The following is a 111916-nucleotide window of genomic DNA, read 5'->3' as shown; positions in this document are numbered from 1 at the left end:
TCGACCGGTTGTAAACGAACATCCAATTCGGCAAGCAGGACGCTCCGCATATCCTTGCGGAACACGTCCAGCCAGGCGCCGGGTGTTATCGGTGCGGCTGCCGCTTCGGGCGCTTTGGGCACTTCGGGCGATTGCGCGCCTTCGGCCGCGGCATCCGCGCCGTCTTCAACTTCCGGGTCGGCGCTGGCCAGGGCCAATGCCGCCGCTTCGGCCAGGCGCAGGCGCTCGAAATGCCCGGCAAGCAGCTTCGGGATGACGCCCAACAAGGCGCGTTCCTTCGGCAGCAGCGCGCGGTCCATGATGGCATCCACCACCGCCAGACGCGTCATCTCGCCGTTCTTGGCCGCGACCATGCCGCGCAGGCGACTGCGCAGATTGCCCACGCTGGTCTCCATCGTGTGCTGCAACGACTGATACCGCTGCCGGAAATTCGAGTAATCCGCTTCGGCTTGCGCGATAGCCGCCGGCTTGTTGGCCGAGGCTTGCCCGGGCTGAAGCCGCTTGGCGGCAGTCGCCGCCGTGTCGCTGGCAATGGCATCGGCCAGCGTAGTCCGGACGCGCACGCACTCGCGTTCCTCGGCGCTGCTGAACGTCCGCGCGCCGGGAGCGATCACCGGCGGTCGGGTGTTCAGGGCCGCGGATAGCGCGATCGCGTCCGTCCAGCCGAGCCACTGGCTCAGATGGTCTGAAAGCGATTGCCTGGATTCCGGAACGTCGGCATCCGTCAGGCGAGTCAGCAAGCGGATGAGCGTCGGGCCGCTTAAACCTGTGCGCTGTGGGGCTTGCAACATACCACCAGAGTCAAAAAGGGGGGAGTTTACACGCTGGCGAGAGGGGAAAGGGCGCGCGGACGGGGGCGCTGGGATAGAAATGGGGTCGCATCACTGCCCAGGTGCAACAGTGTGACGACCCGGCGTGGGGCCGGGGGGCGGCCTGCGCGGGTGGTAGATTAGTTTCCAGGCACGGGCCAGCAGGAGCGACAGCATGGCGGCACCTCGATGGATATTCTGATCTTGAATGCGTCGCGCGCATTGGCCGCCGGGGATCCGCTGGGCGCGCTGAACCGCGTTGCGCTGCGCGACGACGCGCCGGCGCTGGCCTTGCGCGGGATCGCGATGGCGCAACTGGGCGACTTCGTGCGGGCGAAAGCGCTGCTGCGGCGTGCCGGGAAAGCTTTCGGCGCCGAGGATGCCGCCGCCCGCGCCCGTTGCGTGGTGGCCGAGGCCGAGGTGGCGCTGGCTTCGCGCGACCTGGCCTGGCCGGAAAAGTCGCTGGCCGGCGCCCGCGCCACGCTGCAGGCGCATGGCGACGCGGTCAACGCCGCGCATGCGGCGCAGCTTCAGGCGCGCCGGCAATTGCTGACCGGCCGGCTGGAGGAAGCCGGCCACACCCTGGCCGGCGTGGATGCGAGCGGTCTGCCGGCCGCATCGCGCGCGATCCATGAATTGATCCGGGGCGGCATCGCGCTGCGCCGTGTCCAGGCGTCCGCCGCCAGCGCGGCGTTGACGTGCGCCGCGGATGCCGCGCGGCAAGCCGGCATTCCGGCCTTGCTGGCGGAAGTGGACAACGCCTTCAAGGCATTGAACGCCCCGGCCGGTCGCCGCGTCGGGCAGGGCGTGGCGTGTGATCTGACGCTGGGCGAGGTGGAAGCGCTGCTGGCGTCAAACGCGTTGATCATCGATGCGTGCCGCAACGTCTTGCGGCGAGAGGGCCAAGTGGTGTCGCTGGCCAGCCGCCCCGTCTTGTTCACGCTGGCGCGGATGCTGGCCGAAGCGTGGCCGCAGGACGTTTCGCGGGAACTGCTGATCGCCCACGCTTTTCGGACCGGCTTCCAGGACGAATCCCACCGGGTGCGCCTGCGCGTGGAGATCGGGCGCCTGCGTGCGGCAATGCGGCCGCTGGCCGGCGTCCAGGCGACGAAACTTGGCTTCGTCCTGAAGCCCGGGGGCGAACCGGAGGTGGTCGTGCTGGCCCGCCCGGTGGACGTGGACGACCGCGATCAGGCGGCGGTGCTGGCCTGCCTGGCCGACGGCCAGGCGTGGTCGAGTTCCGCCTTGGCGCTGGCGCTGGGCGCCAGCCAACGCACCGTGCAACGGGCGCTGGACGCATTGGCGGCCGCCGCGCAGGCACAGCCATTGGGGCACGGGCGGGCGCGTCGCTGGATGACGCCGCCGGTGCCGGGTTTCACGACAAGCTTGTTACTCCCGCTTGTTGCTGCCCCGTAAGTAGCATGACTTCTCCTACTGAACAGGATGTGATCATGAAACGGACTCAAGCCCAAATCCTCCGTGAATACGGCCCTTTCCCCGGCGTCGAACAAGTGCATGGCGTCACCTACGATGGCGATCAGGTCTGGTTCGCCGTAGGGGAAAAACTGGTCTCGCTGGACCCCGCCACCGGCGTCGCGGCGCGCGCGCTGGACGTCGCGGCCAGTGCCGGCACGGCCTTCGACGGCAAGCATTTCTATCAGATCGCCGACGGGCGCATTCAAAAGGTGGATCCCAAGAACGGCCGCGTGCTGGCGACGATCCCCGCGCCCGGCGGCGGCGGCGACTCCGGCATGGCCTGGGCCGAGGGCTCGTTGTGGGTCGGCCAATACCAGCAGCGCAAGATCCATCAAGTGGATCCGGAGACCGGCCGCGTGTTGCGCACCATCGATTCCGACCGCTATGTCACCGGCGTCACGTGGGTGGACGGCCAACTTTGGCATGGCACCTGGGAGAACGACGCCAGCGAACTGCGGCGCCTGGAACCCGCGACCGGCGACGTGCTGGAAAGCGTCGACATGCCCGCTGGCATGGGGGTGTCGGGCCTGGAGTCGGATGGCGCGGACCGCTTCTTCTGCGGCGGCGGCAATAGCGGCAAGGTCAGGGCGGTGCGGCGACCCGGGTAGAATCGGGAACAGGGTCAACTGGCCCAGGGGCCTGGCCCTCGACCTCACATTTGGAAACGCATGAAGCTTGCTCCGTTTGGAATTTTGGGAATGGCCGTCATCGGCGTTGCGGCGCATGCCGAGCCGCTGGCCATCCCGACACCGGAGCAGGCGCATGCCGCCGTGGTCACGTTGCTGGGCGACGACCTGCCCGGCATGAAGCAGTCGCAGCTGGCCATCGGCACCTGTCTGCCCGCGCCCAAGCCGTCGCACAAGGGGCGGGTGTCCTGCACCACGATGCTGCTGATGCCGGCGGGCAGGTCGGAGGCCCCGATGGACTTCTACCAGGACGGCGGCAAGTGGGTCGCCTCGCCGCCCACCAACCTGGAATTGCCGTTCCCCGATCCCAAGCTGGCGAACCAGCACTGGGTGGAAGGCAAGGACAAGCCGTAACCGCCATGCGGATACTGGCGCCGGCGCCGCCGCTGTCGCGGCCTGACCGAGCCTACGATGCGCTTGGCCGAGCGCTATGCCGGCCTGGGCTATGTCTGCGCCGCGCCGCATCGAAGCCAGCGTGCTGTTGCTGCATGGATGGGAAGACCCCGCCGCGCCGATGAGCGGTCTTGGGCGGCGATGCGCGTGCAACTGGACGAGGCGTTCAGGCCGTAGCGGGGCGCAGCAGCACGTCCTCGTAGAACGCGCCGATGGGCAGGCGCAGGTCGCGCACCTGGATTTCCAATACCCAGATGCCGTCGCCGGGAATGAAATCGGCATTCGCCAGCTGGTGCTTCCCGTATAGCGCATGCGGAAAGTCCGACACCCGGTGCCCCGCGATATCGCGCACCAGCGCGCAGCCGTATTCGTGGGCGTAGTCATCTGCCACGTCATACAGCGCTTGGCCCGTCAGCCCGTCCAGCCAGGCCAGGCGCGTGCGCTTGAACACGTCGCGGGCCGCCTGGGCGCAGCGTTGCCGGTCGGCATCGGCCCCGGTCACGAAGGTGTCGCCGTAATCGCCTTCGTAGCCGTCCCAGACCGGACCGATGTCGACGACGAAGATGTCGTCTTCGCCCAGTGTGCGGCGGCGGTCGGTGGGGTGCACGGCGGGGGATTGCGAGTCGGCGCCGAACCTCACATAGGTGGGATGCCAGTTGTGCGATGCGCCCATGCGGCGCAAATGCTGGTCGGCCAGGGCGATGGCGTCGCCGGTCGTGATGCCGGGCGTCATCAGCGCGGCGATTTCATGCACGGCATCCATCGAACGCTGGCGCGCCGCCAGGATGCCGTCCAGCGTGAAGCGTTCGCCGACGCGTTCCCAGGGGTGCGCCGGGTGGCGCGGTGCCAGGTCCGCACCAGGGCCGGCGGCAGGCAGGAACGCCTCTGACAGGAACCGGCCTTCCGGCAGTCCCGCCGCGCGCAAGCACGCCTGCGCCGCGCGGACCATGGCGCTATTGCCGCAGGCGTAGACCAGGGTGCGCGCCCAGTCGTGGCCGGCATCTAGCGCCACGTCTTGCACATGGCGGCCGGTGGCCCCATTCGCCGATGGCGCCTGCGAAGATCCCTCCGAAGGCCCGGCGGAGGATCCCCCGGACAGCACCGGATGCCATCGGAAGACGCCGTCCTTGCCCTGCAATGCGTTCAGCAGGCCGCTGGCGTAGCAATCCTCGCGCTGCCGGCCGCCCCAGTAGAGCGTCACGCTTTGCAGGCTGCGGCTATCGAGGGCGGCCATCAGAATGGGGAACACGCCCGCAAAGCCCGTGCCGGTTGCCAGCAGTACCAGATGGTCGATGCCGCCGGGAGGCGTGGCGGGCCAGACGCAAGCGCCATGCGGGCCGTCCAGCGACAGCGCGTCTCCGGGCATCAACGCCGGCAAAACCTGGTTGGTGAACCTGCCTGCGGGCGTGCGGCGAATGTGGAACGCCAGCCGTTGCGGGCCGGCGGCGCCGGGCGCGTTCGCAATCGAAAAGCTGCGGTGGCTGCCGTCGTCAAGCCGCCAGCGCACATGCTGCCCGGGCTGGTAGTCAAAGGGTTCGGCGCCTTCGATGTCGACGATCAGTTCGGTCACGTCCGCCGTCAACGGCCGGCGCGACACCACGCTGGCGCGCCGTTGCCGGGGCGCGCCGGCGGGGGCGGCCCAGTGCGGGAAGCGCAGCGTCAGGTCGCTGGCCGCACGGCATTGGCACATCAGCAATTCGTCGGCGGCCGGCACATAGGAACGCTCGGTCGGCGGCGCGATGGGCTCGTAGCGCCCCGCCAGCACCTGCGCCCGGCAAGAGCCGCACTCGCCACGTTGACAGGAAAAGGGCACCGGCGTGCCGACGGCCAGCGCGGCATCCAGGATGGACGCCTGGCCGTCCGAAGCGAATTGGCCGAAAGACAGGGAGATCGTGTAGCGCAGGGTCATGGCAGGTTTCGGGGAATGGCAAAGGGAGATCCAGGCCAGAATTTATCGCTAAAATGGCTTATTCAATAGGGCCATATTCATAAAAATGAACAAGCCACTTTCTGCGCGGAAAAAATCGGAATCCAGCCTGGATCTACCGCAGGATTCGCCCCGCGACGGTGAATCCAAGCAGTCCTGGGTCTATCGGCAGATTCAGGAGCGGATCCTGAAAGGCGCGCTGGCTTCCGGCGCGCGGCTGCCTTCCACGCGCAGCCTGTCGCAACGTTGGCGCGTGTCGCGCTCGACGGTCGAGGCGGCCTACGACCAGTTGCGCGGCGAAGGCTATACGACGGGCACCGTCGGATCGGGGACTTACGTGTCGGCCGTCATCCCGGACAACTTCTTTCGCCGAGGACTGCCGGGCGACCCGATTTCCCATTCGGTGCCCGCACGGCCCGCGCGCCAGGACCCGCCGCAGGCCGCGCCCACGCCCGAGCCGCTCTTCGCCGCCAGAACGGCCGACGCGTCGCTGTTTCCGATGGCGACGTGGCGCAAGGGCCTGACCGCCAGCGCGCAGCGCGTGACGCCGGATCAACTGGCCAACGAGGAATCCCAAGGCTGGCTGCCGCTGCGCGAGCAGATCGCGCGCTATCTGGGCGCGGCCCGTGGCATTTCGTGCGATGCGGATCAGGTCGTCATCCTGACCGGCATCCGCGACGGGCTGGACCTGAGCGCGCGCATCCTGCTGTCCCGGCAGGACAAGGTGCTGGTGGAAGACCCGGGCTACCTGACCGCCATGCCGCTGTTCAGTCAGTTCACCTCGCGGGTCGTGCCCATCGCCATCGATGAGCATGGTTTTTCGGTGGCCCGCGCGCGCCGCCAGCGCGGCGTGAAGCTTGTGCACGTGACGCCCGCGCATCAGTCGCCCACCGGCGTCACGATGCCGGTGTCGCGCCGCCTGGAACTGCTGGCGTGGGCCGAGCAGGCGGATTGCTGGATCATCGAAGACGATTACGACAGCGAATTCAACTACGACAGCGCGCCGCTGGCGGCGCTGAAAAGCCTGGACACGGCGGACCGCGTCATCCATTGCGGCAGCTTCAACAAGACGATGTTCAACGCGCTGCGGATTGGCTATGCGGTGGTGCCCAGGCGATGGGTCGCCGCATTTTCACGGGCGCGCCACACGACCGGACGCTCAAACAGCATGATCGAGCAGATGACGCTGGCGGGGTTTCTTGAGGACGGCAGCTTTGCGCGCCACGTCCGCAAGGCGCGGGCCGTGTATGCCCAACGGCGCGATCGGGTGATGCGGCTGCTGGCGCAGGCGGCGGGCGGCGAACCCTTGCGGACCAGCGGCGAACACGCCGGTTTCCATCTGCTGTGGTGGCTGCCTGCCGGGTGCGATGCGGCCGCGCTGCTGGATCGGGCGCGGGCAAGAGGCCTGGCGTTGCAGCCCGTCGCCGACTATTGCCGGCGCGTCGGCTTGCCGGCGGGGCTGGTGATCGGCTACAGCGGGCTGGACGAGCCGGCGCTTGCCCGGCAAGGCGCATTGCTGCGCGACCTGATGGCGCATGCGGCGGATTATTAGACCAACGGCCTACGCCGCCGGTCTAGGGTAATTCCTGACAACAAGCTGATTGTCAGCAGTTAGTCAGAAAGGTCTAATCAGCACAAAGTTGCAAAGCGGTCGCAGTCCCGGCACCGGGAAGCTCGCAGCAGGCGTTTCTCTCGTGTCCATGCAGGTGCAGTCACTACAAGCTGTTCCGTGTAGTCCACCAAGGAGACAACAAGCCATGCAACAACCCACGAAACCCCGCCGCAAGTTCATATCCGGCGCTGCCGTCGCGGGCGCCGCCGCACTGGGATTCCCCGCCGTCGCCCGGGCGCAGAACGCGCCCATTTCCCTTCGGTTCCAAAGCACCTGGCCCGCCAACGACATCTTCCACGAATTCGCCCGCGACTATGCGCAGAAGGTCAACGACATGGCCGGCGGCCAATTGAAGATCGAAGTGCTGCCCGCCGGGGCGGTCGTGAAGGCGTTCGATCTGCTGGACGCGGTGTCGGCGGGCACGCTGGACGGCGGCCACGGGGTGGTGGCCTATTGGTACGGGAAGAACACGGCCGTGGCGCTGTGGGGGTCGGGGCCGTCCTTCGGCATGGACGCCAACATGCTGCTGGCCTGGCACGAATACGGCGGCGGCAAGGAACTGCTGACCGAAATCCAGAAGGCGATGGGCGTGAACGTCGTGTCGCTGATGTACGGGCCGATGCCGACTCAGCCCTTTGGCTGGTTCAAGCGGCCGGTGACCAAGGTCGAGGACGTGAAAGGCGTGAAGTTCCGCACCGTGGGGCTGGCCATCGACATGTACACGGCAATGGGGGCGGCGGTGAACGCCTTGCCGGGCGGCGAGATCGTGCCGGCGCTGGACCGCGGGCTGCTGGACGGGGCCGAGTTCAACAACGCGTCGTCCGATCTGGCGCTGGGCTTCCAGGACGTGTCCAAGATCTGCATGCTGCAAAGCTTCCACCAGAGCGCCGAGCAGTTCGAAGTGCTGTTCAACAAGGGCAAGTACGACGCGTTGCCGCCGCACTTGAAGCACGTGCTGAGTTACGCGGCCCAGGCGTGCAGCGCGGACATGTCCTGGAAAGCGGCCAACCGCTATTCGCAGGACTACGTCAAGCTGCAGAAGGACCACAACGTCAAGTTCTACAAGACGCCTGACGCGATCCTGCAGGCGCAGTTGAAGATCTGGGACGAGATGATCGCCAAGCGGTCGGCCGAGAACCCGCTGTTCAAGAAGGTGCTGGATTCGCAGCGCGCGTTCGCCGAGCGGGTGGGGCGCTGGCATGGGGACGTGTCGGTGAACTACCGCATGGCCTACAACCACTACTTCTCGCGCGGCACCAAACCGGCCTGACGCCTGTCTGCCTGGCCGCCCGCTTGCTGCTCCCTCGGGGGCAGGCCAGGTGGGCGGCGTGTGCGCCCACGGCGCCATGCGTCTCGTCCTGGATGCCCGATGATCCGACTCATACGCTTGATTGACCGCATCTCCACTTTCGTCGGGAAGACGTTCGCCTGGTTGATCGTCGTGCTGGCCCTGCATGTGTGCTGGGAGGTGGCCGCGCGCTATGCGCTGAACCGGCCCAGCGCCTGGGCGTTCGATATGCAGATGATGTATTACGGCATCCTGTTCATGATGGCCGGGGCCTACACGCTGGCCAAGAACGGGCACGTGCGCGGCGACATCCTGTACGGCTTCCTGCCGCCGCGGGTGCAGGCGGGGCTGGACCTGATCCTGTTCATCGTGTTCTTTTTTCCCGGCGTCATCGCGCTGGTGTGGGCGGGCTGGTACTACGCCGGCTACTCCATCGCCATCGGCGAACACTCGTCGCTGATGGCCGACGGGCCGCCCATCTATCCCTTCAAGGCGTTCATCCCCGTGGCGGGCGCGTTCCTGTTGCTGCAGGGCGTGGCCGAGGTGCTGCGCTGCGTGCTGTGCCTGCGGCGCGGCGCGTGGCCGTCGCGCGAAGAGGACGTCGAGGAGGTCGACGTGGACAAGCTGAAGAAGATGGTCCACGTGAAGGACGAAGACATCGCCCAACTGGACCGCTACGTGACGACGCCCCGGGAGTCCCGCTGATGAAAATCCACAAGGCGTTGTGGTTTGGCCTGTCGTGCATCGCAATTGTGTTGCTGATGATCGCTTTCCTGACCCCATGGGGCGAGCTCACTACGGGGCACATCGGCTTGCTGATGCTTGCGTTGATCGTAGTGGCGATCATGCTGGGGTTTCCGACGGCGTTCACGCTGATGGGCATGGGGGTGCTGTTCACCTTCCTGGCCTATTACATGCAGAGCGCGGACGCGGGGCGTTCCATCGGGCAGACGCTGGACCTGATGGTGCAGCGCACCTACGCCACGATGACCAACGATTCCCTGATCTCGATCCCGCTGTTCGTCTTCATGGGGTATCTGGTCGAACGGGCCAACCTGATCGAAAAGCTGTTCCGGTCCATGCACCTGGCGCTGGCGCGGCTGCCGGGCGCGCTGGCGGTGGCCACGCTGGCCACCTGCGCGATCTTCGCCACGGCGACCGGCATCGTCGGCGCGGTGGTGACGCTGATGGGGCTGCTGGCGATGCCCGCGATGCTGAAGGCCGGCTACAGCGTGCGGCTGACGGCGGGCTCGATCACGGCAGGCGGTTGCCTGGGCATCCTGCTGCCGCCCTCGGTGATGCTGATCGTCTACGGCGCAACAACCGGGGTGTCGGTGGTGCAGCTGTATGCGGGCGCGCTGTTTCCGGGGATCATGCTGGCGGGCCTGTACATGCTGTACGTGATCCTGGTGGCCAAGTTGCGCCCGGACATGGCGCCGCCGCTGCCGCTGAACGAGCGCGGCGTGCCGCTGCCGCCGGAAACCCGCGCGCTGGCCGCGACGGGCTACACGCGGGCGCTGACCGGCATGGTGGCCGCCTTGTTCAAGGGCCGGCGCAACCGCGACGTGCCCTTAGGCTTCCTGCTGCGCAACATGGCGACGGCGCTGGCGCCGCTGGCGCTGGTCCTGCTGCTGGTGGCGGTGGTGCACCACGGAGTGACCCGGCCGCAGGTGGTGTACGACATCCCCGCGGAACTGCAACTCGGATCGGGCGGTTTCGATACGGGCTCGGGCCTGAGCGAGCCGGATGCGGGTGGCCTGGCGGAGCCGCCTTCGGGTGAGCTGGCCGAGCCGCCGTCACCGGACGCCGGGGCCTCCGGCCTGACCGAACCGCCGGGCACGCCGGCGGCATCGGCCCCAGCCGCTGCTACCGCTGCCGCCGCGCCCGCCGAGACTGCCGCAGCGTCCCTCGCGGCGCCCAAAGGGTTCTGGATCTTCGTGGCGATATGCGCCGCGATGCTGGTGGTGTTCTATGCGGCGCTGACCTGGGCGCGGCTGGAAATCTTCAAGATGCTGATGTCGTCGTTCTTTCCGCTTGCGGTCATGATCGCGGCGGTGCTGGGGTCGATCGCCTTCGGCCTGGCCACGCCCAGCGAGGCCGCCGCCATGGGGGCGATGGGCGGGGCGTTGCTGGCGCTGGCGTACCGGCGCCTGAACCTGCCGGTGCTGCGGGAATCGGTGTTCCTGACCGCCAAGACCAGCGCGATGGTGTGCTGGCTGTTCGTGGGTTCATCGATCTTTTCGGCCGCGTTCGCGCTGCTGGGCGGCCAGCGCATCATCGAAGACTGGGTGCTGTCGCTGGGCCTGACGCCCATCCAGTTCCTGCTGCTGGCGCAGGTCATCATCTTCCTGCTGGGCTGGCCGCTGGAATGGACCGAGATCATCGTGATCTTCATGCCCATCTTCGTGCCGCTCTTGAACGCATTCGGCATCGACCCGCTGTTCTTCGGGCTGCTGGTGGCGCTGAACCTGCAGACCGCGTTCCTGTCGCCGCCCGTGGCCATGTCCGCGTTCTACCTGAAAGGCGTGTCGCCGCCCCATGTGACGCTGAACCAGATTTTCCTGGGCATGATGCCGTTCATGGGGATTCAGGTCGTGGCCATTTTCCTGCTGTACATGTTTCCGGGGATCGGGATGTGGTTGCCGACGGTGCTGTACCGGTAAGGGGCCGCCCGGTTTCCTGGTTACTCCGTGACCAGGTACGCCTGCCCGCCCGGTGCCAGGTAGGGCGTCAGGTCCTTGAACGGCACCGTGGCATGGGTGCCCAGGCAGACGCCCATTGCATGGCCGATGCCGGAAATCGACAGCGTCAGCACGCCCGGCGATTCTGTGCCCAAGGCCAGATAGCTGGGCCACAGGTCCGAGCAGCTTTCCAGCGAATCGTCGTCCGTTCCCACTTTGGCGTTCGAAGCTGCCAGCGGCGCGCGCGCTTTTTCCATCAAGGCCAGCAGGGCGGGGCTTTCCTTGCGGTAGCCGTCTTCGCCGGGCACGTAGGCGTCCAGGACGCGGTTCCAGTCCAGATACTCGCCGCGCAGCAGATCGAAGGTGTAGGGCTCGAAGTGGTTGTCGGGGTGCGCACCGCCGCAATACAGGCTGCCGGCTTCGGTCACGGTCATCAGGGCCTTGGACAGCCACGCGACGGTGACGGCTTCGTCGTCGTAGCTGCCCAGCGTGCCGGCGGCGGGGTTGCCGTCGGTGTAGGCCGACGCCATGCAGGCCAGCGCCGCCAGGTTCATTTGCCAATGGCGCTGTTCAAGCAGCCCGTTGATGCGCGTCAAGACCTGCGGGTCGGGGTGCCGGATTAGCCGCGGGTAAGTGAATTTCGTGCGCTGGTCGCGCCACATCCGGTAGGCGACCGGACCGGTGCCGCTGTCCTGGCCGAGAGGCACGGCATGGCCGGCCAGCTTCAGGGTTTCATAGGGGGCGGTTTGGGCGTTGATGCCGACGTTCACGTCGATGCCGCTGCCGACGCCGCCGCTGATCGCATTGGTGACGGCCTGCACGCTGCCCGGCGCGGACGCGTCGGGATCGTATTCGGCCACGCGGCGCAGAGTGAAGGCGCGCTGCTTGCCGGTGCGGGCGTCGGTCCAATGGCCTTGGTAGCTGTCGGCGCCGCGCGTGCCTTGCCAGGTGGCGGCGGCATGCGCTGCCGGGTCGTCCGATTCCGGGTCTTTGCCGGCTTCGACCAGCGCTTGATAGGTCTTCGGTTCGACCAGCGCCTGCGGCGTGCCTTTCAGCGGAATGTCGACGCCGCGCTTCGGATAGAAGTAGCGGCCTGTCAGCATGCCGTTGTCCGCCGGCTTGGCGTCCAGCTCCATCACCACATCGCCCGCGCCTTGCAGCGTTCCCGAGTACACGACGCGCGGGGCGGCGTGAGCCATGCCGGCGTGCGCCAGCAAGGCCAGCGCCAGCGCGGCAAGGGTCGAGCGGGGCGGATGGGGCAGACGGCGCGGGATCATGGAACGGTCAGTTTTCCGTTTGGCTCGATGCCGCGGACAACGTCACTTGCCCGAACGTCATCCACACATAGGCGGTGTCAGAGGCCTGGGCCCGATACGTGCCGTTGGCGTCGCCCAGGCGCATGGCCACGGCCGCGAACTCCCAGGCCTGGGCGTCGTCGCACTGGACTTTGCGGTGGGTGTAGGCGGCAAGGCCGTGCGCGCGTCCGAACGCCAGCGCCAATTGCGCGTGTTCGGACAGTTCGGCGGGCACGGACGGGTGGTCCCAGCCCCACAGGAAGCTGCCGTCGGCGCTGTTGGACGTGCCGACGATCTGCACGGGCGCCGTCGCGGTGATGCCGCCGGGCAGTTGGAAGACGATGCTGGCGCTGTCCATGTCCACCGACCATTGCTCGGCCTCGTCCAGATGCCAGGTGGCGCAATGCGCGCTGGTGGCGGCACGCATGCCTTCCACGCTTTGGGCGATGAAGGCTTGGACGTCGAAGGGCTGAGCGGTGTCGGACATGCGGGGCGGTTCCGTGAAAGGGGATCGGGTCAGAATGATAGGGCAGATCAAGTGGTCGGGCGCGGCAAGGCGTAGACCGCCGTGCTGCGGTCGTAGTGCTGTTCGTAGGCGCTGAAGGCGAAGCCCAGCTTTTCCAATACGCGTATCGAGGCCTGGTTGCCGGGCCAGACCACGGCCACCAGCTCGGGGACGTCCAGTACGCGCCAGGCGTGGCCGCACAGCAGCCGGCCCGCCAGCGTGGCGTATCCATGGCCCCAGGCGGCGCGGCACAGGCGGTAGGCCAGTTGGATGCGGCCGCCGTCTTCCAGGGGAACCAGACTGATCCAGCCGACGGCGGCGCCGTCGGCCAGGACGGTCCAGTGGCCGATGTCGGTATGCGGTTCATGCAGCCACGCCAGTAATTCCTGGCGCCGCGCCTGGGTGGCGGGCTTGACGCCGGTACTGTGCCGCATGACCGCCGGGTCGGATTCCATCGCCAGGATCATGGGCACATCGCCGGTTCGCACGCGGCGCAGGGTCACGCATGCGGGGGTGCAGGGCATGGGCGCGGGGGTCGGTTGCTGGGCCATTCCCGATGATACCGGTACGCACGGCAGCGGCTTGCGCTAAAGTAATTAGGCGCCTTACTATTTGCTATTGAATCGAAAAAAAGGAAGACGCCCATGCTCGACATGACGCGCACGCCGCCCATGCTGGAACCCAAACACCATGCGTTGCTGGACGAAGCGGCCCGGCGCGGGCTGGCCTCGGCAGACGACATCGGCTTGTGCTTTCAGCTGTTGTCGCTGGCCAACGCCATCGACCGCGATTGCGCGGCGCGGCTGGCGCCCAAGCAGTTGTCGGAAGGCAAGTTCGTGCTGCTGTTCCTGCTGCACGAGCAGGCGGACGGCTTGTCGCCGCATCAGCTTGCGGACGGGGCAGGGGTGACGCGCGCAACCATCTCAGGGCTCGTCGACGGGCTGGAGCGCGATGGCTTTGTGCAGCGTGAAGCCGGCCTGGATGACCGCCGCAGGGTCACGGTGACGCTGACCGCCAAGGGCAAGTCGGCGGCGGCGAAGCTGTTCAAGGAACACACGGACTGGATCGGCTCCCTGTTCGCGGGCCTGGACGCGGCGGACAAGGCGCGGTTGAGCGACCTGCTGGCCCGGGTCTGGCTGGGCACCGATACTGGCCGCGCGGCGTTTCGGAAGGGGGCGCAATGACCCGGACCCCATCATCGCCCGCCAAAGCCTCGGGCCGAGGCGTCAAGGACATCAGCGCGGCCAGGCTGGCGCAATTGAACGCGGGGGCGCCGGCGACGACCCTGACCGAATGCCTGGCGGTGGATTTTGCGGCGCTGATGCAGGCGGTGGTGCCGCAGGCGGGTGACGACGCCATCGCGCAGATGCGGGCGCAGGCGGCCACGGGCATTTCCAAGCGCATGGCGGTGGCCGCGCAGATCCTGAGCGGCCACCTGGGCCGCGATGCGGACGCGCAATTGAGGGAACACGCCTCTGATACGGTGCGCGGCTGGGCCTGCTTCCTGGTAGGCGCCCGGACGGACCTGCCGTTGCAAGCGCGCCTGGACCGCATCCGCCCCTTGGCGGACGACGCCCATTTTGGCGTGCGCGAATGGGCGTGGCTGGCGGTGCGCCCGATTCTCGCCGGCGAGCTGGAAGCGTCGGTGCAGGCGTTGCGGCCCTGGACCCGGGATCCGTCCGAGCGCGTGCGCCGCTTCGCCAGTGAATCCCTGCGTCCGCGCGGGGTCTGGTGCGCCCACATCGCGGCGCTGAAGGCAGATCCGGGTATTGCGCTGCCGCTGCTGGACCCGCTTCGGGCCGACCCGTCGGCCTATGTGCAGGATTCGGTGGCGAACTGGCTGAACGACGCCAGCAAGGACCAGCCGGCGTGGGTGCGGGCTGTGTGCGCGCGGTGGCTGGCCGGCAAGCCGTCCGCCGCGACCGAACGCATCTGCAAGCGCGCATTGCGTTCGATCGGGGCGTAACCGCATCGGCCTCAGAGCTGGCTCATTCCGCCGTCCACGATGATCTCGGTGCCGACGATGAAGGCGGACTCCGGCGCGGCCAGGTGCAGCACCGTGGACGCCAGCTCTTGCGGCGTGCCGAAGCGACCCAGCGGAATCTGCGCCTGGATGCCGGCGGCGGTCTTTTCCAGGGCTTCGGCGTCCAGGCCCAGTTTGCCGTAGATGGGCGTCGAGATCGGGCCCGGGCTGACCACATTCACGCGGATGCCGCGCGGCAGCAATTCGGCCGACAAGGTCTTGGCCAACGAGATCAGCGCGGCCTTGCTGGCGGCGTAGATGGACGACGCCGGCATGCCGATGTGGGCGTTGATCGACCCGTTCAGCACGATGGAGGCGCCCGGGTTCAACAGCGGGTCCAAGGCCTGCAGCTGGAAGAACACGCCTTTGATGTTGGTATTGAAGGTCTGGTCCCAAAGGTCTTCGGTGGCGTCGGCCAACGTGGCGAACTTGGCGATGCCGGCGTTCACGAAGACCGCGTCCAGCCGGATGCCCGCTGTCCGCAGGGCATCGGCCAGGGCGGCGGCCGCGCCGGGCGCGCCGGCGGTGTTCTGGATGGCCACGGCGCGCGCGCCCAGCGCGGCGCGGGTGGTCTCCAGGGCGGCGGCGTCGCGCCCGGTGACGATGACGCGGGCGCCTTCCGCCGCGAAGGCCTGGGCGGCCGCCAGGCCGATGCCGCTGGTGCCGCCGGTGACCAAAACGGTCTTCTGTTCAAAACGGTTCATGGTGATCTCCTTGGGAGTCGTTCGATAAGGTGTAGCCATAGTGCGCCGGGGGCGGCGCTTTGTCGTACGATCTTCCGGACGAACACGTTCGAAGGAATTGCACATGTTGACGGTGAATGAACTGGCGCTGCTGGAAGCCATCCGCGACAGCGGCAGCCTGTCGCGCGCGGCGGTGAAGCTGGGGCGGGCGCCGTCTTCGGTATCGCACGCGGCCCGGCAACTGGAAGAACGGTTCGACGCGCTGCTGTTCGACCGTCGCCGGTACCGGCTGCAACTGACGCCGGCGGGCCAGTTGCTTGCCGACGAGGCCGCCCGGCTGATGCTGGACGTGTCGCGCCTGACGCAGCGCGTCAAGCAGGTGGCTAGCGGCTGGGAAGACCGGCTGCATATCGTCAGCGACGAGATCCTGGAATTTGAATTGATGTCGCCCCTGATCCAGGCGTTCGACGGGCTGGAGTCCGGGGTAACGCTGCGCTTCACGCATGAAGTGCTGGGCGGGACCTGGGAAGCGCTGCGCGAAGGCCGGGCCGACCTGATCGTGGGGGCGACGAACGAGCCCCAGTCTATGCCGAATCTGCAATGGGCGGCACTGGGCGAAATGGAGTGGCTATTCGCCGTGTCTCGCCGGCATCCTCTGGCGAAGGCGAAAGCGCCCTTGCGCCAGGACCAGATCCAGCAGCATCGCGCCGTCGTGGTGGCGGACACGTCGCGCGGCGCCTCAGCACGCGGCTATGGCCGGGTGGGCGGCCAGGCGGTGCTGGCCGTGCCCAGCATGCGGGCCAAGATCCTGGCGCAGCGCGACGGACTGGGCGTGGGCTGGGTGCCGCGCCACCGCGTCGCGTCCTTGCTGGAACGCGGCGAACTGGTGGAAAAGGCGACCGAGACGCCGCGCGAGCCGAACCTGCTGTATCTGGCGTGGCGCGGCGGGCACGAGGGCCGGGCGTTGCAATGGTGGCTGGAGCAACTGCGCCAGCCCAGGATGGCGCAAGCGCTGATGCGCGGGATCGACGTTTTCCGTTGAACCTTTTGCGGGCAGTGTTGCAAACGGGGGAATGGCGGGTGGCGGGGCAGAGCGACCTCGAATAGAATGCGATTAATTCTTGTTATCAAAAATTACGCAACGAGCTCCCGTCGTGTCCGACCCCATTCCCGCCACCCCCGCGCACGACGCGATCCAGACGCTGTATGTCGAACACCATCGCTGGCTGCTCGGTTTCCTCAGGCGTCGCCTGGGCGGCTCGGACCATGCGGCCGATCTGGCGCATGACACGTTCGAACGCATCATGGGGGTGGACCCGCAGCCGATCCTGGCCCAGCCACGGGCCTACCTGACCACCGTCGCCAAGCGCCTGCTGTTTCGCCACCACCGCCGCGGCGTCATCGAGGCCGCCTATCTGGACGTGCTGACCGCGCGGGGCGAACCGTGTGAGCCCTCGGTCGAATCGCGCCTGATTGTGGTGGAGACGCTGGTCGAACTCTGCCGCCTGGTGGACGGCATGGATGCGCGTACCCGCGCCATCTTCCTGCTGGCGCAACTGGAAGGCCTGTCGTATCCCGACGTCGCGCAGCGCACGGGGCATTCGCTGGATATCGTGAAGAAGACCATGTCCAAAGCCCTGCAGCGCTGCTTCAGCGTGATGTACGCGTAGGCGGCCCGGCGCATGTCTTTCTTGTCGACCTCCACGCTGCCGCGCAGCCGACCCGCCGTGGTGGCGGCGGCAACCGACTGGCTGATCTGCCTGCAATGCGATCCCACGCCGGCCGACCGTGCGCGCTGGCAAGCCTGGCGGGCGGCGAACCCCGATCACGAATTGGCCTGGCAGCGCGTGGCGGCACTGACGCAGGCGCTTGACGCGCACGCGGCAAAGCTGCCGGGCGCGGCGGCGAGCCAGGTCGTCGAGCAGGTAAGCCGGTCGCAGGCCGGGCGGCGGCGCATGCTGGCCGCCTTGCTGGGCGTATCGGCCACCGGGGCGCTGGTGATGGCGACGGGCGAGCCCGCGCCGTGGCGGTTGTGGACGGCCGCTTACCGTTCGGGGGTCGGCGAACGCCGTCTGTTGACGCTGGAGGACGGCACGCGCCTGATGTTGAACACCCGCAGTGCCGTCGATACGCGCTTTGACGCCCAGGCGCGGCGCATCGTCCTGGTGGAAGGCGAGATCCAGGTCGAATCCGGCCGGGACGCTTTGGGCAGGCCACTGATCGTCGAGACGCGCAGCGGTTTCGTCAGTCCGATCGGCACGCGCTTCACGGTGCGCCAACTGGGTGGAGAGGCGCAGACCGACGTGGCCGTGCAGGAGGGCGCCGTACGCATCCAGACGCGGTCGGGTGGTACGGAACTGCGCCTGAACCGCGGAGAGCGCACGACGTTCGACCGCGACCGCGTGGACGCGGCGCAACCCAGCCCGGCCAACGCCGATGCCTGGACCAGCGGCATGCTGTTCGCCGACGACTGGCGATTGCAGGATTTCCTGGCGGAACTGGGGCGCTATCGGCGCGGCTTTTTGCGTTGCGATCCCGCCGTGGCCGACCTTCGGGTCACTGGCGCTTTCCCGGTGCAGGACACCGACAAGGTCCTGCGGCTGATTGAACGGATCCTGCCTGTGCACGTGCACAGCCGCACCGCGTATTGGGTGACGGTCGGGCGGTGACGATGGCGCACGCTTATTTTGTAACAGCCCGGCACCATTTCGCGATTCGAGCATTAGACAGTGAGACAGCCGCCTTGTCGGGCAGGGCTGTCCCTCGCTAACGCTCACAAGGATCGCCTCATGCCGCATCATCCCCGCCGTCGCCGCGCGACGTCCGCAACGCTGTCGCCCGCGCGCCGCTGGTTGTGCCATATCGTGTTCGGCTTGCCCGCCGGCGCGCTGCTGTCCACCTTGGCGCCGGCCCAGCCCGCCTACGCGCAGGTGGTGGACGCCAGGCAGCAATACGGCATCGCGGCAGGGCCGTTGCGCCAGGTGCTGCTGGAATTCGGGCGCCGTTCGGGCGTGATGGTGGGGGCGGAGCCTGCGCTGGTCGCTGATGTGGACAGCCCGGGGTTGCGCGGCACGTACGGCGTGCGCGACGGGTTGGCGGCTTTGCTGGCCGGCACGGGCCTGGACGCGGTGGCTGAGGAAGGCGGGGCCTACCGCTTGCGCCGCGCGTCTGCCGCGCCGGGCGCCGCCGCCGTGCTGGAGCCTGTCCGTGTGGTCGGTCAAACCGAAAGCGCATGGGGGCCGGTGCCGGGCGTGGCGGCCAAGCGCAGCGCCACGGGCACCAAGACCGACGCGTCCATCCTGGAAATTCCGCAGACGGTCAACGTGGTGACCGCGGCGGAAATCTCGACGCGCGGGGCCACCACGGTCGCCCAGGCGTTGCGCTATACGCCGGGCGTCAACGTCAACGGATACACCGATTCCAACATGATCGCCGACGAGGTCGACTCGCGCGGCTTCGCGCCCGCGCCGCTGTACCTGGACGGCACGTATCTGCCATACGCGGGCAGCCTGGGCGGCGCGTTGCAGATCGATCCGTATCTGTTGGAGCGGGTCGAAGTGCTGAAAGGGCCGGCGTCGGTGCTGTACGGGCAGAACCAGCCGGGCGGCCTGATCAACCTGGTGTCCAAGCGTCCGTCGGAAGAGCGGCTGCGCGAAGTGCGCCTGGGCGTGGGCAGCTACGGCCGCGTGGAAAGCAACCTGGACCTGACGGGCCCCGCTAACGAGGACGGTTCGCTGCTGTACCGCGTGACGGCGGTGGCCAACGGCGGCAATGAGCAGATCGACTACAAGGAAAGCCGCCGCCTGCTGATCGCGCCCAGCTTGACGTGGCGCCCCAGCGCGGCGACCTCGCTGACGTTGTACACGCAGCTGCAGCGCGATGGCGGGGTACCGGATTATCAGCCGTTGCCGGCGATCGGCACGGTATTCGCGGGCCCGGACGGCAAGCGGATCGACCGCGACATCTTTACCGGGCAACCCGGCTACAACGATTTCTACCGCCGCCAGTATGTCGTGGGCACGGACCTGTCCCACAAGTTCTCTGAGCAAGCCGCGGTTCGCCAGACGATCCGCTTCGTGGACGTGCGCGACAACTACCGCGGTTTTTACCTGAACCGCTTTGTGCGGGACGCCGACGGCAATACCGATTACGGTCAGGCAAGCCGGACCAAGCTGGATTGGGGGCAGCACAACAATGTGCTCAGCATCGACAACAACCTGGAGCTTAAGGGCAAGACGGGCGCGCTGGACCACACGGTGCTGGTCGGCCTGGACTACCGCCATTTTTCCCGTAAGTACACGGGCTACAACAACTACGCCGCGACGCCGCTGAACCTGTACGACCCCGACTACAACGTGGCGCAGCCGGATACCGAGCTGACCACGAAATGGGACAACAGCGTCAGCCAGGTGGGGCTGTACCTGCAAGACCAGGTCAAGCTGGACAGGTTCGTCCTGACGCTGGGCGGACGCTACGACTGGGCCAAGATCGACAACCAGGACCTGCTGGCCAACACCCGGACACGCCGCAACGACAGCGCGTTCAGCGGGCGCGTGGGCTTGGCTTATGTGGCCGAGAACGGATTGGCGCCGTACATCAGCTATTCCGAGTCGTTCCTGCCGGTGGTCGGCACGAATTACGAGGGCGAGTCCTTCAAGCCCACCACCGGCAAGCAGGTGGAAGTGGGCGTCAAGTATCAGCCGACCGGCAGCGACACGCTGATCACGCTGTCGGCGTTCGAGATCAAGCAGAAGAACATGTCATCCGAGGACTTCGAGCATCCCGGCTACGAGGTCCAGAACGGCGGCGTGCGGTCCAAGGGCGTCGAACTGGAGATCAAGTCGCACCCGATGGAACGCCTGGACGTGATCGCCGGGTTGACCTACCTGAACCCGCGTACGACGCCCGGCTCCTACGATGCCGGCAAACGCCTGGCGGCCTTGCCGACCTGGGCCGCCAGCCTCTGGACCAACTACCGCCTGGCCGGCGATGTGCTGGGCGGCATGGAGGTGGGCGCGGGCGTGCGCTGGACGGGCACGGCTTATGGCGATTCGGCCAACACCTTCCGCACGCCGTCCTTCGCGGTGGTGGACGCGTCGTTGCGCTACGACCTGGCGCACATGTCGCCCTCGCTGCGGGGTCTGGTCGCGAGCCTGACCGTGCAGAACCTGTTCGACAAGACCTACGTGTCCAGCTGCAACTATTCCTTCGGTTGCTATTACGGCAAGGCGCGCAGCATGATGGCCGGCGTCACGTACCGCTGGTAGCGCCTTCAGCCGCCAGTGCCGCCTGCACGCTGGGCCGCTCTGCGATCCGGGCCATATAAGCGGCCAGGGCGGGCCAGCGTGTCAGGTCGATGTCGAAGAACACCGCCCAGCCCAGCACGGTGTACAGATAGGCGTCGGCCACGCCGAAACGGTCTTCTAGCAGGTACTGGCGCCCGCCCAGCTCGCGCGCCGTGTAGTCCAGGCGTTTTTCCAGCCGGGCCTGCCACCAAAGGCGCGCCGCAACCGGCAGGTCGCGGTTGAACAGCGGGCCGAAACCGCCATGGATTTCGGCGCTGATGAAGTTCAACCATTCCTGCAAACGGCTGCGCGCCCAGCTGCCATTGGGCGGCGCCAGCCCGGCCTCGGGCTTCAGGTCGGCCAGATACTGGACGATGGCCGGGCCTTCGGTCAGCACTTGCCCGTCGCCGCGCTCCAGGGCGGCGACATACCCTTTGGGATTGACCGCCAGGAAGTCGCCGCCATCGGCCGTGCGTTTCGTCTGGTTGTCCACGCGCACCAGCGTGAAGGGCAGGCCCAGTTCGCGCAGCACGATGTGCGGCGACAGCGAGCAAGTGTGGGGGGCGTAATACAGCTTCATAGGTCGGTTCCGGGGTCAACAGGACGCCCAGCTTGAGGCCGCGCAAAGCATCGGTAAAATTACTTTTCCAGAAATATGACATAAGTAGAGCTGATGCCATGATGAACCTGACGCATTGGCGGCTGGTGCTGGCGGTGGTGGATGCCGGCAACATCACGCACGCCGCCGCCCAGGTGGGCATGACCCAGTCCGGCGCCAGCCAGGCGATCGCGCAACTGGAAGACACGCTGGGCGCGCCGCTCTTCACGCGCGAGCGCCGGCAGACCGTGCCGACCGCGCTGGGGCTGCGCGTGGCGGACGAAGCCCGCGCCATGCTGGGCGCGCTGCATCGCATCCAGGCCTTGTCGCGCGAGGCGCGGGGCGACGTCGGCGGCACGCTGCGGTTGGCCAGTTTCCCGATGGTGTTCTCGACCGTGCTGCCGCCGGTGTTGCGCCGTTTCCGGCAACTGCACCCCGAGATCGACGTGGTGTCGCTGGAAGCCACCGACGACGAAGTCGAAACCCTGCTGGCCGCGGGCGCCGTGGACGTGGGCGTCGTGCTGAATGCCGCGCCGGGCAAATCTGTATGCCCCTTGGGCCAGGACGAATGGATGGCGGTGCTGCCCGCCGCGCATCCGCTGGCGCGCGCGGGCAGCGCCGTCGCGTTGGCGGAGCTGGCGGTCCAGCCCTTCGTGCTGGCCACCGGCGGGTGCAGCGTGCACGCGCAAAGCCTGGCCGCCGATGCCGGCCTTGCCATCACTGACGTGCGCGCCTCGGTCCGCGACTGGGCCAGCGCGTTCGCCCTGGTCCGCGACGGACTGGGCGTGACGCTGGTGCCCGCACTGACCTTGCCGGAGAGCCGGCGGGGCCTGCGGGTGATGCGGCTGGCATCGCCGCTGTACCGGTCGTTCAGCCTGGCGGCGTCCACGCGGGCGGCGGACCGCGCGCCGGTCCGGGCGCTGTTCGCCATGTTGCAGCGGGATGACCGGGCGGAGTAGGCGGGGCAGCCGGCCCTGGCGTGCCTGTCATGGCGCGGACACGGCGCTGTCATACGATTCAGCGCTTTCCTGCTGACATCGACTGGAAACCTTCATGCAGATCCGCACCGCCACGACTGAGGACAGCGCCGCCATCGCGGCATTGCTGACGCAATTGGATTACCCGGGCACCGCATCCTTCGTGCCGCAGAAGATCTCCCAATTGGCGGCGCACTCCGATGCCCGGCTGCTGGTCGCCGAAGACGAGGCGGGCCAATTGCTGGGCTTCATCGGATTGCATTTCATGATCCAGCTGGCGCTGCCTGGCGATTTTTGCCGCATCACGTATTTCTGCGTCAGCGATCAGGCGCGCAGCGCGGGCGTGGGGCGGCAGCTGGAAGCGGCGGCTGAAGAATTGGCCCGCGCGCGGGGATGCGACCGCATCGAAGTGCATTGCCACGAACGCAGAACGGACGCGCACCGTTTCTACTACCGGCAAGGGTACGAGGAATCGCCGAAGTATTTGATGAAGCGCTTGTCGTAGGCGTGAAACGCGTCAGCCTGGCGCCATCGCCAAACGAGCGTCTTTCCCTACTAGAAACCTCAGCCTATGTCACATCATTAGCGGACCGAGTCCCATCAGGATGGGCTTCTCCGGCCTGTATGATGATGTATTCGATCTAGCCTGTTTGATAGCGCGTTAGAGATATGACTCAAGAGGAAATTGCATGATTCCCGCTTGGAACCTCCAAGGCGTTATTCCCCCCATCTTTCTTGCAACTTCCCCCAGGAGAGGACGAGGCGTCTCTGTTCGCGAAGAATCCACCACTCTTCGATCACGGCTACGTGAAAGAAGCCTATCGGGTCGATTCCTATTGGGAAGTCTTGGGTGTGCCCATGGAAGCTCAGTCAATTCAACGAGTCTCCTATTGGCATAGCATGTGGTCGCACCGGCGGGACGGCATGTGGAAGGGTTTTGTGCAGGTGGATTTGGAAAGTACGCAAGACCCTGTAGCCGCGCAGGTGCTAGCTCAAGTCAGGGCCGACTTTGGGGACGCGCGATGATTCGACGCGAAGAGTCTTTACAGTCCGAAATTCGAGAGCTGGAACAGCTTCTCGATGGCCTGTCTCCAACAGCGGTTATTCAGCGAATTTCACTCCAAAGCCGGCTTAAATCAGCACGCCAAGCATTGGAAATGGAGCTTGCCACGCCGAAAATTTCGCGCGTGAAGCTTACGTTTCGTGGACGGCCGATTGTTGGAAGTCGTGGCATTGCGGCCGATTTTGGAGGCAAGGCATCCATTGCGTTCGCCGATGCGTTTGCGGCCGTGGTTGCCGGCTTGAACGAGAGCCTTCATTTCATGGGGCCGATCCCCGATCGGGCGAAAAACCAGCTACTGATAACAGGCACTGCCATTGGATCTTTTGGGTTTGAATTCGAGCTGCCTGCAGGCGGATTGTTTCCTGAGCAGGAGAAAACGGCGGATGCCCTGGAAAAGATGCAATCGTTGCTTGAGGCCTCCGCAGTGGGCAGTGACGATGATGTCGCAGAGCTTGTCGACGCGATTCACCCTCGTGCCGTAAAGAAAATATCGGAATTTCTTGGGCTGTTGTCCCAGCATCAAGCTTGGTGCGGCTTGGAATTCCAGAACAAAATATTCAGGTTTGACGGATTTGAACAGCTTGTTCATTCGACACACCGGCTAGCTGAAGACAATATCAAAGAAGGCGTGGAGACGTATCAAGGCGTGTTCGTGGTAGTGCTTCCGAATAGCCGGTCCTTCGAATTTCAAACGTCTGGCGGACTCATAAAAGGAAAGGTCGGCACCTCCATTGAGGATCCGGATGTCCTTATCCGGGAATGGCTGAAACGTAGTGCCAGCATCTCGCTGACGGTTGTTCAGGTGGGGCAGGGTCGCCCTCGCTATACGCTGAATTCCCTTCCTGTTTGATTCGCCGCGCCTTATGAATGAGGCGCTCGCCGTCCTCTAACGGCCGGTGGGAATCGCTTGCGGTGCTACTGCCTTCCAATTCCGTAAAATCCCCAAGCATCCAACGCGGCGCCGCCGCGCATGACAAGTCCAAAGGACGGGAATGGAAGAGACAACGCACGACACGCCCCTAGACTGGGCGTCGCTGGTCGACGACCTGAACAAGCTGCTGCGGTTGAAAACCACAGTCATCGGCATGAAGCTGTTCGATGATGAAGCCGCCATGGCGGGGGTGAAAGGGCTTCGGCGGCCCCAAGCCACGCACACGACCGATCAGATCGTCGGCATGGCGGCGCGGCTGGGGTGGACGGTGGGCATCACCGGCGACGACCTGGTCGGCTCGCAGTGCCGCGCGGTGGTCGGCCTGGGCCCGCAGGACGAGGCCTGGAAAAGCGGCAAGGACTACGTGGGCGTCTGGCATGCGACCGAGGCGGACGCGCGGGCGCGCCAGGAGGCGCTGTCCTGTGTGCCGGCGGGCAAATACCGGGGGCTGGTAGTGTCGCCGCTGGCCTCCGGCCGGCTGGACCCGCCCGATATCTGCCTGGTGTACGCCACGCCGGGCCAGATGATCATTCTGATCAATGGCTTGCAGTGGAAAAACTATCGGCGCTTCGATTGGAGCGTGGTGGGCGAGACGGCCTGTGCGGATTCCTGGGGCCGCGCGCTGGCAACGGGCGAACCGAGTTTGTCCTTGCCCTGTTTCGCCGAACGCCGCTATGGCGGGGTGCCCGACGAAGAGATGCTGATGGCGCTGCCGCCGCGTTATCTGCCGGTGGCGATTGCGGGCATGAAGGCGTTGGCCGCCAATGGGTTGCGTTATCCGATTGCGCCTTATGGCATCCAGAACGACGTGCGGGCGGGCATGGGCGTGAGCTATGCGCAAGCGCCCAAGGCTTAGACGGCGTCGCGAAGCGCGGCCGCCAGCGCGCGTGCCGCCGGCCCCAAAGGCAGGTCGATGCGATGGGCCAGATAGGTTTCGGTGGCGACCTGGCTTGCGCGGCCAAGGCTGTCCGTGGGCAGGCGCAGCAGCCGGCCTTCGGCCAGGTCGCGTTCCACCAGCCATAGCGGCAGGCGGCCCCAGCCCACGCCCGCCAGGATCAGCGCATGCTTGGTGTCCTGGCCACTGACGCGGCACGTCTGCGGCGACAGCACGGCGAAGTCGCGCCCCTCGGTCAGGGCGGAGGGGTCCGACTGCACGATCTGCAAGTGGTCGGCCAGTTCGGGCGCGCCCAGCGCAGCATCGGCAGGCGGCAGCCGGGCCAGCGGGTGGGCGGCGCCGACGACGGCGACCATCTGTACCGACGACAGCGCCTGCACGGCGATGCGCGGGTGGCGGAAGTGTTCGCCGGCGATGATGCCCAGGGTGTGGCTGCCGGTCAGCAACGCGTTGATGGGGCCGCCCAGCGGCAGGACGGAAACGCGGGTCGCGACGGTCGGGTAGGCGGTGCGCAGGGCGTTCAGCGCGGCGCCGACGGCGGCGATGGGGAACAGCGTGTCCACCACCAGCGACAGCGACAGCTCGACGCCTTCGCCCAGGCCTTGCGCCCGCGCGCGCAGTGCGTCCATGCGCAGCAGGATGTCGCGGGCGTTGGCCAGCAGCGCCTGGCCTTGGGGCGTCATGACGGGCCGGCGGCCGCTGCGGTCGAACAGCGTCACGCCCAATTGCCCTTCCATGGTGGCGATGGCGTGGCTGACCGCCGATTGCACGCGCGACAGGCTGCGCCCGGCGGCACGGAAGCTGCCGGTATCGGCGACGGCGGCGAACACCCGCAGTTGGTCCAGCGTCAGAGCGTCTATCATCTTCCGGCTGATCTATTCAATCGATCGGTTTCATCAAAAGATTATCACTTATCAGGATCAGCGCCGGCAGGCATTCTGTTGGAATCGCATGGGAAGAGAGGTTGGAATGAATCAGGGTGAAACCCGGTGGGCCGGGGTGCTGGCCATCGTCGGCGCGGGCGTGGTGGCGTCGTTGCAGGTGGGCAAAGTCATCATCGCCGCGCCGCTGCTGCGCCAGGACATGGGGCTGGATCTGGCGTCGATCGGCACGTTGACCGCTGTGTTTTCGATATTGGGCGTGATCGGCGGCATCGCGGCGGGCGGCGTGATCGCCCGCTTCGGCGCGCGGCGCATGCTGCTGCTGGGCCTGGCCGCGACGGCGTTGGGCACGGCGGCGGGCGCCACGGCGCCGGGGTACGGCGTCCTGCTGGCGTCCCGCGTCGTCGAAGGCCTGGGTTTCCTGATGATCACGGTGGCCGGGCCGGCCGCCTTGCAGCGCATGGTGTCGGCGTCGAACCGGGATTTCGCCTTTGCGCTCTGGAGCTGCTATATGCCGGCGGGCATGGCCGTCGCGATGCTGGCGTCGCAGGCGTTCGACCATTGGCAGGCGTACTGGTGGTGCGCGGGGGCGGCGGTGGCAGTGGCGCTGGCCTGCGTGGCGGCGTTGGCGCCGGCCACGCCTGGCAGCGCCAGCCTGTCGTGGCGCGGCTTGCGGCAAGATACCGCGGATACGCTGGGCGCGGCGGGGCCGGTGCTGCTGGCGCTGTCGTTCACGCTGTACAGCCTGATGTTCTTTGCGCTGTTCACCTTCCTGCCCGTGCTGCTGATGGAAAAGCTGGGGCTGACGCTGGCGCAGGCGGGGCTTTACAGCGCAATCGCCAGCGCCGCCAACATCATCGGCAACCTGGGCGCGGGCATGTTGCTTGCGCGCGGCTGGCGCCGGTCCACGCTGATCGCCTGCGCCAGCGTGACGATGGGCGTCGTGGCGCTGCTGATCTTCCGGTCGGTATTGCCGGCCATGCCGACGTTCCTGCTGTGCGTGCTGTTTTCCGCGGTGGGCGGCCTGATTCCGGCGACTCTGCTGGGCACGGCGCCGATGGTGGCGCCGCGCCCGGGGTTGACCGCGGCGTCGGTAGGCCTGGTGATGCAGGGCAGCAACCTGGGGCAGGTCATCGGCCCGGTCACTGTGGGCGGGGTGATCGACCGCTACGGCTGGGCCTCGGCATCCTACGTGGTGCTGGCGGCGGGCCTGGGCGGGCTGATCATCGCCGCCTGCCTGCGCCGGGTGCGCGCGGCGCGCCTGTAGCCGGCGTGGCGAGCCATCCGCCGCAAGGCGCTTGGCGCAGCGACATGGCGAAGCGTCATGAAGGGGGCCTATCATGAAGGTCGATTCTGACGGAGCCGCCATGCATACGCCTGCCACCCGCCTCGTGATCTTCGATTGCGACGGCGTACTGATCGATAGCGAAATCATCGCGGCGCGCGCCCAGTCGCGCGCGCTGGCCGAACACGGCATCGCCATCACGCCCGAAGAGGCCGCCCGGCGGTTCGCCGGCATTCCCGACGCCGACATGTGGCAGACGCTGCAAGCGGAGAACGCCTGCACTTTGCCCGACGGCTTTGCGCGGCAGTACGCCGACCGGCTGGAAAGCACGTTCCGACAAGAACTGCGGGCGTTGCCCCACGTGCACGAGACTGTGGCCACGCTGCGGGCACGCGGGATGGAGATCTGCGTGGCCTCCAGCAGCACGCCGCCCAAACTGGAGGCGGCGCTGAGGCTGGTGGGATTGTGGGATGCCTTCGCGCCCAACGTGTTCAGCACGGCCCAGGTCGCCAAAGGCAAGCCGGCGCCGGACGTCTTCCTGTTCGCGGCGCGCCAGATGCGCACCGCGATCCTGGACTGCGTGGTGGTGGAGGACAGCGTGCCGGGCGTGCGCGCCGCCCGCGCCGCGCGCATGCGGGCCGTGGGCTTCGTGGGCGCATCGCACAACGGGCCGGACCAGCGCCAGCGCCTGTTGGATGAAGGCGCGTCCGAGGTGATCGACGACCTGAGCTTGCTGCCGGGCCTGTTGTAGTCAGGCGGGGGCGGGCACGGGTTCGGGTTTGACGCGCACGGCGCGCAGCACGCCGACGACCAGGCAGGCGATGCCCGCCATCGTCAGCGGTTCGGGCATCGTGCCGCGCAGGATGAAGGCGTAAGCCAGCGCTGCCAGCGTCTCGAACACGATCAACTGGCCGGCCAGCGCGGTGGGCAGCCGCTGGCTGGCCTCGTTCCAGCACAGCGTGCCAAGCCAGGACGCGAACAGGCCGATGATGATCATCAGGCCCAGGAACACGTCCGGGCGCGGGCCCAATGGCATGGCGAAGCCGCTGCCGGTGGCGGCCATGCCGCCCCACAACATCGCGTAGCCTGCCAGCGCAAGGGGCAGGGTGGCCACGCCCTGGGCCGTGGCCCAGGTACTGGGGCTGCGGTCGGGATGCGCGCGCAGCCAGTCGGCGTTGCGCAGCGGATACCAGGTCCAGCAGGCGACGGCGCCCAGCGCCAGCAGCGCGCCGACGGCGTAGCGGGATAGGTCGGCGTCGGCCTCCTGGCGCAGCGCTTGCAGCTCGACCTGGTTGACGCAGCCGATGCCCAGCGCGATCAGGGCCAGCGATGGCGCCAGGCGCTTCCAGGGCAGCTTGCCGTCACGGCGCGCATTGCGCAAGTTGGCGCAGACGGCGATCACCACCGGCAGCGTGCCGATGATCATGGTGGGGACGGGGCCGCCGGCCCGCTGGATGGCGCTGGCCAGGCACAGGTAGTACAGCAGGTTGCCGATGGCGGCCAGTTTCAGGGCCTCGATCCAGTCGGCGCGCGTCAACAGCCGCAGGCGATGGCGGTCCAGCCACGCAAGCGGCAGCGCGATCAGGCCGAACGCCAGATAACGCGCCACGGACTGCAGCGCGGCCGGGTATTCCGGCAACAGCAGGGGCCCCACGAATACCAGCCCCCACATCAGGCCGGCGGCCAGGGCATAAAGGGTTCCCGCCCACATACAACGCTCCAGGTGTTCAATGCGGGCAGTCTAGCCAGCGCCAGGCGGGCCGGTCTTGTACCAGATTGCGGTGGGGCGCCTAGCCGCGCACCTGCTTCTGATAGCGGGCGGGGGTGACGCCATACCGGCGCGAGAACGCGCGGGTCAGATGGGCCTGGTCGGTCAAGCCGGCCGCCAACGCCACCTGCGCGGGTTCGACGCCGGCGGCCAGCAGGCGCTTGGCTTCGAACAGCCGCAGCGCCATCAGCATCTGTTGCGGCGTGGCGTGGTGCTGCGCCTGGAAGCGGCGCAGGAAATGGAACGGGCTCAGTCCCGCCACGGCCGCCAATTCATCCAATGTCAGGCGACGCGACAGGTGGGCGCGCAGGTAGTCGATGACGAGCGCGAAGCGCTGCGCGCCTTCGTCCGGTGTCGCGCGCGGCACCTGGGCGTGGCGGCGGAATTCGCCCAGCAGCAGGTACAGCGCGCTGTCGAAGGCCAGGGGTTCGCGTGCCTGCCACAAGGTGTCGAGCAGAGCGGTCACGCGTTGCGCGCCGGCGTTGTCGTGGCCGACGGCCGTGTCGAACCACCAGCCGGATTCGCCGGTGACGCGCGCCACCACGTCCGGGTCGATATAGGCCATGCGGTAACGCCAGCCCGTGTCGGTTTCGGCGCGGCCGGTATGCAGCTCGTCGGGATTCATCAGCACGACCGACCCGGAGGGCGCCAGGTGCTCTGCGCCCCGGTAGCGGAAGCGCTCGACGCCGGATTCGATGGCGCCCAGGCCATAGGCTTCGTGCGTGTGGGGCTCGAAGGCGTGGCGCACGATGTGCGCGCGATACAGCTCTACGCCAGGCTGGTGCGCTGCATGGCGGAATTCGGCGCGGTCATTGGGATGGTCGAACGCCGCCGGCACGCCCGCCAGCAGGGGCGCGCCCGGCTCGGAAGAGGCGGTGGAATCGGGACGCATGCCTGCGATTTAAGCATGCCGGGCGGGGCCGAGGAAGGTCGAGGCGTCCGTGGGGGGCAGGCCTTGTCCGGCCCGCGCCGCGAATTCCTGCAGCTTCTGGATGCTCATGGGGCGGCCGAACAGCCAGCCCTGCGCATACTGCACCCCGCGTGCCCGCAGGATGTCGCGCTGCGCCTCGGTTTCCACCCCTTCGGCGATCATCTGCAAGCCCAGCGAGCGCGCCAGTTCGATGATGTGGAACGTCACCAGGCTGGTGGGGGCGTCGGTGCCCAGCGTGTCGACGAACATCTTGTCGATCTTCAGGAAGTCCAGCTCATAGGTGGCCAGGTACGACAGGCTGGAATGCCCCGTGCCGAAATCGTCGATCGCCACGCGGAATCCCCCGGCGCGCACCGCCAGCAGCACGCCGCGCGCTTTCTCCGGCGTCATCAGCCCGCGTTCGGTGATCTCCAGCACCAGGCTGTCGGGACGCATGCCCGCCTGCCGCACCAGATCCGTCATCCGCGTTTCGACGCCGCCGGCATGCAGGTCCTCGGAAGACAGGTTGATGGCGATGTGCAAGCGCGGGTTGCCGCGCAGCAGCGTGGCTGCGTCGCGCACGACGATCTCCATCACCCTGGACGTGACCCGCTGGATCATGCCGTTGGCCTCCGCAAGGGGGATGAAGACGTTGGGGCTGACCAGCGCGCCGTTTTCATTGCGCCACCGCGCCAGCGCTTCGGCACCGACGCACCGGCCGTCGCGCAGGTCGATGATGGGCTGGTATTCCACAAAGAACTCGTCGCGCTCGAAGGCCGCCTGCAACTCTCCGGCAAGCGACATGCGGCGCCGCGCGATGACGGCGACTGCCCAGGTCAGCAGCACGCCCAATATCAGGCCGACCGGCCCCAGGATATAGGCCGAACGCCGCACCTGGGCCTGCACCAGCGACGACGGCATGGCGGCCAGCGCGGCGTTGTCGGTGGCGGCGGACGGCTGCATCACCACGAAGTAGCCGTCGTCCTCGAACTGAAGGGGCTGGCCCTGGTATCGGTCGACCCATTCGTCGCGGATCACGCCGCGGCGTCCCAGGACGCGGCGCTGGCCGCCCGTGAAGAACGCCAGGGAAACGGGCGATTCCCGATTCAGCAAGTCGATCGCCAGATCGGGGTAGGCCAGGGCCGCGTAGCCGTCGCGCCCCAGCACGCTGAACTGGTAGCCGGGCAGGTTGGGCAATTCGATGCCGCTCCAGAAGCGCAGGCCATAAGGCCGGTTGCCGTCGGGTTTGCCCAGATTCAGCGGAAGGTCCTGATTGCCCAGCGTGGAACAGACCAGCGCGTCGTTCTCCAGGCGCGCCATGCCGGCCACGTGGCTGAAGGCCGCCGACAGGATGCCCATGCGGGTCAATTGCTCCGCCGAACAGGGCAGCTCGCCGGGATTGCTGTTCAGGGCAGTAATGGCGTCGCTGATTTGCATACGGGCATTGTCGGCCCGGTGCAACACATCGTCCGCCATGTCGTGCAGGGTCGCCAGGGCATCCTCGCGTCCCTGCGCCTGAGCCAGGTAGAGCGACAGTGAAAAGGGCACGACCAGCGCCAACACGCCGATCGTGGATGCCAACAGCACCGTGCCAGTCTTGTTCATGCGACGCTCCGCCCATTGCAGTTCCGCGGTTCGGACGAGCCTACTCCTGGCCGGCAGCGCCGGCGCACGCATTGACAATCTTTGACAGTGGCCAGGAAGGGGCGCGTCAGTCCTGGGAGGAAGGCGTGCGCTGCGCCAGCATGTCGCCGGCGCGCGCCAACAGCAGTTCGCGCTCGCGCGCGTTGCGCGTCATGCCGGCGGCGCGCTCGAACTCCGCATAAGCCTCGGCGTGGCGGCCCAGCTTGGCCAACAGGTCGCCGCGTACGCTGGGCAACCAATGGTAGTTGGCCAATGCGGCGTCGGCCGCCAAGGCGTCGACCAGGTCCAGCCCGGCCTGCGGCCCGAACGCCATGCCGACCGCGACGGCGCGGTTCAACGCCACCACCGGCGACGGCATCACCTGCGCCAGCGCGTCGTATAGCGCCACGATGCGCGGCCAGTCGGTTTCCGGCGGCGTGCGGGCGCGTGCGTGGCAGGCGGCCAGTTCGGCTTGCAGCGCATACGCGCCCAGCGCGCCGCCCTGGGCGGCCGACCGCGCAAGCGCCGCCAGCCCGCGCCGGATCAGCAAGGGGTCCCAGCGGCTGCGGTCCTGTTCCATCAGCAGCACGGGCCGGCCTTGCGCATCGGTGCGCGCCGGCAGGCGGGACGCCTGCAGTTCCATCAGCGCCACCAAGCCATGCACCTCGCCTTCGCCGGGGGTCAGTTCCGCCAGGATGCGGCCCAGCCGCAACGCTTCGTCGCATAGCGCCGGACGCATCCAGTCGTCGCCCGAGGTCGCCGAATAGCCCTCGTTGAAGATCAGATAGACGACTTCCAGCACGGATGCCAGGCGGGGGGCGCGGTCTTGTTCCCGGGGCACTTCAAAGGGCACCTTGGCTGCCGTCAGGCTGCGCTTTGCCCGTACGATGCGCTGGGCGATCGCCGATTCCGAGGCCAGGAACGCGCGGGCGATCTCGGCCGTGGACAGGCCGCCCAGCAGTCGCAGCGTCAGCGCCACGCGCGCCTCGGTGGACAGCACGGGATGGCAGGCGGTGAAGACCAGGCGCAGCAGGTCGTCGCCGATATCGTCCTGGCGCGCGGCGTCCAGCGCATCCACGAAATCGGGTTCCACGTCGGCCTGCAAGGCCTCAAGCTCGCGGCCGATCTGGTCATGCTTGCGGGTGTGCAGCGCGTCCAGGCGCAAGCGGTCGCGGGCACGGTTCTTTGCGGTGGTCATCAGCCACGCTCCCGGGTTGTCCGGCACACCGGTGTCGGGCCAGCGTTCAAGGGCGGCCACCAGCGCATCTTGCGCCAGTTCTTCGGCCAGGCCGACGTCGCGCACCAGTCGCGCGACGCCGGCGATGACGCTGGCGGCTTCGATCCGCCAGACCGCCTCGATGGCCCGATGGGTCGCCGCCTGGCTCATGCGCCAGCCGCTTCGCCGGGAATCATGTACACCAGTTCCCAGATGTGGCCGTCCAGGTCTTCGAAGCCATGGCCGTACATGAAGCCATGGTCTTGCGGCGTGCGCGGCGCGGTGCCGCCGGCGGCCACCGCCCGGGCGACCAGATCATCGACTTCGGCGCGGCTTTCGCAAGACAGGCAGATCAGCACTTCGGTGGCCCGGGTCGCGTCGACCAGCGGCTTGCCGGTGAATCCCTGGAAAAAATCCTTGGTCAACAGCATGGCGTAGATGTCGTCGCTGATGACCATGCAGGCGCCTTGTTCGTTGGTGAACTGCGGATTGAAGGTGAAGCCCAGGCTTTTGAAGAAGGCCTGCGACTTCTGCATGTCGGCGATGGCGAGGTTGATGTAGATTTGCTTGTGCATGTTCATGCTCCGGTAGGGGCCTGGCGCTTTTCGGCCAAGGCCTTCAGGTTGGTGAGCCCGTCTTCAAAATCCTGTCCGACCATACGGTCCATATTGAAGAAGATGTGCATCAGTTTTGCAACGAAGTTCAGCCGGCCTTCCATGGCCCAGACGACGCGCGTGCCGCCGTCTGCGGGCGTCAGGCTGAAGGTCACCTGGTTGACCGCTGCAAACGGCTTGACGAAGGTCAGGCGCATCCCGACGGTGGTGTTTGGTTGGGCCGATTCGATGCGCATTTCGCCCACGCCGACTTTCTCGCTTTCCCAGGCGTAGGTGGCGCCCGGGCCGACGGTGGACGCGCCGTAGCGGCCCTTGATTGCGGGGTCTTTCTTCTCGTAGGGGTTCCAGGTGTTGAACGCCTGCAGATCGTTGATCAGCGGGAAAAGGCGCTCCGGCGGGGCCTGGATCTGCGCGCTGCGCTCGACCCGGAACGTGTCAGGGCGGGTGGCGGCATACGCCAGCAGCAGAACGATGGCGGCCACGATGATCAGCAACAGGGTTTTCAGCATGAGGGGGTTCCGCGCGGCTTAGTGGCTGACGCCGGGAATGTCGCGAAAGCGGTCCACCGCCTTGCTGGGGGCGAAGTCTTCCAGCTCGAACAGCTGGCGCACTTCGATGGCGCAGGGCTGGCCGACGAACGGCTCGGGAAAGCGTAGCGCCCACTGCATGGCTTCTTCGCGCGAGCGCACCTGGATCATGGTGTAGCCGGCGATCAATTCCTTGGTCTCGGCAAAGGGGCCGTCCACCACCGTGCGCTGGCCGCCGTCGTATTGCACGCGCCACCCTTTGGACGACGGCTGCAAGCCGTTGGCGTCCAGCAGCACGCCGGCCTTGGCCAGCGCTTCGTGATAAGTCGCCATCGAGGCAAGCAGGCTTTCTTCCGGCATCAGGCCGGCTTCGCTGTCGGGCGTGGCCCGCACGATGATCATGAATCGCATCTGAATCTCTCCTTGGGTTGGGACATCGCAGCCTGGGTACCGGTCGGGACTTTCGGCTTGTACTGGCACGACGAACGGGAAGACATCAGATCGACAAGGAATTTGCAGACCTAGGGTAAGTACCAGGTGGAATCACCCATCAGATGCGATCCAGGGGTTGATGACCGTGAGGCCGGCAGCCAGGAAGGGGGCGACGTCGCGGGTCGCCACGCTCATTCCATGCGCAGCGGCTGTCGCTGCGATATAGCCCTCAGCAGCCGCGATTGCTTGACCGCTAGCCCGCGCCCGCGCCATCAATTCCGCATAAGGCTGGCTGGCGCCACCATCGAATGGCAAGACGCGCCCCGCGAACAACGCCAAGACGCGATGCTCAAGGTTGTGGAGCAGGGCGGTGCGCCGCTTGCCAGCAGGCAAAGACGCAATGCCGAACCGCAATTCGGCAACGGTGATTGCGGAAAGAAACAGGGTTTCCAGTGGTTGCTGGTCGATCCACGCGACAACGTTGGCAGAGGGGATCTGCCGCAATGGTTCCGAGACCACGTTCGTATCAAGCACAATCATTCGAACCTCGGTGGCGTCGCAGGGGTTTTGTCCCGCTGGCCGAATACCGCGACTTCTTCATCAGTCAGATTGGCTTGTCGCCCGATTTGCGCTAACAGGGAGCCCAGCTTGACGCGTCCTTCGGGCTTCACAGCGTCTTCCAGGATGGCACGCACTTCGGCTTCGGTGCTGCGACCATGTTGGGCTGCGCGTACGCGCAGGGCCCGGTGGACCTCGTCGGGGAGGTTCCTGACAGTAAGCATAGGCATGATGCGATGGCTCCATATGCATGCATTGACTGCATTTTATGAATCTGCAGTCAATCAGGCAAACGACTCGCCCTTTGATGGCGGCGGCGGACGGGGTCGTTACATGAAACACGGACCCAATTCGCGGACCTCGACGGTCGCCCACTGCGCCGCCGGGCATTCGGCGGCCAGGGCCAGGGCCTCTTCGCGGGTGTCGCACGTCAGCAGGAAGAATCCGCCGATCATTTCCTTGGCCTCGGCGTAGGGGCCGTCCATCAGCGAGCGTTCGCCGTCGCGGATTTGCAGGCGGACGCCTTCGGATTCGGACTTCAGGGATTCGGCCTGCGTCAGCAGGCCGCGTGCTTTCAGCCCTTCTGCGTAGCGCACCATCTGCGCATAGGCGTCGCGGCCTTCTTCGGGCGTGCGTTGGGCGCGCTGGCCCACGGGTTCAACGATCAGCAGCAGGTAGGACATGGGGGTTCCGGATTCTGGCTCGCGGTGGCAGGTTCGGAGAGCTTACGTCAGTCTTCCTGGAAAATCGATTCAGCGGTTGAAAGCGGTCGAGCGCTTTCGCGAACTTCGCGTCGTCGGTCGCGGCGCGCTCGAACTGCTCAGCATCAGGGCATACATCGCCAGGTGCCAGGAGTGTTCCGCGGTGTTTTCCTTTCGGCTGCCGTCAAGCAGCGGCGATTGCCGGATGACCGTCTTCAGCCGGTCGATTTCCCGTAGGAATCCCAGCTGCTTTTCCAGTGCGGACGATTGCATGATCTTCCACGCCCAGAGATTGACCACCTTCCAGTGTACGAAACGAATTCGGTTGGAAGGGGCCGATGGCTGTGGGGCAGCCGCTATCGCAATCAATGCGCCGTGGCGTCGACCGCGCCCGTTCAGGGCCCCTTGGCGACCGCTTTGACCGGGGTCTGCGCTTCCTTGACCGGCGCTTGTTTCGGCGCGATATCCATGATCAGTTCGACGCGCCGGTTGGCGGCACGGCCGGCGGGGGTGTCGTTGGATTCGATGGGCCGGGTTTCGGCGTAGCCCACCGCGCGCAGCCGCGGGGCCGCCACGCCGTCGCGCACCAGTTCGCGCAGCACGCTGGTGGCGCGGCTGCTGGACAGTTCCCAGTTGGACGCGAATTGCCGGGTCTGGATCGGCACCGGGTCGCTATGGCCTTCCACCGACACCTGGTATTCGTTCTTGGTCAGGATGGCGGCCAGGCGCTTGATGACATCCAGGCCGGCGGGGCTGAGCGTGGCCTGGCCCGAGGGGAACAGCAGTTCGTTGCTGATGCGGAAGCTGACGGACTGTTCATTGATGATCACGTCCACCGATTTGCCCAGGTCGCCCAGGCCCAGCGATTCCTTGGAAGGGGCCTTAAGCGGCGGTGCGGCGTCGGCCACTTTCACGCTGCCGTCGTCGGCGGGCGCGGTTTCGGCGGCGGGGGCGGGCGGCTCCGCCCAACTGGCGGGGATCGGGGTGGCGTCGAATTCGGCGTATTCGCCGTCGTATTTGGGCAGGCCGCTGGCGGCCAGCGTGCCGACCAGTTCCACCGGCGTGTCGGACGCGGCAGGGGCCTGGCCGTGCAGGCGCGACACGGCCAGCATCACCACCAGCATGGCCAGCAGCAGGGTGATCAGGTCCAGATAGCTCAGCAGCCAGTTTTCGGCGTCCTGCTCCACGGTCTCTTCGACGTGCCAGCGGGCGTAGCGGTCCTTGCGGTCAGTCTGGCTGGGACGCCAGCCGCTGTTGTCCGCCGCTTTCTGCGCGCGCAACTGGGCCTGGCGGGCCTGTTCGATCCGCTGCGCCAGGGAGGGCGAAATCAGGCTCATTGACGCGCGGGGGCAGGACGGGTGATGGAAACGGGCTGGGCGGCCGGCTTGACCTGGCCTTCCGTCTTGGATTTGGGCGGTGCCTTGGCAGTGAGGCCGCCGTCGTAGATTTCGTCTTCGACGTGCATGACGAAGGAATTCAGCGTTTCGCGCACGACGGCCGGCCCGCGCTTCTCGCACATCATCGAAATGCCTTGCAGCACCATGTTCATCGACTCGATGCGGCGCGCGGTGCGGCGCTCGAGCTTGAGCGCGATCGGCTTGCAGACCAGGTTGGCCAGCAGGATGCCGTAGAACGTCGTCATCAGGCCCACGGCCAGGTGCTGGCCGATCATCGTCATGCTGCCGTCGCCCAGCACGGCCATCAGGTTGATCAGGGCGACCAGCGTGCCCAGCATGCCGAAGGCGGGGGCGAAGGTGGCCATGACGCGGAACATCTGCGCTTCGGCCTGTTCCCGGGCGCGCAGGCGGGCGACGCGCCATTGCAGCACTTCAATGATCTGGTCTTCCGGGGTGTTGTCGATGATCAACTGCACGCCCGTGCGCAGGAATGGGTTGGAGACCTTCTTGAGCGCTTGCTCCACCTTGTGGACGTCGGTGTTCATCCAAAGCTGGGCCATGGACACCAGTTCTTCGATGTCGCGCTGCTGGTCGTGCTGGTCGTTGCGGAACACGGTGCGCACCAGCTTGAAGATGCGCAGCACTTCCTGCAGCGGGTAGGCGATGAACAGCGCGGCGCAGGTGCCGCCCAGGACGATGGCCAGGCCCGGCAGGTTTAAGTACATGCTGGCGTCGGTGGCGGATAGCGCGACGACGATAAGCAGGGTAAGCAGGCCGACGACGGCGCCGATGACGGAAGACGGATTCATGGATCTTGCCCGAAGGGGAAGACATTCCGTGCGCGGAATGCCGGATTTTCGGGAAATTCTAGCCAGGAGCCGCGGGAGTCAATCCGCCGGAAAGCAGGGCGAAAGGGCCGGTAAGCGCCGGCTTAACCTGCCCGTCAGCCAGCGGTGGGATGGGAAAAAAACGGGGTCGGATACCAGGCCTCAGACGGGGCGTTGGCGCCGGGCCAGCCATTCGTCGCGGGTGATTTCCCAGATCTCGGCCGGTTGGCGGCCGCTGACGAAACCGCGCTCTTCGAGGCCCACCACGCGCATGCCGCCGCGTTCGGAAATCTTGCGCGAACCGGTGTTGGCGACGGCCTTGGGCGCCCGAAGGAACGGCTTGCCCAGCACGTCGAACCAATAGGCGGTGACGGCGTCGCTGGCTTCGCTCATGTAGCCGCGGCCATGATGGTCCGGGTCCAGCCAGAAGCCGCGGTTGTTATGGGATTCGTCGTCCATCAGGCTGATCACGCCGATCAGGCGGGCGGGCGCGTCCAGCGTGCGTACAGTCCAATGCCATTGTTCGCCCCGGCGGATGGCGGGCAGCGCCACGTGCTCGACGTAGTCGCTGGCGCCGTCGTCTGGATAGGGCCACGGCACCTGGTCCGCCAGGAAACGCACGACTTCCCATTGCGGAAAGACGCGCTGGATGGCCTCGGCGTCGTCCATGGCGAGCGGCTGCAGGATAAGGCGGGCGGTGGTCAAAGCGGGGTAGGGCATGGCGTCGGCGAGGCGGGCAGGGCAGTGGCCGGGATGGCGCCTGAAGGTGGCGTAGCCGGATATGTATATCATGAGCGGTATCTGGCGGTCAGCCGCTATCGCCGCCACGGCATTGGAGAACCACATGAATACCCCCAACGAAAACGTCAGCATGGCGCTTTTCTGCGACTTCGAGAACGTAGCGCTGGGTGTGCGCGACACCAAGTACCAGAAGTTCGACATCCGGCCCGTGCTGGAGCGCCTGCTGCTCAAGGGCAGCATCGTCGTCAAGAAGGCCTATTGCGACTGGGAACGCTACAAGGAATTCAAGGCCCCCATGCACGAGGCCAATTTCGAACTGATCGAGATTCCGCACGTGCGCCAGTCGGGCAAGAATTCGGCCGACATCCGGCTGGTCGTGGACGCGCTGGATTTTTGCTATACCAAGTCGCACGTCAACACGTTCGTCATCATCAGCGGCGATTCCGATTTTTCGCCGCTGGTGTCCAAGCTGCGCGAAAACAACAAGAAAGTGATCGGCGTGGGTGTGAAGCAATCCACTTCCGACCTGCTGATCGCCAACTGCGACGAATTCATCTTTTATGACGACCTGGCACGCGAAGGCCAGCGCACTGCCGACGCGCGGCGCGACAACCGGGGCGGCGCTAGCGCCGGCCAGCGCCGGACGCCGGACGAAGAGCGCCGCCGCAAGGAAGAGCTCGACGCCCGCAAGACCCAGGCCGTGGAAATGGTCGTCGAGACGTTCGAGGCGCTGATGGCCGAACGCGGCGACAGCGGCAAGATCTGGGCGTCTGCCCTGAAAGATGCGCTCAAGCGCCGCAAACCGGATTTCAACGAGTCGTACTACGGCTTCCGCGCCTTCGGCAACTTGCTGGACGAGGCGCAGTCGCGCGGCTTCCTGGAAGTGGGCCGCGAGGAGAAGTCCGGTACCTATGTGTATCGCGACAGCGCCGATAGCGCCGACAGCGGCGAAAGCGCGCCGACCGAGAACCGCTCGGGCGGCAACCGCGGATCCCGTTCCGCGCAACATCGCCAGGCGGCGCCGGCAGAGACCGACGCCGAGGTCGACGCTGACGACGCGCAAGCCGGCGCGGTGCAAGCCGGCGCGGTGCAAGAGGAAGCCAATCCCCGTCCTTCCCGCAGGTCGCGCGGTGGCCGCAAGTCCGGCCGGGGCGCCAGCCAGCATGCCGAGCAGGCCGGTTCCGAAGCCGCCATTGCCGCCCCGTCCGCCGCTGCGCCAGCGGAGCAGGGTGCGGCACCGGTCGCCGCAGCCGTGACGCCCGCCGTGCCGTCCGAGGCCTCGGTTCAGGCCAATAAACAAGCAGAAGCCAACAAACAGGCAGAAGCCAACAAACAGGCAGAAGCCAACAAACAGGCAGAAGCCGATCGGGAAACCGCCAAGGAACTGGCGCAAGAAGCCGCCAAGCTGGAGGCCATGCGTGCGGATGCGCTGGCCCGCGCGCAGGCGCCCAAGCCGGTCCAGGCCTCGCGGCTTCCGCCGATGCCCACGCCGTTGCCCCAGGCGCGCCAGCCGCTGCCTGCCGTGGACATCGCCGAATGGACCTTTGCCGAACCCGCCGCGGATACCCGCCGCGAACCGGCCAGCAAGGTGCCTGCCAAGGTGTCGGACCCATTCGCCGGCGCACCTGCCAGGCAGCAGGTTGAAGAGGCGCCGGCCAGCCCGGCCGTCAAGCGTGCCCCTTCGCGTAGCCGCACAGCCACCAAGACGGCTACCAAGACGGACGTGGCCAAGGTAGCGGAAGCGGCCGCCGATGGCGCCGCCAAGCCTGCCAGCAAGGCACCGGCCAAGACGGCGGGCAAAACCGCCAGCAAGACGGCCAGCAAGACTGCGACCCGCACGCCCCGGTCCCGCAAGACGGCTGCCTCGGAGTCCTGAGGCTAAGTCGGTTCAGCCGGGCTGCGGTAGCGGCCCGGCGTGACGCCCAACTCCCGCTTGAACATGGCGATGAACGCGCTGACGTTGTCGTAGCCCAATTCGAGGGCCACGGTAGTGACCGGTGCGCCCGCGGCCAGCATTTCCTGTGCCCGCATCAACCGGGCATGCTGGCGCCATGCGCCCAGGGTCACGCCCGTTTCCGCCAGGAAGCGGCGCGCCAGCGTGCGCGGCGCCATGCCGATCGTGCCGGCCCACGCGTCCAGTTGACGCGTGTCGGAAGGGGCGTCCGATAGCGCCAACGCCAGGCGCCGCAGCCGCGTATCGCGTGGCAGCAGCAGCGCCGCGCCGGCTAGCGGCAAGGTACGGATTTCTTCGCGGATCAAGGCTTCGATGTGCCGGCGCGCGGTGTCGGGCGCGCCGTCTTCCCACGTCGCGGCGCGGTCCACGGCGGCCACCAGCAATGCGGAGGCGCGCAGCAGGCTGGCCGACGCAGGCAGGCTGGCGCAGGCAGCCGGGCTCAGGTAGGCGCTGTACCCGGCATACGGGCCGTGTGAGCGCAGGCCGTGCGGCAGGCCGGGCGGAATCCAGACCGCATGGAAGGGGGGCACCACCCATTGCAAATCGCCCGCATAGACGGTCAACAACCCCTGATAGGCGCCCAGCAGCTGCCCGCGCGCATGCCGATGCATGGCGGTGTCGCGCAACGCGCCGTCCACGCGGCGGATGGCGATCAGCCGGGGGCCGCGCTGCGACCGGGCGCGCTCGGGCGCAATCAAGGGCGAAGCGGGAGGCGACGGTTCCATGTGGCTGAATCACCGTATTGATAGTCAGAAACGCCGCAGAATTGCCAGGCGGGAACGCCTATCGTAGCGCTTGTATTCGACACAGTCAGGAGCGACAGATGCAAGCACAAGACGTTTTGCCGGATGGCATGGATCAAGGTAACTTCAACGGCGTCGCCGTGCGCAAGGGAACGGTGGGCGCCTTCCTGGCGAACGCACGGGTGTGCCTGGACGCCGCCGCCGCGCCGCAAACGGTCGCGGCGGCCCGAAGGGATATCCAGGACGCGCTGCCGGCGCTGCGCGCGCTGGGCCTGTTCGAGATCTTGCAGATCAGGGATGCGGGATTGCGTGCCTGGGTGCAGGAAGCGGACGGGCCTGGTGGTCTATGATGCCTCGTTTCGGACCTGCACCGCCCTGGCGGTCTGCATCCTAGCGTCCTGCCTGCCGGATTCTCCATGCAATATGTATTGATCAGTTCCTGCCTGTTGGGCAACCCCGTGCGCTACGACGGGCGCGGCGTGCCCAATGGCGACGCCGTGCTGGCCCGTTGGCAGGCCGAAGGCCGCGTCGTGCCGGTCTGTCCGGAAGTGGCAGGTGGAATGCCGATTCCCCGGCCGCCTGCGGAAATCGAACCCGGCCGGCAGGCCGCCGCCGTGCTGGATGCCGGCGCGCGGGTCGTGGCGGTGACGGGCGAAGACGTTACGCTGCCGTTCGTGCAGGGCGCGCAGGCGGCGCTGGCCGCTGCGCGGGAGCGCGGCATCCGCGTCGCGGTGCTGAAAGAAGGCAGCCCGTCTTGCGGCAGCGGTTATGTCTATGACGGCCATTTCGCGGGCCGCCGCCAGCCAGGGGCAGGAGTGACGGCGGAACTGCTGACCCGGGCAGGCTTGCGGGTCTTCAGCGAAAAGCAATGGGCCGAGGCCGAGGCCTGTCTGGCCGAATGCGAGGCGCGGCATGTGGATTAGTGCAGGCCGAGCCCGCGCGCGCCGTTGGCCGGCGCGCATCGCCGCCGCACTGTTGCTGTTGCTGTCCGCGTTCTTCTACTACGCTTGGTACGCGTTCTACCTGAAGTGGGAGTTCAACGAACTGGGCCGCTACTACGATCCGGTCGACCAGGTGGTCTATACGTCGTCCGGTTTTGTCTGGGTGTTGCCGGCGACCGTGCTGCTGGCCGCCGGGCTGCTATCCGCCTGGCGCGGCTGGCGGCGCTGATCCGCCCTGGCGACCGGTGGACCAAACCGGTGGATCAAACCTGCGGATCATTCGGCGCGAATGTTCGCCGCTTTGACGATCTTGCCGTTGTCGGCGTATTCCCGGCGCACCTGATCCGCGAACTGGTCGACGCTGCCGGGCGACATGATGTTCAACGCGTCCGTCAGCGGTTTGCTGATGTCGGGCATGGCGGCCACCTTGTTGATCACCGTGTTCATGCGCTGGCGGAAATCGGCGCTGGACGTGCCCGGCGCGAAGAAGCCGAAGGTGGACGTCATGTTGGCCATGGGATAGCCAAGCTCGGCAAACGTCGGCGCGTCTGGCCGTCCAGGCAAGCGCGCCGGCGACCCTACGGCCAGCAGTTTGAGCTTGCCCTCGTCGATCAGCGTGTTGACGGGGGCCGAGGCGTTGACCAGCATCAGCGTGAACTGGCCGCCGAGCGCGTCCGGCACCATCTGCGCCATGCCTTTGTACGGCACATGGGTGATGCGCACCTTGGCCTGGCCATTGATCTGCTCCAGCATCAGATGCCCCAGCGACCCGACGCCCGCGGTCGCCAGTGACAGCCCGTCGGGGTCCGCCTTGGCCTGGGCCAGCATGTCCTTGAAATCCTTGCCCGTGAACTTCGGGCCGCCCACCAGGTACACCGGCGAATACATCACGGCCGCCACCGGCGCCAGGTCTTTCAACGGGTCGTACAGCGTCTTCATCACATGGGGCGACAGCGTTACCGGGCTGACGGCGGTAAAGCCCAGGGTGTTCCCGTCGTGCGCGCGAGCCACGGTGTTCATGCCAATCATCCCGCCTGCGCCGCCGCGATTTTCCACGACGACGGGCCGCCCGAGTTCGGCAGCCAGCTTCTGGGCGAAGGCGCGCGCAGTGTTGTCGACGATGCCGCCGGCACCGTAAGGCACCACGATGGTCAGCGCTTGCGCCTTGGCCTCGCTCTGGGCGTGGACGGCGAACGAGGCGGCGCAGAGCGCGCTGACGGCGCAAAGGCCGGCGAACCGCTTGAAGACGAGCATGGCTTTTCCCCTTGATGCCCGGCGCCATGGCCAAGCGATTTGACGGCCGTCCAATGCGGCGCGCCGGCATGCAGTGTGTGCAGGCCGGCGCGTCGGGGCAATGGGGAATATCCGGGGTTGCGGCGTCAATTGGCGCGGTAGCCGCGGCTGTTCATGCAGGAATCCACCGCATGATTGTAGGAATCCACCATGACTTGCGTGGTCCATTGCGAGATGGTGGCCGGGTCATAGCCGCTTTGGTTCATGGCCCAGCGCTGGCAATCGGTGGTGGCATTCGCCTGCGCCTGATTGACCTTGGGCGCGGCGTCGTACTGCACCGGCGCGTATTGAGGCTGCGGCTGCGCATAGGCGACGGGGGGCGCGGCATAGACCGGCGGCGCGTCGTAGACCGGCGCGGCGTATACGGGAGGGCTCGTGTAGACCACCCCGGGTGCCGCGTAGACGCCCGTTTGCGCGTAGGTCGGGCCCGAGTCCGCCGCCAGCAGCAGTCCCACCGCCGCCAGCGCGAAGGCGCCGCCTACCCACCATCCCGCCGAGCTGCTGCCGCCGCCGCCGTGATGGTGGTATCCGTTCCCGCCGTAATAACCGCCGTGGTAACTGCCGCCGCCATAGCCGTGGCCGCCACCGTAGCCGCCGCCCCAACCGCCGCGCCCACCCGCCATCGCGGGCGCGCCTGCCACGGCAAGCGCCAGCGCCACGACAAGCATCCGGCCTGTAAACCGTTTCATGATCTTGCTCCTATCCGCCTTGTGCCGGCACATTGCCTGGGCACAAGGCGATAGCGTTACTTTACTGCTGCGCGTGCCCTAAAAGTTGTTGCAAAAGCTACGGGCATTTCAACTCGCTTCAACGGATGTTGCAGGAACGCGACTCGCCCGGCGCCAATCGCACGACCAGTTTGTCGTCAAATTGCGACGATGCATTGTTGAAGGTTTCGTAAGTCTCGTAACCGGCCTTCTCGATGCACCAGTTCCAGAAATAGAGTTCCGCGCCATGCAGCATCAGTGATTCCACCCGCCATTCCGATTGGACGCTAAAGCGCGCGACCCCGTTGAGGGCGGTCGGAATTTCGTGGCGCGAACGTTCCCGGCCATAGGGATAAGCGCTGGATATCAGGACCACGCGCGCGTTCTCAAGCGGCTGCGATTGCGCGTCCAGCACAGTGGCGCTGGCTGCCGGTTGCAGAGTCTTGTAGACGGGGTAGGGCACGCAGCCGACGGCCCCGGTGGCCAGCGCGGCGGGCAGGGCCCACCGCAACAAGCGTAACGGCCGTGATAGGGGGCTGGCGGACGGGCTGGCGAAATAGTGGCGAAAAGCCATGAACGGTAGTACCTTCTCGCGATGATTACGGCACGACCCACTTCTTCATCGCAAAACAAGCGTCTCACGAAAGGTGAACGCACACGGTTACAGCTTCTGGAGGTTGCCGCGGCGGAGTTCGCCGAGCGCGGATTCCAGCAAACGCGGATCAGCGACATCGTAGCCCGCGCCGGTGTGACCCAGCCTGTCTTCTATCAATACTTCTCAAGCAAGCAAGCCGCCTACGATGAACTGGTGGGCATGTTCGCGCAGCGCTTGCGGCAGGCCATCAGCCAGGCGCGCCTGCCTGCCGATCTGGAAGGGTCGCAGCTGGCGGACCGCATCCGCCGCGGCGTCCGAGGCCTGCTGGCCATCTTGCAGGAAGATCCCAATTTGACCCGCATCGGCTTCTTCCAGGTGGCGGCGGCGGAAGCGCTGAAGGACGAACTGGTGGCGATGATCGCCGACAACGTCCGCGCCGAGCAGCAGGCGGGCCTGTTCCGGGCGGCGATCCCGGCCGATTGGTTCGCGCAGTCGCTGATGGGCATCATCGAACGCTTCACGCGCCAGATGCCCGACGCCGCGCAGCAGCAGGCATTGGCGGAATTCATCACCGACTTGCTGCTGGACGGCATGCGGGACCCCGACCCGGACCGGCGCCCCGACCGGCAGCCGCCCCGCCAAGCCTCCTAGCCGGAGGCTTTTTTTTGGCCGCTCGGGACGGGCCGCCGGGTTATTCGACCCGCGCCCCGGAAGCCGCCACCAGCTTGCCGGCCGCCTCCCAGTCCGCCTTCAGCAGTTCCTGGAATTGTTCGGGGGTCTTGGCACTGGCTTCGACGCCCAGCGATGCCAGGCGCGCCTGCACCTTGGGGTCGGCCAGCACCTTGTTCACCGCCGCGTTGATCTTGCCGCGCTCGGCCGCCGGCAGCCCGGCGGGCGCCAGCAGGCCCAGCCAGGAGTCGAAGGCATAGCCTGGCAAGCCGCTTTCGGCGACGGTGGGCAGGTCGGGTGCGAAGCGCGAGCGCGTTTTGCCCGTATAGGCCAGGAAGGTTACGCGGGGGTCCTGGCGGTAGGCGGTTACGCCGATGGTGGCGGCGGTGACGGCCTGGACGCGACCGGCCAGCAGTTCCGTGACGGCGTCGCCCGTGGACTTCATCGGAATGTGCTGCATCTGCGCGCCGGCGGCGGTCAGGAACCACGCCATGCCCAGGTGGGACGCGCTGCCGTTGCCGGCCGAGGCGTAGTCGTACGCGCCGGGTTTGGCTTTGACGGCCTGGATGAATTCCGCGGTGTTCTTCACGTTCAAGCCGGCGGACGCCAGGATGATGTAGCCGGTGTCGCCCAGGTAGGCCACGCCCGTGAAGTCCTTATAGGGATCGTAGCTGAGGTTCTTGTACAGGTAGCCGGCGATGTGATGGCTGGCGGCGGCCAGCACCAGGGTGTTGCCGTCCGGCGCGGCGCGCGCGACTTGCGACGTGCCCACGGTTCCGCCCGCGCCGGCGCGATTCTCCACGACGATGGAGGCGTTCAGCGCCTGGCCCAGTTCGTCGCCGATGGCGCGGGCGATGGTGTCCTGGACGGCGCCGGTGCCGTAGGGGACGACGATGCGGACGACGCGTTGTTCGGCATGGGCCGCGCCGATGCCGGCAATGGCCAGCGTCAGGGCAAGCAGGGTGCCGCGGCGTATCGCCAGGCGTCGGAAGGGCATGAAGGGGAAGGGCATGAAGACGGCTCGTATCGGTAGCGCGCGTCAGCGGAATGCTGGCGCGACGGGACGGCGTTGGACTCTAAAGATTCGCGCCGCCTGCGCCAACGATTTATTCGCCGCTTGCATATAGCCGCAGGGGATATGGCCGGCCTGGCTGACACCGCAGCCAGCCTCAGGCCCAGGTTTCGTGCAGATGCGCCCAGAGCGGCCGGCCATCGGCGGCGGCCGTGAACAGGACGGTCGCGCGCCGCTGGGTCGCGCCATCGTGCCAGACGTGCCGTTCGCGGTAGCTCAGCAGCACCGAGGCCGCATCCGCATGCCGCACCGCCATCTCGTCGATGTCGATCTTCAGGCCTGGGCGCGCGCCGCGCAGGCCAGCGAACAAGGCCGGCAGCGCGTCGCCCGTCAGGCGCTGACCATCGGTCGTGATCATGGTGAAGCCGGGTGCGAAGCCGGACAGCAGCTCCGCCAGCACGCCGTCGGGCGCGTCAGGCTGGCCGATCCATTGCTCGATCAGCGCGTGGGCGTCCAGGGTCAGGCGCAGGCTGGTGGAGGAAAAGTCTGTCATGGCGGGCTTCAAAGGCAGTAAGGAGCGCCATTCTAGGGGCCGGATCGTGCTGAAAAAAGACCCGGTGGATAGATATACTGTTCGTGTTTTTTTGACAATGAGAGGGGCGCCGTGATCAACCTGAATCGCCTGTCGATGTTCGTGGCGGTGGTCGAAGCCGGCTCGTTCACGGCGGCGGCCGATACGCTGGGCGTCACCAAGGCGGTGGTCAGCGTCAACATCAAGCAGCTGGAGCAAGAGCTGGGTGTCGCGCTGCTGACCCGCAGTACCCGGCGGCTGGCGCTGACCGGAGCGGGCGAAGGCTTCTATGCGGAATGCGCGCGGCTGCTGCGCGAGGCCGAAGCGGCCGTGGACCAGGCGCGGTCCGGGCAGGACACCCTGTCGGGCAGCCTGCGCGTGACCGCCACCGTGGATTACGGCAACCGGATCGTCGCGCCCGCGCTGGCGGCGTTCGCGCGCCGGCATCCGGCGTTGCGGGTCAGCTATCAGGCCAGTTCGGCGCACGCCGACCTGATCGGCGACCGGCTGGATCTGGCGATCCGCGTGGGCGCCTTGGCCGACTCAAGCTATCGCGCCACGCCGATCGGCGAGTTCAAACTGTTGATGGTGGCCAGCCCGGCCTTGCTGGCGGCGCATGGCGCGCCGCGCACGCCGCAGGCCTTGGCCGCCATGCCCTGGCTGGCGAACCGGCCCGGGCGCAGCGACCATTGGCGCCTGTCCGACAGCAAGGGGCGCGAGCACGCGCTGCGCGTGGCGCCCGTTGCGCATGCGGACACGGCGTCGGCGCTGCTGGCGTTCGCCGAAGCGGGCTGCGGAGTAGCCGCGTTGCCCGACTGGCTGCTGGACGCGCCGCTGGCGCAGGGTGTCTTGCAGCAGGTGCTGCCTTCGTATGCATTGCCGCCGCAGCCGGTGTTCGCGGTCTACCCGGGCACCCGCCACGTCAGCGCGAAGGTCCGGCGCTTCATTGATTTCCTGCGGGCGCCGGAACGGCCTTAGCGCGCCAGGGCGGGTGTGCCGCCCGCGCCCAGATCCCAGTACAGACCCGTCATCAACCCCAACGCCTGGCGCAGCAGTTCCGGCGGCAGGTGTTCATTGGGCGCGTGCTGCGAGCAGCCGGGATACGAGTGCGGCACCCAGATCGTGCGCAGGCCCAGCACATCGGTGAAGATGTCGTTGGGCAGCGACCCGCCCAGGTTAGGTAGCAAGGCGGTCTTTTCACCGGACGTGCGTTCCAGCGAATCCACTGCCCATTGCACCCAGGCGTCGTCGGGATCGATGCGGGTCGCGCAGAACATGGATTCGCGCGTGAGCGCGATCTTGACCATCGGGAAACCCTGGCGGTCCAGGTGCCGGCGCAGCGCCGGAATCAGGTCGTCGGGGTTCACGCCCACCACGAAGCGCAGCTGGCAGCGGGCCCAGGCGCGCGGCGGAATGGCGTTGACGGGGGTTTCCGGATTGCCGGTTTTGTAGGCCAGCACCTCGAAGGAACACCAGCCGAACACGCGTTCGGCCGGCGACAGGCCGGGTTCGCCCCATTCCGGTTCGATCTCCGGCCCGTCCGCGCCGCCGTCCACCTGGCAATCGGCCAGCGCGCGGCGCACGGCGGCCGGCAGTTCGGCCGGCACCCATTCCGGTATGCGGATCTGCCCGGTGGGCGAGACGAGGCTGGCGATGGCGTGCGCCAGCTGGATGCCCGGGTTGGAGATCAGGCCGCCCCAGTTGCCGGAATGGTGGCCGCCGGCGCGCGCCTCGATGCTCAGGTCGAAGTTCAGGCTGCCGCGCGCGCCCAGGAAGATCGTCGGGCGTTTGGCGGCCAGGCGCGGGCCGTCGGACGCGATCAGCAGGTCGGCCGCCAGCATGTCGCGATGCTCGGCGCACAACTCTCGCAGGCCCATCGAGCCGGTCTCTTCGCCCATTTCAATCAGGTACTTGGCGTTGAAGCCGAGCTTGCCGCGCGTTTCCAGCACCAGCCGCAAGGCCTCCATATTGATGGTGTGCTGGCCCTTGTTGTCGGCGATGCCGCGGCCGTACCAGCGGCCTTCGGCTTCGGTCAGCGCCCAGGGCGACAGGCCGTCCTTCCATTCCTTTTCCAGGCCGCGGATGACGTCGCCGTGCCCATAGCCCAACACGGTGGGCAAGGCGGGGTCTTCGATGCGCTCGGCATACAGGAAGGGCGCCAGCGCCTTGGGGTGGGTCAACGTGCGGCAGGTGAATCCCAGGGCCTCGAACGCGGGGCGGATCTCGGATTCCAGGTAGTCAGCCAGCACGGCCGCGCGCTCCGGGTTCTGGCTTTCCGTCGGCAGCGCCAGCCGGCGCGCCAGCAGCGCGCGGAAGGCGCCCGAATCAAAACAGTGTTCCGCTTGGGCGATGGCTTGCTCACGGGTCATGATGGTCGGGCTCCGTCGGGATGAGAGGAAGAAGTCGGGTACAGGTGGCAGGCCACTACGGATTCGTCGCGCAGCGCCAGCGCCGGCCGGTCGGTCTTGCATTGCGCCATCGCATACTGGCAGCGCGGATGGAAGGGGCAGCCCGGCGGCGGATTCAGCGGGTCGGGGAACGTCAGCCCCAGCCCCATGTCGGGGATGCCCAGGCCCGGCTCCGGCGTCAGCACCGAGGCCAGCAGCGCCTGCGTGTAGGGATGGCGCGGGTCGTGGAACAGCTGCGTCGTGGGCGAGGATTCCACCACGCGTCCCAGATACATCACCGCGACGTGGGTGGCGATGTGCTCCACCACCGCCAGGTTGTGGCTGATGAAGACATAGGTCAGGTTGAATTCGCGCCGCAGGTCCATCAGCAGGTTCATGATCTGCGCCTGCACCGAGACGTCCAGCGCGGAGGTGGGCTCGTCGCAGATGACGATCTCGGGGTGCATGACCAGCGCGCGGGCGATGGCCACGCGTTGCCGCTGCCCGCCGGACAATTGGCCCGGCGTGTTGTGCGCCAGGCGCGCCGGCAATCCCACGCGCTCCAGCATCTCGATGGCCTTGTGCAGCTTGGGGTTGGGGATGCCGTGCACTTCCAGCGGCAGCGACACGATCGAGGCGATGGACCGGCGCGGATTCAAGGACGAGTACGGGTCCTGGAAGATCGGCTGCACGCGGCGGGCGAGCGCGCGGCGGTCCATTTGCCGGATGTCCTGGCCGTCCAGCTTGATGGCGCCTTCGGTGGGGGGCGTCAAGCCAAGCAGCATGCGCGCCAGCGTGGATTTGCCGCAGCCCGATTCGCCCACGATGCCCAGCACCGCGCCACGCTCGACCGCCAGGTCCACGCCATTGACGGCGTGCAGCGTGCTGCGCGGTTTGAACATGCCCGCGCGGATCGAAAACTGCCGGCTGACGGCATCGGCTTGCAAGAGCGCGCTCATGCCGGAACTCCTTCTTCTTGGCGGATGCAGCGCCATTGCTGTTCGGGCGGGTGGCCGTAGACGGGGATCGTGTCGCGGCACTGCGCTTCTGCGTAACGGCAGCGGTCGGCGAAGGCGCAGCCGCGCAGGTCGCCCACCAGCGATGGCACGACGCCGGGGATGGTGCCCAGCGATTCGCCGGGCGGCGTGCGGCCGGGAACGGGGATACAGGCCAGCAGCCCCTGCGTGTAGGGATGGCGCGGCGTGGCGAAGATGCTTTCGACCGGGCCTTCCTCGACGATCTGGCCCGCATACATCACGGCGACTTGCCGCGCGATGCGCGCCACCACGCCCAGGTCATGGGTGATCAGCACCATGGCGATGCCCAGTTCGGCCTGCAAGTCGGCAAGAAGGCGCAGGATCTGCGCCTGGATGGTGACGTCCAGCGCGGTGCTGGGCTCGTCGGCGATGAGCAGTTCGGGGCCGCACATCAGCGCCATCGCGATCATCACGCGCTGGCGCAGTCCGCCCGACAACTGGTGCGGGTACTGCGTCAGCCGCTGCCCGGCGGACGCGATGCCGACTTTCTCCAGCAGCTCGACGGCGCGGTCGCGCGCCTGCTGCTTCGTGGCATGGCGGTGGTGGATGTAGTGCTCGGTGAGTTGTTCGCCGATGGCGTAGGCGGGGTTCAATGCGGTCATCGGTTCTTGGAAGATCATCGCCATCTTGCTGCCGCGCAAGGCGTTGATGCGGCGGCCGCGCGCGGCGGACAGGTCTTCTCCCAGCACCGACAGCCGGCGCGTGCTGCGCGTGGCGGCCTTGGGCAGCAAGCCCATGATGGCCAGCGACGTCATCGATTTTCCGCAGCCCGATTCGCCCACCAGGCACAGCGTTTCGCCGCGCCGGACCTGGAAGGACACGTCGCGCACCGCATGCAGGGGCCCGCGCGGCGTGGCGATGTCGACGGTCAGCCCTTGCACGTCCAGGACGATTTCGTTGTCGTTCATGGTCAGGCCCTCTCTTCAGGCGTCAGCAGTTGATGCAGCCCGTCGCCGGCCAGGTTGATCGCGAAGATCAGCAGCGCCAGCGCCGAGCCCGGGATGGCGATCAGCCAGAACGAGAAGAACATGTAGGCCTTGGCCTCGGAAATCATCAGGCCCCAGGACGGCAGCGGCGGCTGCACGCCCAAGCCCAGGAACGACAGCGAGGCCTCCAGCAGGATGGCGCTGGCGGCTTCCAGCGTGGCGATCACGATCAGCTGCGGCACCACGTTGGGCAGGACTTCGCCCCAGACGATGCGCCAGGTGGAGGCGCCCGCGGCCTGCGCCGCGGCCACGTATTCCAACGACCGCACCTGCTGCGTGGCGCTGCGCATGACGACGGCGTAGCGGTCCCACTTGAGCAGGCCCAGCACCAGGATCACCACCCACAGCGACCCGCCGACGATGGCCACGGTGGCCAGCGCCACCAGAATGACGGGCATCGACAGCCGGGTCGTGATCAGGAACGATACCGCCATGTCGACCTTGCCGCCGAAGTAGCCGGCGGCCATGCCCATGGCCGTGCCGATCAGCCCGGAAATCAGCGCCACGCTGATGCCGATCAAGAGCGAAATGCGCGCGCCGTAGAAGAGGCGCGACAGGTAGTCGCGGCCCAGCTGGTCGGTGCCCAGCGGATGCAGCCAGGTGCCTTTTGCGTACCAGACGGGCGGCGCGGTGCGGTAGGCCAGGTCCTGGAAGTAGGGGTCGTGCGGAGAGATCCACGGCGCCAGCAGCGCGATCAGCACGATGACGAGCAGGATGCCGCCGCCGGCCAGCAGGGCCTTGTTGCGCCGCAGGCGGCGCCATCGCAGGGAAGAGGCGGACAGTTCCAGCGGGGCCGGCGCGGGGGCGCCGGGCGCGGTAGGCGTGAGGATAGGCGTATTCATGTCAGGACACCCGGATGCGCGGATCCAGCCACGCGTTGGCGATATCGGCGGCCAGCGTCAGCAGCACGTACAGCACGGACAGCAGCAGCACGATCAGCTGCATGACGGGATAGTCCTTGTAGGTGATGCTTTGATAGGCCAGGTACCCCAGCCCGTCCAGCGCGTAGATGGTTTCGATGACGACCGAGCCGCCCAGCAGGTAGCCCAGCTGCACCGCGGCCAGGGCCACGACCGGCACGATGGCGTTGCGCAGCGCATGCTTGAAGATGATCTTGCGCGCCGGCAGGCCCTTGGCGCGCGCGGTGCGGATGTAGTCCGCGCCCAGTACTTCGATCATGCCGGCCCGGATCAGCCGCATGAAGGCGGGCGCCACGTAGTAGCCCAGCGCGATGGCCGGCATCACGAAATGCTGCCACGTGCCGCTGCCCGACACGGGCAGGATGCGCAGCGAAATCGAGAACAGCATGATCAGGATCAGCGCGAAGAAGAAGTTGGGCAGCGCCTGGCCCAGCACCGCGATGGCCAGACAGACCCGGTCGATCAAGCTGCCCTTGTACAAGGCGGCCAGCACGCCCAGCGGAACGGAGATCAACAGCGCGAACCCCAGCGCGCCCATGCCCAGCAGCAAGGTGGTCTTGAGCTTGGACAGGATCAGGGGGCCGGCCTCGGTCTTGAAATATACGGACGTGCCGAAATCGCCTTGCAGGATGTGCCAGAGCCAATCGGCGTACTGCACCACAAGGGGCCGGTCCAGGCCGTAGGTCTTGCGGATCATGTCGATGTCCGCCTGGCGCGCGCCTTCGCCCGCCAGGGCCAGGGCCGGGTCGCCGGACAGGTGCAGCAGCAGGAACGCCAGGATCGAAACGGTCAGCGCCACCAGCGCCGCCAGGCCCAGGCGCCTGATCGTGAAATAAAGCATAAGACTTCCTCTCTCGTTTCACCGCGCCGGGCCGGCGCAAGGCTGACCCGGCGCAACCCTGCGTCACTTCCAGCTCATGTCCCAGAAGCGCACGAGCTCATCCGAGTAGGGCTTGAAGTTCACGTCCTTGGTGGCGACGTAGTAAGCGGGCAGCGTCCACAGCGGCACCGCGTAGGCCTTCTGTGCGATCAGGTCCAGCGCTTCCTTGTAGGCGGCCTTGCGCGGGGCGGGGTCGATCGTGTGGTCGCCCTTGTTGAGCAAGTCGCGCACCTGCGCGTCGCGCGTGACGTCGTCGTTGCCGAAGGCGAAGTACACCGGCGTGGACGCCGAGACGTCGTTGACCAGGTTGGACCCCCAGGTCTGGTGCGTCAGCGATGCCTTGTTGGCGCGGATCATGTCGCGCATGGCGGCGTATTGCAGGTAGTTCAGCTTGGCACGGATGCCCACCGCCTGCAGGTAGTTGATGATGGCTTCGGTCTGGTTGCGCTCGCGGTAGGCCACGATGTCGATGTCGAAGCCGTTGGCGTAGCCGGCGTCCGCCAGCAGCTTCTTGGCCAGCGCCGGGTCGTACTTGTAGGTGGGCGCACCGTCCTGCGTGCAGCCCACTTGCGACGGCGTGCAGATGGTGTTGATCAACCCGCCGCCTTCGCCCACGATGTTCTTCAGCATGGCGTCGCGGTCGATCGCGTGGATGATCGCTTTGCGCACGCGCTCGTCCTTGAGCTGGGGCGCCGGCGTGCCGTCCTGGATGTTCATCTGCATGAACACGATGCGCATCGTGTTGCCGGTGACCATCTGCAGGTTGGGCATCTGGCCCAGCTGTTCGGCCTGGTCTTTGGGCACGCTCATGATCAGGTCTTCGCCGCCCGAGATCACTTCGGCCATCTGGGTCTGGCGGTCGGGGATGAAGCGGATGACGACGCGGCCGATCTTCGGCTGCGCCTTGGGCGAATCCTTGAAGTAGTCGGCGTTGCGTTCCAGCGTGATGGACTTGCCGGGCTGGTAGTCGGTGACCTTGTAGGGGCCGGAGCCTACCGGTTTGGCGTTCATGCCCTTGGGGCCGACTTCCTGGTAGTACTTGGCCGGATGGATGGCGGCGGTGGTGGACAGGTATTCCTTGGCGCCGGGGAAGGGCTCCTTGGTGGTCAGGCGCACCTTGTACTTGTCGATCTTCTCGACCTTGTCGATCCAGGCCACGTTCTGTTGCGTGACGGCCTTGTTCTTGGGGTCGGCCGCGTAGTTCAGCGTGTACACGACGGAATCCGCATCGAACTCCTCGCCGTTGTGGAATTTCACGCCTTCGCGCAGCTCGAACTCCATCGTCTTGTCGTCGACCTGCTTCCAGCTTTTGGCCAACTGGCCCTTGTATTCATTGGTGACGGGGTCGCGGTACAGCAGCGTGTCCCAGACGTTGGCGGCGATGATGACGCCGATCCGCACGTTGTTGAAGTACGGGTCCACGCTTTCCGGCGCCTGGTCGTAGGCCATGCGCAGGGTGTCGTCCTTCTTGCCGGCAAGCGCGGGCTGAGAGGCAAGCGTGGCGCAGGCCAGCAAGGCGGCGGCCAGCGCGTGCAGGGCAGGGGTGCGGCGGGAGGGCAAGGCGGGTGAGACGGGTGTGAAGCGACAATCAGCCATGGTGAAGGCTCCTCTGGAAGGCACTACAAGTACTGCGTATCCATCATCTCGCTCCGGGCCGCGCCACCCTTGTTCTTATCGTTGCCGTCCGCGCGCCGGGAATCGCTTCAACCGGACTCGGACGGCTGCGCGGCCGTGGGGGCCGGTCCTGCGTGAAGGCTCTTCAGCGCAGCCTCGCACTTGCGCTGCAAGTGCTGGCGCATGATGCCCGCGAGCCGGTCCGCGTCGCGCGCGTCCAGGGCGTCGGCCATCTCGATGTGCTCGCGCATCGCCAGATCCCATTTCTGGCGGTTTTCGTTCGACACGAAGCGCAGGTTCTGGATGCGCGCGTTCTGGGCGTCGTACAGCTGCTTGAGCAGGGTGTTGTGCGCGGCCAGGCTGATGCGCTCGTGGATCTCGCGGTTGGTCTGGAAGTACGTGGGCAGGTCGTGGCGGGCGTGGCTGGCCATCATTTCATAGGTCAGCGCGCGGATTTCCGCGATCTCGACATCCGTCGCCCGTTCGCAGGCCAGCCGGCAAGACATGGCTTCCAGTCCGCCGATCACTTCGAAGGCTTCGCGGATGTTCGCGACGGACAACGCCACCACCTGCGCGCCGCGGTTCGGTTCGATCTGCACCAACCCTTCGGCCGCCAGCACGCGGAACGCTTCGCGCATCGGCGTGCGCGAGACCCCGAGCAATTCGCACAGCGCGCGTTCGTTCAGGCGGGAGCCGGGCGGGAATTCGCCCTGGATGATGCGTTCGCGCAGCTGGCCCGCCACCGCGCCGGGCAGCGTGCGGCCGTTGCCGGCGGCGCGCGCCGCCGGGGGCTGCGCCACGGCGGTCGGCGTCGCGTCGGAATCATGGAGGCCGGCATGCGCCGGCCCGGCCAGATCCGGCATCAGGCTAGGATTGCTGCTCATTGGTATACCAATTTTTCCCCGTATTTTTCTAGACTATAAACCTGCGGCAAGCGGATCAATCATGGGTGTATACCCTAGGTTATCGATGTAAAAACAATGGGATAGAGTGGCGCATGCCGCAAGTCCGCATGCGCGGCGAACGCCGTTCGTCTGTCGCGCAACTTCCGTTGGTATACAAAAAATTCCACTGTGGGGCGATGCATGCTTACCCTGAACTCCCATCCGTCCGGCCGGCATTTCCTGCAGATTCCGGGGCCGACGAATGTGCCCGACCGCGTGCTGCGGGCCATCGACCAGCCCACCATCGACCACCGCGGGCCGGCGTTCGGCGCGCTGGGGCTGGCCGTGCTGGCCGGGGTGAAGCAGGTCTTCCAGACGCAGTCCCCCGTGGTCATCTTCCCGTCGTCGGGCACGGGGGCGTGGGAAGCGGCGCTGGTCAACACGCTGTCGCCCGGCGACCGGGTGCTGATGGTGGAAACCGGCCACTTCGCCAGCCTGTGGAAGAAGCTTGCCGGGCGCCTGGGGCTGGAGGTGGACTACGTGGAAGGCGACTGGCGCCATCCGGTGGACGCCGCCGTCATCGGCGCGCGCCTGGCCGAAGACGCGCAGCACCGCATCAAGGCCGTGTGCGTCGTGCATAACGAAACGTCCACCGGCGTTACCAGTGACATCGCCGCCGTGCGCGCCGCCATCGACGGCGCGGGGCATCCCGCGCTGCTGATGGTGGACACGATTTCGTCGCTGGGGTCCATCGACTACCGGCATGACGAATGGGGCGTGGACGTGACGGTGGCCGGGTCGCAGAAGGGCCTGATGCTGCCGCCGGGCCTGGCGTTCAACGCCGTCAGCGCACGGGCGCTGGCCGCCGCCGACAGCGCGCGCCTGCCGCGCGCGTACTGGGACTGGCGCGACATGCTGGCCGCCAACGGCAACGGCTATTTCCCGTATACGCCGTCGACCAACCTGCTGTACGGGCTGCACGAGGCGTTGGCCATGCTGCAAGCCGAGGGCCTGCCGCGCGTGTTCGCGCGGCATGAGCGGCATGCGCGCGCCACGCGTCTGGCCGTGGCCGGCTGGGGGCTGGAACTGCTTAGCCTGGAGCCGTCCGCGCACAGCCCCGCGCTGACCGCGGTGCTGATGCCGGAAGGCCATGGCGCCGACGCCTTGCGCAAGGTCATCCTGGACCGCTTCGACATGTCGTTGGGGCAGGGCCTGGGCAAGCTGACCGACCGCGTCTTCCGCATCGGCCACCTGGGCCACTTCAACGACCTGACCCTGTGCGGCACGCTGGCCGGGGTCGAGATGGGCCTGGTCGCCGCCGGGGTGCCGCATCGCGCTGGCGGTTTGCAGGCCGCGATGGAATTCCTGGCCAGGACGCCCGAGGGCGCCACGGCCTGACACACCACAATAACGAGGGAAACGATGAATACGCTTATGCAGCAGGCGATCCAATTCGCCAATGAACACGAATCCGCCTGGGACCGCAGCGTCAAGGGCAATTTCGGCGTGCACCTGAACGATCCGCCGCCCTGGAACCGCCTGTTGGGGCCGATCCATGACCGGGGTCCGGTATCGGGCATGGTCGTGGTCGACGGCAAGACCGTCGCGTCCTGGGGCGAGCCCGACCGCGCCGACCTGACCTTCAGCGTCGCCAAGCTGTATCTGGCGATCCTGGCGGGTGTGGCGCACGACCGCGGCCTGTTGCCCGACGTGGACGAACCCGTCGGCAAGCGGGTGCCCGGGATCGGTTTCGACGACGGCCAGAACGCCGACATCACCTGGCGCCACCTGCTGCAGCAGACAAGCGAATGGGAAGGCGAGCGCTTCGGCGTGTCGGACCAGGCGGACCGCTATCGCGCCGTCACGTTCGGCGTGCCGCCCGATGGCAAGAAGGGCGACGCGCGCCCCTTGCAGCGCCCCGGCACGTACTGGGAATACAACGACGTTCGCATCAATCAGCTGTCCTACGCGTTGCTGCACCTGTTCCGCAAGCCGCTGCCGGACGTGTTCCGTGAAGCCGTCACGCGCCCGATCGGCGCCAGCGATGACTGGCAATGGGTGGGCTACGACACCGCCTGGGTCGAGATCGACGGCCAGCGCATGCCGTCGGTTCCGGGGGGGTCGCATTGGGGCGGCGGCATGTCCATCAGCGCGCGCGACCAGGCGCTGATCGGCCAGATGCTGCTGAACAATGGCCAGGCCAACGGCAAGCAGATCCTGTCGCGTGAATGGATCCAGGCGATGCGCACGCCCTGCGCCATCGCGCCGTACTACGGCTACCTGATCTGGCTGAACCACGAAGGCCGCGTGTTCCCCAGCGTGCCGGCGTCCAGCTTCTTCGGCGTGGGCGCGGGCAGCTCGTTCACGTGGGTGGAGCCGGAACGCAAGATGGTGGTGATCGTGCGCTGGCTGAATTCCGCCCATGCGGACGCGCTCTTCGGCAAGATCCTTGCAGCGGTGGACGCGCCACAGGCGTAACATTCTGACCTCTCACCGACCAAGGAACGAAGCCATGAACTACCGCCGACTGGGAACCAGCAACCTGCGCGTGTCGCCGCTATGCCTGGGCACCATGATGTTCGGAGAACAGACGCCTGACGACGAGGCGGCGCGCATTGTCGCGTCGGCGCGCGACCATGGCTTGAATTTCATCGATACGGCCGACGTCTACAACGAAGGCCGTTCGGAAGAGGTGGTGGGCAAGCTGCTGCAAGGGCAGCGCCACGACTGGGTGCTGGCCAGCAAAATCGGCAACCCGGTCGGCAAGGGGCCGAACCTGGCGCACTATTCGCGCCAGTGGCTGATGCGCGGGGTGGAGCAAAGCCTGGCGCGCCTGGGCACGGATTTCATGGACATCCTGTACCTGCACCGCGACTACCACGAAGAGAACCTGGAAGAAGCGCTGTGGGCGCTGGGCGACCTGATCCGCGCGGGCAAGCTGCGCAGCTTCGGCTTGTCGAACTTCCGCGGCTGGCGCATCGCCGAAGTCATGCGCCTGTGCGAAAAGATGGGCGTGCCGCAACCCGTGGTGTGCCAGCCGTACTACAACATGCTGAACCGCGGGCCAGAGGTCGAAATCCTGCCGGCGTGCAAGCACTACGGCCTGGGCGTGGTGCCGTACAGCCCCATCGCGCGCGGCGTGCTGACGGGCAAGTACCTGCCGGGCCAGGCGCCGGCCGCCGACACCCGCGCCGGGCGCGGCGATCGCCGCATTCTGGCGACGGAATTCCGCGAAGAGTCGCTGCAGATCGCGCAGCAGCTGGTGGCGCACAGCGCGGCGCGGGGCGTGCAGCCCGGCCATTTCGCCACCGCATGGGTGCTGGCCAACCCGGTCATCACGAGCGTGATCGCAGGGCCCCGCACGCTGGCGCAGATGGACGACTACTACGCGGCGCTGGACGTCACGGTCACGGCGGAAGACGAAGCCGTCGTGGACGGCTGGGTGACGCCGGGCCATGCGTCCGCGCACGGCTACAACGACCCGAACTACCCGTTCTACGGACGGCCGGTCGCGGTCGCATAACGGGCTGCGATATCGGCGGATCCGGTGCGCGCGCCTCAGGCTGTGGCGCGCGCCGGCTCGGCGGCGATGCCGTGCAGCATCATCTGCTCGACCACGGAGGCGATGCCCAGCCGCGCCACGCGTCCGCGCCGCTCGGCGTCGACCAGGCTGGTCAGCACGCCGAACAACATTTCCGTCAATGCCGCCGCCGTCATGTCGACGCGGAAGGCGCCTTCACGCTGCCCCCGCAGGAAGAAGGCGTCCAGGGATTCCTGATAGCCCGACCAGCTGTTCATGATGTCGGGCTGCTGCTCGTTGTCGGGCTTCCAGTTGTACATCAGGAAGGCCGTCAATTCCTTGTGCGCCAGATTCTGGTTGATCAGGTTGCGCAACGCCTCATGCGGCGCAGCCGTGTCCAGATGCGAATCCGCCAGCGCCTTCTTCAGCACATGGGCGCAATGCGTCGTCAGTCGCAGGACCAATTGGTCCCGCGTCTGGCAGAACCGGTACAGCGTCGCCTTGCTGACGCCCACGGCTTTTGCCAATTCCTGCAAGGTGGCCCGCGGCTGGTCGACCATTGCCATGGCCAATGCCACCAGTAACTTCTCGTGCCCCGCCTCGTCAGACATGTTCTGCCCCTGTTCTGTTCTCGAACTTGATCAGGTGCTATTGAATCACGGGTGATTCACTTTGTACAAACTTTGGCGTAATTGGCAAGTAAAAACTTGTTAAGCCGAATGTAATCAACTTCACAGAATCATATGAATCATCATTGATTCAAATTGAACTCTGCGGTAGCATCAGCGGCTTATTGAATTCAGGTCGCCGCGGGCGGGGGTTACAGATGTTGAAGAATCAAACCAGGTGGCAGTGGCCCCTCACGGCGTTGTTGGCGTCAATCTTGCTGGCCGGTTGCGGCGGCGATCAGGATGCCCATTCGCAAGCGTCCGAACCGCGTGCGGTGCAAGTGCTGTCGGTGCAGCCCGAACGTTTCGCGCTGACCAGCGCGCTGCCCGGGCGGGTCGAACCTGTGCGGGTGGCCGAGGTGCGCGCCCGCGTGGCGGGCATCGTGCTTAGCCGCAATTTCCAGGAAGGCGCCGACGTGAAGGCGGGCGACGTGCTGTTCCGCATCGACCCGGCGCCGTTCAAGGCGGCGCTGTCGCGCGCCCAGGGCGACCTGGCCAAGGCGGATGCCGCCGTGTCGGACGCCCAGGCCATCGTCAAGCGGTACACGCCGCTGGTCAAGATCGAAGCCGTCAGCCAGCAGGATTTCGACACCGCCATCACCACGCTCAAGAGCGCCCAGGCGGCGCGCCGCTCGGCGCAAGCCGACGTGGAAACCGCGCAATTGAACCTGGACTACGCCACGGTCAAGGCGCCGATTTCGGGCCGCATCGGCCGCGCCCAGGTCACCGAGGGCGCGCTGGTGGGACAGAACGAGGCCACCGTCATGGCGAAGGTCCAGCAACTGGACCCGATCTACGTGGACTTCACCCAGCCCGTTGCGGACATGCTGCGCATGCGCGCCGCGCTGCAGAACGGCAGCCTGGGGCAGGGCGAGGGCGCCGACATCTCGCTGACCATCGACGGCACGGACCAGCAACGCAGTGGCCGCCTGCTGTTCTCGGACATCGCGGTGGACCGGACCACGGGGCAGGTTTCCGTGCGCGGCGAATTCGCGAATCCCGATGTGCTGCTGCTGCCGGGCATGTATGTGCGCGTGCAGACGCGGCAAGGCGTGGACGCCGAAGCCATCCTGGTACCGCAGCGCGCCGTGACGCGCAGCACCGACGGCAAGCCGCAGGTCATGGTGGTGGGGCAGGACGACGTGGTGGCCTCGCGCCTGGTGCAGACCGGCACGATGCGCGGCAGCGACTGGCACATCGTCGAGGGCTTGAGCGCGGGTGACCGCGTCATCGTGGGCGGCGTCAACGCCGCCGTACCCGGCCAGAAAGTCAGCGTGACACCCGTGGCGCAGCCCAAGGTCGCTGCCGCCGGCGAGGCCTCGGCCCCTGCCGCCAACTGACCGGCCGCCCGCGCTCCGCATGCATTCCCAAGGATAGATCATGTCCAAGTTTTTCATTGGCCGCCCCAATTTCGCGTGGGTGGTGGCCATCTTCATTTCGCTCGCCGGTTTGCTGGCGATCCCGTCGCTGCCGGTGTCGCAGTTTCCGGTGGTGGCGCCGCCCCAGGTGACGATCGCCGCCGTGTACCCGGGCGCGTCCGCGTCGGTGCTGGTCGATTCGGTGACGAGCGTCATCGAAGAAGAGCTGAACGGCGCCAAGCACATGCTGTACTACGAGTCCTCCAGCAGCTCCAGCGGCAGCGCGGAAATCACCGTCACGTTCGAGCCGGGAACGGACCCCGACCTGGCCCAGGTGGACGTGCAGAACCGCATCAAGAAGGCCGAAGCCCGCTTGCCGTCCGCCGTGACGCAGCAGGGCTTGCAAGTCGAGCAGGCCAGCTCGAACTTTCTGATGATCTACGCCCTGACCTACAAGGGCGATGACGCGCAAAAAGACGTGGTGGGCCTGTCCGACTACGCGGCGCGCAATATCAACAACGAGATCCGCCGCGTCGACGGCGTGGGCAAGGTGCAGTTCTTCGGCGCCGAAGCGGCCATGCGCGTGTGGATCGACCCGCAGAAGCTGCTGGGGCTGGGCCTGTCGGTGGCCGACGTCAACGCGGCCATCGCCGCGCAGAACGTGCAGGTGCCGGCCGGCAGCTTCGGCAGCCGCCCCGGTTCGCCCGAGCAGGAATTGACGGCCACGCTGGCCGTGAAGGGCATGCTGGACTCGCCGGAGGAATTCGGCAGGATCGTGCTGCGCGCCAACGACGACGGTTCGTCCGTGCACCTGGCGGACGTGGCGCGGCTGGAAGTGGGCCGTCAGAGCTACGACTTCGAAACGCGCCTGAACGGCAAGAAGTCGGTCGGCGCCGCGGTGCAGCTGGCGCCGGGCGCCAACGCGATCGATACCGTCAAGGTCGTGAAGGCGCGCCTGCAGGAATTGTCGGCGTCGTTCCCCGAAGACGTGGAATTCTCAGTGCCGTTCGACACCTCGCGCTTCGTCAGCGTGGCGATCGAAAAGGTCGTGCACACGCTGCTTGAGGCGATGGTGCTGGTGTTCCTGGTGATGTTCCTGTTCCTGCAGAACATCCGCTACACGCTGATCCCCACGATCGTGGTGCCGGTGTGCCTGCTGGGCACCTTCGCGGTGATGTCCGTGCTGGGCTTTTCAGTGAACATGATGACGATGTTCGGCATGGTGCTGGCCATCGGCATCCTGGTGGACGACGCCATCGTGGTGGTCGAAAACGTGGAACGCATCATGGCCGAAGAGGGCCTGCCGCCGCGCGAAGCCACGATCAAGGCGATGGAGCAGGTGTCGGGCGCCATCGTCGGTATCACGCTGGTGCTGTCCGCCGTGTTCCTGCCGCTGGCGTTCATGAGCGGCTCGGTCGGCGTCATCTATCAGCAGTTTTCGCTATCGCTGGCGGTGTCGATCCTGTTCTCGGGCTTCCTGGCGCTGACCTTCACGCCGGCGCTGTGCGCCACGTTCCTCAAGCCCATCCCCAAGGGCCATCACGATGAAAAGAAAGGATTTTTCGGCTGGTTCAACCGCAGCTTCAACCGCCTGACCAGCCGTTTCGAGGCGCTGAATTCGCGGCTGGTCAAGCGCACCGGCCGCTATATGGTGATCTACGTGGCGATCGTGGCGGTGCTGGGTGTGCTGTATGTGCGCGTGCCCGAATCCTTCGTGCCGCCGGAAGACCAGGGCTATGTCATCGTCGACGTCCAGTTGCCGCCAGGGGCTACCCACACCCGCACCGACAAGGTCGTGGCTGACGTCGAGCAGCACCTGATGTCGCTGGACGCCATGGGCGACGCCTTCACGGTGATGGGCTTCAGCTTTTCGGGCACGGGCCAGAACGCGGGCATCGCGTTCCCGACCTTGAAGGACTGGTCCGAACGCGGCAAGGGCCAGGCGGCCACCGACGTTGCCGATAGCGTGAACGCGCGTTTTGCCGCCATCGACGACGGCACGGTCATGGCGGTCAATCCGCCGCCCATCGACGGACTGGGCAACTCCGGCGGCTTCGCGCTGCGCCTGCAAGACCGCGGCGGTCTGGGCCGCGCGGCGCTGACGGAAGCCCGCAACCAGCTGCTGGCCAAGGCCAACAGTTCGCCGGTGATCGCCTACGCCATGATGGAAGGCCTGGCGGATGCGCCGCAGTTGCGCCTGGACATCGACCGCCAGAAGGCGGAGGCACTGGGCATCGGGTTCGACACGATCAGCACGGCGATCTCGTCGGCGTACGGGTCCGCCACCATCAATGACTTCGCCAACGCCGGGCGCTTGCAGCGCGTGGTGGTGCAGGCGGACGTGCGCGACCGCATGACGCCGGAGAGCATCTTGATGCTGAACGTGCGCAACAAGTCGGGCGGGATGGTGCCGCTGAGCGCCTTCGTGAAGACCGACTGGGAGACCGGGCCGGTGCAGATCTCGCGCTACAACGGCTACCCGGCGTTCAAGATCGCGGGCGATGCCATGCCCGGGCGCAGCACCGGCGAAGCGATGGCTGAAATCGAGCGTATCGTGTCCGAGCTGCCCAGCGGCATCGGCTACGAATGGACGGGCCTGTCCTATCAGGAGAAATTCGCGGGGGCCCAGGCGCCGATGCTGTTCGCGCTGGCATTCCTGGTGGTGTTCCTGCTGATGGTCGCCTTGTATGAAAGCTGGGCCATCCCCGCGTCGGTCATGCTGATCGTGCCGATCGGCGCGCTGGGTTCGGTACTGGCCGTGACGGTGCTGGGCATGTCCAACGACGTGTACTTCAAGGTCGGCCTCATCACCATCATCGGCCTGGCCGCCAAGAACGCGATCCTGATCGTGGAATTCGCCAAGAGCCTGCGCGAACAGGGCCATTCGCTGATGGATTCCGCCATCCAGGCCGCCAAATTGCGCTTCCGCCCCATCGTGATGACGTCGCTGGCGTTCATCCTGGGTGTGGTGCCGCTGGCGTTGGCCAGCGGCGCGGGCGCCGCCAGCCAGCGTGCGTTGGGCGTGGGCGTGATCGGCGGCATGCTGACCGCCACGCTGCTGGGCGTGATCTTCGTGCCCATCTTCTTTGTGTGGGTGCTGTCGCTGGTGTCGAAGACACGCGGCCAGCCGGCATCCGATGCCTTGCCGGCCCCGAGCACGGCCAAGGAATAGGACTCATGATGCAAACCTTTTTCCCCTTGCGCCTTAGCGCCCTGGCCCTGAGCGCGGTATTGGCGGGATGCTCGCTGGCGCCCGTCCACCAACGGCCCGACGCGCCGATTCCCGCGCAGTATCCGGCGGGGTTCAATCAGGCGGCCGCGCCCGCAGCGCCGTCGGCGGCGGCGACGCTGGACTGGCAGTCGTTCGTGACCGATGCGCCGCTGCGTCAACTGGTGGCGCTGGCGCTTGAGAACAACCGCGACCTGCGCCAGGCCGTGCTGAACATCGAAGCGGCGCGCGCCCAGTACCGGATCGAACGCGCCGACCGCGTGCCGGGGTTCAATGCCCAAGGCACGGGCACGCGCCAACGGGTGCCGGGCGACCTGAGCGGCACGGGCAGCGCGGGCGTGCAAAGCACCTATCAAGCCGGAATCGGCCTGACGTCGTTCGAGATCGATTTGTTCGGGCGTGTGCGCAGCCTGTCGGACGCCGCGCTGCAGGAGTACCTGGCCACCGAGGAAACCGCCCACAGCGCCCGGATCAGCCTGGTGGCGGAAGTGATCCAGGCGTATCTGACGCGCGACAGCGCGCAGCGCCGCCTGCTGGTCACGCGCCAGACACTGGCCAGCCGTGAATCATCGCTGGAACTGATCGTCAAACGGCGTCAGGCCGGGGCGGCCACGGCGCTGGACTACCAGGAAGCGCTGGGCCTGACCGAGCAGGCGCGGGCGGAGCTGGAACGGATGGACCGCGAAGTGCGCCAGGCCGGCAATGCGCTGGCCCTGCTGGTGGGCGTCAACGACCTGGGCCCGTACCTGCCTCAACAACTGGCGACTTCGCCCGTGCTGCTGCAGGAGATCGCGGCGGGCGCGCCGTCGGAACTGCTGGAACGCCGGCCCGACATCCTCGCTGCCGAACACCAGCTGCAGTCGCGCAACGCCAGCATCGGCGCGGCGCGGGCGGCGTTCTTCCCCAGCATTTCGCTGACCGGCCTGTTCGGCTCTTCCAGCGCCGACCTGTCCAACTTGTTCGACGGGGGCCAGCGCGCCTGGTCGTTCACGCCGCAGATCACGCTGCCGATCTTCGCGGGCGGACGCAACACGGCCAACCTGGACCTGTCCCACGTGCGCAAGGACATCGCGGTGGCGGCGTACGAAAAGACCATCCAGACGGCATTCAAGGAGGTGGCCGACGCGCTGGCCGCCACCGACACGCTGCGGCGCGAAGAAGCGTCGCGGCGGGCATTGGCCGCATCCAGCCAGGAAGCCATGCGCCTGTCGGAAGCCCGTTACCGCGGCGGGGTGGACAGCCACCTGCGCTACCTGGACGCCCAGCGCAGCGCGTTCACCGACCAGTTGAGCTACATCGAGGTCAGCACCCAGCGCCAGATCGCGTTGGCGACCCTGTTCAAGGCGCTGGGCGGGGGATGGCCGGGCGCGCGGCCGGCGGAACAGCCCGGGGAGGGATGATTTAGCCCTATTTTCCAAAATCTCGATAAAAATTATTGACGTCGAGATTTATGCTGCTTATCGTAGAAAAAAAGCGCCGCCATTTGCCGGCTGGCACTCCCTGGCCTTCGGCCGGCGGCAGGCGCACGAGGAGACAAGCAGAGTGATACGTCCATGCGACAGCCGGCCGTGCCGGCAGCTATCCGGCGCGGCGTCCCCGCGTGCCGGGCGCGCGCCAGCGGTGCGCCCCGCGGGGTTTTGGAGCAGGTTGCGGTGGGCCTGGGCCGGCTTGGCAGCCAGCGCCACGCTGGCGGCCGGCGTGCCGGCACTGGCGGCGGACTGGCCGGCGCGGCCAGTGACCATCGTGGTTAACGGCGGTCCGGGCAGCCTGCCCGACCTGTTCGCCCGGCCGCTGGCCGAGCGGCTGCACCACGCCTTGGGCCAACCCGTCGTGGTCGAGAACAAGCCCGGCGCCGGCGGCCTGCTGGCTATGCAGCAGCTCAAATCGGCACCGCCCGATGGCTACACGCTGGCGCTCGTCACCAACGCCCATCTGGTGTGGAATCCCTATATCTTTCCGGCCCTGACGTACGACCCGGTGCGCGACGTCGTGCCGGTCAGCCCGCTGGCGGTCATCCCGATGGCGCTGACGGTCAACGACAAGGTGCCCGCGCAATCGCTGGCGCAACTGTTCGCGCTGGCGCGCCAGCAGCCGGGCCGGTTGAACTACGCGTCGTCGGGCAACGGCAGCCCGCCGCACGTGCTGTTCGAAATGCTGCGCGAACAGGCCGGCGTGGACATCATGCACGTGCCGTTCAAGACGGGCACCGGGGCGCTCAATTCCGTGCTTGCCGGCGACACGCAGATGTATTTCGCCGGAACCGCGCTGGTCGAACCCATGGTCAAGGAAGGGCGCCTGCGCGTGGTGGCGATCAGCGACGCCGTGCCCGATGCGGCCTTTGGCCGCGCGCCGACGTTGGCGCAGCAGGATTTCCGCGGCTTTGACGGTGCGGTGTGGCTGGGGCTGGCGGCCCGCGCCGGCACGCCTGACGCCATCATCCAGCGCTTGAACGCCGAGATCGGCCGCGCGCAGCAGGACGGCGCCATGCGACAGATGTACGCCAGCCACGGGTCGCTGCCGTACCATCTGAGCGCCGAGGCCTTCGCCCAACGCGTCGCCGACGAGCGCGAGGCCTCGGGCCCCGTGCTGCGCAAGCTGGGCATCAAGCCCGACTGACCTTCACCCTTTCCCTCAAACCTGGAATCAACGGCTCCGTCCACGGAGCCGGCACCGGCAGCCATGAACCTGATTGAAGAGATTGTTGAACACGCGCCCTCCATCCGCGACATCCGGCGCGACATCCATGCGCATCCCGAACTGGCGTTCGAAGAGAACCGCACCGCGCAGCGGGTGGCCGAACTGCTGGAAGGGTGGGGCATCCCGCTGCACCGCGGCTTCGGCAAGACCGGGCTGGTGGGCGTGATCCGCAACGGCACCTCGTCGCGCACGCTGGGTCTGCGCGCCGACATGGACGCGTTGCCGATGCAGGAGGCGAACCAGTTCGCGCATGCCAGCAAGCACCCGGGAGTGATGCACGCCTGCGGCCACGACGGGCACACCGCCATGCTGCTGGGCGCGGCCCAGTATCTGGCGCAGCACCGCAATTTCGACGGCACCGTCTACCTGATCTTCCAGCCCGCCGAAGAGCGCGGCGGCGGCGCGCGCGAGATGATGCGCGACGGCCTGTTCCAGAAATTCCCGATGGAAGCCGTGTTCGGCATGCACAACATGCCCGGCATCCCGGAGGGCAGTTTCGCGTCGTCGTCCGGCCCCGTGCTGGCGTCCAACAGCGAATTCCACGTGACGATCCGCGGCAAGGGCGGCCATGCGGCCATGCCGCACCTGGCCATCGACCCCATACCGGCGGCGGGCCAGATGATCGAGGCCTTCCAGACCATCATCAGCCGCAACAAGAAACCGCTGGAGACGGCCGTCATTTCCGTGACCACGTTGCGGGCGGGCGAGGCCGTCAACGTCATCCCCGACACCTGCGAACTGGGGGGCACGGTGCGCGCCTATACGGCCGAAACCCTGGACCTGATCGAGCGCCGCATGGGCGAGGTCGCGCACCATGTGGCGGCCATGTTCGGCGCCGAATGCGAATTCGTCTTCACCCGGCACTATCCGTCGACCATCAACCACGAGGCCGAAACCGCCTTCTTGCGCGAGGCGCTGGCCCAGGTGGTCGGCCCAGAGCGCGTGGTGGCGCAAACGCCGATCATGGCGGCGGAGGACTTTTCCTTCATGCTGGAAGCGGTGCCGGGCAGCTATTGCTTCATCGGCAACGGCGACGGCGGCCATCGCGAACTGGGCCACGGCCACGGGCCGTGCCTGGTCCACAACACCAGCTACGACTTCAACGACGCGCTGTTGCCGATCGGCGCCAGCGCGTTCGTGAAGCTGGCCGAGGCCTGGTTCGCGCGGCCGCCGCGCGCCTGAACCTGCGGCCCCGCGCATCCGAGCCCGGGGCCGCGCGCCGCGATCAGGCCTTGCGCAAGCCGGTGCGGGCCAGCGGCGGGGCGGGTTGGCCGACGGGTTCTTCCGCCGGCCGGCCGCGTCCGATCAGCCATGCGCACAGCGCCGACACCACCCCGGCAAAGAGCACGTACAGGCAAATCAGCCAAGGCTGGCCGCCGCCTGTCTTGAGCAGGGCGGTGGCGATGATGGGCGTGATGCCCGAGGCGAAGATGCCCGAGAACTGGTAGACGAACGAGATGCCGGTGTAGCGCACCTTGGCGTCGAAGAGCTCGCAGAACAGCGCGGCCTCGGGGCCATAGATGGCGGCGTAGAAAATGCCGAAGGGGATGATGATGGCCAACCAGATCAGCATCACGCTGCCCTCGCTGTGCAGCATCAGCCAGAAGCCGGGGAACGATGCCGCGGCGGTGATCAGCGAGCCCCAGAAGTAGACGCGGGTGCGGCCGATGCGGTCGGACAGGCGGCCGAAGAACGGGATGAAGAAGCACATCACCAGGGCCGCCGCCATCACGCCCGTCAGCGCCTCGGTCCGCGTGATCTGCACCGTTTGCGTCAGGTACGAGATCGAGAACACGCCGAACACGTTGAAGAACACGCCGTCGATGTAGCGGGCCCCCATGCCCTTGAAGACATTGCCCGGATAGCGCTTGAGCATGTCGAAAAAGGGGATGCGGCTTTCGGCGTTGCTTTCCTTGACGGCCGTGAACTCGGGCGTTTCCTTGATGTTCAGGCGGATGTACATGCCCACCAGCACCATGGCCGCCGACGCCAGGAAGGCGATGCGCCAGCCCCAGGCCATGAACTGCTCATCCGTCAGCAAGGTGGACAGCAGCGCCACGGTGCCGGAGGCCAGGCACAGGCCGATCGCCAGCCCGATCTGCGGCAGCGACGCGTAGAAGCCTTTCTTGCCCGGCGGCGCGTATTCATAGGCCATCAGCACCGCGCCGCCCCATTCGCCGCCCAGGCCGATGCCCTGGAACACGCGCAGCAGCAGCAACAGGATGGGCGCCCAGACGCCGATGCTGTCGTAGGTGGGCACCAGGCCGATCAGGAACGTGGACACGCCCATGATCATCAGCGTCATCACCAGCATGCTTTTCCTGCCGATGCGGTCGCCGAAATGGCCGAAGATCAGGCCGCCCAGCGGCCGCGTCACGAAGCCCACCGCGAACGTGGTGTAGGCCAGCATGGTCGAGACCAGCGGGTCGCCGGTGGGAAAGTACAGCTTGTTGAAGACAATGCCCGCCACGACACCGTAGAGGAAAAAGTCGTACCACTCGATCGTGGCGCCGATCAGCGACGCGGTGACGACGCGGCGCACCGCAGCTTCGTTTTGCTTGGCCATTCCAGTCTCCTTTGATGGGGGGGCGGGGCACTCTGCGTTGCCGTTCGCCATGCTTTCCTGCTGATATCGTTCGTGCTTCAGGCGGCGACCGGCTCTGCCTGCCGCCGTGTCGCCTTCAGGTCCTCCAGCATGAAGCCGGCCGCGCGTTCGGCCAGCATCACGACGGGCACATTGGTATTGCCGGACACCAGCGTCGGCATGATGGAGCAGTCCACGACCCGCAGGCCGGACACGCCATGCACGCGCAGGCGTTCGTCCACCACGGCCATCGGGTCGCTGCGCGGCCCCATCTTGGCGGTGCCGGAAGGGTGGAAGATCGTGGCGCCGTATTCGCGGCAGAAATGCAGGATCTCGTCGTCGGTGCGCACGTCGGGCCCGGGGCGGAACTCCCGCTTCATCAACCCGGCCAGCGGTTCCGCCGCGGCCAGCCCGCGCGCGTACTTGACGGCGGCGACCGTCATGCGGCGGTCCAGCTCGGTGGACAGGTAGTTAGGCTGCATGGACGGCGCCTCGAACGGATCGGCGCTGCGCAGCCGGACCTGGCCACGTGAAGACGGCCGCAACTGGCAGACCGAATACGTGCACCCCGAGAACGGATGCACTTTGCCGCCGGCCAGGTCGGCCGACAGCGTCGCGAAGTGGAACTGGGTGTCGGGCGTGCGGCTGGCCGGGTCCACCCGGCAGAAGAGGCCGCCCTGGTTGATGCCGACCGCCAGCGGACCACTGCGGAACAGCAGCCATTGCAGCCCCATGCGGGCACGGCCGGCCAGTGTGCGCAGTTGATCGTTGGTGGTGATGGGGCGCGTCGTCTCGTATATCAGCCGTATCTGTAAGTGGTCTTGCAGGTTTTCCCCGACGCCCGGCAGGTCGCGCACCACGCCGATGCCGAATTGGCGCAACAGCGCGGCCGGACCGACGCCGGACAGTTGCAGTAATTGCGGCGATTGCAGCGCGCCCGCGCACAGCACGACTTCCCGCCGCGCCCGCAGGGTGCGCACCTGGCCGTCTTGCCGATACCGCACGCCGCAGGCGCGGCTGCCTTCGAACAGCACGGCCATCGTGTGGGCGCCGGTTTCCACGCGCAGGTTGGGGCGTCCTTCGGCCGGGCGCAGATAGGCGACGGCTGTGGAGCAGCGGCGGCCATTACGCGTGGTCAGCTGGTAGTAGCCGACGCCTTCCTGGTCGCCCGTGTTGAAGTCCTGAACGTGCGGCACGCCCTGTGTGCCGGCCGCCGCGATCATGGCTTCGACGAGCGGGTGCGGCGTCTTGATGGACGTGGCGTTCAAGGGGCCGTCCACGCCCCGGGTCGGCCCCGCGCCCAGGTCGTTGTTTTCCAGCTTGCGGAAGGCGGGCAGGCAGTCGTCCCAGCCCCAGCCGGGGTTGCCGGCGCGGGCCCAGGCATCGTAATCCTGCCGCTGGCCACGGATATAGATCAGCCCGTTGATGGCGCTGGAACCGCCCAAGGTGCGGCCCCGCGGCCAATAGATGCGCCGGCCCAGCATGTTCGGGTCCGGGTCGGTGTAGTAGCCCCAGTTCACCACCTTATGGAACATCGTCTTGCCGTAGCCGATGGGGATGTGTATCCACGGGGACCGGTCCCTGGGGCCGGCCTCCAGCAGGCAGACGGACAGCGCGCCGTCGGCGCTCAGCCGGTTGGCCATCACGCATCCGGCCGAGCCGGCGCCAACCACGATGACATCCACGGTGTCGGACATGTTGCCTTGTCTCCCTGTTGCCGTCCGCCTTCGCCACGTCGGCCGACGGCGTGTTTACCCTGCTTGCCGCGGCGGGGCGCACTTATATACTGGGCCGGTTCCGGCCTTCGTTCGCAACGCGGCGAGCGGGCCGGGGAATTGAGGCGATTCTAGGAAGCAGGCGCGGCACGCAAAGCACAACACGCGTAGGGGCGGAGAAATGGAACGGAACATGCAACTTCGGTTTCAAAATCGCAGTGCAGCATCGGTGCAGGCGCCGGTTGACGCGCCCGCCGTGCAGCAGGAGGCCGCGCGATCGCTGCGCGCCCTGGTGGTGCTGGAACATTTGGCGCGGGCCCAGCATCCGCCCACGCTGGCGCAATTGGCGCAGCGCCTGGACATGCCGAAGACCACGCTGATGCGCCTGCTGGCCGCCATGCAGCGCGCCGGCTTCGTCGCGGCGACACCGACCGAGCATGGCTTCGTGCCCGGGCCGCAGGCCACATCGCTGGCGTTGTCGACGCTGCGGGCCTCGGCATTCACGCGGGCCTGCCGCGCCGTACTGGCGCAATTGGCCGGCACGTTGGGCGAGACCTGCAACCTGACCGCGCCGGACGGCGACCGCGTGATCTACATGGAACGCGTGGAAACCACCGAGCCGCTACGCCTGTTCTTCGCCGTGGGCAGCCATGTGCCGATGCACTGCACGGCCAGCGGGAAACTGTTTCTGGCGTCCATGAACCGCTTGGAGCGGGGGCGCGTGCTGGCGCGCCTGCCGCTGACGCGGAACACGCCGCGCACGTTGACCGATCCCGCGCAGTTGGAAGAGGAGCTGGAACGGCTGGCGGCGCGCGGAATCGGCATCGACAACGAGGAATTCGTGCGCGGCATGAGCGCAGTGGCGGTGCCGGTCAAGGATGCGGAGGATAGGGTAGTGGCAGCCGTGGCGTGTCATGCGCCGACTGCGCGGGTCATGCTGGATGATCTGTTGCGGGCGGTGCCGGTGTTGCAGCGCGCGGCGCAGTCGCTGCATGAAGTGCTGGCGCAGCATCGGCCGGGGGGGTGAGGGGGGGTGGGGAGTTGTTCGAAGTGGAAGTTCGAATTTATAAGAATCAAATGCTTAGCGAAGAATGGATCATTGAGATCTCTCGTCGGTTTACGTGGCTTGGATACTCTTCCTAGAGAGACAATTCAAGTTAAAAACCTTTATCTATCTGCGGCCGTTTTACGTCCGACTGCTTCCGGCCAGGAGCGGTCGCTCACGGCGCGGTAGAACGTTTACCATAGTTGACACTTGAAGGAGCATGTCTCATGGAGAAGAAACAACTGGCCGTTAAGATTTCGGGCTTTGGATCCATCGAACGGTTAGACGAATTTGCCGCCAGCCAGTTGGTTAATGTGGGTGGTGTATCCCATGCGGGAAATGGATTCGCCGTCATCTCACCTGAAAACGACGTTGAGGTGGAGTCAGTCGAAGACTTCGCCTGGTTTCGAGGCGTAGTAGAGACTGCCCTAGCACTCGCCGGCTTTTCAGAAGCTATTGTCCAGCCAGAGTCGGTGGATTGGTCGAAGGAAAAATGTGAGCCAGTCTCTGATGCATTTTGGATCAGGGCCTTCGAGTTGAAATCAAGCGACCGGACCCGATGATCCTCTGCTCACGACGGGGACTCGTGCCTTCGTCAACGAGCGCCGGGGCGATTACCCCGCGCCAGACGCTCGCGGGTCTGGTCAATCTGGTCAATCACGGTCTTGCCTTTGGAGGACACCACCGCTTTGAATGACCGCCAGCTTATATTTGGCATAAGCCAGATCACGCACGGTTCGTGCGGAACGCCGAGCCTGACCGATTTTCTGACTACCAAGCTGCTGCCTTCAATTTGTGGCCGCTAGTGCGGTGCGGCATATGACGGTTTTGTAGCGCTGGCTGCCGAATTACATGAGCGCGCGCACCATTTCTGCTTCATCGCCAATTCAGTGAATTTTCCGATTCGATGCGAACCTCGCATCGTATACGCGCCATAGCCTTCGTCTCCGACAAGGCGGCCTACCGTGGCCTTGGTCCGCCTGCGGCCAACAGCAGAAGTTCGCTTAGTTGATTTTGATGTCTGGTAGAGGCTGGTAGCGGTCACCAAAGCCTGAGGCGTCGACGACTGCTATCGGCCAGAAGCGGCCGTAGAAACCTTGAGAACGTGTGTGGCAAACCTAGCCTAAAACCTCTGCCGTCTCGGACTGCGCCACCTTGACCACGAGGAAAACGAGGGCCATCTGGCGATCGATCTGGTCCCGTTTGATCTGCAGGAGTCCCGGAACGGCCAAGTGGCGATGGCCGTCCTCCAGAGTCAGCTGGTCACGGGCCAGACGGTCGCACAACAGGTGCGGGCGGCCGGCCTCGTGCAACGCGGCGGCAAACGTGGTGCCGATGGCGATAGGAATATCTACTGCGGTACTCATGGCGGGATTGCTTTCGAGTCGAGTCCGGTGACCGTTGAAACTTCACTCCTTCAAAATCTGGGGCTCCGCTAAATTTGGTTGGAAGCCTTGGTCCATTCCATTACTAGGCTCTATTCGTTTCAGGCTTGTTGGTTTTGAGTTTATTAGCTCACTAGTCAGCCGAGTCAAATTCAGTCAAACTGTGTTGGATAACATCGTCCGTGGTCCATATTCATGGACGAACACTCCCCGCCTCTTGGCAGACTTGTCTCTGCCGTTTTGACACCGACCTTCCGGTGGCCGTACCCGCGCTAAACACCACATCGTCAGTCTAATGTGCGTGGCAGTAATTTCATGCTTTTCTTATTGGAACAAGTAATGTTTTTGCGCCCGAAGAGTTTGCGAAAGAGCAGTGCATTTGTATTGGCCGTGGCGCTAATCTCCCCGCCACTTGCCAGCGCCACAGAAGGTGCATTGGGCCGTCAGATCACAGGCACGACTGTTCAACCCAACATCGGCATAGTCTCGCCCACGCCAATAACGGCCGTCAATTTGAGTCAAATATATCTAGACGGCAAGATCCGCGGAAGCCGCGAGGTTCCTATTGGTGGCAATACAACCCTGGGCTTGGACGGCCAGGTGGCCTTCACATTGGCCACATTGATGAAGGTTTGGGATACGGGCGCCGGACGCTGGAATTTCGCGTCCAGCATCACGCTGCCCTATATCTGGACTAAGGTCGACGCCACCTCAACAGGGTCTCGTGGACGTAGCGGCAGCAACAGCGACACCGCCTCCAATCTGTTCGATATCTATATGACCCCGGTCATTGCTGGCTATCACTTCTCCCAGACCCAGCATATGGCGTTGAGCTTAAACATCTGGGCTCCCACGGGCAAATACGACCAAAACTCGCTTGCCAATCCCAGTCTGAACAATTGGACGTTTGTTCCACAAGCCGCATACACCGGAATTTTTCCAGAATCTGAATTCCAGATTGATGCGGTAGCTAGCCTCCAGGTCTACACGCGCAACACCGCTACGGACTATCGCAATGCGCCAATCTTTGGCCTTGATGTCATGGGCCGGAAGATGTTCAAGAATGGCGTCGGAGCAGGCCTTGTCGTCGGCACTCAACAGCAGCTGGGCTCCGACAAGGGCCCCACCGCCGACCGTCTAAACGGCTTCAAGGGTAACGATTGGGCAGTCGGACCCATCGTGACTTATGACCGCAAGCTGGCAGACAGCCGCTCGTTATCCCTGGGACTGCGTTGGGTTCCTACTGTCAGCAGCCAGCGCCGGCTCGATAGCAGCTCCACTTTGATGGCAAGCGCCACACTGATCTTCTGAGGGTATGACAATGATTAAGAGACTCACGGCCGTGGCGGTGCTTTGCACGGCCGGTCAAGGCGTGTACGCACAATCAGCAGACGATGCCAACAAGAGCAACAATCCGCTCAATTTGGCGCCATCCCTCAACTTTCAGAATTACTACACGCCCAAGCTCTTCGGTACAAACGCGCATACCAATGACTTTCTCGTCCGACCCACGATTCCGATTGCCCCCGGCGATTTGATAGGCGTGCCGCAGATCCTGCGCTTCACGGCTCCAATCAGCATCCGCCCCGAGGCCGACGGGGGCTACAAGACTGGTCTTGGCGACGTCAGTGTTTTTGACATTCTGCTGCTGCAGCAGGGTACGGTCGACATTGGCGTCGGACCGTTGCTAACCGTACCCACCGCAACCAGTCGTGAGCTGGGTGCTGGAAAATGGTCCGGCGGACTTGCCGCGGTGGCCGTACATTCCAGCAAGGAAGGCCTGCTCGGTGGGTTGGTGCAGTGGCAGCATTCCTTTGCAGGGCAAAGCCAACGCGACACGGTGCATACCGCCACTTTGCAGCCATTCATCATCCGAAATATGCCGCAAGGCTGGTATCTGCGTTCGACCGGCACCTGGACCTTCGACCTGCAGAAGAACAACTACTACATCCCGGTGGGGCTTGGCGCAGGCAAAGCCTGGCGCTCAGACACAAATATTTTCAATGCGTTCGTCGAGCCTCAGTGGACGGTGGCGCACAAAGGGGAAGGGCTACCTCAATTCACGATTTTCGCTGGAGTAAATATCACCTTCGGAAAATGAGGCGAGATATCACTCGTTGCCCAGGCGGCCAATGTCCTGGGCGCTGTAGCGGTTTAGTGTCCCCACCTTTTCGCGTAATCGGAGTCGTCATGTCTGCTACTCAAAAGTTCAAGCCCTGCCTGGTCGGCATCGCCGTGCTTACCTTGAGCGCCTGCGCCAGCAACGCCCCTCAGTCAACTTACAAGATGACCACCCCGATACCGGAGCAGATCACCACACCTCAAAAAGTTCAAACGCGTATCGGGCAACTGGAGTTTTTCGACGGCGTTCCGACTCCGCAGACGGCAGCCAAGGTCTTCGACAATCTGGATTTCCTTCGCGGAGTGGAGGCCTTTCTCAACGGCATCCCCGGTGCATCGCTCGTGGCCATCCGCAGCGGCTTGCGGGAAGCCGGAGCCGTCGGCAACACCATTGGCGTGTTTGAGACCCTGATGGATTCAAAGTCGCTCTTCCTGACAGCCAATACCGAGACCGTGTACTTCTGGAACTGGATGGATCTGAAGGATGGCCCCGTCGTCGTCGAGACGCCTCCAAACATCTTGGGCGTGGTTGACGACTTCTGGTTCCGCTACGTGGTGGATCTGGGCAATGCTGGGCCTGACAAGGGCAAGGGCGGAAAATACCTCTTCGTACCTCCTGGCTACCAAGGGGAATTGCCCACGCAGGGCTACTACATCGTGAAGTCACCTACTTACGGCAACCTGCTTTTCGGTCGGGCATTCATGAAGAATGGCGACCCAGCGCCCGGTGTGCAAAGCCTGAAAGCGGGACTCAAAGTCTATCCGTATGCCAGCGCTGGCGCGCCGGAACCCACGAAATTTGTGAATCTGTCTGGGCGCGTGATGAACACCATTCATGCCAATGACTACCGGTTCTATGAAGAAGTGAACCAGATCATCCAGGAAGAGCCCGCGGGCGTTTATGGGCCGGACATGACGGGACTGTTCACGGCGATCGGCATGGAAAAGGGAAAGCCGTTCGCGCCCGACGAGCGAATGAAGCGCATCCTGACTGAGGCGGTGGCGGTCGGTAATGCAACCGCTCGTGCGATTGACTTTACCAATCGAGATCCGGCGACTCGCATCTATCCCGACCGTCACTGGAACACACCCTTCGTAGGCGGCAGCTACGAATGGTTGAACAACGGTGCCCGCAACTTCGACGCGCGTACCATGTTCTTCTATGCTGCGACCGTCGACACGCCGGCAATGGCTATGGCCATGCCCGGCATCGGCTCGCAATATGCTGCGGCCAATTTCGACGCGGCAGGGAAGCCTTTTGACGGCGGAGAGAACTATGTGCTGCGAGTGCCGGCTAGCGTCCCGGCAAAGGACTTCTGGTCAGTGGTGCTTTACGACACGCAAACACGTTCGATGCTGCAGACCGATCAACCGTTCCCCAGTCTTTCTAGCGAAAAGAACCTGGCTACGAACCCAGACGGCTCTGTCGATATTTACTTCGGCCCCAAGGCGCCCGCCGGGAAGGAGAGCAACTGGATTCAGACCATTCCGGGCAAAAGCTGGCTGACGATTTTCCGCCTTTACGGTCCGTTGCAACCCTGGTTCGATAAGTCCTGGAAGTTGAACGACATCCAGCAATCTCAAGTCCGTTGAAACTGAGGGGAGGGCCTCGTGCAGATAACGGGGCCTATACCGATTCCAAACAGGATAAAACCATGTACCGTCCCACGCTCTCCGCTCTAGGCTTGGCTTTGGCTTTGGCTCTGGCTACGACTGCACACGCCCAGCAAACAGGCTCAGTATCACCCTATACCTTTGAGCGAGGTTATCCCACGGCCAAGACGTCGGAACGTGCGCGCGACGATGCGGATCTGCAACGGGCCCTAGTGGCCTACAGGTTCTGGTACCCCACGGTATCGGTCGAGGGCATTTTCGATGGCAATCGTGCTCTCGGCATTGAAGATGGCAAGAAATGGGGAATCGCCTCCACGGGCCCGCGCCAAGTGGGCTTTACGCTGAATTCTGATACGCCGTACGGATCCGCAGTACTGGACCTGACCGACGGACCCGTGGTGATCGATTTGCCGCCCGGCCCGTTCATTGGGCTGGTGAACGATCACAATCAGGGCTGGGTACAGGACCTCGGCTTGCCGGGACCTGACGCAGGTAAAGGCGGCAAGCACCTGGTGCTTCCTCCTGGCTACGACGGCAAGGTCCCTGATGGCTACCACGTGGGCCATTCCCATTCGCTGAAGAATCTGTTGGCCGTACGTGCTATGCCGGTGGGCGGAGACGTAGACAAAGCGTTGGATGCCCTGCGTACGATAAAAATCTACCGTTGGTCGGAAAACGGCTCGCAATCCGCCCCACTGCAAGTGGTGGACACTACCAAGAACGCGATGGATAGTTCCTCCCTACGCTGGGAAGACAACTTCCAGTTCTGGGAGGAACTCGACAAGATCATTCAACAGGAGGCGTTGGTGCCCACCTTCCTGCCGATGTACGGTCTATTGTCTGAACTTGGCATCGAGAAGGGGAAGGCTTTCAAGCCGGATGAGCGCATGAAAGCGCTTTTGACCCGAGCAGCCAAAGATGGCCGTGATCAGATGCTTGTGGCGGCTTTCGACAGCAAGCGTCCCGACCGGAAAAACTGGCCCGATCGCCAGTGGGAATGGGTGGGCCTTGTGCCTGGTAGCGCGCAATTCGAGACCCCCGCCGGTATCGACCTTGATGCGCGCGATCGCTGGTTCGCTCAAGCCATCGTAACGTCACCGGCCATGTTCCGCCGCGATCCCGGCGCGGGCTCTCTTTACTGGCTCGGAGCCCGCGACGCCGGCGGGGTCTACCTCGATGGCGGCAAGAACTACACGCTGACTATCCCGCAACCAGTCCCCGGAAAGCTGTTCTGGTCAGTGACGCTCTATGACTCCGCTACCCGCTCACAGGTAAAGACTGATCAGGACAAGGCAGCGTTGCGTTCGCTTTTCGAGCTGAAGGACATCGACAAAACCAAGCCCCTAATTTTGTATTTCGGGCCGAATGCGCCGAAAGGAAACGAAGGCAAGTGGATCAAGACAGCACCCGGCAAGGGCTGGTTTGCCTACATCCGAATCTACGGTCCCGAGGCGGCGGCATTCGATAAAAGCTGGAAGCCAGGCGATTTCGAGTTGGTCCCCTAGGGGTTCGGATAAAACCTGAACCACGCTGCAGGGGTCGTCCACGTCCGGCTCAAAATTGACCGCTAGATGGAATTTTCCGCCTGAGACCTTTAGCGAAGAATGGCCCCGGAGTGCTTGCTCCGAGGGTCGTCCTCCATTTCGTTACGAAGCCCAGCGGAATTCTCGTCAGAGCCTCGTCACCTACGCACGAGCCCGCCAACGGCGGGCTTTTTTTCCGCCGTAGATCGCGACGAAGATGGAATTTGCCAACGGCCACCGCATCGGCGATAAACACCCTCCTACCCAGTTCCTGCTTGCCATTCGGATCCAATTCAATGATCGAATCGATGTCTTCACGAGAGGCTGGTCGGACGTTCATTTGGGAAAGCATAGCCGCCGCGTATCAGAATGGAAGAACGGTGAGTCTATCGTGTGAAGAATCCTAGGCCCGCTTTGGGTCGCAAGCGGTCGTCCAGAACGTGGAGTTCGCCCGGCTGAACCTGTATCTAAGACTGGTGTCGAATGCCTGTCGCCGCTGGGTGGAAGTCCAGGTGCTGTTATAACTGGAGCGCTGCCTGGCAGTGATCTGATCGCATTGCGGGCACGCATAGAAATGGCCGTGAGCGTCTTTTACCAGCGGCCTTTTTTGTGTGCGGCGTTCAGTGATTCAACGCGAGCTTTCTCGATGGGGTGTAAAGCGCCAGCTTTCCCACCATGCAGCCCAACACCAGAAGCGCGGCATACCCCAGCAGCGTCACGGCGATCGCCACGTTGGATTCAGCAATGCGCGTCGGTGGGCCCCAGGGCATCGCGAGATCGGCCAAAATGCCCATGCCGATTCCCAGCGCCTGCGCCAGCCAGAAGGCCAACGTGCCGTGGGCCAGCGCACGCCCTTGGCGCGCGGCGCCTATCGGGCGCGGCAGGATCTTCAGGCAGACGCGCGTGCACAGTATTAGGATGAGGGCGGGCAGGATCAGGTAGCCCAGCACGTGTTCCAGCCAGCCCATCTTGGGCGACTGCATTTGCAGGTAACTGCCCACTGCGACGAATACGCTCAATTGCCAGCCCAGCATCATTAGTCCCGCGTTCCAGGCGGCATGGCGCTGTTCATATACCGGACCACCGGCGGGACCCGCAGGCTGCACTGTCCGCATGGCGATGCGCAAGGCGAGATACGCGCCAAGAATTTCCAGGGTAATGGTCAGGGCACTGATGATCAGCGCCACAGCAATGAATTGGCCCGTCTGGCCCGCCTGGACCGCCTGAGCGGCGTGCTCCAGGACGTACCGTATCAGCGCTTTGTGCAGGTATATCGTGACGACCGACACGGTAAAGGAGAAGATCAACAGCAGGGCGATGAAAGTGCCGAAGAGCTTGCGGGGTTCGTCCACGGCCTGCGTGTTGTGCTGACGCAGCCATCGGTGCATGGCGCCCCACACCGTCAAGCCGACGAAGACGGTCCACGTTGCAATGGTGGTCAGCAGCGGCATCAGGAATTTCGGCTGGCTATACACCTCGCGTAGCCGCGCAGACTGGGGTAACGCGATCAGCTGATAGCTTTGCGCCAGCGCCGCGTAGATGACGCACAGGATCACGGCCGTCAATGCCATGCGCCAGGCGAGCGAGGGGGAGGAGCGATTGTGGTTGGTCATCAGCACGCGTGGTGTAGGAGTGCAGGATGCCGTCGAAGTCACGAAGTCACGAAGGAGCACGGGAGCTCAAGAGGTCGCGGGGTCGATCATCCGACGATCGGGGCGCAAAACGATCGCTCCTGGCGATGGAATTCAGGCGGTCAGGAAGCGGATGACTTCGGCCCAATCGTTAGTCGACAGGGCGACGTCCTCAAAGTCGCCTGCTTCCTCGTCATAGCGGGAAACGCAGAAGCGCTGGCTCCTGCCGGATCCGCGGTCGGCATAGCTAGCGTAGTCGACATACACCTTCAAGCTGCGCTCCTCGTTCTCGAACGAAGGCGCTGCATCGATGTAACTCGACGCGTCGAAGTAGCCTTCGGGCAGGGTAGGCAACGTTGTGATGTCGAAGTCGGGAAATTCGCGACGCAGTCGTTCAAGGTTCATAAGAGAAGCAAGTGGAGTCTGGAAGGCTGAGATTTTACGTTGCTCTGTATCGGCCGCCACAATGTCACGCGAAACAGAGTTTGGGTTAGCGGAAAAATTGGTGTCAGACTACAATTTCGCCACCAAAATTGTAGTCTGGCACCATTTTTTAGTGGGAAAAGCCTTCGGGTTCTGTCTACGGCGGCCCTCAAGGCTATTGATCGTTTGTCTTTGCCTGTCCCACGAGAAGTAAATGAAGCTGCTGAAGCAGCGTTTTGAGGAAATGATGAATTTTTGGGTCCCTGTAGTCTTTGGTACGTTCAAGATCCTTGTGTTGGGCACGGGCATGTTTTTCGCCATCAAGTCTCATTACGATGGAGAAAAAAAGGAGAAGCAGAAGGAAAAGGAGAGCAAAGCACCGTAGAGGGACGCCTCGTTGCTCTGATTCCGTGTGCCTCCCCACTCCGTGGGCTACAAGCGCAACCTCCGCGCCGTATGCAACGCCAACACCCACACCCCCGCCGCCGCAATACCTAGCGCGGTCAGCATCCAAGCCTGGCCCGCAGCATCCATCAGCACCCCCGCAGCCAGCGGCGCCAAAATCCGCGTCAGCGAGAACACGCTGGACTGGATGCCGTAGTCCAGCGCCTGCAAACGGGGGCGCGCATGCGACATCATCAGGCTGAACGCCAGTGCCGCCGTGGCGCCCATCGCGGCGGCGATGGCCATGGCGCAGGCGATCAGCAGGGCCGGCGGCGCGTGCAGCCAGACGGCGGCGGCCAGGGCTAGCAACGCGCCGCAGCCGGCCGCCGCATGCCAGGGCACCGTCGTAGCGGGGCGCAAGCGTTTGCTGGCGCGTGCCGACAATGCGCTGGCCACCGCGCCGACGGCGCCGCCCGCCACGCCCACCAGCCAGGCGACGCGTTCGGGGGCCAGCCCTTGATCCAGCAGCAAGGGCTTCAGATAGAACCAGCCCGATCCGATAAAGGGGAACAGCAGCGCCAGCAAGGGTAGCCAGCGGCGGGTGCTGTCCATGCGGAAATAGGCCAGGATGGATGCGCGATCCGGCCGAGCGCTGTCGGTGGCGGGCGCTTCCGGTTCGCGGCGTTCGTTCACGAACAGGGTCAGCGCCGCGCCCAGGGCCAGCGCACCGGCCATGATCAGAAAGGGCGCCTGCCAGCCCCAGCGGGCTTGGGCGACCAGCATCAGGCCGCCGCCGGCGATGGCGCCCAGGCACAGGGCCATCGATCGGATGCCGCCGGCCGATGCGCGGCCGGATGCGGGCAGGACGCGGATCGCCAGCGCGTTGACCGGCACGTCGGCCCAGGTGCCGGCCAGCGCCGCGATGGCGGCAAGCGCGAACAGGATCCGCTTATCGTCCAGCAGGTCGCGCCAGCCCAGCGCGGCCAGTACCGCCGCATAGGCCAGCAACAGGCAAACGGCCCAGATGCGGTAGTTGCCGCGCCGTTGTCCGGGGCGGTCCAGGGGCAACGCGAAGAGGAACTTGAACACGGTGGGCAGGCTGGCCAATTGGAACAGGCCGATGGCGGTGCCGGACCAGCCGTGCTGGCGCAGCACCAGCGGCAGGCCCAGCCACAGGTAGACGCCCGGTGCCGTCAACCCCAGGTTGAGCCAGCCGAACAGCGCCTGCCGCAAGGCGTTGTGGACGGCCGGGCTCATGCGGGGGCCTTGCGTGCCGTCAGCACCCGCACGGGCGCCATCGGGAAACGGTCGGAGTCGAAGCCGCGCACGTCTAGCCAGCCGCCGCCTTGCAGCAGTTGGGCCAGTTCGCCCGCGCGCGTGACGCGCCGGCCCAGCAGCAGCATCGGCAGGTAGTAGGGCAGCACGCGGGCGGCGGCGCGCGCGTCGGCCGGGATCTCGGCATGGGCCATCACCAGTTGTCCGCCGGGCGCCAGCGCATCGTGCATCTTGCGGAGCGCGTCCGCCGCGTCCGGCAGGAAATGCAGTACGGACGAGCACCAGATCAGGTCATAGCCGTGGCCGATCGGGTCCGCGGCCAAGTCGCCGCCGATCACCGTCATGCGGCCGGACAAGCCGGCCTGCGCGATGTTGTCCTGCGCGACTGCGGCGGTCTCGGGCCAGTCGAACACGACGCCGGTCGCGTCGGGGCTGGCCTGGACCAGGGCGATGCCGATCAGGCCGGGGCCGCCGCCCAGATCCAGGATGCGGCGGGCCTTTGCGGCGCCGGGGACGCAGGCGATGGCGTCGCGCGCCGCCGCCACGGCGATGGCGCGCTGCTCTTGCCCGATCTGCACGCGCGCCGCGTTGGCCCAGCCGCTGGCGTTGGTTTGCACGTAGGGCTCGGGCGCCGGGGCGTCCAGGCTCAGCAGCTCGTCCAGTTGTTCGCAGAAGTACGCCAGTGAGCGGCGCCGATAGCGCCAGGCGTCCGCACAATAGGCGGCCTGGCCTTGGCAAAAGTATGCCTGCGCCTGCGCTTGGCACCGGTAGCGCACGGGGTCGCCATCGATGCGGTGCAGCAGGTCCATGCTCCAGAGCATGTCCAGCAGATGCGCCGTTTGATCGGGGTGCAAGGACAGGGCCAGGGCGACGTCGGCGGCGCTGGCGGGTTGGGCCAGTTGGTCCAGCACGCCGCGTTCCAGCGCGGTGTCCAGCGCCGCGGCCTGGATGGAGGCGGCGGCCAGGTTCCAATAGCGCTGCATGGGGTGGGGAAGGTCGGTATGCATGTTGGGCGGGTCCTTGTCAGATGCGCCAGGTGAATCGCACGCCGGCTTCGCGCGGCGGGCTGTAGACGGTGACGATGCCGTTCTGGTAGCCGACGGCGTCGTAGCGGCGATTGGCCGCGTTGTTGACGTATGCGGTGATCTCGACCTGCCGCACGATGACGCCGGCGGCCAGGTTGACCAGGCCGTAGCCGTTGCGGGAATAGCGGTTGGCGGCGTCCAGGTAGACGCGGCCCGTGCCGGTCAGCGAGGCTTGCGCATACCAGCCGGCGGGCGCGTCGTAGCGGGCGCTGACGTAGCCGTTGATGCGCGGCGCGAACGGGTTCTGGTTGCCGCTGTAGTCCGCCGCGCCGTCCATGAACTGCGAGAACCGCGTGCGGTTCAGGCCCAGCCCGGCTTGCATGGACCAGCCGTCGCCCAGCAGATATTCCAGTTCGAATTCCGCGCCGATGGAGCGCGCGGACGCGGCGTTGGTCACGTAGACCAGCCCGGGCAAGGGCATTTGCTGCACCTGCATGTTCTTGACCGTCATCACGTAGACGGCGCTGGAATAGCGCAGGCGGTTGCCGGGCAGCCAGCCCTTGGCGCCGATCTCGTAGGAACGCAGCGTTTCGGGCTGGTAGGCGGCGTAATTGGCCGCGGGCGAAAAGACGTTGAAGCCGCCTGCGCGGAACCCGTCCGACACCGATGTGTACACCTGCTGGCGCGGTGCGAACGCGTATTGCAGCGCGATGCGCGGGGAGGCGCGGGTCCAGGCGGCACGGCGTGGCGAGTCGTCTTCGGGGCTGAAACGGATACGGTCGCGTTCGATGCGCGCGCCGGCCTCGACCGTCCAGCGTTCTGCCAGCGGCACGGTCCAATGGGTGAAGGCGGCGGTGGAGTCGCCGCGCAGGCGGACCACGCTTTCCGTCAAGCCGCGCGGCATTTTCTGCGTATTGCGCAGGTCGTGGTTGTCGCCGTCGGCATACAGGCCGACCAGCCAATGCGCGCGGTGCCAATCGCCTTCCAGCCGCAGCTCTTGCGACAGGTTGCTGAACTGGTGGTCGCGCTGGATGTGCAAGATGTCGGCGGGCTGGAAGTCGGTGTCCTGCTGCACCCGATCGCGGAAATCGTTCCATGCCGTCACGGACGACAGGCGCAGGCCTGAATCGAAGTCATGGCGCACGGACAGCGACGCGCTGCGGCCGATGGACCGGTTCCAGCTGGGCGTGCCCGAGGCCACCGTGGCGCGCGGCGCGTCCGGAGACCCCCACAGGGCCGCGCCGTCGCGGTAGTCGGCCTGCGCGTAGCGCAGCGTGGCGTCGGTGCGCGCCGAGGGCGTCCACCGCAGCGCCACCTTGCCGTTGCGCAGCTCGCGGTCGTCTTCGCGCTGGCCGGTATAGGTGTTGTCGATGAAGCCGTGCTGGCTGCGCCAGGCGCCCGCGACGCTGGCGTACAGCCGGTCTTCGACCAGGGGGCCGCTCAGGTCGAAGCGCATCACGCGCAGGTCGCGGCTGCCGGCTTCGACCGACACCTGGCCGCGCACAGTGTTGCCGGGCTGGCGGGTGTGGATGTTGATGACGCCGGCTTCGGCGTTGCGGCCGTACAGCGTGGACTGCGGGCCGCGCAGCACTTCCACCCGGTCGATCGCCAGCAGCGGGTCGTCGTACCCCTGCGCCGTGAGCGTGGGCACGCCGTCCACGACCAGCAGGGTCGACGTCGAGAACGAGAAGAAGTTGGCCGACAGCCCGCGCATGACGGGGGAGTTCACGCCCGCCTGGCCGAATGGCTGGAAGCTGAGTCCGGGCGTGATGCCCTGCAGGGATTCCACGTTCTGGATGCCCTGCGCTTCAAGCGTGCCGCCGTCGAATACGGACAGGCTGGCGGGCACGTCTTCCAGCGCACGCTCCTGTTTGTCGGCGGTGACGGTGATGGCGGGCAATTCGGCGGCGGGCTGCGCATGGGCGGCGGGCGCGACGGCCAGGCAGAGCAGGGCCCAGGCGGTGGGTGTAAGAGAAGGGGGCTGGATCATCGGGATTCCTGTGCGGACTTCGCGGCCGCTATCCTTGTGCTGCCGTCCCGAAGATGGTATTTCTTTATGCGAACAACTATCATTCACATTTGTGTGCGTTCCGGATCCATCCGTATGTAAAACGGAGCCGGCGCGGGAAAGCCGTCATGGTCATGCGTGTTTCGTCCTTGTTAGCCCAACCGGGCAAGAGTCCCCGTCCGGGCTGGCGGCGTGTCGCCTTGCCCCAGGAATTGGGGGATTGCCGCGTGGACAGGCTGGCGCTGGATGACGGCTTGACGCTGGTGCATTCGCAATACGCCCCGCGGTGTGACCTGATCGAAGAGAACGCCGCCGGCTATGGCGCGCGCACGCTGGTGATCACGCTGGCGATGCAGGGGGTGTCGGCCTATCGGGGCGCGGATGGCGCCAGCCTGGATTTCCGCGGCGGCCACACGACCGTCACGGCATTCCAGCGCAGCCAGGGGGAACGCCGCTATTCGGGCGGCGCCACGGTGTCGCAATTGCGCCTGCTGGTCGGCGAACCGGTGCTGCGCCGCTATGCGGGCGACGAACGCGCGGAAAGCCTGCTGGGTGCGGGAGGCCTGCGGCGGCTGTCGCAAGGCAGGACTTCGCCTGAGTTGGCCGCAGCGGCCCTTGAATTGGCATCAGGCACGGACCCGCTGGACGCCCATATCCGTGCGTTGACATTGTTGTCGCGGCAATTGCGCGGCTTGGCGCCCGAGCCCGAGCCGGGCCGGCTCAGCCAGGCCGATATCGATCGGTTGGAAGCGGCGCGGGCCTTGATGCAGGAACAGATGGATCGGGAGCTGACGGTGCAGTACTTGTGCCTGGCTACCGGCTTGAACGAGTTCAAGCTGAAGGAGGGGTTCCGCAAGCTCTACGGCACCAGTCCGCACCGGCTGCTGACTGAATTGCGGATGCGCCGCGCTTGGGAACTGCTGGAGACCGGCTGCCAGGTGGCGCAGGCCGCGTATCGCGTGGGCTACCGGCATCCCGCCAACTTCAGCGCGGCGTTCATGCGGTTCCATGGCCGCGCGCCGAAGTCGGTGTTCGGCAAACGTCGGGGCTGACGCCGGGCCAGGTTCAGTGCGCGGCCTGTGCCGCGCGGCGTCGGGACACGCTTTCCCATACCGCCACCAGCATCTTGATCAGCGTGGTCAGGCCGCCCACCATCAGATTGTCGGTCACGAACGACACGGGTGCCAACACGGCCGGCAGCGCCAGGCCGATCACGTGCGACAGCGGGAAGCGGGCGTACACCACCGTCTTGTAGATGCCGTTGCCCAGCAGGTAGAGCGCCGGACCGCCGATCAGCGCGGCGGCGGCCGGCGTGGCGATGCGGCCGTCGGGATGCAGGATGACGAGTTCATTGGCCACGGCCGACACGATGACGCCTGCGTCAGTGTGGGGGCGTCCCAGTGCGCGTGTTCGCCCAGCGTGGCGCTGGCAAGGAAAGTCATGGCGGGCGCGTCCGGTAGCTAGGGGCGCTGCCAGATTACTGCAAGGCGCCTTAGTGCGTCAGCCGGCCGCCGCTGACCATCCACCGCGTTCCGAACCGGTCCACCAGCGCGCCATACGCCTCGGCCCAGAATGTTTTCTGCAATGGCATGGTCACCGTGCCGCCGTCGGACAATTGCTCGAACACGCGTTGCGCATCCGACACCGTGGGGTAGGCCAGCGACAGCGCCATGCCCTTCTTGCCGGGATAAGGGTGCCCGGCGGTGGCGTCGCTGCCCATCAGGGTCTGCTCGTCCAGCGCCAGCCGCGCGTACATGATGCGTTCGGCGTCGTCGGCGGACAGGGCGGGCATGGCGGCGTCGGGCGGGGCATCGGCGTAGCGGATCATGGCTTCGATGCGGCCGCCCAGCACGCGCTCGTAGAAATGCAGGGCGTCGGCGCAGTTGCCGTCGAAGCTGAGGTAGGCGGAGAGTTGGGGCATGAAGTTTTCCTGGTCGGGCGGGCAGGTGCCGGGGCAGCCGTGGCCGATCTATGATGGAAGGCCCGACCCGTGATGCTTAAAGGAGCCCGGCCATGCAACAAGGTAGCTGCCACTGCGGACAGATAAGATTCGAAGTCGATGGCGACGTATCGCAGGTTCTGGAGTGCAACTGTTCCCACTGTAGCCGCAAAGGCTATCTGTTGTGGTTCGTGCCGCGCGCGCAGTTGCGCATCACATCGCCCACCCAGAGCCTGTCGACATACAAGTTCAACAAGCATGTGATTGCGCACCATTTCTGCGCCAACTGCGGTTGCGCGCCGTTTGGCTTTGGCGCCAGCCCCAAGGGCGAAGAGACGGCGGCGGTCAATGCGCGATGCCTGGAAAACGTGGACATCAATGCGTTGACGCGCATCCCGTACGATGGCCGCAATGTGTGAAATTGGGCATCTGAACCTCAACAATGTAAAGGAACCCGCGCATGAGCACGGTCAAATTGCTGTCTGACGAAGAGGTCCGTAAAAGCCCCGAGGCGTGGGCGGTGTTCGAAGACATCCGCGCCACCCGAAAATCCGATTTTGTGAACAATTTCTGGCGGGCGCTGGCCAACGACCCGGCGCAGCTGCAGCGCGTGTGGGCGCAATTGAAGCAGGTGATGATGGCGGAGGGCGAATTGTCCCCACTGGTGCGCGAAATGATCTACATCGCCGTGTCCACGGCCAACGGGTGTTCGTACTGCGTGCATTCGCACACGGCGGCGGCCAAGGCCAAAGGCATGACCGACGGCCAGCACGCCGAACTGCTGTCCGTGATCGGCATGGCGGCGCAGACCAATGCGATGGTGACCGCCATGCAGGTGCCGGTGGACGCCGCTTTCGAGGTCCACTAGGAGGCAGCCATGGCGCTGATCCCGTTGTTCCCCTTATCCAACGCGCTGTTTCCCGCCGGCGTGCTGCACCTGCGGATTTTCGAGGTGCGCTATCTGGATATGATCCGCCGCTGCATCGCGGAAGGCAGCGAGTTCGGCGTGGTGGGGCTGCTGGCGGGCAGTGAGGTCCGGTCGCCGGAAGGCGTCGAGACCCTGGCGCCCGTGGGCACGATGGCGCGCATCGCGTCATGGGAGGCGCCGATGCCGGCGTTGCTGCAGCTGCGCTGCATCGGCACCGGCCGTTTCCGGCTGCTTTCCAGCGAGGTGGCAAAATACGGTCTTTGGATGGGCCACACCGAGCCCATCGCCGACGATCCGCCCACGCCCGTGCCGGCGTCCATGCAGGCCAGCGCCGATGCGCTGGGCCGGCTGGTGGCGCAGTGGCAGCAAGACGGAGTGCCTGCCGACAAAATGCCTTTGGCGCCGCCGTACCGGCTGGACGACTGCGGCTGGGTGGCGGACCGCTGGTGCGAGCTGCTGCCGCTGCCGCCGGACGACAAGGCCCGGCTGCTGGGCCTGGCCGACCCGGTGGCGCGGTTGGCGGCCATTCAGGACTTGCTGCGCGGCCAGGGGCTGGCGTAGCGGGTCGCCTGTCGGAAACGCCGGGCTAGTAACCTATTTGGACATCATGGATATCAGGATTGACGAGGGCCTGCGCGCCTATATAGACCCCTTGACCGAAGACGAGCACGAGGCGCTGGAACGCAGCCTGCTGGCCGAGGGCTGCCGCGATGCGCTGGTGCTGTGGGGCGACCTGCTGGTGGACGGCCACAACCGCTACGCCATCTGCCAGCAGCACGGGATCGAGTTCCAGACCCGCCAGAACACCACGTTCAAGTCGATTGAAGACGTGCATCTGTGGATGATCGAAAACCACCTGGGCCGGCGCAGCGTGTCGGACTTCCAACGGGGCGTGCTGGCGCTGCGCAAGAAGGAAATCCTGCTGGCGCGTACGCCGCCCGAGGGCAGCGCGGGCCCGGACGCGGCATCGGCGGATGCCGATCCGTCCGACGGCTCGCCGCCTTGGGACGAGGATGCGTCGGGCGCCGGTGCGTCGGGCGCCGATGGCGCGCCGCGCCTGCCGCCGAACATCTCGTGGACGCCGCCCGTGCCCAGCCGCCAGGCGCTGGCGCGCGCGGCGCGCATCAGCAGCAATACGCTGGGCCAGATCGAAAAGATCCAGAAAGACGCCGCGCCGGAACTGGTGCGCGCCGTGAAATCGGGCGCGATCTCGATCAACGCCGCCGCCGCGGTGGCGTCGTTGCCGCCCGAACGCCAGGCGGCGGCCGTGGCCGGCGGCAAGAAAGAACTGCAGCAGGCCGCGCGCGAAGTGCGTCAGGCCAAGGCGCCGCCGCCCCGCGAGGCCCCGCCCGAGGTGCCGATTGAAAGCATCGCCGACCTGCCCGCGGAAGTGGCGCGGCTGCGCGGCGTGCTGGCCCGTTTGACGGACGAGCGCGATCAGTTGAAGAAGAAGGTGATGCACCTGACGATCGCGCTGTCTGAAGCCCGCAACGGGGCCAGCGCCGGCGACGATTAGGCCGGAACGCAGAGAGGAATGCACGAATAAGGGATAACCCTTGTTCGTGTTATGTACGAAAAAAATTCCTGAACAGCTGGGAATTTATATCGTTTTGAGGAAAGGCATGTCGGGCTATGTAATGCATGTTCGCTTAATCGCCTCACGCATTCACTCCTGACTTTCCTATGAATCCCATCGGTTATCGCATTCTTTCCCGGCCCGCTCCGGCCGTCGCCGCTGACGTGCTGGCGGGCTTTGCCGGCATCGGCTCGGCCCAGATCAGCGACTGCATGAACCGCCTGTACGGCGTGTCGGGCCTGCGCCCGATGCATGCCTGCACGCGCCGCACCGTCGGCCTGGCGCTGACCGTCAAGACCCGCCCCGGCGATAACCTGATGATCCACAAGGCTATTTCGCTGGGTGGCGCGGGCGACGTGATCGTCGTCGATGGCGCCGGCGACACCAGCAACGCGCTGGTCGGCGAACTGATGATGATGGATGCGCAATCGCGCGGCATCGAAGGCTTCGTGATCGACGGCGCCGTGCGCGACCTGGACGTCTTCGCCCAGGGCGAGTTCGGCTGCTTCGCGCGCACCGTGTCCCACAAGGGCCCGTACAAGGACGGCCCGGGCGAAATCAATGTGCCGGTCTCCGTGGGCGGCCAGGTAGTCAACCCGGGCGACGTGGTCGTGGGCGACGCCGACGGCGTGGTGGTGATCCCGGCCGAATTTGCGGCGGCCGTGCTGGCCCTGGCGCAAAAGAAGGAGGCCGACGAAGCCGTGGCCAAGGAAAAGCTGCGCGCCGGCACCTACACCAAGCCCTGGCTGGAAAAGACCCTGGCCGAGAAGATGGGAGCCGCCAAATGAGCATCGTCGCCGACCGCATCAAGCGCATCAAGCTGTCGCCCAGCGTCGCCGCGCGCGCCATCATCGCCGAACTGCGTGAACAAGGCCGCCGCATCATCGACCTGACGATCGGCGAGCCGGACTTTTCGACGCCGGAGCATATCCGCCTGGCGGCGACCGCCGCCATGAACCGCGGCGAAACCAAGTATCCGCCCGCCCAGGGCACGGTCGCCCTGCGCCGCGCCGCAGGCGTCCATCTGCGGGAAGCGACGGGGATCGACTATCCCGTGGAGCGGATCATCGTCAGCACCGGCGCCAAGCAGGTGATCTTCAACGGCCTGGCCGCCACGCTGAACGACGGCGACGAGGTGCTGATCCCCGCGCCGTTCTGGGTGTCGTACCCGGACATGGTGCTGGTCAACGGCGGCGTGCCGGTCGCGGTGGAAACGTCGCCCGCCACGGACTACAAAGTCACCCCGGACGCGCTGGAGCGCGCCATCACGCCGCGCACCAAGTGGCTGATGATGAACGCGCCCAGCAACCCGACGGGTTCTGTCTACACGGCCGATGAGCTGCGCGGCCTGACGGACGTGCTCAAGCGCCATCCGCACGTCTGGCTGATGACCGACGACATCTACGCCCGCCTGAATTTCACGGGCGAAGCCACCGTCCACCCGTTGCAGGTCGCGCCTGAACTGGCCGACCGCACGCTGGTGGTCAACGGGGTGTCCAAGGCCTACGCGATGACGGGCTGGCGCATCGGCTACGGCGCCGGCCCCGACGAACTGGTGAAGGCGATGGCGATTCTGCAGTCGCAAAGCACGTCGGGCGCGTCGTCCGTCAGCCAGGCGGCGGCGCTGGAAGCGTTGTCCGGCCCGCAGGATTGCGTGGCCGAATTCGCCCGCGTTTTCCGCGAACGCCGCGACCTGGCGATTGCCGAACTGTCCGGCGCGCCGGGCCTGGCGATCGTCGTGCCGCAAGGCGCGTTCTATGTCTTTCCGGATTGCTCGGGCCTGCTGGGCAAGAAGACGCCCGCCGGCGACGTGATCGCCACCGACACCGATCTGACGCACTATCTGCTGCGCGAGGCCGGCGTGGCCGTCATTGACGGGCACGCCTATGGCGCGCCGGGCACGTTCCGGCTGTCGTTCGCCGCGTCGCTGGACGATATCAAGCAAGGGTGCGCGGCCATCCGCGACGCCTGCGCCAAGCTGGCCTGAGGCCACGCCGCGCATTCCAATATGACCACCACACAAATAGACAAGGGGAATCATCCATGAAACGCCACACTCTCTTCGCGGCCTGCCTGGGGCTGGCCACCTTGACGCTGGGTGCCGCCGCCCAGGCTGATCAGGTCGACGACATCAAGGCGCGCGGCGAACTTCTCTGCGGCACGCTGGGCACGTCGCAACCGTTCAGCTTCCAGGATGGCGCCACGCGCCAGCTGGTGGGCTATGACGTGGACGTGTGCAAACTCGTGGCCGACAAGCTGGGCGTCAAGGTCAACTACAAGCTGCTGTCGGTGGCGGCCCGCGTGCCGGAACTGAACGAAGGCCGCGTGGACATCCTGGCGGCCAACCTGGGCTATTCGCCCGACCGCGCCGAACAGATCGCCTTCAGCCACGCCTATTACGTCAGCCCGCAGAAGTTGCTGGTGCGCAAGGATTCGGGTCTGGATTCGGTGGAAGCCCTGAACGGCCGCCGCATCGGCGCCACCAAGGGGTCCAGCTCGGAGCGCGAGATCAAGCGCATCCTGAACAAGTCGCAGGTCATCGGCTACGGCGACAGCTCGGCCACCTATCTGGCCTTGCAGCAGAAGAAAGTGGACGCGCAGTTCGCATCGGAACTGGTGCTGGCGCGCCTGGTGCTGCAAAGCCCGCCGACCGCGCCGGTCAGCGTGATCGCCAAGTCGGTGTTCGACGAGCCCTGGGGCCTGGGCGTGCGCAAGTCCGAACCGCGCTTCCTGCAGACGGTGAACCAGGCGCTGGACGAAGCGGAAAGCTCGGGCGCGGCCGCCAAGCTGTTCGACAAGTGGTTCGGCCCCGACACGCCGTACAAGCTGGAGCGCGGCTTCAAGATCGGCCCCATCGCCGGCTGACGGCTGCCGGAGACCGATTGCTTTATGAGCCTACTTGACGCTTCCCAATACCAGTTGCTGCTAAGCGGCATGGTGGTCACCGTGCAGCTGTTCCTGGTTGCCTGGGTTATGGCCTTCACCATCGCGGTGACGCTGGTGGTGGTGCGCGCCACCAATCTGGCGCCATGCCGCTGGGTGGTCGACGCCTACGTGGAATACCACCGCAACGTGCCGCTGCTGGTGCAGGTGCTGTTCTGGTACTTCGGCATGCCCGAACTGCTGCCGGAAGGCTTCCGGATGTGGCTGTACGAGCACAACGCCGAGATGTCGCTGGCGGCGATCGCGCTGGCGCTGGGGTCGGCCGCGTACATCGCGGAAGACATCCGCAGCGGGCTGCGCGCCATTCCCGGCACGCAGTTCGAGGCGGCCCGGGCGCTGGGCGCCAGCTATCTGCAATGCATGCGCTTCGTGATCGTGCCGCAGGCCGTGCGCATTTCGATCCCGCCGCTGGTGGGCCGCGCGTTGCTGCTGTTCAAGAACACCAGCGTGGCGATGGCGATCGGCGTGATGGAGCTGACTTATCAGGCGCGCGAGATCGAAAACGAAACCTACCGCACCTTCGCCACCTTCGGCGCGGCGACGATCATGTACCTGCTGGGATCGTTCCTGATCATGGCGGTCGGCTCGCGCATCTACGCCCGTTATCGCCTGAACCGCGGAGGCCACGGTGCTTGATCTGCTACTGCAATACTGGCCGACGCTGCTGGTCGGGCAATACCCCAACGGCCCGTTGGGCGGACTGGCGCTGACGCTGATCCTGGCGGCGCTGGGCCTGGCGATGTCGATGCCGCTGGCGCTCTTGATCGCGCTGGCGCGGGTCAGCCCGTTCGGCTGGCTGCGCGTGGCCAGCAAGGCGCTGGTCAACGTCGTGCGCGGCATGCCGCTGTTGATGCTGATCTTCTGGGCCTACTTCGTGGTGCCCAAGCTGACCGGCCAGGTCGTCAGCGGCTTCTGGACGCTGATCTTCGCGCTGGTGGTCTATGAAAGCGCGTACCTGTCGGAAGTGATCCGCTCGGGCATCGAGGCGGTGCCGCGCGGCCAGATCGAGGCATCGCGTTCGCTGGGCGTGGGCTATTGGACGACGATGCGCAAGGTGGTCTTGCCGCAGGCGCTTTTTAACGTGCTGCCCAGCATGACCAGCCAGTTCGTGTCGACGATCAAGGAAACGTCGCTGGGCTACGTCATCAGCGTGAACGAACTGACCTTCGCGGCCAACCAGGTCAACAACCTGGTGCTGACGCAGCCGCTGCAGGTGTTCGGCATCCTGGCCATCATCTATTTCCTGGTGTGCTTCAGCCTGAGCCGCAGCTTGAGCTGGCTGGACCTGCGTATCCGCCGCTCGCGCGCCATGGCTTAAAGCAAGGAACAAACATGATCAATCTTGAAAAAGTGAACAAGTGGTACGGCGAACACCACGTGCTGAAGGACGTGGACCTGTCGGTGGCGCGTGGCGAAGTGCTGGTGGTGTGCGGGCCGTCGGGGTCGGGCAAGTCCACCATGATCCGCACGATCAACCGCCTGGAGCCCATCGAAAAAGGCCGCATCCTGATCGACGGCGCGGACATCTATGCCAAGGGCGCCAACCTGAACGCGCTGCGCCAGAAGATCGGTTTCGTGTTCCAGCAGTTCAACCTGTTCCCGCACATGAGCGTGCTGGAAAACGTGATCTTCGCGCCCGTCAACATCCGCAAGCAGCCGCGCAAGCAGGCGGTGGAATTGGCGCGCGCGCTGCTTGAACGGGTGGGCCTGGAACACAAGATCGACGCCTATCCGGGCGCCTTGTCCGGCGGCCAGCAGCAGCGCGTGGCGATCGCCCGGGCGCTGGCCCTGCAACCGCCGGTGATGCTGTTTGACGAGCCCACCAGCGCGCTGGACCCGGAGATGGTGGGTGAAGTGTTGCAGGTGATGAAAGGGTTGGCCAAGGACGGCATGACGATGGTGTGCGTGACCCACGAAATGGGGTTCGCGCGCGACGTCTGCGACCGGGTCGTCTTCATGGACGGCGGCGAGATCCTGGAAATGGATACGCCCGAGCGTTTCTTCAGCGCGCCGTCCCATCCGCGCGCGGAGCGTTTCCTGGCCGACATCCTGCATCCGCGCGGCTAAGGCCGCGGCAGGCAGCGCGGCGGCGATGTTAAGGTGAGGGTTTCCATGCGTTTCGCATCGACCGCCGCGATGTACACCCTTAAACAGCTAGAGGCTTTCTACTGGAGCTCCGAATTGGGCAGCTTCAGCGCGTCGTCCCGCAAACTGCATACCACGCAGTCGGCCGTGGCCAAGCGCGTGGGCGAACTCGAGGCCTTTGCCGGTTCGCCCCTGTTCGAGCGCCGCGCCAAGAAACTCGTGATGACCCCGCAGGGGCGCAAGCTGTTCGAGCTGGCCCGCGAAATGCTGGACCTGAACAGCCGCATCGTGCAGAACATGGCCGATCCGGCCAGTTTCGAAGGCGTGGTGCGGCTGGGCGTGACCGAACTGGTGGGCATGACCTGGCTGGCGCGGCTGATCAATCAGATCAGCCTGCGCTACCCCCGCGTGCAGCTGATGCCCGAGATCGACGGCGGCATCACGCTTTACGAAAGGCTGGAGCAAGACCAGATCGACCTGGCCATCATGCCCGGGCCGTTCTGGAGCTACCAATACGACTGCACCCATCTGGGCGCCGTCACCAATGTGTGGATGGCCAGCCCCGCGTTGGACATCGATTTCTCGGCCCGTCTGGCGCCGCAGGACCTGGCGCCGTATCCGGTGATTTCCCAGCCCACGAACTCCGCCTTGTCGCATCTGTACGACGCGTGGTTCGCCGAGCAGGGCCTGCCGGTCAAGCGCGTGCTGACGTGCAACAGCCTGGGGATGATGGCGCAACTGACGATGCTGGGCCTGGGCATCAGCTACCTGCCGGGCGCGTATTTCGCGCCGCTGGTCGAGCGCGGCGCGCTGTGCCGCTTGAATGTGCGGCCGGACCTGCCCACCATCAATTACTACGCCGTACATAAGAAGAACATCGTCAACCCGATCGTGTCGCGGGTGATCGACATCGCGCGCGAGGAATGCGCGTTCGAGGTGGCGGGGGCATTCCTGCCCCATGTGCCGCCGGCGGCGTTGCAGCGCGAAGCGTAGGCCTCAGGCCGGCGGGCGCCGGCCTTGACGGCGCGGGCTTAGCCGCAGCGGATCGCCGTCATGACGTCCTTGTCGTCGACGATCAGGTTCAGGCGGGTCGCGTTGTATTCCATGGTGACCAGTTGGCCGGGGCGCAGGATGCGGGCGGTCGAGCTGCCGCTGCGCGTGCGCAGGTCTTCCATGACCGATTGCGTGGCCTTTTGGCCGATCTGGGATTGCAGGGCTGTGGCGTCGCACGTCTTGCCGCTGCTCATGCCGCCGCCGGGGATGTTGGACGAAGAACCATAGGAAGATCCGCCATAGGTGGCGCCACCGGACGACCCCGATGAGCTGGACGCGCTGGAGGAGCTTGAGGCTGCCGGCGCGCTGCTGGACGAGGACGACGTGCCGGTATTGGCGCACGCGCTCAGGCTGGCGACCAGAAGGAAAGGGATCAGCTTGCGGATCATGTAATGCTCCTTACAACTACGCGACGAAAAAAGCCATGATAGACCAGCCGGGGCGCCCTGTAATCAGGCGCCGTGGGGCGGCTGCATGCCGGGCTGCGTGGGCAGCCTGTCGGCCAGGAACTGGATCAGCAGGCGGGCGCGCAACGCCTGGTAGCGTCGCGAGGGGTAGATCAGGAACGCTTCCTGCGGGGCGCCGCTCCATTTGGGCAAGACGCGCAGCAACTGTCCGCCGGCCACCAGGTCCTGCACCAGCCAGTCGGGGCACAGGCCCACGCCGGCGCCCATCGCCAGCGTTTCGCGGATGGCCAGGGCGTTGTTGACCCGGTACCGGCCCTGGGTCTGGACACTGGCTCGCGCGCTGCCCTGATGCAGCTCCAGGGTGTCGCCGGCCGGCAGCCACGCGAATCGGACGTAGTCGTGGGTGGACAGGTCGTCCGGCGTGCGGGGCTTTCCGTGCCGGGCCAGATAGGAAGGCGCCGCGACCAGATGGCGCGGCGACACGGCGATCTTGCGGGCGATGGCGTTGGGCGGCAGGTCGCCGCCCAGGCGCAGGGCCACGTCCACGCCTTCTTCCACCAGGTCGACGAAACGGTCGTTCAAGATCAGCTCGACCTGGATGTCGGGATAGGCGTCCAGGAAATCCCGGATCAGCGCGTTCAGCCGGAACTGCCCCAGCGCGACCGGGGCGTTGACGCGCAGGAACCCGGCAGGTTGTTCGGTCTGGCCGCGCGCATCGGCCACCGCCTCGGCATATTCCTCCAGCACGCGGTTGGCGCGTTCATAGAAGCGTTTGCCTTGGTCGGTGGGCACGACGCGCGTCGTGCTGCGTTCCAGCAGCCGCACGTTCAGGTCCTTTTCCAGCGCCGCCACGATCTTGCTGAGCGCGGGCTGGGTCAGGCCTTGTTCGCGGGCGGCGGCGGACAAGGTGCCCAGTTCCACGGCGCGGACGAAGGCCCGCATGGCGCGCAAGGTATCCATTGGTTCATCATTCCATTTTGGAAGAAGCGGTATGCATTGTAGGGGTCTACCTGCGGTTGCGGGAAGAACCTATTGTGACGGCATCCCGGTTGAATCCGGTTTTCCTTCCTTGGAGTTTCCATGCATCCCGCCATGAACCGTCATTCCTTTTTGCGCGCCGCGAGCCTGGCTGTGGCCGGCCTTGTCTGGACGCCGTCGGCCACGCAGGCGGCCGCCCCGGGGCCGCAAGCCCCCGTCTGGGTCAGCACCTGGACGGCCAGCCCGCAGCCGTCGTGGGAGGCGTCGTTCATCCTGCCCACCGGCATGCCGGCGCAAGTTTCGGACCAGACGCTGCGCGAGACCGTCAAGATCAGCGTGGGCGGTAAACGCCTGCGCGTGGTGCTGTCCAACCGCTATGGGACGCAGCCGTTGGTGGTCGGCGCCGCCCGGGTGGCTCGGGTGGCGCGGGCCGGGGCGGCCATCGACCCGGCGTCGGACCAGGCGTTGCGCTTCGGCGGTCGGCCGGGCGTGACGGTCGCGGCCGGCGCCCAGGTGGTGAGCGACCCGGTGGACCTGCCCGTGACCGCGTTGAGCGAGCTGGCTGTCAGCACGTATTTCCCGCAGCCGACGCCCGTCGCGACGTTCCATTGGGGCGCGCAGCAAACCGCTGCGTTGGCGGAGGGCGACGTCAGCGGCGCGCCTGACTTGCCAGGCGCCGCCGCCTTGCAAGGCCGAATGGTGCTGGCGGGGGTCTGGGTGGAAAGCGCGGCCGATACGCCGGTCGTGGTGGCGTTCGGGGATTCATTGACCGATGGCAACGGCTCCACGCCCGGCGCCAACCGCCGCTGGCCGGACGTCCTGGCCCGCCGGCTGGCGCCGCAAGGCGCGGGCGTCGTCAATGCGGGTATTTCGGGCGCTCGGGTATGGGGCGACAAGATGGGCGTGAACGCGATGGCGCGCTTCGAAGCCGACGTGTTGTCGCAACCCGGCGTGCGCACGGTGGTCGTGCTGATGGGCATCAACGATATCGGTTGGCCGGACAGCGCCTTCGCGCCGGGAGATGCGCCCATGACCGCGGCCCGGCTGGTGGAGGGTTACCGGCAATTGGCCGAGGCCGCCCGCGCCCGCAACGTGCGCATCGTGGGGGCGACCATCGCGCCCTTTGAAGGGTCGTTGCACGGCACGCCGCTGGCGGGCCACTACAGCCCGGCCAAGGACGCGGTGCGGCGCGAAGTGAACCAGTGGATCCGCCACAGTGGCGTGTTCGATGCGGTGGTGGACATGGACGCCGTGCTGCGCGACCCGTCGCACCCCGCGCGCTTGCTGCCGGCCTACGATTCCGGCGACCACTTGCATCCCGGGGATGCGGGGTATCAGGCGATGGCGCAGGCACTGGACGACGGCATCCTGTTCGGCCGGTGATCCGCCTGCCGTCGGTCGCGTATCAGGACCGTCAATGGAAGTTGCGGCTGTGCGTGGCCAGCCCGCCCAGCAGGTCGGACAGGTCCACCAGCCGCTGCGCGATCAGGTGGCGCACGCCGTCCACGCTCTGCCAGGCGCCGTAGACGCCCAGCAGCTTGGCGCCCAGCAGTTCGCGACGCTGGCGTTCGATCAGTTCGGGCCGTACGACCACGTTCACGGGGCCGGTTTCGTCTTCCAGCGTGACGAAGATCACGCCCTTGGAGGTTTGCGGCCGCTGGCGCACGGTGACGATGCCGCAGGCGCGCGCCACGCGCTTGTCGGGATAGCGGTTCAGGACGTCGGCAGGCTGGAAGTTGCGGGCCGCCAATTGGCCGCGCAGCAGCGCCACCGGGTGGCTGTGCAGGGTCAGCCCCACGCTGCGGTAGTCGGCCGCGACCGTCTGGCTTTCCGACGGGGCCTGCAACTGCGGCGCCTGGGTTTCGACGATGGCGGCGTCGCGCAGCAAGTCGCGGCTTTGCACGCTGGCGGCGGCTTCCCAACTGGCTTGGCGCCGATGGCCCGCCAGAGTGCGCAGCGCGTCGCCCGCGGCCAGCGCGTTCAGGTCGTGCCGGTTGAGCGCGCCGCGCCGGGCCAGGTCGCCGGTGTCGGCGAAGGGGGACTGTGCGCGCGCGTCCTCGATGCGCAGGGCGGCGTCTTTCCGCATGCCCTGGATCAGGCTCAAGCCCAGGCGCACGGCGGGGCGCGGGCCATCGGGGCCGGGCGCATGGGGGTGGGCGCTGCGGCGCGCGCCGGGGTAGCCGTCCGGCAGGGGCTCCAGCGCGGTGTCCCAGCCGCTGACGGTGACGTCCGCGGGCAACACGCAGACGCCATGGCGGCGGGCGTCCTGCACCAGTTGGGCGGGCGCATAGAAGCCCATGGGCTGGGAGTTGAGCAGGGCGGCCAGAAAGGCTTCGGGCTCGTGGCGCTTCAACCACGAACTGGAATACGCCAGCAGCGCGAAGCTGGCGGCATGGCTTTCCGGGAAGCCGTATTCGCCAAAGCCTTCCACCTGCCGGAACAGCGCTTCCGCGAAGTCCAGCGTGTAGCCGTGCGCCAGCAGGCCGCCCACCAGTTTGACGCGGAATTTGTCCACGCCGCCCTTGCGCTTCCAGGCGGCCATCGACCGGCGCAACTGGTCGGCTTCGCCCGGCGTGAAGCCTGCGGCCACCACGGCGATCTGCATCACCTGTTCCTGGAAGATGGGCACGCCCATGGTCCGGCTGAGCACGCCGCGGACTCTCTCGCTGGGGTAGGTTTCTTTTTCCTTGCCCTGGCGGCGGCGCAGATAAGGGTGGACCATGCCGCCCTGGATGGGGCCGGGCCGCACGATGGCCACCTGCACCACCAGGTCGTAGTATTTGCGCGGCCGCAGGCGCGGCAGCATCGTCATTTGCGCGCGCGATTCGATCTGGAACACGCCGACGGTGTCGGCGTCGCAAATCATGTCGTAGGTGGCGTCGTCGCCTTCCGGGATGTCCTGCAGCGTCAGCGGCTGGCCGCGGCGCTGGCCGGCCAGTTCCAGGGTGCGGCGCAGCGCCGACAGCATGCCCAGCGCCAGCACGTCCACCTTCAGCAGTTTCAACGCGTCCAGGTCGTCCTTGTCCCATTGCACCACGCTGCGCTCTTCCATGGCAGCGTTCTCGATCGGCACCAGGCGCGACAGCTTTCCGCGTGAAATCACAAAGCCGCCTGGATGCTGCGACAGGTGGCGGGGAAAGCCCATCAGGGTCTGGGCCAGCGACGCCCATTGCCGCGCCACGGGGGATTCCGGATCCAGCCCGCAGGCGCCCAGCGTGCGCAGCATTTCCTTTTTGCCGTCCCACCATTGATGGGCGCGCGCCACGGCATCGATGACGCCCAGGTCCACGCCCAGCGCGCGGCCGGTATCGCGCAGCACGCTGCGGGGCCGGTACGAGATGACCACGGCGGTCAGCGCGGCGCGTTGCCGGCCGTACTTGCGGTAGATGTACTGGATGACTTCTTCGCGGCGTTGGTGTTCGAAGTCCACGTCGATGTCGGGGGGCTCGTTGCGTTCCTTGCTGATGAAGCGTTCGAACAGGTTGTTGCCGCGCATCGGGTCCACCGCGGTGATGCCCAGGCAATAGCAGACCGCCGAGTTGGCGGCCGAACCGCGGCCCTGGCACAGGATGCCCACGTTGCGGGCGTACAGCACGATGTCGTAGACGGTCAGGAAATAGGCTTCGTATTGCAGGTCGGTGATCAGGCCAAGTTCTTTTTCGATCTGTTCGGCCACGAGGTCCGGGATGCCGGCGGGAAAGCGGCGGGCCGCGCCCGCCAGGGTCTCCTGGCGCAGGTAGGTGGCCGGGGTGAGGCCGGGCGGCACGATCTCGTCGGGGTATTCGTAGCGCAGCTCGTCCAGCGAAAACGCGCAACGGCGCGCCACCACCAGCGTTTGCGCCAAGGCCTCCGGCGGATACAGATTGGCCAGCCGCATGCGGGTGCGCAGGTGCTGTTCGGCGTTGCCGGACAGTTCATAGCCGCATTGGGATACCGGCTGACGGGTGCGGATGCCGGCCAGCGTGTCGTGCAGGGGCTTGCGCGACCGCACGTGCATCTGCACCTGGCCCACCGCCACGACGGGCAATTCCGCGGCGCTTGCGGCGTTCTCGACGGCGGCGCGGTGCAGGTCGTCGCGGGACTGGTACAGCAGGTTCAGGCCGACCCAGGCGCGGTGGGGAAAGACGCGCGCCAGCCAGCGGGCTTGTTCGGCCAGGCGGTCGGCGTCGGTGCCGTAGGCGGGCGTCAGGATGGCCAGGCATTCGGGCAACTGGCGCAGATGCGCGTAGCCGTCCGGCGGATCGGTCAGGTCTTCCGGCGCCAGTCGGTATTCGCCCTTGGGCGCGCGGGTGCGGGCCAGCGTGATGAGTTCGGACAGATTGCCGTAGCCTTCGCGGGTCTGCGCCAGCAGGGTCAGGCCCAGCGGCGCGGCGTCGGGGGCGGCGCGCAGCTGGAAGGTGGCGCCGATGATCAGCGGCAGCTTCTGGGCCTTGGCTTCCATGTGGGCGCGCACCACGCCCGCCAGCGAACATTCGTCGGTCAGCGCCAGCGCGGCGTAGCCCAGTTCCGCGGCGCGCGCGGCCAGCTCTTCCGGATGCGAGGCGCCTTGCAGGAAAGAGAAGTTCGACTGGCATTGCAGTTCGGCATAGCCGGGCAGCGCCGCGGGCGGGGCGGACGGATCGGGGGCGTCGAAGGCGTCGTCGTGCATGGCGTGGACGGGCTCAGGCGTACAGCCCGTGCAGGAACCAGCGCGCGTGTTCCGCGTCGCGTTCGCGGTAGATCCAGTAGCGCGCGGCGGCGGCGTCTTCGGCCACGAAGTAGTCGCGCACCGTCAGGGCAGGGTCCCACCAGCCGCTTTCGATGCGCTCGGGGCCGCGCATCAGCCGCAGCGCCTGGCCGCCGTACTGCGGGCGATGGCCGGACAGCTTCAAGGGCAGCGGCGTTTGCAGCAGCCAGAACGGGCGGTCCAGCAAGGTGGGCAAGGGCGTGGGGGCCTGGGGCGGCGCCAGTGCGTCGCCCCAGGTATTGGCGGCTTCGGGGCGGTGGTCGGCGGCGGGCTGGGCATGGCGCACCTGGTCGCGGCCCAGCCGCGCCACCAGCAGGTCCAGCAGCCGGGCGTGGTCGGCCGCCGTGCCGCCCGGTTCGGGAAACAGGGTGGTGCTGGCGGCGGGTTGCTCCACCGTGTCGGGTGCCTGCAGCGCCACGGCGATGACGGGCGCTTCCAGCGTGAAGTGGTTCAGCTTTTCGCGCAGCAGGTGCAGCAGTTGCGGCGCCTGCCAGACGGGTTGCGCCAACGCCAGTTCCAGTTCGGTGGGCGGGCGGGCGTGGCGGCCGCGTTCGTGCTCCATGCTGAGCACCACGCGCCGCACCGCCAGTTGCCGGGCGGTCAGCCAGCCGCCCAGTTGTTCGGCCAGCCGGTGCGCCACGGCCAGCACGGCGTCGGTGTGCTCGACATAGTCCGTGAGTTCCAGGCGCCGCGAAAACTGGTGGGGCGGTTCGATCCAGCGGTAGAGCTCGGGCGCCTGGCCGTAGGCGGCGTCCAGGGCTTGCAGCAGTTCGGGCGTGCTGCGCCGTTGCAGGCCGGCGCGCGGCAGGGCGCGCAGGTCTGCCAGCGTGTGGCAGCCGATGTCGTCCAGCCAGTCCTGGCGGGCTTGCGCCTGGGGCAGCAGCGCCAGCGGCAGCGCGTCCAGCTGGCGCGTCAGCGTGGGCAGCGTCAAGGCGCGCCGGGGCACGCAGCGGCCCGGGCGGTGCGCCAGCAGCCAGGCGCCCGTGGCGGTGGGGGCCATGCCCAGCGACACGCGCAGGTCCAGGGCGCGCAAGGTGGCGCGCACCCGCTGGCCAAGCGCGCGGGGTCCGCGAAAGAACATCAGGCTGGCGCCGACGTTCAGCAGCACGGTGTCGTCGCCGGCCAGGGCCACTTCGGGCGTGTATTGCAGCAAGGCCAGCGCCGCGCCCAGCAGGGCGTCGGCTTCGGTTTGGGGCTGGCGCGGCAGCAGTTCGACCTCGGGGGCGATAGCCGCCGCGCCGGCGCGGCGCATGCCCGGCTTGACGCCGGCCTGACGGGCGGCGGGGGTGAGGGCGGCGACGCGTTCCTGGTCCAGGACGGCGAACGCCTGCCCCTCAAGCGGCCAGTGCGGGCGTAGTGCGTCCAGCGGCAGGCAGCGCAGGAATACGGCGATCCAAAGGCGCATGGCGGGGGGAAGAAGGCGTAAGGGCGCCGGGATCCAGGGCGACATGCAGCGGCGTGTCGCAGACCGGTCCCCGGCGTTTCAGGATATGGACGGACAAGCCGCCCGGCGCGGGCGCAAGCGCCAGCCGCAACGGCGCGGGGGTGGCATGCTGCGCCGCGCTGGCCGGGCGCACGGCGATGAACAGCAAGTCGCTGGCCTGGGCGGCCAGATGCAGGCGGCGCAGGGATTCGGGGCGCACGTGGGGCAGCCAGCAGATCAGGGCGCCGCAACTGCCGTTCTTCAAAATCTGTTCGGTGGCCCACAGCGTGTCGACGGGCTTTTGCGGCGCGACCCACAGCAACTGCCGGGGATCCAGCCGCCAGCTCATCCAGCTGGCGATGTGGGGGGCGTGCGGCGGTTGCACCAGGGCGATGGGCCGGCGCGTTTCCAATTGGGCCAGCGCCGGGCGCAGCAGGCGGATTTCGCCGATGCCTGGGTGCGGGGTCAGCAGTTCGATCAGCGAGCCCAGCGGCCAGCCGCCGTCCGGCAGTTGCGCGGAAAGCGCCGCATGCCCGGTGGGCAGGTTGCGGGCGGCGCCTTTGGCCATTTGGGTGGCGCGCCACAACGCGGGATGGATACGTTCAGGGGACTGCATGGCGGGTAAGGCCCGGGTTCTGTAAAGGGAAGTTTATGCTGTATGAATATACAGTATTGTACCGGCCTTCAAGCCCGCCGTGGAGCGCCGGGGGCGATATGGCTATCATGTGATGCGGCCCCGGTTCGGTTCGCCGCCCCGAGGGCCTTCGCCCGCAACTTTTCCCTCTTTTCCCTTGCTCCATGCCGACTCCCGCCTTCGACCCCGTTACCGGCGAATGCGAGATCGCGTTCGTGGCCCAGTTTCGTGGCCGACAACGTGGGGTTCGAGGCCCTGGTCGTCAGCGAACCGTTCAGCGACGGCCTGGACGCCGGCCTGCTGCGGCAGGTCGATGCGTCGGCGGCGGTGTCGCTGGACGGGCAGGTCAAGGCCCGCGCCCAGACCGGAGACGACGCGACGGACCCGCTGCGCTCGCTTGCGGCGCTTTACGCGCACGCGGCCGACCGGAATGTGACGCTGCGCGCCGGTGAGATCGTCTCGACCGGCGCGATGTGCACACCCTTCGATATCGTGGGCAGCGGCCACACGTTGACCGCCACCTATCTGGATCAGGCGCTGACGCTTGACGTCTAGAAGCGCATGTCCTGGTACTTGACCCAGCGCGACCGCTTCACCACGCGATGGCCGATCCACAGCGCCAGGAACAGCGGAATCGCCAGGTAGGTCGAGATCACCCCGATCCAGTCGATGCGTTCCTCCAGGAAGGCCTGGTAGTTCTGGCCCAGCGTCACCACCAGGCACAGCACGAAGGCCAGCAGCGGGCCGAACGGGAACAGGCCGGCCTTGTAGGGCAGGTCGGCCGTGTCGTAGCCGTGCTTCACGTAGCCCTGGCGGAAGCGGTAGTGGCTGACCGCGATGCTCAGCCACACGATGAATTCCGTCATGCCGGCAAAATTCAGCAGCCAGATATAGACCGCCTTCGGGCTGTACACCACGCTGAACAGGCACAGGCAGGCAAGCGCCGTGGTGGCAAGCAGCGCATACAGCGGCACGCCGTTGCCGGTCAGGCGCTTGAAGATGGCGGGCGCCTGGCCTTCGGCGGCCATGTTGAACAGCATCCGCGTGGCGGCGTACATGCCCGAATTGCCGGCCGACAGCACCGACGTCAGGATGACCGCGTTCATCACCGTGGCGGCCGACAGCAGCCCCGCATGCTGGAACACCAGCGTGAAGGGGCTGACGGCGATGTCTTCCACTTCGTTGCGCAGCAGTTGGGGGTCGGTGTAGGGGACCAGCAGGCCGATGATCAGGATGGCCAGCACATAGAACAGCAGGATGCGCCAGAACACGTTGTTGATGGCGCGCGGCACGTTGCGGCGGGGGTTCTCGGATTCGCCCGCGGCCACGCCCACCAGCTCGGTCCCCTGGAACGAATAGGCCACCACCATCGCCACGCCGACCCAGGTGGCCGCGTTGCCCACGAAGGGCGCGTCGCCGACCGTCCAGTTGGCCAGGCCCACCGGATCGCCGCTATGGATGATGCCCGCCAGCATGGCCAGCCCCACCGCGATGAAGCACAGGACGGCAACGACCTTGATGATGGCGAACCAGTATTCGGCTTCGCCGAAGCTGCGGGCGGAAAACGCGTTCAGCCCGAAGGTCAGCGCCAGGAAGGCGACGCTCCATATCCAGCCTGGCGTATCCGGCAGCCAGTACGCCATGACCAATTGGGCGGCCACCACGTCCACGGCGACCACCGTGGCCCAGCTGATCCAGAAGTTCCACCCCAGCGCAAAGCCGAAGCCGGGGTCCACATAGCGCGACGCATAGGTGCAGAACGAGCCCGACACGGGCATGAAGGTGGCCAGTTCGCCCAGGCTGGTCATGATGAAATAGACCATCAGGCCGATCACCAGATAGACCATCAGAGCGCCGCCCGGGCCGGCTTGGGCGATGGCGGCGCCGGAGGCGACGAACAGGCCGGTGCCGATGGCCCCGCCCAGCGCTATCATCGTGAGGTGGCGCGCCTTGAGCACGCGGTGCAGCTGATGCTGGCTCGAAGGCGTGGCGCCCGAGTCGGTTGTCGGTGTTTGCATTACAGGGGTGAAAGAGGGCCGTTGCGGCCGCAGTCCGGCTTGAAGCCAGTGGGTCGTCCGCTTTAAGCCGCGCATTTTACAATGCTGTCATCAGGGCGTAGCCCAACGGCCTTATGCCAGTACGGAGCAGTCTCATGGCGTCTTCCCATTCTCTTGAATTCCTTCCCGAACCTGGCGTCGACGTGCGCCAGTTGTTCATCCTGCTGCACGGCGTGGGCGGCTCGCCCGAGAACCTGCGGCCCATGGCCGAAGCGGTGCGCGCGGCGTTTCCGACGGCGGCGGTGCTGGTGCCCGAAGGGTTCGAACCCTTCGACGGCGGCACGACGGGCCGGCAGTGGTTTTCAGTGCGCGGCGTGACCGAAGAAAACCGTCCCGAACGCGTGGCGCAAGCCATGCCGCCCCTGGAAGCCTATGTGCGCCGGGCGCAGGCCCGTTTCAGCCTGCTGCAGTCCGACACCGCGCTGGCCGGGTTTTCGCAGGGCGCCATCATGGCGCTGGAACTGGTGCAAGCCCATGACGGCATGGCGGGGCGCGTGATCGCGTTTTCCGGCCGCTACGCGCAACTGCCCAAGACCGCGCCCCAATACACCACCATTCATCTGCTGCACGGCGCCGACGACCCGGTGATGAGCGCGGCCCACATCCAGGCCGCCCAGGCCCGGCTGGAAGAACTGCATGGCGATTCCACCATCGACATCGCCAGCCACGTCGGCCACGAACTGCATCCCGCGCTGGTCCAGCGCGCCATCGTGCGCTTGCAGACCTGCGTGCCGCTGCGCAGCTGGGAAGCGGCGCTGGGCCTGAACCAGACGCCGCCGGACGGCGCCACGGTGCATTGACCCGGCCAGGCCTCGCTGCCGAGCGGCCGTTTACTTCTCCCAGCCGCCGCCCAGCGCCAGGAAGACGGCGATCTGGTCGCTGCTGAGTTCGGCTTGCGAGGCGGCCAGCGCGCTTTCGTTGGTGGCCAGCGTGCGTTCGGCGTCCAGCACCGTCAGGTAGTCGGTTTTGCCGTACTGGAACAGCTGGCGGGCCTGCGAGGCGGCTTCGGCGCTTTGGTCGCGGGCGGCGCGCAAGGACGCGTCGCGGTCCAGTTGGCGGGCGTAGACGACCAGCGCGCTTTCCGTTTCGCGCAGCGCGTTCAGCACCGTGGCGTCAAAGCGCGCGACCGCGGCCTTGGTGTTGGCCTCGGCTTCGGCGATGCGGGCCTGCACGGCGCCGGTGTTGGGGATCGTCCATGAAATCAGCGGACCCACGCTCCAGCCGAAGGTGCCGCGGTCGCCAAGCATGGAGGCGGGGCCGCCCGAGGCGCCGGACAGGCCCAGCGTGATCTTCGGATACAGGTCGGCCGTGGCCACGCCGATGCGCGCCGTGCTGGCCGCCAGCGTCCGTTCGGCCTGGCGGATGTCGGGGCGGCGGCGCAGCAGCGCGGCGCCATCGCCCACGGGAATGGTGTCGGTCAGGCGCGGCGCGGCGGCGCACTGCAGTAGCGACGTCGGGATTTCATTCGGCGTCTGCCCCGTCAGCGCGGCCAGCCGGTACAGCGCGGTGCGCTGCTGCGACTGGAAGGGCGGCAGGTTGGCCTGCAATTGTTCCAGCTGGCTGCGGGCGCGGGTCACGTCCAGCGTGGTGCCGCGGCCGGCGCGCTGCAAACGGCTGACCGCGTCCAGCGATTCCTTCTGCACTTGCACCGAGTGCTGGGCGGACGCCAGCTGCATGCCTGCCGCGCACATGTTGGCGTAGGCGCGGGCGGTTTCGGCCGCAACGGTGACGCGCGTGGCGTCGTAGGCGGCTTGCGCGGCCTGCGCGTCGCCGCTGGCGGCTTCGATGGCGCGGCGGATCTGGCCGAACAGGTCCAGCTGGTACGACACGCTGGCCCCGGCCGAATACGACCAGCGGCTGGGCGGATTGACGCCCGGCTGCAATTCCTGCAAGCCGGACACGTGGCCGAAGGTGGGCGAGGCGTTGACGCCGATCGTGGGCTGCTGCTGCGCCTGGGATTCCTGCACGGCGGCTTGCGCGCGTTCCAGGTTGGCGCTGGCCACGCGCAAGTCCGTGTTCGCCGACAGGGCTTTTTCGACCAGGCCGTCCAGCACCGGGTCGTTATACAGGCGCCACCAGTGGCCCGACACCGCTTCCTGCTGGAACACGCCGGCCTGCGCTTCGACGAAGGCGCCTTGGGCGGCCTGCCGCTGGACGACCGACCCGGCAGGCACCTGATAGTCAGGGCCCACGGTGGTGCATCCGGCCAGCGCAAGGGCCAGCATCAGCGGCAGAAGGTGTTTGGTGTTCATGGCAGGTACGGCTTGGCGTTGAAAGAAAAGGTTGAAAGGGGACTGCGTGCGGGCTCAGGTCGGCTGGCGCGTGTCGGCCGAGGCCGCCTGCGCGGGCTTCGTGTCCACCGACACGGTGGCGGTCTGGCCGGCGACCAGGCGCACGCCGTCCGGCACGACGTCGATCTTCACGCGGACCGGGATGCGCTGCGCCAGGCGCACCCAGTTGAAGGTGGGGTTCACGTTGGGCAGCAGGTTGGCGCCCGTGCTGCGGTCGCGGTCCGCGATGCCCATGGCGATGCTCTCCACGTGCCCGCTAATGCGGCGCGAATCGCCCATCAGCGTCACCGTGACGGGGTCGCCTTCATGGATGCCGGGCAGCTTGGTTTCTTCGAAATAGCCTTCCACGTAGAAAGACCCGGCGTCTACCAGCGCCATCACGCCGCGCCCGGCCGACGCGTAAGAGCCCGCGCGCAGGTCCAGGTTCGTGACGCGACCATCGCTGGCGGCCACCACGCGGCTGCGTTCCAGGTTCAGGCGGGCGGTGTCCAGTTGCACCTGGGCCTGGGCCAGCGCGGCCTCGGTCTGCTGCACCTTGGTCTGGCTTTGTTCGACGGCTTCGGCCGCCACCAGTTGGCCCAGCGAGCGGTTGCGCTTGGCGTCGCGCAAGGCCTGGTCGTGCGCGACCTGCTGCGAACGCACCGAGGCCTGGGCCTGGTCGAAGGCCAGCTGGAAGCGCGCGCGGTCGATTTCAAACAGCAGGTCGCCCGCCTTCACGTCCTGGTTGTCGTGCACGGGCACGCGGGTCACCAGGCCGGAGACGTCGGGCGCCACCTGGACCACATAGGCCTTGACGCGGCCGTCACGCGTCCAGGGTTCGACTTCATAGTGCACCCAGAGCTGCCAGCCGGCGTAAGCGGCCGCGGCGACGACGACGGCCGTCACGGCGAACTTGCCGATAGCGGCTGGGCGAAGGGCATTGGGGAGTTTCATACCTATCTCTGGAGAAAATAAGGGGATATCAGGGAGACGCCATACAGCAGCACCACGAACAGCGCCAGATCGAACAGCGCGGGGTGCCACACCAGGCGATACAGCCCGGCGCGGGCCAGCACGCGGCGCACGGCCCAGGCGACGCCCAGGGTGACCATGCCCAGCACCAGCAGCCAGGGGAAGTAAATGCCGTAGAGATTGAATTCGCCGATCATGATGATTGGCCCTCCATTGCGGGATGGGCGGGTTGGTAATCGGACGCGTCGGGGAAGAAGGCGCGGCGGATGCCCACCAGGGCCACCACCGCGCGGTCGCGGGCGGCCAGGCCTTGCGGCGTGGCGGCCACGCTGGACAGCGCGCGGTCGATCTGCGCCAGGAACTCCGGCGTCTTCTCGCCGATGCGCCACGACGAGCGGGCGCGGAAAAACTGGGCCAGGCTGTTCAGCACGGGCTGTATCGTGGGCTCGGCCATCGGCAGATGGCGGCGCGCGTGCTGCAGTTCGGTGATGTCGCGGCCCACGCGCAGGTCTTTCAGGGCGTCGGCGGCGACCAGGTCGTCCGGGCGCTTGGCAAGCGCCAGGCGCGGTTGCAGCAGGCCGATGCGGTCCAGCATGCGGGCGGCATAGGTATGGCGCGAGGGCGCGCGCGGCGAACTGGCCAGCGTCGCCAGTTCCTTCCAGTTGGCGGCCTGGATGCGGCGGGCGCTCCAGTCGGCGCTGACCGTGCGGAAGATGGCGGCGATGATCGCGGCGGTGGCGACCCCCATGCACTGCGCCACTTGCGTGTCGATGAAGGACACGACGTCGGCCGTGTTGGTGTCTTGCAGCGCCATCGTGCCCAGGAAGCCGAACAGCATGGCCATCGCCTTGCCGGCGCTGGCGGGGCGCGCGATGAAGATGCCCAGCACGAAGGCGGTGGGCAGCATCGACAGGGCCAGCATTTCAAACGAATGGATGGCGGGCATGATGCCCAGCAGGTACAGCGCCGACACCGGGATGGAATACACCGTATAGGTCAGGAACTGCATGATGCCGGGCACAGGGTTGTCCTGCGACGCGAAGAAGCAGCTGAAGATCGCGGCCATCATCGCGGCGGTGGCGCCGTTGCTCCAGGCCGTGCCGATCCAGAACGCGCAGCACACCGAAATGGCCACGCCCGCGGCCAGCGCCGACAGCAGCGCCATGCCGTGGTCGCGGTGCAGCGCGGCGTTGGGATCGCGGGCGGGGCGGGCCGCCCGCATCGGCGCACGCAGCGGCGCGCCTTGCAGGCCGGCGCGGATCTCGCGGCGCAGGGCCAGGCATTCGTCATAAGTGTCGATCAGTTCGCGCAGCCGCGTCATCAGGCTGGCCAGCAGGGCGTCGCGCCATGTGGAACGGCTGTCGATCGCGGGCGTCAGCCGCGAGACGGCGGCGCGCAGTTGCACCGCGGTCTCGTGCGAGGCTTGCGCGCCGGCATTGATCCATTCGGAAATGTCATGCAGCAGCGCGGACACCGGTTCGGGCAGGGCCTGGTCGTTGGCCTGCAAGGCGAGTAGGCGGTCTTCCACCGCGGACACGGCCGGCGTCAACGCCGAAATCTGGTCCTGCATGGCGCGTACCGCGCCGGACGTCCAGCGCAGGTTGCTGGTGTCGAACGGCACGTGCGTGGAAAAGAGGCGTAGCTGCGTGATGTCGTTGGCCAGCACGCGGCGGTCGCGGTCGCGCTGTTCGGCGTTCTGGCCGCTGAGCGTGTCGTGCATCCAGTTGCGGGCGTCGCGCACGGCCTTGTCCAATTGCAGGGTCAAGACGGGCGCCAGGCCGCGGGGCAGCACGATGCTGTGGACCAGCGTGGCGCAGACGATGCCCAGGCTGATCTCTTCGACGCGCGCCAGCGCGGTGTCGAATACCAGCGACGGGTTCGTCACACTGGGAAAGCCGATCATGGCTGCGGTGTAGCCCG

At 66.5% G+C, this 111916-nt stretch carries 109 protein-coding genes and 2 pseudogenes (2 of these 111 running past the window's edge); 55 read left to right on the top strand and 56 right to left on the bottom strand.

Annotated features, from left to right (window positions below):
* Positions 1 to 791: the 5' portion of a DUF3348 domain-containing protein gene (locus tag A9973_RS09310; RefSeq protein WP_183013477.1), read on the bottom strand. It extends 31 nt beyond the left edge of the window; the window shows 791 of its 822 coding nt (coding positions 1-791); it begins with the start codon at positions 789 to 791; its stop codon lies off the left edge, out of view.
* Between the two features lie 207 nt (positions 792 to 998).
* Here A9973_RS09310 and A9973_RS09305 point away from each other — a divergent pair, with 207 nt between their 5' ends.
* The 3 genes from A9973_RS09305 to A9973_RS09295 all read left to right on the top strand — a co-directional run bounded on the left by A9973_RS09305 (position 999) and on the right by A9973_RS09295 (position 3325).
* On the top strand, positions 999 to 2225 hold the full coding sequence (locus A9973_RS09305; protein ID WP_183013476.1) for a helix-turn-helix domain-containing protein: 1227 nt from the start codon (positions 999 to 1001) through the stop codon (positions 2223 to 2225).
* A gap of 35 nt (positions 2226 to 2260) precedes the next feature.
* Positions 2261 to 2893, top strand: a complete 633-nt coding sequence (locus A9973_RS09300) for a glutamine cyclotransferase (protein WP_183013475.1) — start codon at positions 2261 to 2263, stop codon at positions 2891 to 2893.
* A gap of 90 nt (positions 2894 to 2983) precedes the next feature.
* Positions 2984 to 3325 carry a hypothetical protein gene (locus tag A9973_RS09295; RefSeq protein ID WP_183013474.1) on the top strand — a complete coding sequence of 114 codons (342 nt, stop codon included), beginning with the start codon at positions 2984 to 2986 and terminating at the stop codon, positions 3323 to 3325.
* A 205-nt stretch (positions 3326 to 3530) separates the two neighbouring features.
* On the opposite strand, the gene A9973_RS09290 is transcribed toward A9973_RS09295, so the two are convergent.
* Positions 3531 to 5273 carry an NAD(P)H dependent flavin oxidoreductase family protein gene (locus A9973_RS09290; RefSeq protein ID WP_183013473.1) on the bottom strand — a complete coding sequence of 581 codons (1743 nt, stop codon included), beginning with the start codon at positions 5271 to 5273 and terminating at the stop codon, positions 3531 to 3533.
* Between the two features lie 85 nt (positions 5274 to 5358).
* Here A9973_RS09290 and A9973_RS09285 point away from each other — a divergent pair, with 85 nt between their 5' ends.
* From A9973_RS09285 to A9973_RS09270, 4 genes are all read left to right on the top strand, one after another.
* The gene (locus A9973_RS09285) at positions 5359 to 6843 is read left to right on the top strand and encodes a PLP-dependent aminotransferase family protein (protein WP_183013472.1); all 1485 of its coding nucleotides are present in this window, start codon (positions 5359 to 5361) and stop codon (positions 6841 to 6843) included.
* A 205-nt stretch (positions 6844 to 7048) separates the two neighbouring features.
* Complete coding sequence (locus A9973_RS09280) at positions 7049 to 8173, top strand: TRAP transporter substrate-binding protein (protein ID WP_183013471.1); 1125 nt, start codon at positions 7049 to 7051, stop codon at positions 8171 to 8173.
* A gap of 99 nt (positions 8174 to 8272) precedes the next feature.
* Positions 8273 to 8896, top strand: a complete 624-nt coding sequence (locus A9973_RS09275; protein ID WP_183013470.1) for a TRAP transporter small permease subunit — start codon at positions 8273 to 8275, stop codon at positions 8894 to 8896.
* Positions 8896 to 10854, top strand: coding sequence for a TRAP transporter large permease subunit (locus A9973_RS09270; protein WP_183013469.1), 1959 nt, complete (start codon positions 8896 to 8898; stop codon positions 10852 to 10854). The genes A9973_RS09275 and A9973_RS09270 overlap by 1 nt, the downstream gene beginning before the upstream one ends.
* 20 nt (positions 10855 to 10874) lie before the next feature.
* Here A9973_RS09270 and A9973_RS09265 read toward each other — a convergent pair whose 3' ends face one another.
* The 3 genes from A9973_RS09265 to A9973_RS09255 are packed head-to-tail and all read right to left on the bottom strand — an operon-like array spanning position 10875 to position 13196.
* Complete coding sequence (locus A9973_RS09265) at positions 10875 to 12149, bottom strand: hypothetical protein (RefSeq protein ID WP_183013468.1); 1275 nt, start codon at positions 12147 to 12149, stop codon at positions 10875 to 10877.
* A gap of 7 nt (positions 12150 to 12156) precedes the next feature.
* Entirely contained in the window at positions 12157 to 12654 is a 498-nt protein-coding gene (locus A9973_RS09260; protein ID WP_183013467.1) for a DUF6882 domain-containing protein, read from the bottom strand.
* 47 nt (positions 12655 to 12701) lie between these two features.
* Complete coding sequence (locus tag A9973_RS09255) at positions 12702 to 13196, bottom strand: GNAT family N-acetyltransferase (protein WP_183013466.1); 495 nt, start codon at positions 13194 to 13196, stop codon at positions 12702 to 12704.
* A gap of 120 nt (positions 13197 to 13316) precedes the next feature.
* Between A9973_RS09255 and A9973_RS09250 the strand changes: the two genes are divergently transcribed.
* A complete protein-coding gene (locus A9973_RS09250; protein WP_370539467.1) occupies positions 13317 to 13856 on the top strand; it encodes a MarR family winged helix-turn-helix transcriptional regulator in 540 nt (179 codons plus the stop codon).
* Entirely contained in the window at positions 13853 to 14638 is a 786-nt protein-coding gene (locus A9973_RS09245; protein WP_183013465.1) for a HEAT repeat domain-containing protein, read from the top strand. Before A9973_RS09250 ends, A9973_RS09245 begins: the two co-directional genes overlap by 4 nt.
* Before the next feature lie 11 nt (positions 14639 to 14649).
* On the opposite strand, the gene A9973_RS09240 is transcribed toward A9973_RS09245, so the two are convergent.
* Positions 14650 to 15399: an SDR family oxidoreductase gene (locus A9973_RS09240; protein WP_183013464.1), complete on the bottom strand. Its 750-nt coding sequence runs from the start codon at positions 15397 to 15399 to the stop codon at positions 14650 to 14652.
* A gap of 103 nt (positions 15400 to 15502) precedes the next feature.
* On the opposite strand from A9973_RS09240, the gene A9973_RS09235 reads away from it, so the two are divergent.
* The 4 genes from A9973_RS09235 to A9973_RS09220 all read left to right on the top strand — a co-directional run bounded on the left by A9973_RS09235 (position 15503) and on the right by A9973_RS09220 (position 20645).
* The gene (locus tag A9973_RS09235) at positions 15503 to 16420 is read left to right on the top strand and encodes a LysR substrate-binding domain-containing protein (RefSeq protein WP_183013463.1); all 918 of its coding nucleotides are present in this window, start codon (positions 15503 to 15505) and stop codon (positions 16418 to 16420) included.
* 112 nt (positions 16421 to 16532) lie between these two features.
* Positions 16533 to 17048, top strand: coding sequence for a sigma-70 family RNA polymerase sigma factor (locus tag A9973_RS09230; protein WP_370539466.1), 516 nt, complete (start codon positions 16533 to 16535; stop codon positions 17046 to 17048).
* Between the two features lie 12 nt (positions 17049 to 17060).
* A complete protein-coding gene (locus tag A9973_RS09225) occupies positions 17061 to 18047 on the top strand; it encodes a FecR domain-containing protein (RefSeq protein ID WP_183013462.1) in 987 nt (328 codons plus the stop codon).
* Positions 18048 to 18167: 120 nt separating this feature from the next.
* Complete coding sequence (locus tag A9973_RS09220) at positions 18168 to 20645, top strand: TonB-dependent siderophore receptor (protein WP_183013461.1); 2478 nt, start codon at positions 18168 to 18170, stop codon at positions 20643 to 20645.
* Here the strand turns inward: A9973_RS09220 and gstA are convergent.
* Positions 20629 to 21243 (bottom strand): glutathione transferase GstA, encoded by a 615-nt coding sequence (gene gstA, locus A9973_RS09215; protein WP_183013460.1) that lies wholly within the window; start codon positions 21241 to 21243, stop codon positions 20629 to 20631. The genes A9973_RS09220 and gstA overlap by 17 nt on opposite strands.
* 98 nt (positions 21244 to 21341) lie before the next feature.
* On the opposite strand from gstA, the gene A9973_RS09210 reads away from it, so the two are divergent.
* From A9973_RS09210 to A9973_RS09195, 4 genes are all read left to right on the top strand, one after another.
* The gene (locus A9973_RS09210) at positions 21342 to 22220 is read left to right on the top strand and encodes a LysR family transcriptional regulator (RefSeq protein WP_183013459.1); all 879 of its coding nucleotides are present in this window, start codon (positions 21342 to 21344) and stop codon (positions 22218 to 22220) included.
* Between the two features lie 94 nt (positions 22221 to 22314).
* Positions 22315 to 22743 carry a GNAT family N-acetyltransferase gene (locus A9973_RS09205; RefSeq protein WP_183013458.1) on the top strand — a complete coding sequence of 143 codons (429 nt, stop codon included), beginning with the start codon at positions 22315 to 22317 and terminating at the stop codon, positions 22741 to 22743.
* Between the two features lie 517 nt (positions 22744 to 23260).
* Positions 23261 to 24151, top strand: coding sequence for a hypothetical protein (locus A9973_RS09200; RefSeq protein ID WP_183013457.1), 891 nt, complete (start codon positions 23261 to 23263; stop codon positions 24149 to 24151).
* 142 nt (positions 24152 to 24293) lie between these two features.
* A complete protein-coding gene (locus A9973_RS09195) occupies positions 24294 to 25088 on the top strand; it encodes a DUF169 domain-containing protein (RefSeq protein WP_183013456.1) in 795 nt (264 codons plus the stop codon).
* Here A9973_RS09195 and A9973_RS09190 read toward each other — a convergent pair.
* Positions 25085 to 25990, bottom strand: coding sequence for a LysR family transcriptional regulator (locus A9973_RS09190; protein WP_183013455.1), 906 nt, complete (start codon positions 25988 to 25990; stop codon positions 25085 to 25087). The genes A9973_RS09195 and A9973_RS09190 overlap by 4 nt on opposite strands.
* A 106-nt stretch (positions 25991 to 26096) precedes the next feature.
* On the opposite strand from A9973_RS09190, the gene A9973_RS09185 reads away from it, so the two are divergent.
* Both A9973_RS09185 and A9973_RS09180 read left to right on the top strand, forming a co-directional pair.
* Positions 26097 to 27275, top strand: coding sequence for a CynX/NimT family MFS transporter (locus A9973_RS09185; protein WP_183013454.1), 1179 nt, complete (start codon positions 26097 to 26099; stop codon positions 27273 to 27275).
* A gap of 100 nt (positions 27276 to 27375) precedes the next feature.
* Entirely contained in the window at positions 27376 to 28044 is a 669-nt protein-coding gene (locus tag A9973_RS09180) for an HAD family phosphatase (RefSeq protein ID WP_183013453.1), read from the top strand.
* On the opposite strand, the gene A9973_RS09175 is transcribed toward A9973_RS09180, so the two are convergent.
* The 14 genes and pseudogenes from A9973_RS09175 to A9973_RS09110 all read right to left on the bottom strand — a co-directional run bounded on the left by A9973_RS09175 (position 28045) and on the right by A9973_RS09110 (position 38658).
* Positions 28045 to 29004 (bottom strand): DMT family transporter, encoded by a 960-nt coding sequence (locus tag A9973_RS09175; RefSeq protein ID WP_183013452.1) that lies wholly within the window; start codon positions 29002 to 29004, stop codon positions 28045 to 28047.
* Positions 29005 to 29083: 79 nt separating this feature from the next.
* Positions 29084 to 29953 carry an AraC family transcriptional regulator gene (locus A9973_RS09170; RefSeq protein ID WP_183013451.1) on the bottom strand — a complete coding sequence of 290 codons (870 nt, stop codon included), beginning with the start codon at positions 29951 to 29953 and terminating at the stop codon, positions 29084 to 29086.
* Positions 29954 to 29962: 9 nt separating this feature from the next.
* Positions 29963 to 31576, bottom strand: coding sequence for an EAL domain-containing protein (locus A9973_RS09165; protein ID WP_183013450.1), 1614 nt, complete (start codon positions 31574 to 31576; stop codon positions 29963 to 29965).
* Between the two features lie 106 nt (positions 31577 to 31682).
* Positions 31683 to 32981 carry an RNA polymerase sigma factor gene (locus A9973_RS09160; protein ID WP_183013449.1) on the bottom strand — a complete coding sequence of 433 codons (1299 nt, stop codon included), beginning with the start codon at positions 32979 to 32981 and terminating at the stop codon, positions 31683 to 31685.
* The gene (locus A9973_RS09155) at positions 32978 to 33385 is read right to left on the bottom strand and encodes a VOC family protein (RefSeq protein WP_183013448.1); all 408 of its coding nucleotides are present in this window, start codon (positions 33383 to 33385) and stop codon (positions 32978 to 32980) included. Before A9973_RS09155 ends, A9973_RS09160 begins: the two co-directional genes overlap by 4 nt.
* Before the next feature lie 2 nt (positions 33386 to 33387).
* The gene (locus tag A9973_RS09150) at positions 33388 to 33933 is read right to left on the bottom strand and encodes an SRPBCC family protein (RefSeq protein WP_183013447.1); all 546 of its coding nucleotides are present in this window, start codon (positions 33931 to 33933) and stop codon (positions 33388 to 33390) included.
* Between the two features lie 18 nt (positions 33934 to 33951).
* The gene (locus tag A9973_RS09145; RefSeq protein ID WP_183013446.1) at positions 33952 to 34362 is read right to left on the bottom strand and encodes a YciI family protein; all 411 of its coding nucleotides are present in this window, start codon (positions 34360 to 34362) and stop codon (positions 33952 to 33954) included.
* 132 nt (positions 34363 to 34494) lie between these two features.
* Complete coding sequence (locus A9973_RS09140) at positions 34495 to 34923, bottom strand: type II toxin-antitoxin system VapC family toxin (protein WP_183013445.1); 429 nt, start codon at positions 34921 to 34923, stop codon at positions 34495 to 34497.
* Positions 34920 to 35171, bottom strand: a complete 252-nt coding sequence (locus A9973_RS09135; RefSeq protein ID WP_183013444.1) for an Arc family DNA-binding protein — start codon at positions 35169 to 35171, stop codon at positions 34920 to 34922. Before A9973_RS09135 ends, A9973_RS09140 begins: the two co-directional genes overlap by 4 nt.
* Before the next feature lie 99 nt (positions 35172 to 35270).
* Positions 35271 to 35624, bottom strand: coding sequence for a YciI family protein (locus A9973_RS09130; protein WP_183013443.1), 354 nt, complete (start codon positions 35622 to 35624; stop codon positions 35271 to 35273).
* Between the two features lie 135 nt (positions 35625 to 35759).
* Positions 35760 to 35915 (bottom strand): annotated as a pseudogene (locus tag A9973_RS31110) (HD domain-containing protein); the annotation flags it as partial.
* Positions 35916 to 36037: 122 nt separating this feature from the next.
* Positions 36038 to 36979, bottom strand: coding sequence for an OmpA family protein (locus A9973_RS09120; RefSeq protein WP_183013442.1), 942 nt, complete (start codon positions 36977 to 36979; stop codon positions 36038 to 36040).
* A complete protein-coding gene (locus A9973_RS09115) occupies positions 36976 to 37848 on the bottom strand; it encodes a motility protein A (RefSeq protein WP_183013441.1) in 873 nt (290 codons plus the stop codon). The genes A9973_RS09120 and A9973_RS09115 overlap by 4 nt, the downstream gene beginning before the upstream one ends.
* Before the next feature lie 180 nt (positions 37849 to 38028).
* On the bottom strand, positions 38029 to 38658 hold the full coding sequence (locus A9973_RS09110; protein ID WP_255469097.1) for a GNAT family N-acetyltransferase: 630 nt from the start codon (positions 38656 to 38658) through the stop codon (positions 38029 to 38031).
* Between the two features lie 52 nt (positions 38659 to 38710).
* Here A9973_RS09110 and A9973_RS09105 point away from each other — a divergent pair, with 52 nt between their 5' ends.
* Entirely contained in the window at positions 38711 to 40483 is a 1773-nt protein-coding gene (locus tag A9973_RS09105; RefSeq protein ID WP_183013440.1) for an NYN domain-containing protein, read from the top strand.
* Positions 40484 to 40485: 2 nt separating this feature from the next.
* Here the strand turns inward: A9973_RS09105 and A9973_RS09100 are convergent, their stop codons facing one another.
* Positions 40486 to 41286, bottom strand: coding sequence for a helix-turn-helix transcriptional regulator (locus A9973_RS09100; RefSeq protein WP_183013439.1), 801 nt, complete (start codon positions 41284 to 41286; stop codon positions 40486 to 40488).
* A 98-nt stretch (positions 41287 to 41384) separates the two neighbouring features.
* On the opposite strand from A9973_RS09100, the gene A9973_RS09095 reads away from it, so the two are divergent.
* From A9973_RS09095 to A9973_RS09085, 3 genes are all read left to right on the top strand, one after another.
* Positions 41385 to 41654 (top strand): hypothetical protein, encoded by a 270-nt coding sequence (locus A9973_RS09095; protein ID WP_183013438.1) that lies wholly within the window; start codon positions 41385 to 41387, stop codon positions 41652 to 41654.
* Between the two features lie 66 nt (positions 41655 to 41720).
* Positions 41721 to 42227, top strand: coding sequence for a DUF523 domain-containing protein (locus tag A9973_RS09090; RefSeq protein WP_183013437.1), 507 nt, complete (start codon positions 41721 to 41723; stop codon positions 42225 to 42227).
* On the top strand, positions 42217 to 42474 hold the full coding sequence (locus A9973_RS09085; protein ID WP_183013436.1) for a hypothetical protein: 258 nt from the start codon (positions 42217 to 42219) through the stop codon (positions 42472 to 42474). Before A9973_RS09090 ends, A9973_RS09085 begins: the two co-directional genes overlap by 11 nt.
* Positions 42475 to 42521: 47 nt before the next feature.
* Here A9973_RS09085 and A9973_RS09080 read toward each other — a convergent pair whose 3' ends face one another.
* The 3 genes from A9973_RS09080 to A9973_RS09070 form a co-directional block, all read right to left on the bottom strand.
* Positions 42522 to 43499 carry a tripartite tricarboxylate transporter substrate binding protein gene (locus A9973_RS09080; RefSeq protein WP_183013435.1) on the bottom strand — a complete coding sequence of 326 codons (978 nt, stop codon included), beginning with the start codon at positions 43497 to 43499 and terminating at the stop codon, positions 42522 to 42524.
* A 125-nt stretch (positions 43500 to 43624) separates the two neighbouring features.
* On the bottom strand, positions 43625 to 44227 hold the full coding sequence (locus tag A9973_RS09075; RefSeq protein ID WP_183013434.1) for a hypothetical protein: 603 nt from the start codon (positions 44225 to 44227) through the stop codon (positions 43625 to 43627).
* A 118-nt stretch (positions 44228 to 44345) separates the two neighbouring features.
* Entirely contained in the window at positions 44346 to 44819 is a 474-nt protein-coding gene (locus A9973_RS09070; RefSeq protein WP_255469096.1) for a carboxypeptidase regulatory-like domain-containing protein, read from the bottom strand.
* 96 nt (positions 44820 to 44915) lie between these two features.
* Between A9973_RS09070 and A9973_RS09065 the strand changes: the two genes are divergently transcribed.
* Positions 44916 to 45491, top strand: coding sequence for a TetR/AcrR family transcriptional regulator (locus A9973_RS09065; RefSeq protein WP_255469111.1), 576 nt, complete (start codon positions 44916 to 44918; stop codon positions 45489 to 45491).
* Between the two features lie 40 nt (positions 45492 to 45531).
* Here the strand turns inward: A9973_RS09065 and A9973_RS09060 are convergent, their stop codons facing one another.
* Both A9973_RS09060 and A9973_RS09055 read right to left on the bottom strand, forming a co-directional pair.
* Positions 45532 to 46521: a tripartite tricarboxylate transporter substrate binding protein gene (locus A9973_RS09060; protein ID WP_255469095.1), complete on the bottom strand. Its 990-nt coding sequence runs from the start codon at positions 46519 to 46521 to the stop codon at positions 45532 to 45534.
* A gap of 157 nt (positions 46522 to 46678) precedes the next feature.
* On the bottom strand, positions 46679 to 47074 hold the full coding sequence (locus A9973_RS09055; RefSeq protein ID WP_183013432.1) for a hypothetical protein: 396 nt from the start codon (positions 47072 to 47074) through the stop codon (positions 46679 to 46681).
* A 111-nt stretch (positions 47075 to 47185) separates the two neighbouring features.
* Between A9973_RS09055 and A9973_RS09050 the strand changes: the two genes are divergently transcribed.
* Positions 47186 to 48070 carry a LysR family transcriptional regulator gene (locus tag A9973_RS09050; RefSeq protein WP_183013431.1) on the top strand — a complete coding sequence of 295 codons (885 nt, stop codon included), beginning with the start codon at positions 47186 to 47188 and terminating at the stop codon, positions 48068 to 48070.
* Here the strand turns inward: A9973_RS09050 and A9973_RS09045 are convergent.
* The 7 genes from A9973_RS09045 to A9973_RS09015 form a co-directional block, all read right to left on the bottom strand.
* Complete coding sequence (locus A9973_RS09045) at positions 48067 to 49461, bottom strand: M20 family metallopeptidase (protein ID WP_183013430.1); 1395 nt, start codon at positions 49459 to 49461, stop codon at positions 48067 to 48069. The two genes, A9973_RS09050 and A9973_RS09045, sit on opposite strands and share 4 nt — an antisense overlap.
* On the bottom strand, positions 49458 to 50438 hold the full coding sequence (locus A9973_RS09040) for an ABC transporter ATP-binding protein (RefSeq protein WP_183013429.1): 981 nt from the start codon (positions 50436 to 50438) through the stop codon (positions 49458 to 49460). Before A9973_RS09040 ends, A9973_RS09045 begins: the two co-directional genes overlap by 4 nt.
* Positions 50435 to 51424: an ABC transporter ATP-binding protein gene (locus A9973_RS09035; RefSeq protein ID WP_183013428.1), complete on the bottom strand. Its 990-nt coding sequence runs from the start codon at positions 51422 to 51424 to the stop codon at positions 50435 to 50437. Before A9973_RS09035 ends, A9973_RS09040 begins: the two co-directional genes overlap by 4 nt.
* A 2-nt stretch (positions 51425 to 51426) precedes the next feature.
* Positions 51427 to 52344, bottom strand: a complete 918-nt coding sequence (locus tag A9973_RS09030) for an ABC transporter permease (RefSeq protein ID WP_183013427.1) — start codon at positions 52342 to 52344, stop codon at positions 51427 to 51429.
* Position 52345: 1 nt separating this feature from the next.
* Positions 52346 to 53263, bottom strand: coding sequence for an ABC transporter permease (locus tag A9973_RS09025; RefSeq protein ID WP_175172561.1), 918 nt, complete (start codon positions 53261 to 53263; stop codon positions 52346 to 52348).
* A 63-nt stretch (positions 53264 to 53326) separates the two neighbouring features.
* A complete protein-coding gene (locus A9973_RS09020) occupies positions 53327 to 54898 on the bottom strand; it encodes an ABC transporter substrate-binding protein (protein WP_183013426.1) in 1572 nt (523 codons plus the stop codon).
* 107 nt (positions 54899 to 55005) lie between these two features.
* Positions 55006 to 55800, bottom strand: coding sequence for a GntR family transcriptional regulator (locus A9973_RS09015; RefSeq protein ID WP_255469094.1), 795 nt, complete (start codon positions 55798 to 55800; stop codon positions 55006 to 55008).
* A 201-nt stretch (positions 55801 to 56001) separates the two neighbouring features.
* On the opposite strand from A9973_RS09015, the gene A9973_RS09010 reads away from it, so the two are divergent.
* Genes A9973_RS09010 through A9973_RS09000 form a run of 3 tightly spaced genes read left to right on the top strand, consistent with a single transcriptional unit; the run spans position 56002 to position 59323 of the window.
* Positions 56002 to 57198 (top strand): alanine--glyoxylate aminotransferase family protein, encoded by a 1197-nt coding sequence (locus A9973_RS09010; protein WP_183013425.1) that lies wholly within the window; start codon positions 56002 to 56004, stop codon positions 57196 to 57198.
* Between the two features lie 24 nt (positions 57199 to 57222).
* A complete protein-coding gene (locus A9973_RS09005) occupies positions 57223 to 58278 on the top strand; it encodes a serine hydrolase (protein WP_183013424.1) in 1056 nt (351 codons plus the stop codon).
* A gap of 34 nt (positions 58279 to 58312) precedes the next feature.
* Positions 58313 to 59323 (top strand): aldo/keto reductase, encoded by a 1011-nt coding sequence (locus A9973_RS09000; protein ID WP_183013423.1) that lies wholly within the window; start codon positions 58313 to 58315, stop codon positions 59321 to 59323.
* Between the two features lie 35 nt (positions 59324 to 59358).
* Here the strand turns inward: A9973_RS09000 and A9973_RS08995 are convergent, their stop codons facing one another.
* The gene (locus A9973_RS08995; RefSeq protein ID WP_183013422.1) at positions 59359 to 59931 is read right to left on the bottom strand and encodes a TetR/AcrR family transcriptional regulator; all 573 of its coding nucleotides are present in this window, start codon (positions 59929 to 59931) and stop codon (positions 59359 to 59361) included.
* Positions 59932 to 60146: 215 nt separating this feature from the next.
* Here A9973_RS08995 and A9973_RS08990 point away from each other — a divergent pair, with 215 nt between their 5' ends.
* From A9973_RS08990 to A9973_RS08970, 5 genes are all read left to right on the top strand, one after another.
* Positions 60147 to 61328 (top strand): efflux RND transporter periplasmic adaptor subunit, encoded by a 1182-nt coding sequence (locus A9973_RS08990; protein ID WP_183013421.1) that lies wholly within the window; start codon positions 60147 to 60149, stop codon positions 61326 to 61328.
* 40 nt (positions 61329 to 61368) lie between these two features.
* On the top strand, positions 61369 to 64518 hold the full coding sequence (locus tag A9973_RS08985; RefSeq protein WP_183013420.1) for an efflux RND transporter permease subunit: 3150 nt from the start codon (positions 61369 to 61371) through the stop codon (positions 64516 to 64518).
* 5 nt (positions 64519 to 64523) lie between these two features.
* Positions 64524 to 65975 carry an efflux transporter outer membrane subunit gene (locus tag A9973_RS08980; protein ID WP_183013419.1) on the top strand — a complete coding sequence of 484 codons (1452 nt, stop codon included), beginning with the start codon at positions 64524 to 64526 and terminating at the stop codon, positions 65973 to 65975.
* Between the two features lie 268 nt (positions 65976 to 66243).
* Positions 66244 to 67191 (top strand): tripartite tricarboxylate transporter substrate binding protein, encoded by a 948-nt coding sequence (locus A9973_RS08975; RefSeq protein WP_255469093.1) that lies wholly within the window; start codon positions 66244 to 66246, stop codon positions 67189 to 67191.
* 63 nt (positions 67192 to 67254) lie between these two features.
* Positions 67255 to 68454: a M20 aminoacylase family protein gene (locus tag A9973_RS08970; RefSeq protein WP_183013418.1), complete on the top strand. Its 1200-nt coding sequence runs from the start codon at positions 67255 to 67257 to the stop codon at positions 68452 to 68454.
* A gap of 43 nt (positions 68455 to 68497) precedes the next feature.
* Here A9973_RS08970 and A9973_RS08965 read toward each other — a convergent pair whose 3' ends face one another.
* Both A9973_RS08965 and A9973_RS08960 read right to left on the bottom strand, forming a co-directional pair.
* Positions 68498 to 69838: an MFS transporter gene (locus tag A9973_RS08965; protein WP_183013417.1), complete on the bottom strand. Its 1341-nt coding sequence runs from the start codon at positions 69836 to 69838 to the stop codon at positions 68498 to 68500.
* 77 nt (positions 69839 to 69915) lie between these two features.
* Positions 69916 to 71553: a GMC family oxidoreductase gene (locus A9973_RS08960; RefSeq protein ID WP_183013416.1), complete on the bottom strand. Its 1638-nt coding sequence runs from the start codon at positions 71551 to 71553 to the stop codon at positions 69916 to 69918.
* Between the two features lie 199 nt (positions 71554 to 71752).
* Here A9973_RS08960 and A9973_RS08955 point away from each other — a divergent pair, with 199 nt between their 5' ends.
* Both A9973_RS08955 and A9973_RS08950 read left to right on the top strand, forming a co-directional pair.
* Positions 71753 to 72598: an IclR family transcriptional regulator gene (locus A9973_RS08955; RefSeq protein ID WP_183013415.1), complete on the top strand. Its 846-nt coding sequence runs from the start codon at positions 71753 to 71755 to the stop codon at positions 72596 to 72598.
* 245 nt (positions 72599 to 72843) lie between these two features.
* Positions 72844 to 73179: a hypothetical protein gene (locus A9973_RS08950; RefSeq protein WP_183013414.1), complete on the top strand. Its 336-nt coding sequence runs from the start codon at positions 72844 to 72846 to the stop codon at positions 73177 to 73179.
* Between the two features lie 555 nt (positions 73180 to 73734).
* On the opposite strand, the gene A9973_RS08945 is transcribed toward A9973_RS08950, so the two are convergent.
* Positions 73735 to 73983 carry a hypothetical protein gene (locus A9973_RS08945; RefSeq protein ID WP_183013413.1) on the bottom strand — a complete coding sequence of 83 codons (249 nt, stop codon included), beginning with the start codon at positions 73981 to 73983 and terminating at the stop codon, positions 73735 to 73737.
* A gap of 357 nt (positions 73984 to 74340) precedes the next feature.
* Here A9973_RS08945 and A9973_RS08940 point away from each other — a divergent pair, with 357 nt between their 5' ends.
* From A9973_RS08940 to A9973_RS08925, 4 genes are all read left to right on the top strand, one after another.
* On the top strand, positions 74341 to 75312 hold the full coding sequence (locus tag A9973_RS08940) for a transporter (protein WP_183013777.1): 972 nt from the start codon (positions 74341 to 74343) through the stop codon (positions 75310 to 75312).
* 10 nt (positions 75313 to 75322) lie between these two features.
* Positions 75323 to 76102, top strand: a complete 780-nt coding sequence (locus A9973_RS08935; RefSeq protein ID WP_183013412.1) for a hypothetical protein — start codon at positions 75323 to 75325, stop codon at positions 76100 to 76102.
* Between the two features lie 89 nt (positions 76103 to 76191).
* Entirely contained in the window at positions 76192 to 77715 is a 1524-nt protein-coding gene (locus A9973_RS08930) for a DUF1254 domain-containing protein (RefSeq protein WP_183013411.1), read from the top strand.
* A 62-nt stretch (positions 77716 to 77777) separates the two neighbouring features.
* Positions 77778 to 79241: a DUF1254 domain-containing protein gene (locus A9973_RS08925; RefSeq protein WP_183013410.1), complete on the top strand. Its 1464-nt coding sequence runs from the start codon at positions 77778 to 77780 to the stop codon at positions 79239 to 79241.
* Between the two features lie 638 nt (positions 79242 to 79879).
* Here A9973_RS08925 and A9973_RS08920 read toward each other — a convergent pair.
* A complete protein-coding gene (locus A9973_RS08920) occupies positions 79880 to 80872 on the bottom strand; it encodes a hypothetical protein (RefSeq protein ID WP_183013776.1) in 993 nt (330 codons plus the stop codon).
* A gap of 132 nt (positions 80873 to 81004) precedes the next feature.
* Positions 81005 to 81295 carry a hypothetical protein gene (locus A9973_RS08915; RefSeq protein WP_183013409.1) on the bottom strand — a complete coding sequence of 97 codons (291 nt, stop codon included), beginning with the start codon at positions 81293 to 81295 and terminating at the stop codon, positions 81005 to 81007.
* Between the two features lie 232 nt (positions 81296 to 81527).
* On the opposite strand from A9973_RS08915, the gene A9973_RS08910 reads away from it, so the two are divergent.
* Complete coding sequence (locus A9973_RS08910; protein ID WP_183013408.1) at positions 81528 to 81698, top strand: hypothetical protein; 171 nt, start codon at positions 81528 to 81530, stop codon at positions 81696 to 81698.
* 47 nt (positions 81699 to 81745) lie between these two features.
* Here the strand turns inward: A9973_RS08910 and A9973_RS08905 are convergent, their stop codons facing one another.
* Genes A9973_RS08905 through A9973_RS08895 form a run of 3 tightly spaced genes read right to left on the bottom strand, consistent with a single transcriptional unit; the run spans position 81746 to position 85987 of the window.
* Positions 81746 to 82954 (bottom strand): MFS transporter, encoded by a 1209-nt coding sequence (locus A9973_RS08905; RefSeq protein WP_183013407.1) that lies wholly within the window; start codon positions 82952 to 82954, stop codon positions 81746 to 81748.
* Positions 82951 to 83979, bottom strand: a complete 1029-nt coding sequence (locus A9973_RS08900) for a methyltransferase (RefSeq protein ID WP_183013406.1) — start codon at positions 83977 to 83979, stop codon at positions 82951 to 82953. The genes A9973_RS08905 and A9973_RS08900 overlap by 4 nt, the downstream gene beginning before the upstream one ends.
* A 16-nt stretch (positions 83980 to 83995) precedes the next feature.
* Positions 83996 to 85987, bottom strand: a complete 1992-nt coding sequence (locus A9973_RS08895; protein ID WP_183013405.1) for a TonB-dependent receptor — start codon at positions 85985 to 85987, stop codon at positions 83996 to 83998.
* A gap of 146 nt (positions 85988 to 86133) precedes the next feature.
* Between A9973_RS08895 and A9973_RS08890 the strand changes: the two genes are divergently transcribed.
* A complete protein-coding gene (locus tag A9973_RS08890) occupies positions 86134 to 87057 on the top strand; it encodes an AraC family transcriptional regulator (RefSeq protein WP_183013404.1) in 924 nt (307 codons plus the stop codon).
* A 13-nt stretch (positions 87058 to 87070) separates the two neighbouring features.
* On the opposite strand, the pseudogene A9973_RS08885 reads toward A9973_RS08890, so the two are convergent.
* Positions 87071 to 87385 (bottom strand): annotated as a pseudogene (locus tag A9973_RS08885) (low temperature requirement protein A); the annotation flags it as partial.
* A gap of 112 nt (positions 87386 to 87497) precedes the next feature.
* Positions 87498 to 87926 carry a VOC family protein gene (locus A9973_RS08880; RefSeq protein WP_183013403.1) on the bottom strand — a complete coding sequence of 143 codons (429 nt, stop codon included), beginning with the start codon at positions 87924 to 87926 and terminating at the stop codon, positions 87498 to 87500.
* A gap of 92 nt (positions 87927 to 88018) precedes the next feature.
* Here A9973_RS08880 and A9973_RS08875 point away from each other — a divergent pair, with 92 nt between their 5' ends.
* The 11 genes from A9973_RS08875 (at position 88019) to A9973_RS08825 (ending at position 96469) form a co-directional block, all read left to right on the top strand.
* On the top strand, positions 88019 to 88363 hold the full coding sequence (locus A9973_RS08875) for a GFA family protein (RefSeq protein WP_183013402.1): 345 nt from the start codon (positions 88019 to 88021) through the stop codon (positions 88361 to 88363).
* A gap of 41 nt (positions 88364 to 88404) precedes the next feature.
* Positions 88405 to 88812: a carboxymuconolactone decarboxylase family protein gene (locus A9973_RS08870; RefSeq protein ID WP_183013401.1), complete on the top strand. Its 408-nt coding sequence runs from the start codon at positions 88405 to 88407 to the stop codon at positions 88810 to 88812.
* A gap of 9 nt (positions 88813 to 88821) precedes the next feature.
* On the top strand, positions 88822 to 89433 hold the full coding sequence (locus A9973_RS08865) for an LON peptidase substrate-binding domain-containing protein (RefSeq protein ID WP_183013400.1): 612 nt from the start codon (positions 88822 to 88824) through the stop codon (positions 89431 to 89433).
* A gap of 46 nt (positions 89434 to 89479) precedes the next feature.
* Entirely contained in the window at positions 89480 to 90388 is a 909-nt protein-coding gene (locus tag A9973_RS08860) for a hypothetical protein (RefSeq protein WP_183013399.1), read from the top strand.
* 167 nt (positions 90389 to 90555) lie between these two features.
* Positions 90556 to 91236 carry an RraA family protein gene (locus tag A9973_RS08855; protein ID WP_183013398.1) on the top strand — a complete coding sequence of 227 codons (681 nt, stop codon included), beginning with the start codon at positions 90556 to 90558 and terminating at the stop codon, positions 91234 to 91236.
* Entirely contained in the window at positions 91233 to 92435 is a 1203-nt protein-coding gene (locus A9973_RS08850; protein WP_183013397.1) for an aminotransferase class I/II-fold pyridoxal phosphate-dependent enzyme, read from the top strand. The genes A9973_RS08855 and A9973_RS08850 overlap by 4 nt, the downstream gene beginning before the upstream one ends.
* A 56-nt stretch (positions 92436 to 92491) precedes the next feature.
* Positions 92492 to 93313 carry an ABC transporter substrate-binding protein gene (locus tag A9973_RS08845; protein ID WP_183013396.1) on the top strand — a complete coding sequence of 274 codons (822 nt, stop codon included), beginning with the start codon at positions 92492 to 92494 and terminating at the stop codon, positions 93311 to 93313.
* A 24-nt stretch (positions 93314 to 93337) separates the two neighbouring features.
* Positions 93338 to 94027: an amino acid ABC transporter permease gene (locus tag A9973_RS08840; protein WP_183013395.1), complete on the top strand. Its 690-nt coding sequence runs from the start codon at positions 93338 to 93340 to the stop codon at positions 94025 to 94027.
* A complete protein-coding gene (locus tag A9973_RS08835; RefSeq protein ID WP_183013394.1) occupies positions 94020 to 94709 on the top strand; it encodes an amino acid ABC transporter permease in 690 nt (229 codons plus the stop codon). Before A9973_RS08840 ends, A9973_RS08835 begins: the two co-directional genes overlap by 8 nt.
* A 14-nt stretch (positions 94710 to 94723) precedes the next feature.
* The gene (locus tag A9973_RS08830; protein WP_183013393.1) at positions 94724 to 95458 is read left to right on the top strand and encodes an amino acid ABC transporter ATP-binding protein; all 735 of its coding nucleotides are present in this window, start codon (positions 94724 to 94726) and stop codon (positions 95456 to 95458) included.
* Between the two features lie 45 nt (positions 95459 to 95503).
* Positions 95504 to 96469 (top strand): LysR family transcriptional regulator, encoded by a 966-nt coding sequence (locus A9973_RS08825; protein WP_255469092.1) that lies wholly within the window; start codon positions 95504 to 95506, stop codon positions 96467 to 96469.
* 38 nt (positions 96470 to 96507) lie between these two features.
* On the opposite strand, the gene A9973_RS08820 is transcribed toward A9973_RS08825, so the two are convergent.
* Both A9973_RS08820 and A9973_RS08815 read right to left on the bottom strand, forming a co-directional pair.
* Positions 96508 to 96918, bottom strand: a complete 411-nt coding sequence (locus A9973_RS08820; protein WP_183013392.1) for an I78 family peptidase inhibitor — start codon at positions 96916 to 96918, stop codon at positions 96508 to 96510.
* Positions 96919 to 96981: 63 nt separating this feature from the next.
* Positions 96982 to 97896 (bottom strand): LysR family transcriptional regulator, encoded by a 915-nt coding sequence (locus A9973_RS08815; protein WP_183013391.1) that lies wholly within the window; start codon positions 97894 to 97896, stop codon positions 96982 to 96984.
* 132 nt (positions 97897 to 98028) lie between these two features.
* Here A9973_RS08815 and A9973_RS08810 point away from each other — a divergent pair, with 132 nt between their 5' ends.
* Positions 98029 to 99297, top strand: a complete 1269-nt coding sequence (locus tag A9973_RS08810; protein WP_183013390.1) for an SGNH/GDSL hydrolase family protein — start codon at positions 98029 to 98031, stop codon at positions 99295 to 99297.
* A 31-nt stretch (positions 99298 to 99328) separates the two neighbouring features.
* Here the strand turns inward: A9973_RS08810 and A9973_RS08805 are convergent, their stop codons facing one another.
* The 3 genes from A9973_RS08805 to imuA are packed head-to-tail and all read right to left on the bottom strand — an operon-like array spanning position 99329 to position 104679.
* Positions 99329 to 102562 (bottom strand): error-prone DNA polymerase, encoded by a 3234-nt coding sequence (locus tag A9973_RS08805; protein WP_183013389.1) that lies wholly within the window; start codon positions 102560 to 102562, stop codon positions 99329 to 99331.
* 13 nt (positions 102563 to 102575) lie between these two features.
* The gene (locus tag A9973_RS08800) at positions 102576 to 104045 is read right to left on the bottom strand and encodes a DNA polymerase Y family protein (protein WP_183013388.1); all 1470 of its coding nucleotides are present in this window, start codon (positions 104043 to 104045) and stop codon (positions 102576 to 102578) included.
* A complete protein-coding gene (imuA, locus tag A9973_RS08795; RefSeq protein ID WP_183013387.1) occupies positions 103975 to 104679 on the bottom strand; it encodes a translesion DNA synthesis-associated protein ImuA in 705 nt (234 codons plus the stop codon). Before imuA ends, A9973_RS08800 begins: the two co-directional genes overlap by 71 nt.
* Positions 104680 to 104925: 246 nt before the next feature.
* Here imuA and A9973_RS08790 point away from each other — a divergent pair, with 246 nt between their 5' ends.
* Complete coding sequence (locus A9973_RS08790; RefSeq protein ID WP_220805419.1) at positions 104926 to 105252, top strand: hypothetical protein; 327 nt, start codon at positions 104926 to 104928, stop codon at positions 105250 to 105252.
* Here the strand turns inward: A9973_RS08790 and A9973_RS08785 are convergent.
* Positions 105249 to 106715: an amino acid permease gene (locus A9973_RS08785; RefSeq protein WP_255469091.1), complete on the bottom strand. Its 1467-nt coding sequence runs from the start codon at positions 106713 to 106715 to the stop codon at positions 105249 to 105251. The two genes, A9973_RS08790 and A9973_RS08785, sit on opposite strands and share 4 nt — an antisense overlap.
* 134 nt (positions 106716 to 106849) lie before the next feature.
* Between A9973_RS08785 and ypfH the strand changes: the two genes are divergently transcribed.
* Entirely contained in the window at positions 106850 to 107554 is a 705-nt protein-coding gene (ypfH, locus tag A9973_RS08780; protein WP_183013386.1) for an esterase, read from the top strand.
* Positions 107555 to 107584: 30 nt separating this feature from the next.
* Here ypfH and A9973_RS08775 read toward each other — a convergent pair whose 3' ends face one another.
* The 4 genes in view from A9973_RS08775 to A9973_RS08760 are tightly spaced (at most 54 nt apart) and all read right to left on the bottom strand, a layout consistent with a single transcriptional unit that may run on beyond the window.
* Positions 107585 to 109006: an efflux transporter outer membrane subunit gene (locus A9973_RS08775; RefSeq protein WP_183013385.1), complete on the bottom strand. Its 1422-nt coding sequence runs from the start codon at positions 109004 to 109006 to the stop codon at positions 107585 to 107587.
* Between the two features lie 54 nt (positions 109007 to 109060).
* Positions 109061 to 109978: an HlyD family secretion protein gene (locus A9973_RS08770; protein ID WP_183013384.1), complete on the bottom strand. Its 918-nt coding sequence runs from the start codon at positions 109976 to 109978 to the stop codon at positions 109061 to 109063.
* 2 nt (positions 109979 to 109980) lie between these two features.
* Positions 109981 to 110193 carry a DUF1656 domain-containing protein gene (locus A9973_RS08765; RefSeq protein WP_105556825.1) on the bottom strand — a complete coding sequence of 71 codons (213 nt, stop codon included), beginning with the start codon at positions 110191 to 110193 and terminating at the stop codon, positions 109981 to 109983.
* A protein-coding gene (locus A9973_RS08760) for an FUSC family protein (RefSeq protein WP_183013383.1) crosses the window boundary here: on the bottom strand, positions 110190 to 111916 show its 3' portion. The gene runs 337 nt beyond the window's last position; only the last 1727 of its 2064 coding nucleotides appear in the window; its start codon lies off the right edge, out of view; the stop codon is at positions 110190 to 110192. Before A9973_RS08760 ends, A9973_RS08765 begins: the two co-directional genes overlap by 4 nt.

This window comes from Achromobacter sp. UMC46, assembly GCF_014170335.1.
Lineage (GTDB): Bacteria > Pseudomonadota > Gammaproteobacteria > Burkholderiales > Burkholderiaceae_B > Achromobacter.
Note: the sequence above shows the minus strand (reverse complement) of the source record. Positions and strands in the feature narration are given on the sequence as shown.

Coding starts and splice junctions, on each gene's coding strand:
- A9973_RS09235 (WP_183013463.1), top strand. CDS start 15,503: ATGTTGACGGTGAATGAACTGGCGCTGCTGGAAGCCATCCGCGACAGC.
- A9973_RS08830 (WP_183013393.1), top strand. CDS start 94,724: ATGATCAATCTTGAAAAAGTGAACAAGTGGTACGGCGAACACCACGTG.
- A9973_RS09290 (WP_183013473.1), bottom strand. CDS start 5,273: ATGACCCTGCGCTACACGATCTCCCTGTCTTTCGGCCAATTCGCTTCG.
- A9973_RS08825 (WP_255469092.1), top strand. CDS start 95,504: ATGCGTTTCGCATCGACCGCCGCGATGTACACCCTTAAACAGCTAGAG.
- A9973_RS09165 (WP_183013450.1), bottom strand. CDS start 31,576: ATGAACAAGACTGGCACGGTGCTGTTGGCATCCACGATCGGCGTGTTG.
- A9973_RS09055 (WP_183013432.1), bottom strand. CDS start 47,074: ATGACAGACTTTTCCTCCACCAGCCTGCGCCTGACCCTGGACGCCCAC.
- A9973_RS08865 (WP_183013400.1), top strand. CDS start 88,822: ATGGCGCTGATCCCGTTGTTCCCCTTATCCAACGCGCTGTTTCCCGCC.
- A9973_RS09250 (WP_370539467.1), top strand. CDS start 13,317: ATGCTCGACATGACGCGCACGCCGCCCATGCTGGAACCCAAACACCAT.
- A9973_RS09170 (WP_183013451.1), bottom strand. CDS start 29,953: ATGCGTCCCGATTCCACCGCCTCTTCCGAGCCGGGCGCGCCCCTGCTG.
- A9973_RS08890 (WP_183013404.1), top strand. CDS start 86,134: ATGGTCATGCGTGTTTCGTCCTTGTTAGCCCAACCGGGCAAGAGTCCC.
- A9973_RS09185 (WP_183013454.1), top strand. CDS start 26,097: ATGAATCAGGGTGAAACCCGGTGGGCCGGGGTGCTGGCCATCGTCGGC.
- A9973_RS08900 (WP_183013406.1), bottom strand. CDS start 83,979: ATGCATACCGACCTTCCCCACCCCATGCAGCGCTATTGGAACCTGGCC.
- A9973_RS09005 (WP_183013424.1), top strand. CDS start 57,223: ATGAATACGCTTATGCAGCAGGCGATCCAATTCGCCAATGAACACGAA.
- A9973_RS09190 (WP_183013455.1), bottom strand. CDS start 25,990: ATGATAGACGCTCTGACGCTGGACCAACTGCGGGTGTTCGCCGCCGTC.
- A9973_RS09295 (WP_183013474.1), top strand. CDS start 2,984: ATGGCCGTCATCGGCGTTGCGGCGCATGCCGAGCCGCTGGCCATCCCG.
- A9973_RS08880 (WP_183013403.1), bottom strand. CDS start 87,926: ATGCCCCAACTCTCCGCCTACCTCAGCTTCGACGGCAACTGCGCCGAC.
- A9973_RS09280 (WP_183013471.1), top strand. CDS start 7,049: ATGCAACAACCCACGAAACCCCGCCGCAAGTTCATATCCGGCGCTGCC.
- A9973_RS08930 (WP_183013411.1), top strand. CDS start 76,192: ATGTCTGCTACTCAAAAGTTCAAGCCCTGCCTGGTCGGCATCGCCGTG.
- A9973_RS08805 (WP_183013389.1), bottom strand. CDS start 102,562: ATGCACGACGACGCCTTCGACGCCCCCGATCCGTCCGCCCCGCCCGCG.
- A9973_RS08990 (WP_183013421.1), top strand. CDS start 60,147: ATGTTGAAGAATCAAACCAGGTGGCAGTGGCCCCTCACGGCGTTGTTG.
- ypfH (WP_183013386.1), top strand. CDS start 106,850: ATGGCGTCTTCCCATTCTCTTGAATTCCTTCCCGAACCTGGCGTCGAC.
- A9973_RS09265 (WP_183013468.1), bottom strand. CDS start 12,149: ATGATCCCGCGCCGTCTGCCCCATCCGCCCCGCTCGACCCTTGCCGCG.
- A9973_RS08870 (WP_183013401.1), top strand. CDS start 88,405: ATGAGCACGGTCAAATTGCTGTCTGACGAAGAGGTCCGTAAAAGCCCC.
- A9973_RS08810 (WP_183013390.1), top strand. CDS start 98,029: ATGAACCGTCATTCCTTTTTGCGCGCCGCGAGCCTGGCTGTGGCCGGC.
- A9973_RS08960 (WP_183013416.1), bottom strand. CDS start 71,553: ATGTCCGACACCGTGGATGTCATCGTGGTTGGCGCCGGCTCGGCCGGA.
- A9973_RS08920 (WP_183013776.1), bottom strand. CDS start 80,872: ATGACCAACCACAATCGCTCCTCCCCCTCGCTCGCCTGGCGCATGGCA.
- A9973_RS09110 (WP_255469097.1), bottom strand. CDS start 38,658: ATGATATACATATCCGGCTACGCCACCTTCAGGCGCCATCCCGGCCAC.
- A9973_RS09175 (WP_183013452.1), bottom strand. CDS start 29,004: ATGTGGGCGGGAACCCTTTATGCCCTGGCCGCCGGCCTGATGTGGGGG.
- A9973_RS09000 (WP_183013423.1), top strand. CDS start 58,313: ATGAACTACCGCCGACTGGGAACCAGCAACCTGCGCGTGTCGCCGCTA.
- A9973_RS09135 (WP_183013444.1), bottom strand. CDS start 35,171: ATGCCTATGCTTACTGTCAGGAACCTCCCCGACGAGGTCCACCGGGCC.
- A9973_RS09220 (WP_183013461.1), top strand. CDS start 18,168: ATGCCGCATCATCCCCGCCGTCGCCGCGCGACGTCCGCAACGCTGTCG.
- A9973_RS08820 (WP_183013392.1), bottom strand. CDS start 96,918: ATGATCCGCAAGCTGATCCCTTTCCTTCTGGTCGCCAGCCTGAGCGCG.
- A9973_RS09100 (WP_183013439.1), bottom strand. CDS start 41,286: ATGGAACCGTCGCCTCCCGCTTCGCCCTTGATTGCGCCCGAGCGCGCC.
- A9973_RS09020 (WP_183013426.1), bottom strand. CDS start 54,898: ATGGCTGATTGTCGCTTCACACCCGTCTCACCCGCCTTGCCCTCCCGC.
- gstA (WP_183013460.1), bottom strand. CDS start 21,243: ATGAAGCTGTATTACGCCCCCCACACTTGCTCGCTGTCGCCGCACATC.
- A9973_RS09195 (WP_183013456.1), top strand. CDS start 24,294: ATGGAAGAGACAACGCACGACACGCCCCTAGACTGGGCGTCGCTGGTC.
- A9973_RS08845 (WP_183013396.1), top strand. CDS start 92,492: ATGAAACGCCACACTCTCTTCGCGGCCTGCCTGGGGCTGGCCACCTTG.
- A9973_RS09075 (WP_183013434.1), bottom strand. CDS start 44,227: ATGAAACGGTTTACAGGCCGGATGCTTGTCGTGGCGCTGGCGCTTGCC.
- A9973_RS09030 (WP_183013427.1), bottom strand. CDS start 52,344: ATGAATACGCCTATCCTCACGCCTACCGCGCCCGGCGCCCCCGCGCCG.
- A9973_RS09245 (WP_183013465.1), top strand. CDS start 13,853: ATGACCCGGACCCCATCATCGCCCGCCAAAGCCTCGGGCCGAGGCGTC.
- A9973_RS08940 (WP_183013777.1), top strand. CDS start 74,341: ATGTTTTTGCGCCCGAAGAGTTTGCGAAAGAGCAGTGCATTTGTATTG.
- A9973_RS08875 (WP_183013402.1), top strand. CDS start 88,019: ATGCAACAAGGTAGCTGCCACTGCGGACAGATAAGATTCGAAGTCGAT.
- A9973_RS08840 (WP_183013395.1), top strand. CDS start 93,338: ATGAGCCTACTTGACGCTTCCCAATACCAGTTGCTGCTAAGCGGCATG.
- A9973_RS08950 (WP_183013414.1), top strand. CDS start 72,844: ATGGAGAAGAAACAACTGGCCGTTAAGATTTCGGGCTTTGGATCCATC.
- A9973_RS09105 (WP_183013440.1), top strand. CDS start 38,711: ATGAATACCCCCAACGAAAACGTCAGCATGGCGCTTTTCTGCGACTTC.
- A9973_RS09025 (WP_175172561.1), bottom strand. CDS start 53,263: ATGCTTTATTTCACGATCAGGCGCCTGGGCCTGGCGGCGCTGGTGGCG.
- A9973_RS09115 (WP_183013441.1), bottom strand. CDS start 37,848: ATGAATCCGTCTTCCGTCATCGGCGCCGTCGTCGGCCTGCTTACCCTG.
- A9973_RS09255 (WP_183013466.1), bottom strand. CDS start 13,196: ATGCCCTGCACCCCCGCATGCGTGACCCTGCGCCGCGTGCGAACCGGC.
- A9973_RS08910 (WP_183013408.1), top strand. CDS start 81,528: ATGAAGCTGCTGAAGCAGCGTTTTGAGGAAATGATGAATTTTTGGGTC.
- A9973_RS08815 (WP_183013391.1), bottom strand. CDS start 97,896: ATGGATACCTTGCGCGCCATGCGGGCCTTCGTCCGCGCCGTGGAACTG.
- A9973_RS09090 (WP_183013437.1), top strand. CDS start 41,721: ATGCAATATGTATTGATCAGTTCCTGCCTGTTGGGCAACCCCGTGCGC.
- A9973_RS09070 (WP_255469096.1), bottom strand. CDS start 44,819: ATGGCTTTTCGCCACTATTTCGCCAGCCCGTCCGCCAGCCCCCTATCA.
- A9973_RS09270 (WP_183013469.1), top strand. CDS start 8,896: ATGAAAATCCACAAGGCGTTGTGGTTTGGCCTGTCGTGCATCGCAATT.
- A9973_RS08905 (WP_183013407.1), bottom strand. CDS start 82,954: ATGAGCCCGGCCGTCCACAACGCCTTGCGGCAGGCGCTGTTCGGCTGG.
- A9973_RS08995 (WP_183013422.1), bottom strand. CDS start 59,931: ATGTCTGACGAGGCGGGGCACGAGAAGTTACTGGTGGCATTGGCCATG.
- A9973_RS08855 (WP_183013398.1), top strand. CDS start 90,556: ATGAATCCCATCGGTTATCGCATTCTTTCCCGGCCCGCTCCGGCCGTC.
- A9973_RS09300 (WP_183013475.1), top strand. CDS start 2,261: ATGAAACGGACTCAAGCCCAAATCCTCCGTGAATACGGCCCTTTCCCC.
- A9973_RS09095 (WP_183013438.1), top strand. CDS start 41,385: ATGCAAGCACAAGACGTTTTGCCGGATGGCATGGATCAAGGTAACTTC.
- A9973_RS08985 (WP_183013420.1), top strand. CDS start 61,369: ATGTCCAAGTTTTTCATTGGCCGCCCCAATTTCGCGTGGGTGGTGGCC.
- A9973_RS09305 (WP_183013476.1), top strand. CDS start 999: ATGGATATTCTGATCTTGAATGCGTCGCGCGCATTGGCCGCCGGGGAT.
- A9973_RS09010 (WP_183013425.1), top strand. CDS start 56,002: ATGCTTACCCTGAACTCCCATCCGTCCGGCCGGCATTTCCTGCAGATT.
- A9973_RS08915 (WP_183013409.1), bottom strand. CDS start 81,295: ATGAACCTTGAACGACTGCGTCGCGAATTTCCCGACTTCGACATCACA.
- A9973_RS09240 (WP_183013464.1), bottom strand. CDS start 15,399: ATGAACCGTTTTGAACAGAAGACCGTTTTGGTCACCGGCGGCACCAGC.
- A9973_RS08935 (WP_183013412.1), top strand. CDS start 75,323: ATGATTAAGAGACTCACGGCCGTGGCGGTGCTTTGCACGGCCGGTCAA.
- A9973_RS09015 (WP_255469094.1), bottom strand. CDS start 55,800: ATGAGCAGCAATCCTAGCCTGATGCCGGATCTGGCCGGGCCGGCGCAT.
- A9973_RS08970 (WP_183013418.1), top strand. CDS start 67,255: ATGAACCTGATTGAAGAGATTGTTGAACACGCGCCCTCCATCCGCGAC.
- A9973_RS08925 (WP_183013410.1), top strand. CDS start 77,778: ATGTACCGTCCCACGCTCTCCGCTCTAGGCTTGGCTTTGGCTTTGGCT.
- A9973_RS09120 (WP_183013442.1), bottom strand. CDS start 36,979: ATGAGCCTGATTTCGCCCTCCCTGGCGCAGCGGATCGAACAGGCCCGC.
- A9973_RS09145 (WP_183013446.1), bottom strand. CDS start 34,362: ATGCGATTCATGATCATCGTGCGGGCCACGCCCGACAGCGAAGCCGGC.
- A9973_RS09035 (WP_183013428.1), bottom strand. CDS start 51,424: ATGAACGACAACGAAATCGTCCTGGACGTGCAAGGGCTGACCGTCGAC.
- A9973_RS08775 (WP_183013385.1), bottom strand. CDS start 109,006: ATGAACACCAAACACCTTCTGCCGCTGATGCTGGCCCTTGCGCTGGCC.
- A9973_RS09045 (WP_183013430.1), bottom strand. CDS start 49,461: ATGACCCGTGAGCAAGCCATCGCCCAAGCGGAACACTGTTTTGATTCG.
- A9973_RS09060 (WP_255469095.1), bottom strand. CDS start 46,521: ATGCCCTTCCCCTTCATGCCCTTCCGACGCCTGGCGATACGCCGCGGC.
- A9973_RS09130 (WP_183013443.1), bottom strand. CDS start 35,624: ATGTCCTACCTGCTGCTGATCGTTGAACCCGTGGGCCAGCGCGCCCAA.
- A9973_RS08850 (WP_183013397.1), top strand. CDS start 91,233: ATGAGCATCGTCGCCGACCGCATCAAGCGCATCAAGCTGTCGCCCAGC.
- A9973_RS09225 (WP_183013462.1), top strand. CDS start 17,061: ATGTCTTTCTTGTCGACCTCCACGCTGCCGCGCAGCCGACCCGCCGTG.
- imuA (WP_183013387.1), bottom strand. CDS start 104,679: ATGCAGTCCCCTGAACGTATCCATCCCGCGTTGTGGCGCGCCACCCAA.
- A9973_RS09140 (WP_183013445.1), bottom strand. CDS start 34,923: ATGATTGTGCTTGATACGAACGTGGTCTCGGAACCATTGCGGCAGATC.
- A9973_RS08945 (WP_183013413.1), bottom strand. CDS start 73,983: ATGAGTACCGCAGTAGATATTCCTATCGCCATCGGCACCACGTTTGCC.
- A9973_RS09080 (WP_183013435.1), bottom strand. CDS start 43,499: ATGCTCGTCTTCAAGCGGTTCGCCGGCCTTTGCGCCGTCAGCGCGCTC.
- A9973_RS09275 (WP_183013470.1), top strand. CDS start 8,273: ATGATCCGACTCATACGCTTGATTGACCGCATCTCCACTTTCGTCGGG.
- A9973_RS09160 (WP_183013449.1), bottom strand. CDS start 32,981: ATGAGCCAGGCGGCGACCCATCGGGCCATCGAGGCGGTCTGGCGGATC.
- A9973_RS09205 (WP_183013458.1), top strand. CDS start 22,315: ATGCAGATCCGCACCGCCACGACTGAGGACAGCGCCGCCATCGCGGCA.
- A9973_RS08800 (WP_183013388.1), bottom strand. CDS start 104,045: ATGCGCCTTTGGATCGCCGTATTCCTGCGCTGCCTGCCGCTGGACGCA.
- A9973_RS09180 (WP_183013453.1), top strand. CDS start 27,376: ATGCATACGCCTGCCACCCGCCTCGTGATCTTCGATTGCGACGGCGTA.
- A9973_RS09085 (WP_183013436.1), top strand. CDS start 42,217: ATGTGGATTAGTGCAGGCCGAGCCCGCGCGCGCCGTTGGCCGGCGCGC.
- A9973_RS08895 (WP_183013405.1), bottom strand. CDS start 85,987: ATGATCCAGCCCCCTTCTCTTACACCCACCGCCTGGGCCCTGCTCTGC.
- A9973_RS09260 (WP_183013467.1), bottom strand. CDS start 12,654: ATGTCCGACACCGCTCAGCCCTTCGACGTCCAAGCCTTCATCGCCCAA.
- A9973_RS09200 (WP_183013457.1), top strand. CDS start 23,261: ATGATTCGACGCGAAGAGTCTTTACAGTCCGAAATTCGAGAGCTGGAA.
- A9973_RS09040 (WP_183013429.1), bottom strand. CDS start 50,438: ATGAGCGCGCTCTTGCAAGCCGATGCCGTCAGCCGGCAGTTTTCGATC.
- A9973_RS08980 (WP_183013419.1), top strand. CDS start 64,524: ATGATGCAAACCTTTTTCCCCTTGCGCCTTAGCGCCCTGGCCCTGAGC.
- A9973_RS09210 (WP_183013459.1), top strand. CDS start 21,342: ATGATGAACCTGACGCATTGGCGGCTGGTGCTGGCGGTGGTGGATGCC.
- A9973_RS08860 (WP_183013399.1), top strand. CDS start 89,480: ATGGATATCAGGATTGACGAGGGCCTGCGCGCCTATATAGACCCCTTG.
- A9973_RS08965 (WP_183013417.1), bottom strand. CDS start 69,838: ATGGCCAAGCAAAACGAAGCTGCGGTGCGCCGCGTCGTCACCGCGTCG.
- A9973_RS08785 (WP_255469091.1), bottom strand. CDS start 106,715: ATGCAAACACCGACAACCGACTCGGGCGCCACGCCTTCGAGCCAGCAT.
- A9973_RS09285 (WP_183013472.1), top strand. CDS start 5,359: ATGAACAAGCCACTTTCTGCGCGGAAAAAATCGGAATCCAGCCTGGAT.
- A9973_RS09150 (WP_183013447.1), bottom strand. CDS start 33,933: ATGCTGAAAACCCTGTTGCTGATCATCGTGGCCGCCATCGTTCTGCTG.
- A9973_RS09155 (WP_183013448.1), bottom strand. CDS start 33,385: ATGCACAAGCAAATCTACATCAACCTCGCCATCGCCGACATGCAGAAG.
- A9973_RS08765 (WP_105556825.1), bottom strand. CDS start 110,193: ATGATCGGCGAATTCAATCTCTACGGCATTTACTTCCCCTGGCTGCTG.
- A9973_RS08770 (WP_183013384.1), bottom strand. CDS start 109,978: ATGAAACTCCCCAATGCCCTTCGCCCAGCCGCTATCGGCAAGTTCGCC.
- A9973_RS08955 (WP_183013415.1), top strand. CDS start 71,753: ATGGAACGGAACATGCAACTTCGGTTTCAAAATCGCAGTGCAGCATCG.